Source organism: Dyadobacter sp. CY261, assembly GCF_021440085.1.
Taxonomy (GTDB): domain Bacteria; phylum Bacteroidota; class Bacteroidia; order Cytophagales; family Spirosomataceae; genus Dyadobacter.
In genome coordinates, this window is the sequence record NZ_JAKCPW010000006.1 from 403,700 (window position 1) to 516,066 (window position 112,367).

102 protein-coding genes and 1 tRNA gene (1 of these 103 cut by a window edge) are annotated in these 112,367 nt (G+C 47.6%); 66 read left to right on the plus strand and 37 right to left on the minus strand.

Going from position 1 to position 112,367, the window contains the following annotated elements; all coding sequences use genetic code 11:
- The 3 genes from LZD49_RS19065 to LZD49_RS19075 form a co-directional block, all read left to right on the plus strand.
- A protein-coding gene (locus LZD49_RS19065; protein ID WP_234669164.1) for a phosphatase PAP2 family protein crosses the window boundary here: on the plus strand, positions 1 to 546 show its 3' portion. Its footprint begins 144 nt before the window's first position; the window shows 546 of its 690 coding nt (coding positions 145-690); its start codon lies off the left edge, out of view; it ends in the stop codon at positions 544 to 546.
- Positions 547 to 607: 61 nt separating this feature from the next.
- The gene (locus LZD49_RS19070) at positions 608 to 1,066 is read left to right on the plus strand and encodes a GyrI-like domain-containing protein (RefSeq protein ID WP_234669165.1); all 459 of its coding nucleotides are present in this window, start codon (positions 608 to 610) and stop codon (positions 1,064 to 1,066) included.
- A gap of 38 nt (positions 1,067 to 1,104) precedes the next feature.
- The gene (locus LZD49_RS19075) at positions 1,105 to 1,650 is read left to right on the plus strand and encodes a DNA-3-methyladenine glycosylase I (RefSeq protein ID WP_234669166.1); all 546 of its coding nucleotides are present in this window, start codon (positions 1,105 to 1,107) and stop codon (positions 1,648 to 1,650) included.
- Here the strand turns inward: LZD49_RS19075 and LZD49_RS19080 are convergent.
- Positions 1,634 to 2,449: a glycerophosphodiester phosphodiesterase family protein gene (locus LZD49_RS19080; protein WP_234669167.1), complete on the minus strand. Its 816-nt coding sequence runs from the start codon at positions 2,447 to 2,449 to the stop codon at positions 1,634 to 1,636. The genes LZD49_RS19075 and LZD49_RS19080 overlap by 17 nt on opposite strands.
- A 121-nt stretch (positions 2,450 to 2,570) precedes the next feature.
- Positions 2,571 to 3,488: a PfkB family carbohydrate kinase gene (locus LZD49_RS19085; protein WP_234669168.1), complete on the minus strand. Its 918-nt coding sequence runs from the start codon at positions 3,486 to 3,488 to the stop codon at positions 2,571 to 2,573.
- A 189-nt stretch (positions 3,489 to 3,677) separates the two neighbouring features.
- Between LZD49_RS19085 and LZD49_RS19090 the strand changes: the two genes are divergently transcribed.
- From LZD49_RS19090 to LZD49_RS19105, 4 genes are read left to right on the plus strand one after another with little or no spacing between them, the layout of a single operon-like run.
- Positions 3,678 to 4,064 (plus strand): DUF5618 family protein, encoded by a 387-nt coding sequence (locus LZD49_RS19090; RefSeq protein ID WP_234669169.1) that lies wholly within the window; start codon positions 3,678 to 3,680, stop codon positions 4,062 to 4,064.
- A gap of 21 nt (positions 4,065 to 4,085) precedes the next feature.
- Positions 4,086 to 5,588, plus strand: coding sequence for a cysteine--tRNA ligase (cysS, locus tag LZD49_RS19095; RefSeq protein WP_234669170.1), 1,503 nt, complete (start codon positions 4,086 to 4,088; stop codon positions 5,586 to 5,588).
- A gap of 2 nt (positions 5,589 to 5,590) precedes the next feature.
- On the plus strand, positions 5,591 to 6,100 hold the full coding sequence (locus tag LZD49_RS19100) for a DUF192 domain-containing protein (protein WP_234669171.1): 510 nt from the start codon (positions 5,591 to 5,593) through the stop codon (positions 6,098 to 6,100).
- The gene (locus LZD49_RS19105; RefSeq protein ID WP_234669172.1) at positions 6,084 to 7,118 is read left to right on the plus strand and encodes a M28 family peptidase; all 1,035 of its coding nucleotides are present in this window, start codon (positions 6,084 to 6,086) and stop codon (positions 7,116 to 7,118) included. The genes LZD49_RS19100 and LZD49_RS19105 overlap by 17 nt, the downstream gene beginning before the upstream one ends.
- Before the next feature lies 1 nt (position 7,119).
- Here the strand turns inward: LZD49_RS19105 and pbpC are convergent, their stop codons facing one another.
- Positions 7,120 to 9,420, minus strand: a complete 2,301-nt coding sequence (pbpC, locus tag LZD49_RS19110; protein ID WP_234669173.1) for a penicillin-binding protein 1C — start codon at positions 9,418 to 9,420, stop codon at positions 7,120 to 7,122.
- 154 nt (positions 9,421 to 9,574) lie between these two features.
- Between pbpC and glpK the strand changes: the two genes are divergently transcribed.
- The 7 genes from glpK to LZD49_RS19145 all read left to right on the plus strand — a co-directional run bounded on the left by glpK (position 9,575) and on the right by LZD49_RS19145 (position 18,718).
- Positions 9,575 to 11,074 (plus strand): glycerol kinase GlpK, encoded by a 1,500-nt coding sequence (gene glpK, locus LZD49_RS19115; RefSeq protein ID WP_234669174.1) that lies wholly within the window; start codon positions 9,575 to 9,577, stop codon positions 11,072 to 11,074.
- 226 nt (positions 11,075 to 11,300) lie between these two features.
- Positions 11,301 to 12,110 carry a 3'-5' exonuclease gene (locus LZD49_RS19120; protein ID WP_234669175.1) on the plus strand — a complete coding sequence of 270 codons (810 nt, stop codon included), beginning with the start codon at positions 11,301 to 11,303 and terminating at the stop codon, positions 12,108 to 12,110.
- 120 nt (positions 12,111 to 12,230) lie between these two features.
- Positions 12,231 to 12,566, plus strand: coding sequence for an NADH-quinone oxidoreductase subunit NuoK (gene nuoK, locus LZD49_RS19125; protein WP_234669264.1), 336 nt, complete (start codon positions 12,231 to 12,233; stop codon positions 12,564 to 12,566).
- A 62-nt stretch (positions 12,567 to 12,628) separates the two neighbouring features.
- Positions 12,629 to 14,548, plus strand: coding sequence for an NADH-quinone oxidoreductase subunit L (nuoL, locus tag LZD49_RS19130; RefSeq protein WP_234669176.1), 1,920 nt, complete (start codon positions 12,629 to 12,631; stop codon positions 14,546 to 14,548).
- Positions 14,549 to 14,602: 54 nt separating this feature from the next.
- Positions 14,603 to 16,051, plus strand: a complete 1,449-nt coding sequence (locus LZD49_RS19135) for a NuoM family protein (RefSeq protein WP_234669177.1) — start codon at positions 14,603 to 14,605, stop codon at positions 16,049 to 16,051.
- Positions 16,052 to 16,060: 9 nt separating this feature from the next.
- Positions 16,061 to 17,455, plus strand: a complete 1,395-nt coding sequence (locus tag LZD49_RS19140; RefSeq protein WP_234669178.1) for an NADH-quinone oxidoreductase subunit N — start codon at positions 16,061 to 16,063, stop codon at positions 17,453 to 17,455.
- Positions 17,456 to 17,569: 114 nt separating this feature from the next.
- Positions 17,570 to 18,718, plus strand: a complete 1,149-nt coding sequence (locus LZD49_RS19145) for a polysaccharide biosynthesis protein (RefSeq protein WP_234669179.1) — start codon at positions 17,570 to 17,572, stop codon at positions 18,716 to 18,718.
- Here the strand turns inward: LZD49_RS19145 and LZD49_RS19150 are convergent, their stop codons facing one another.
- On the minus strand, positions 18,719 to 19,630 hold the full coding sequence (locus tag LZD49_RS19150) for an alpha/beta hydrolase (RefSeq protein ID WP_234669180.1): 912 nt from the start codon (positions 19,628 to 19,630) through the stop codon (positions 18,719 to 18,721).
- A gap of 412 nt (positions 19,631 to 20,042) precedes the next feature.
- Here LZD49_RS19150 and LZD49_RS19155 point away from each other — a divergent pair, with 412 nt between their 5' ends.
- The 5 genes from LZD49_RS19155 to LZD49_RS19175 all read left to right on the plus strand — a co-directional run bounded on the left by LZD49_RS19155 (position 20,043) and on the right by LZD49_RS19175 (position 24,702).
- Positions 20,043 to 20,816 carry an alpha/beta fold hydrolase gene (locus LZD49_RS19155; RefSeq protein ID WP_234669181.1) on the plus strand — a complete coding sequence of 258 codons (774 nt, stop codon included), beginning with the start codon at positions 20,043 to 20,045 and terminating at the stop codon, positions 20,814 to 20,816.
- Between the two features lie 93 nt (positions 20,817 to 20,909).
- The gene (locus tag LZD49_RS19160; RefSeq protein WP_234669182.1) at positions 20,910 to 21,581 is read left to right on the plus strand and encodes a CBS domain-containing protein; all 672 of its coding nucleotides are present in this window, start codon (positions 20,910 to 20,912) and stop codon (positions 21,579 to 21,581) included.
- A gap of 92 nt (positions 21,582 to 21,673) precedes the next feature.
- Complete coding sequence (locus tag LZD49_RS19165; RefSeq protein WP_234669183.1) at positions 21,674 to 22,549, plus strand: NAD kinase; 876 nt, start codon at positions 21,674 to 21,676, stop codon at positions 22,547 to 22,549.
- A gap of 27 nt (positions 22,550 to 22,576) precedes the next feature.
- Positions 22,577 to 23,599, plus strand: coding sequence for a dipeptide epimerase (locus tag LZD49_RS19170; protein ID WP_234669184.1), 1,023 nt, complete (start codon positions 22,577 to 22,579; stop codon positions 23,597 to 23,599).
- Positions 23,600 to 23,607: 8 nt separating this feature from the next.
- Positions 23,608 to 24,702, plus strand: coding sequence for an aminotransferase class I/II-fold pyridoxal phosphate-dependent enzyme (locus tag LZD49_RS19175; RefSeq protein ID WP_234669185.1), 1,095 nt, complete (start codon positions 23,608 to 23,610; stop codon positions 24,700 to 24,702).
- A 14-nt stretch (positions 24,703 to 24,716) separates the two neighbouring features.
- Here LZD49_RS19175 and tatC read toward each other — a convergent pair whose 3' ends face one another.
- Complete coding sequence (gene tatC / locus LZD49_RS19180; RefSeq protein ID WP_234669186.1) at positions 24,717 to 25,598, minus strand: twin-arginine translocase subunit TatC; 882 nt, start codon at positions 25,596 to 25,598, stop codon at positions 24,717 to 24,719.
- A gap of 138 nt (positions 25,599 to 25,736) precedes the next feature.
- Positions 25,737 to 26,768: a pyruvate dehydrogenase (acetyl-transferring) E1 component subunit alpha gene (gene pdhA, locus LZD49_RS19185; RefSeq protein ID WP_234669187.1), complete on the minus strand. Its 1,032-nt coding sequence runs from the start codon at positions 26,766 to 26,768 to the stop codon at positions 25,737 to 25,739.
- A 124-nt stretch (positions 26,769 to 26,892) separates the two neighbouring features.
- Between pdhA and recF the strand changes: the two genes are divergently transcribed.
- Positions 26,893 to 27,996, plus strand: a complete 1,104-nt coding sequence (gene recF, locus LZD49_RS19190; RefSeq protein ID WP_234669188.1) for a DNA replication/repair protein RecF — start codon at positions 26,893 to 26,895, stop codon at positions 27,994 to 27,996.
- Between the two features lie 85 nt (positions 27,997 to 28,081).
- On the opposite strand, the gene LZD49_RS19195 is transcribed toward recF, so the two are convergent.
- Positions 28,082 to 29,149: a mannose-1-phosphate guanylyltransferase gene (locus tag LZD49_RS19195; RefSeq protein ID WP_234669189.1), complete on the minus strand. Its 1,068-nt coding sequence runs from the start codon at positions 29,147 to 29,149 to the stop codon at positions 28,082 to 28,084.
- Positions 29,150 to 29,428: 279 nt separating this feature from the next.
- Here LZD49_RS19195 and LZD49_RS19200 point away from each other — a divergent pair, with 279 nt between their 5' ends.
- Positions 29,429 to 32,512, plus strand: coding sequence for a carboxypeptidase-like regulatory domain-containing protein (locus LZD49_RS19200; protein WP_234669190.1), 3,084 nt, complete (start codon positions 29,429 to 29,431; stop codon positions 32,510 to 32,512).
- A gap of 14 nt (positions 32,513 to 32,526) precedes the next feature.
- On the opposite strand, the gene upp is transcribed toward LZD49_RS19200, so the two are convergent.
- On the minus strand, positions 32,527 to 33,171 hold the full coding sequence (gene upp / locus LZD49_RS19205; protein WP_234669191.1) for a uracil phosphoribosyltransferase: 645 nt from the start codon (positions 33,169 to 33,171) through the stop codon (positions 32,527 to 32,529).
- 126 nt (positions 33,172 to 33,297) lie between these two features.
- Here upp and LZD49_RS19210 point away from each other — a divergent pair, with 126 nt between their 5' ends.
- The 6 genes from LZD49_RS19210 to LZD49_RS19235 all read left to right on the plus strand — a co-directional run bounded on the left by LZD49_RS19210 (position 33,298) and on the right by LZD49_RS19235 (position 41,184).
- A complete protein-coding gene (locus LZD49_RS19210) occupies positions 33,298 to 35,067 on the plus strand; it encodes a capsule assembly Wzi family protein (RefSeq protein ID WP_234669192.1) in 1,770 nt (589 codons plus the stop codon).
- 17 nt (positions 35,068 to 35,084) lie between these two features.
- Complete coding sequence (gene nadC / locus LZD49_RS19215) at positions 35,085 to 35,948, plus strand: carboxylating nicotinate-nucleotide diphosphorylase (protein ID WP_234669193.1); 864 nt, start codon at positions 35,085 to 35,087, stop codon at positions 35,946 to 35,948.
- Positions 35,949 to 35,984: 36 nt separating this feature from the next.
- Complete coding sequence (locus LZD49_RS19220) at positions 35,985 to 38,090, plus strand: helix-hairpin-helix domain-containing protein (protein WP_234669194.1); 2,106 nt, start codon at positions 35,985 to 35,987, stop codon at positions 38,088 to 38,090.
- Positions 38,091 to 38,151: 61 nt separating this feature from the next.
- Positions 38,152 to 40,305 carry a DNA helicase RecQ gene (recQ, locus tag LZD49_RS19225; RefSeq protein ID WP_234669195.1) on the plus strand — a complete coding sequence of 718 codons (2,154 nt, stop codon included), beginning with the start codon at positions 38,152 to 38,154 and terminating at the stop codon, positions 40,303 to 40,305.
- Between the two features lie 44 nt (positions 40,306 to 40,349).
- Complete coding sequence (locus LZD49_RS19230) at positions 40,350 to 40,733, plus strand: RidA family protein (RefSeq protein ID WP_234669196.1); 384 nt, start codon at positions 40,350 to 40,352, stop codon at positions 40,731 to 40,733.
- 151 nt (positions 40,734 to 40,884) lie between these two features.
- Complete coding sequence (locus LZD49_RS19235) at positions 40,885 to 41,184, plus strand: hypothetical protein (RefSeq protein ID WP_234669197.1); 300 nt, start codon at positions 40,885 to 40,887, stop codon at positions 41,182 to 41,184.
- Between the two features lie 39 nt (positions 41,185 to 41,223).
- Here LZD49_RS19235 and LZD49_RS19240 read toward each other — a convergent pair whose 3' ends face one another.
- The 5 genes from LZD49_RS19240 to LZD49_RS19260 all read right to left on the minus strand — a co-directional run bounded on the left by LZD49_RS19240 (position 41,224) and on the right by LZD49_RS19260 (position 48,162).
- Positions 41,224 to 45,009: an SNF2-related protein gene (locus LZD49_RS19240; protein ID WP_234669198.1), complete on the minus strand. Its 3,786-nt coding sequence runs from the start codon at positions 45,007 to 45,009 to the stop codon at positions 41,224 to 41,226.
- Between the two features lie 88 nt (positions 45,010 to 45,097).
- Complete coding sequence (locus tag LZD49_RS19245; RefSeq protein WP_234669199.1) at positions 45,098 to 45,541, minus strand: NUDIX domain-containing protein; 444 nt, start codon at positions 45,539 to 45,541, stop codon at positions 45,098 to 45,100.
- Between the two features lie 55 nt (positions 45,542 to 45,596).
- Positions 45,597 to 46,181 carry a D-sedoheptulose 7-phosphate isomerase gene (lpcA, locus tag LZD49_RS19250; protein ID WP_234669200.1) on the minus strand — a complete coding sequence of 195 codons (585 nt, stop codon included), beginning with the start codon at positions 46,179 to 46,181 and terminating at the stop codon, positions 45,597 to 45,599.
- Between the two features lie 26 nt (positions 46,182 to 46,207).
- A complete protein-coding gene (gene mnmD, locus LZD49_RS19255) occupies positions 46,208 to 46,864 on the minus strand; it encodes a tRNA (5-methylaminomethyl-2-thiouridine)(34)-methyltransferase MnmD (RefSeq protein WP_234669201.1) in 657 nt (218 codons plus the stop codon).
- 29 nt (positions 46,865 to 46,893) lie between these two features.
- Positions 46,894 to 48,162, minus strand: coding sequence for an aspartyl protease family protein (locus LZD49_RS19260; RefSeq protein ID WP_234669202.1), 1,269 nt, complete (start codon positions 48,160 to 48,162; stop codon positions 46,894 to 46,896).
- A 301-nt stretch (positions 48,163 to 48,463) separates the two neighbouring features.
- On the opposite strand from LZD49_RS19260, the gene tpiA reads away from it, so the two are divergent.
- A complete protein-coding gene (gene tpiA / locus LZD49_RS19265; protein WP_234669203.1) occupies positions 48,464 to 49,225 on the plus strand; it encodes a triose-phosphate isomerase in 762 nt (253 codons plus the stop codon).
- Between the two features lie 197 nt (positions 49,226 to 49,422).
- Here tpiA and LZD49_RS19270 read toward each other — a convergent pair whose 3' ends face one another.
- The 3 genes from LZD49_RS19270 to LZD49_RS19280 all read right to left on the minus strand — a co-directional run bounded on the left by LZD49_RS19270 (position 49,423) and on the right by LZD49_RS19280 (position 52,492).
- Complete coding sequence (locus LZD49_RS19270; RefSeq protein ID WP_234669204.1) at positions 49,423 to 50,655, minus strand: OmpA family protein; 1,233 nt, start codon at positions 50,653 to 50,655, stop codon at positions 49,423 to 49,425.
- 87 nt (positions 50,656 to 50,742) lie between these two features.
- The gene (locus tag LZD49_RS19275; RefSeq protein ID WP_234669205.1) at positions 50,743 to 51,495 is read right to left on the minus strand and encodes a DUF5672 family protein; all 753 of its coding nucleotides are present in this window, start codon (positions 51,493 to 51,495) and stop codon (positions 50,743 to 50,745) included.
- Positions 51,496 to 51,514: 19 nt separating this feature from the next.
- The gene (locus tag LZD49_RS19280; RefSeq protein WP_234669206.1) at positions 51,515 to 52,492 is read right to left on the minus strand and encodes a glycosyltransferase family 2 protein; all 978 of its coding nucleotides are present in this window, start codon (positions 52,490 to 52,492) and stop codon (positions 51,515 to 51,517) included.
- 189 nt (positions 52,493 to 52,681) lie between these two features.
- On the opposite strand from LZD49_RS19280, the gene LZD49_RS19285 reads away from it, so the two are divergent.
- From LZD49_RS19285 to LZD49_RS19315, 7 genes are all read left to right on the plus strand, one after another.
- The gene (locus LZD49_RS19285) at positions 52,682 to 52,870 is read left to right on the plus strand and encodes a hypothetical protein (protein WP_234669207.1); all 189 of its coding nucleotides are present in this window, start codon (positions 52,682 to 52,684) and stop codon (positions 52,868 to 52,870) included.
- A gap of 251 nt (positions 52,871 to 53,121) precedes the next feature.
- On the plus strand, positions 53,122 to 53,673 hold the full coding sequence (locus tag LZD49_RS19290) for a hypothetical protein (protein WP_234669208.1): 552 nt from the start codon (positions 53,122 to 53,124) through the stop codon (positions 53,671 to 53,673).
- A gap of 15 nt (positions 53,674 to 53,688) precedes the next feature.
- Complete coding sequence (locus tag LZD49_RS19295; RefSeq protein WP_234669209.1) at positions 53,689 to 54,483, plus strand: isochorismatase family protein; 795 nt, start codon at positions 53,689 to 53,691, stop codon at positions 54,481 to 54,483.
- Between the two features lie 108 nt (positions 54,484 to 54,591).
- Positions 54,592 to 57,462 carry an excinuclease ABC subunit UvrA gene (gene uvrA, locus LZD49_RS19300; protein ID WP_234669210.1) on the plus strand — a complete coding sequence of 957 codons (2,871 nt, stop codon included), beginning with the start codon at positions 54,592 to 54,594 and terminating at the stop codon, positions 57,460 to 57,462.
- Positions 57,463 to 57,511: 49 nt separating this feature from the next.
- Entirely contained in the window at positions 57,512 to 57,940 is a 429-nt protein-coding gene (locus tag LZD49_RS19305; RefSeq protein WP_234669211.1) for an antitoxin Xre/MbcA/ParS toxin-binding domain-containing protein, read from the plus strand.
- Between the two features lie 11 nt (positions 57,941 to 57,951).
- The gene (locus tag LZD49_RS19310) at positions 57,952 to 58,416 is read left to right on the plus strand and encodes an RES family NAD+ phosphorylase (RefSeq protein ID WP_234669212.1); all 465 of its coding nucleotides are present in this window, start codon (positions 57,952 to 57,954) and stop codon (positions 58,414 to 58,416) included.
- Between the two features lie 86 nt (positions 58,417 to 58,502).
- Positions 58,503 to 59,339 (plus strand): fumarylacetoacetate hydrolase family protein, encoded by an 837-nt coding sequence (locus LZD49_RS19315; protein ID WP_234669213.1) that lies wholly within the window; start codon positions 58,503 to 58,505, stop codon positions 59,337 to 59,339.
- Between the two features lie 60 nt (positions 59,340 to 59,399).
- On the opposite strand, the gene LZD49_RS19320 is transcribed toward LZD49_RS19315, so the two are convergent.
- From LZD49_RS19320 to LZD49_RS19335, 4 genes are all read right to left on the minus strand, one after another.
- Positions 59,400 to 59,801, minus strand: a complete 402-nt coding sequence (locus LZD49_RS19320) for a hypothetical protein (RefSeq protein WP_234669214.1) — start codon at positions 59,799 to 59,801, stop codon at positions 59,400 to 59,402.
- Positions 59,802 to 60,130: 329 nt separating this feature from the next.
- A complete protein-coding gene (gene der / locus LZD49_RS19325) occupies positions 60,131 to 61,441 on the minus strand; it encodes a ribosome biogenesis GTPase Der (RefSeq protein WP_234669215.1) in 1,311 nt (436 codons plus the stop codon).
- Positions 61,442 to 61,505: 64 nt separating this feature from the next.
- Positions 61,506 to 62,432 carry a GTPase Era gene (gene era, locus LZD49_RS19330; RefSeq protein ID WP_234669216.1) on the minus strand — a complete coding sequence of 309 codons (927 nt, stop codon included), beginning with the start codon at positions 62,430 to 62,432 and terminating at the stop codon, positions 61,506 to 61,508.
- Between the two features lie 45 nt (positions 62,433 to 62,477).
- Positions 62,478 to 64,469, minus strand: a complete 1,992-nt coding sequence (locus tag LZD49_RS19335; protein ID WP_234669217.1) for an LTA synthase family protein — start codon at positions 64,467 to 64,469, stop codon at positions 62,478 to 62,480.
- 107 nt (positions 64,470 to 64,576) lie between these two features.
- On the opposite strand from LZD49_RS19335, the gene LZD49_RS19340 reads away from it, so the two are divergent.
- From LZD49_RS19340 to LZD49_RS19375, 8 genes are all read left to right on the plus strand, one after another.
- Positions 64,577 to 64,649: transfer RNA gene (locus tag LZD49_RS19340), tRNA-Met, on the plus strand.
- Between the two features lie 395 nt (positions 64,650 to 65,044).
- The gene (locus LZD49_RS19345) at positions 65,045 to 65,275 is read left to right on the plus strand and encodes a hypothetical protein (RefSeq protein WP_234669218.1); all 231 of its coding nucleotides are present in this window, start codon (positions 65,045 to 65,047) and stop codon (positions 65,273 to 65,275) included.
- Positions 65,276 to 65,362: 87 nt separating this feature from the next.
- Positions 65,363 to 66,817 carry a hypothetical protein gene (locus tag LZD49_RS19350; RefSeq protein WP_234669219.1) on the plus strand — a complete coding sequence of 485 codons (1,455 nt, stop codon included), beginning with the start codon at positions 65,363 to 65,365 and terminating at the stop codon, positions 66,815 to 66,817.
- 124 nt (positions 66,818 to 66,941) lie between these two features.
- Entirely contained in the window at positions 66,942 to 67,100 is a 159-nt protein-coding gene (gene rpmH / locus LZD49_RS19355; RefSeq protein WP_015813300.1) for a 50S ribosomal protein L34, read from the plus strand.
- Between the two features lie 135 nt (positions 67,101 to 67,235).
- Positions 67,236 to 67,652 (plus strand): ribonuclease P protein component, encoded by a 417-nt coding sequence (locus tag LZD49_RS19360; RefSeq protein WP_234669220.1) that lies wholly within the window; start codon positions 67,236 to 67,238, stop codon positions 67,650 to 67,652.
- Positions 67,653 to 67,658: 6 nt separating this feature from the next.
- A complete protein-coding gene (locus LZD49_RS19365; protein ID WP_234669221.1) occupies positions 67,659 to 69,311 on the plus strand; it encodes a S41 family peptidase in 1,653 nt (550 codons plus the stop codon).
- 42 nt (positions 69,312 to 69,353) lie between these two features.
- Positions 69,354 to 70,049, plus strand: a complete 696-nt coding sequence (tsaB, locus tag LZD49_RS19370; protein ID WP_234669222.1) for a tRNA (adenosine(37)-N6)-threonylcarbamoyltransferase complex dimerization subunit type 1 TsaB — start codon at positions 69,354 to 69,356, stop codon at positions 70,047 to 70,049.
- 73 nt (positions 70,050 to 70,122) lie between these two features.
- Positions 70,123 to 70,656, plus strand: coding sequence for a DUF2480 family protein (locus LZD49_RS19375; RefSeq protein ID WP_234669223.1), 534 nt, complete (start codon positions 70,123 to 70,125; stop codon positions 70,654 to 70,656).
- On the opposite strand, the gene LZD49_RS19380 is transcribed toward LZD49_RS19375, so the two are convergent.
- The 4 genes from LZD49_RS19380 to LZD49_RS19395 are packed head-to-tail and all read right to left on the minus strand — an operon-like array spanning position 70,617 to position 74,084.
- Positions 70,617 to 71,243 (minus strand): ribonuclease HII, encoded by a 627-nt coding sequence (locus LZD49_RS19380; RefSeq protein WP_234669224.1) that lies wholly within the window; start codon positions 71,241 to 71,243, stop codon positions 70,617 to 70,619. The genes LZD49_RS19375 and LZD49_RS19380 overlap by 40 nt on opposite strands.
- The gene (locus LZD49_RS19385; RefSeq protein WP_234669225.1) at positions 71,243 to 72,262 is read right to left on the minus strand and encodes a VWA domain-containing protein; all 1,020 of its coding nucleotides are present in this window, start codon (positions 72,260 to 72,262) and stop codon (positions 71,243 to 71,245) included. Before LZD49_RS19385 ends, LZD49_RS19380 begins: the two co-directional genes overlap by 1 nt.
- Positions 72,263 to 72,274: 12 nt before the next feature.
- Positions 72,275 to 73,204, minus strand: coding sequence for a hypothetical protein (locus LZD49_RS19390; RefSeq protein WP_234669226.1), 930 nt, complete (start codon positions 73,202 to 73,204; stop codon positions 72,275 to 72,277).
- Entirely contained in the window at positions 73,197 to 74,084 is an 888-nt protein-coding gene (locus LZD49_RS19395; protein ID WP_234669227.1) for a DUF58 domain-containing protein, read from the minus strand. The genes LZD49_RS19390 and LZD49_RS19395 overlap by 8 nt, the downstream gene beginning before the upstream one ends.
- A gap of 84 nt (positions 74,085 to 74,168) precedes the next feature.
- On the opposite strand from LZD49_RS19395, the gene LZD49_RS19400 reads away from it, so the two are divergent.
- Both LZD49_RS19400 and LZD49_RS19405 read left to right on the plus strand, forming a co-directional pair.
- Positions 74,169 to 74,528 carry a DUF4296 domain-containing protein gene (locus LZD49_RS19400; RefSeq protein WP_234669228.1) on the plus strand — a complete coding sequence of 120 codons (360 nt, stop codon included), beginning with the start codon at positions 74,169 to 74,171 and terminating at the stop codon, positions 74,526 to 74,528.
- Between the two features lie 56 nt (positions 74,529 to 74,584).
- Positions 74,585 to 75,346: a polyprenol monophosphomannose synthase gene (locus tag LZD49_RS19405; protein WP_234669229.1), complete on the plus strand. Its 762-nt coding sequence runs from the start codon at positions 74,585 to 74,587 to the stop codon at positions 75,344 to 75,346.
- Here the strand turns inward: LZD49_RS19405 and LZD49_RS19410 are convergent.
- Positions 75,309 to 76,502, minus strand: a complete 1,194-nt coding sequence (locus tag LZD49_RS19410) for a M20 family metallopeptidase (protein WP_234669230.1) — start codon at positions 76,500 to 76,502, stop codon at positions 75,309 to 75,311. The genes LZD49_RS19405 and LZD49_RS19410 overlap by 38 nt on opposite strands.
- A gap of 195 nt (positions 76,503 to 76,697) precedes the next feature.
- On the opposite strand from LZD49_RS19410, the gene LZD49_RS19415 reads away from it, so the two are divergent.
- The 5 genes from LZD49_RS19415 (at position 76,698) to LZD49_RS19435 (ending at position 81,328) form a co-directional block, all read left to right on the plus strand.
- Positions 76,698 to 77,579, plus strand: a complete 882-nt coding sequence (locus LZD49_RS19415; protein WP_234669231.1) for a class I SAM-dependent methyltransferase — start codon at positions 76,698 to 76,700, stop codon at positions 77,577 to 77,579.
- Between the two features lie 40 nt (positions 77,580 to 77,619).
- Positions 77,620 to 78,552, plus strand: coding sequence for a hypothetical protein (locus tag LZD49_RS19420; protein WP_234669232.1), 933 nt, complete (start codon positions 77,620 to 77,622; stop codon positions 78,550 to 78,552).
- 95 nt (positions 78,553 to 78,647) lie between these two features.
- Positions 78,648 to 79,466, plus strand: coding sequence for a phytanoyl-CoA dioxygenase family protein (locus LZD49_RS19425; RefSeq protein WP_234669233.1), 819 nt, complete (start codon positions 78,648 to 78,650; stop codon positions 79,464 to 79,466).
- 228 nt (positions 79,467 to 79,694) lie between these two features.
- The gene (locus LZD49_RS19430) at positions 79,695 to 80,525 is read left to right on the plus strand and encodes a glycosyltransferase (protein ID WP_234669234.1); all 831 of its coding nucleotides are present in this window, start codon (positions 79,695 to 79,697) and stop codon (positions 80,523 to 80,525) included.
- 38 nt (positions 80,526 to 80,563) lie between these two features.
- On the plus strand, positions 80,564 to 81,328 hold the full coding sequence (locus tag LZD49_RS19435) for a glycosyltransferase family 2 protein (protein ID WP_234669235.1): 765 nt from the start codon (positions 80,564 to 80,566) through the stop codon (positions 81,326 to 81,328).
- Positions 81,329 to 81,334: 6 nt separating this feature from the next.
- On the opposite strand, the gene LZD49_RS19440 is transcribed toward LZD49_RS19435, so the two are convergent.
- The 3 genes from LZD49_RS19440 to LZD49_RS19450 are packed head-to-tail and all read right to left on the minus strand — an operon-like array spanning position 81,335 to position 84,465.
- A complete protein-coding gene (locus LZD49_RS19440) occupies positions 81,335 to 81,784 on the minus strand; it encodes a hypothetical protein (protein WP_234669236.1) in 450 nt (149 codons plus the stop codon).
- On the minus strand, positions 81,785 to 82,945 hold the full coding sequence (locus LZD49_RS19445) for a 1-deoxy-D-xylulose-5-phosphate reductoisomerase (protein WP_234669237.1): 1,161 nt from the start codon (positions 82,943 to 82,945) through the stop codon (positions 81,785 to 81,787).
- Positions 82,946 to 82,962: 17 nt separating this feature from the next.
- A complete protein-coding gene (locus LZD49_RS19450) occupies positions 82,963 to 84,465 on the minus strand; it encodes a GH3 auxin-responsive promoter family protein (RefSeq protein ID WP_234669238.1) in 1,503 nt (500 codons plus the stop codon).
- A 246-nt stretch (positions 84,466 to 84,711) separates the two neighbouring features.
- Between LZD49_RS19450 and LZD49_RS19455 the strand changes: the two genes are divergently transcribed.
- The 7 genes from LZD49_RS19455 to nadD all read left to right on the plus strand — a co-directional run bounded on the left by LZD49_RS19455 (position 84,712) and on the right by nadD (position 89,554).
- On the plus strand, positions 84,712 to 85,737 hold the full coding sequence (locus LZD49_RS19455; protein WP_015813280.1) for a rod shape-determining protein: 1,026 nt from the start codon (positions 84,712 to 84,714) through the stop codon (positions 85,735 to 85,737).
- 116 nt (positions 85,738 to 85,853) lie between these two features.
- Positions 85,854 to 86,696, plus strand: coding sequence for a rod shape-determining protein MreC (gene mreC / locus LZD49_RS19460; protein WP_234669239.1), 843 nt, complete (start codon positions 85,854 to 85,856; stop codon positions 86,694 to 86,696).
- A 29-nt stretch (positions 86,697 to 86,725) separates the two neighbouring features.
- Complete coding sequence (locus tag LZD49_RS19465; RefSeq protein WP_234669240.1) at positions 86,726 to 87,196, plus strand: hypothetical protein; 471 nt, start codon at positions 86,726 to 86,728, stop codon at positions 87,194 to 87,196.
- A gap of 221 nt (positions 87,197 to 87,417) precedes the next feature.
- On the plus strand, positions 87,418 to 88,017 hold the full coding sequence (locus LZD49_RS19470; protein WP_015813277.1) for a sigma-70 family RNA polymerase sigma factor: 600 nt from the start codon (positions 87,418 to 87,420) through the stop codon (positions 88,015 to 88,017).
- Positions 88,018 to 88,099: 82 nt separating this feature from the next.
- On the plus strand, positions 88,100 to 88,387 hold the full coding sequence (locus tag LZD49_RS19475) for a phosphohydrolase (protein WP_234669241.1): 288 nt from the start codon (positions 88,100 to 88,102) through the stop codon (positions 88,385 to 88,387).
- 9 nt (positions 88,388 to 88,396) lie between these two features.
- Positions 88,397 to 88,966 carry a guanylate kinase gene (gene gmk / locus LZD49_RS19480; protein WP_234669242.1) on the plus strand — a complete coding sequence of 190 codons (570 nt, stop codon included), beginning with the start codon at positions 88,397 to 88,399 and terminating at the stop codon, positions 88,964 to 88,966.
- A 15-nt stretch (positions 88,967 to 88,981) separates the two neighbouring features.
- Positions 88,982 to 89,554, plus strand: coding sequence for a nicotinate (nicotinamide) nucleotide adenylyltransferase (gene nadD, locus LZD49_RS19485; protein WP_234669243.1), 573 nt, complete (start codon positions 88,982 to 88,984; stop codon positions 89,552 to 89,554).
- Here nadD and LZD49_RS19490 read toward each other — a convergent pair whose 3' ends face one another.
- Positions 89,555 to 89,944: a hypothetical protein gene (locus tag LZD49_RS19490; RefSeq protein ID WP_234669244.1), complete on the minus strand. Its 390-nt coding sequence runs from the start codon at positions 89,942 to 89,944 to the stop codon at positions 89,555 to 89,557. It abuts the gene before it with no gap.
- Between the two features lie 55 nt (positions 89,945 to 89,999).
- On the opposite strand from LZD49_RS19490, the gene LZD49_RS19495 reads away from it, so the two are divergent.
- The gene (locus LZD49_RS19495) at positions 90,000 to 90,431 is read left to right on the plus strand and encodes a nuclear transport factor 2 family protein (RefSeq protein WP_234669245.1); all 432 of its coding nucleotides are present in this window, start codon (positions 90,000 to 90,002) and stop codon (positions 90,429 to 90,431) included.
- A 70-nt stretch (positions 90,432 to 90,501) separates the two neighbouring features.
- Here the strand turns inward: LZD49_RS19495 and LZD49_RS19500 are convergent, their stop codons facing one another.
- Together LZD49_RS19500 and LZD49_RS19505 are read right to left on the minus strand one after the other, a co-directional pair.
- A complete protein-coding gene (locus tag LZD49_RS19500) occupies positions 90,502 to 91,431 on the minus strand; it encodes an AraC family transcriptional regulator (protein ID WP_234669246.1) in 930 nt (309 codons plus the stop codon).
- Between the two features lie 172 nt (positions 91,432 to 91,603).
- Entirely contained in the window at positions 91,604 to 92,743 is a 1,140-nt protein-coding gene (locus tag LZD49_RS19505) for an acyl-CoA dehydrogenase (RefSeq protein WP_234669265.1), read from the minus strand.
- Between the two features lie 186 nt (positions 92,744 to 92,929).
- Here LZD49_RS19505 and LZD49_RS19510 point away from each other — a divergent pair, with 186 nt between their 5' ends.
- The 3 genes from LZD49_RS19510 (at position 92,930) to LZD49_RS19520 (ending at position 96,843) form a co-directional block, all read left to right on the plus strand.
- Positions 92,930 to 94,201, plus strand: coding sequence for a hypothetical protein (locus LZD49_RS19510; RefSeq protein WP_234669247.1), 1,272 nt, complete (start codon positions 92,930 to 92,932; stop codon positions 94,199 to 94,201).
- Complete coding sequence (locus tag LZD49_RS19515) at positions 94,198 to 95,439, plus strand: hypothetical protein (RefSeq protein WP_234669248.1); 1,242 nt, start codon at positions 94,198 to 94,200, stop codon at positions 95,437 to 95,439. Before LZD49_RS19510 ends, LZD49_RS19515 begins: the two co-directional genes overlap by 4 nt.
- 63 nt (positions 95,440 to 95,502) lie before the next feature.
- Entirely contained in the window at positions 95,503 to 96,843 is a 1,341-nt protein-coding gene (locus LZD49_RS19520; RefSeq protein ID WP_234669249.1) for a MutS-related protein, read from the plus strand.
- Between the two features lie 30 nt (positions 96,844 to 96,873).
- Here LZD49_RS19520 and serS read toward each other — a convergent pair whose 3' ends face one another.
- From serS to glyA, 5 genes are all read right to left on the minus strand, one after another.
- Positions 96,874 to 98,166 (minus strand): serine--tRNA ligase, encoded by a 1,293-nt coding sequence (serS, locus tag LZD49_RS19525; RefSeq protein WP_234669250.1) that lies wholly within the window; start codon positions 98,164 to 98,166, stop codon positions 96,874 to 96,876.
- 56 nt (positions 98,167 to 98,222) lie between these two features.
- Positions 98,223 to 99,581 carry an aspartate kinase gene (locus LZD49_RS19530; protein WP_234669251.1) on the minus strand — a complete coding sequence of 453 codons (1,359 nt, stop codon included), beginning with the start codon at positions 99,579 to 99,581 and terminating at the stop codon, positions 98,223 to 98,225.
- A gap of 209 nt (positions 99,582 to 99,790) precedes the next feature.
- A complete protein-coding gene (ribH, locus tag LZD49_RS19535; RefSeq protein ID WP_234669252.1) occupies positions 99,791 to 100,285 on the minus strand; it encodes a 6,7-dimethyl-8-ribityllumazine synthase in 495 nt (164 codons plus the stop codon).
- 117 nt (positions 100,286 to 100,402) lie between these two features.
- Positions 100,403 to 101,104: a tetratricopeptide repeat protein gene (locus LZD49_RS19540; protein ID WP_234669253.1), complete on the minus strand. Its 702-nt coding sequence runs from the start codon at positions 101,102 to 101,104 to the stop codon at positions 100,403 to 100,405.
- A 231-nt stretch (positions 101,105 to 101,335) separates the two neighbouring features.
- Positions 101,336 to 102,637, minus strand: coding sequence for a serine hydroxymethyltransferase (glyA, locus tag LZD49_RS19545; RefSeq protein WP_234669254.1), 1,302 nt, complete (start codon positions 102,635 to 102,637; stop codon positions 101,336 to 101,338).
- Positions 102,638 to 102,990: 353 nt separating this feature from the next.
- Here glyA and nagB point away from each other — a divergent pair, with 353 nt between their 5' ends.
- Positions 102,991 to 104,931 carry a glucosamine-6-phosphate deaminase gene (nagB, locus tag LZD49_RS19550; protein WP_234669266.1) on the plus strand — a complete coding sequence of 647 codons (1,941 nt, stop codon included), beginning with the start codon at positions 102,991 to 102,993 and terminating at the stop codon, positions 104,929 to 104,931.
- Positions 104,932 to 105,023: 92 nt separating this feature from the next.
- On the opposite strand, the gene LZD49_RS19555 is transcribed toward nagB, so the two are convergent.
- Positions 105,024 to 105,188, minus strand: a complete 165-nt coding sequence (locus LZD49_RS19555; protein WP_234669255.1) for a hypothetical protein — start codon at positions 105,186 to 105,188, stop codon at positions 105,024 to 105,026.
- Between the two features lie 244 nt (positions 105,189 to 105,432).
- Between LZD49_RS19555 and mutL the strand changes: the two genes are divergently transcribed.
- The 4 genes from mutL (at position 105,433) to dxs (ending at position 111,110) form a co-directional block, all read left to right on the plus strand.
- A complete protein-coding gene (gene mutL, locus LZD49_RS19560; RefSeq protein ID WP_234669256.1) occupies positions 105,433 to 107,319 on the plus strand; it encodes a DNA mismatch repair endonuclease MutL in 1,887 nt (628 codons plus the stop codon).
- A gap of 58 nt (positions 107,320 to 107,377) precedes the next feature.
- On the plus strand, positions 107,378 to 108,163 hold the full coding sequence (locus LZD49_RS19565) for a rhomboid family intramembrane serine protease (protein ID WP_234669257.1): 786 nt from the start codon (positions 107,378 to 107,380) through the stop codon (positions 108,161 to 108,163).
- Positions 108,164 to 108,166: 3 nt separating this feature from the next.
- On the plus strand, positions 108,167 to 109,081 hold the full coding sequence (locus tag LZD49_RS19570) for a rhomboid family intramembrane serine protease (protein WP_234669258.1): 915 nt from the start codon (positions 108,167 to 108,169) through the stop codon (positions 109,079 to 109,081).
- An 85-nt stretch (positions 109,082 to 109,166) separates the two neighbouring features.
- Positions 109,167 to 111,110 carry a 1-deoxy-D-xylulose-5-phosphate synthase gene (gene dxs, locus LZD49_RS19575; RefSeq protein WP_234669259.1) on the plus strand — a complete coding sequence of 648 codons (1,944 nt, stop codon included), beginning with the start codon at positions 109,167 to 109,169 and terminating at the stop codon, positions 111,108 to 111,110.
- Positions 111,111 to 112,367 lie beyond the last annotated feature (1,257 nt).

A 112,367-nucleotide genomic window follows, 5' to 3' on the forward strand; every position in this document is an offset into this window, starting at 1 on the left:
GCAGGACTGATCGTGCAGGGAAAGATCAGCCGGCAATTACAGCAACATGTGGTTTCTAAATATCCGAATTATCATACGCGTGTAGACAATTATCTGCCATACGCACCCGGCGTGGTCAGCCTTAGCCTTGCTGCGGCGGGTATCAAAGGAAAGCATAAGCTTGGCGATCAGGTGATTCTCGCATTGCTCTCAAATATTATCGCGCAAGGTGTTACCCAAAGTCTGAAACGCATTATCAGCTATCCGCGGCCCAATGGCGAAGACAACCATTCATTCCCATCGGGACACAGCACGACCGCATTCGCAAACGCCACAATCCTGCATGAGGAATATGGACAGCGCAGCGTATTATATAGTATAGGCGGCTTTGGAACGGCCACCGCGGTAGGAACCATGCGGGTACTGGGCAACCATCACTGGCTCGCAGACGTGCTGATGGGCGCAGGAATAGGCATAGCAGCCACGAAAGTGGTCTACATCAGTTACCCGTGGATGCAGCAGCAGGTACGACGTATCAAAGCGAAACAGCGCAACAAAAAAAACTGAATGCTGCTGACATAGGGTTGTCACTTGGAGATTTGTTTTTTGTGCAAAACATCTGTTAGCCATGCAAACAAAAACCATTCAGCCCATTCATGTCCTGTGTTTCGAGACAAAGACTTCATTTAAGGAATTATTCCAATATGTCCGCGTCGAAGCCCGAAAGCTCTATCAGGATGCCATCCGGAACGACCTTGAAATTACTGGTCCGGTTTACTGGGTTTACAATGGTGCGGATGGTAATGCCGAAACGATTTTTACATTAACGATCGCATTGCCCATCACACCGCCATCGCACACGATCAATTCGCATTACCGGTTAAAACAGCTCGATGTATTCGAATGCGTGACCGAACAACTTTACGGAAACTGGGATGGGCTGATCAATACTTACGGATCGCTTTTCGGTGAAATCATGTCCCGAAAACTAGTTCCGTCGGGACAAAACAGGGAAATTTATCTGAATATGGATTTCGACAACCCCGACCGCAACATTACCGAGGTACAGATCGGAATTCTGAAATAGACTAACTTACAGGACAGGCGTCCTAAAATATCACCGCGATGTCATATTGCACTTACGTCAACAACAATCCTTCTGAACAGGCAGATTTCCTGCTGCACAAACATTACCACGATAATCAATACGGCTTCCCGATTGACGACGATGACGAGCTCTTCGGCCGGCTGTTACTGGAAATTAACCAGGCCGGGCTCAGCTGGACGCTGATGCTGCGCAAGCAAGACAGTTTTCGGGCTGCTTATAATAACTTTTCGATTGAAAAAGTAGCTGCTTACAATGAAAACGACCGCGAAAGGCTGTTAGCCGACGCAGGCATTGTCCGCAACCGACTGAAAGTGAATGCGGCCATTGTAAATGCGCAAAAAATCCTAGAATTGAAAAAAGAGTATGGGTCTTTCAAAGGATGGATCGATGCACATCATCCGTTGACCAAGGAGCAGTGGATTAAGCTGTTTAAAAAAACTTTTAAATTTACAGGCGGCGAAATTGTAAATGAATTTCTGATGAGTACGGGGTATTTGCCGGGTGCGCATGATGCCGATTGTCCGATCTATTCCAGGCTGAAAAAGGTCACGAATGGCTTTTAATATAACTCACTAATTCAGCCGGTTTGTCAGTTTGGAGGCCTTGCACACCTTTATGCAATGCCTCATTCCAGGAAGCCGGCCCTTCGGTAGGGCTCTGAACGTCGAGCCAAACGGAGAGTCCAAGCTCGTGGGCGGCCTTAAGTAGCTCCGGATCAGCAATATTGTCCGCTACCTGAATATGGGTGTGGGCCAGGAATGCAGTCAACTGTTCTTTGTTAGTAATTTCTTTGGGAAGGCTGGTCATCAATGGCATTTCCGGTGCGATTTCTTTCCACTTCTTATATTGCTCTTCCTTATTTAAATAGACCACAATCTGGTGCTCCATACCGGCGGCTTTGATTTGCTTCCAGGTTTCGACTACATCAGCATCTTTGAAATCGAGGTAAATATTGATCTTACCTTTGCAAAGTGCCAGCATTTCTTTGAACTCGGGAATACGATGCGTCTTTTTGTTTCGATTGAAAACCTGCAAACCCTCAATTTCCTGCCAGGTCATATCCGCCACCTTACCTGTCCCATTGGTAGTACGGTCGACTTTGGCGTCGTGCATGGCGACAAGATGGCCGTCTTTGGTTGTCCTTAAATCGACCTCCACATAATCCGCTCCGCAATTGATCGCTTCTCTGGTAGACGCCAATGTATTCTCCGGAGCATTGATGTGGTTGCCGCGGTGGGCGATCACAACGGTTTTATGTTTTGAATGCGGTAATGCAGGGTGCGTCTGGTGTTGCGCAAATACTATTGCAGGAACAACGAGACAGATCAAAAATGAGCAGGCTGCTTTTAGAAACGATTTCATCGGAATTTCAGGTTATCAGCGGGATTACTACTGTTTCAAACGTAAAGACTAAGTACGACTTAGAAAAATGAGTCTACAAGCGAAATTAATTCCAACTCATAGACTCATCTGCTTCTAAACTTTATTGTATTTCAAAGCTCGACAACTTCACAAATTCCTGAACGCGGGCGTTGATCTCCTCCTGAGAAAGATTCACCAGACGCTCCGTACCGAATTTCTCCACACAGAACGAGGCCATCGCAGAGCCGTAAATGATCGCGCGCTTCATATTATCGAATGAAATATCGTCCGTAGCGGCCAGGTAACCAATAAAACCACCAGCAAACGTGTCGCCTGCGCCAGTTGGATCGAACACTTCTTCCAGCGGCAATGCAGGAGCGAAGAAGATGCGGTCCTCCTGGAACAACAACGCGCCGTGCTCGCCTTTTTTGATAATCAGGGTTTTCGGGCCCATCGCCATGATCTTCTTGGCAGCTTTACGCAATGAGTATTCGCCTGAAAGCTGGCGCGCCTCCTCGTCATTGATCGTAAGCAGGTCGACCAGCGCGAGAACGGATTTCAGATCATCGAGTGCGATGTTCATCCAAAGGTTCATTGTATCGAGCATGATCAGCTTGGGGCGAGTCACAAGACGTTCAATGACCAACTTTTGAGTCGCGGGAACGGTGTTGCCAAGCATCAGGAATTCGGTTCCCTGATAGGAATCCGGAATAATGGGATCGAAATGCTCCATTACATTGAGCTCCGTGATCAGCGTGTCGCGAGTGTTCATGTCCTCATGGTACTTACCCGACCAGAAGAATGTTTTACCATTCTGAACAATCTCCAAACCCTTGGTATTCACGCCGTGTTCTTCGAGCAGGTCGATCATTTCTCTTGGAAAATCACCTCCCACAACTGCAACGAGGTTATTTTGTTTCGTGAAATAGGAGGCAGCTAGTGTGATGTAAGTGGCCGCACCGCCGATAATTTTGTCTGTTTTTCCAAATGGGGTTTCGAGCGCGTCGAATGCAACAGATCCTACGGTAAGTAAACTCATAAGTTAGTACTGTGTTGATTTTAAGTTAGTTTCAAACTGGATTTTAAATGCAAAAACGCTGCGAAGATAAACAAAACACATGAATAGCCTCCTGCCACCTGCTCATTCTCACTTATACCTACAAATCAATCTTGGGTTATTTGCTATTTTTGTCTGAATCAAACAATTCTCCACTCATCACATACTATCATGCAAGCAATTTCAGAAGCAAGACGACACATTGACAATGCAAAGGATTTTCTCAGCAACAATGCCAAAAAGCAAGATGGGCTTTATCAGGACAAGAAGTACGTTAAAATCGCAGGGCACACAGCCTATACTGGTATCCTGTTGGTATTGAATGAGCTTTTGGGAGAGAAAAATAAAAAGACGCCGAAAAGTGCCGAGTGGTATCAATATGAATTGAGCCGTGTCGACAAAGGCCTGCTATCCAATTTTACGACTGCTTACCAAATCCTGCATATTGATATGGGTTATCAGGGAAGTAAAAGCGCCGACCTGGCTTTGCTAGGATTGCAGAAAGCAGAAAAAATTATCGATTGGGTCGAAACGCGTCTCGAAAAAACAAACAAGTAATCAAGAAAGTATAACATATAAATGACCGCACAAACTTTCCAGCCACTTAAAATATTCAATACGCTTACCCGTAAAAAGGATGTTTTCGTTCCCATTGCGCCACCCTATGTCGGCATGTATGTGTGCGGGCCGACGGTTTATAACAATGTGCACCTGGGTAATATCCGGACGTTCCTGTCATTCGATATCCTGTTTCGCTACCTGACGCACATCGGGTACAAAGTACGCTATGTCCGTAACATTACGGATGTAGGCCACCTGGTTGGCGATGGCGACGCAGGCGAAGATAAGATTGGAAAGATGGCCAAGCTCCAAAAGCTAGAACCGATGGAGATTGTTCAACGGTATACCAATGACTTTCACGACGTTACTGCCATTTTTAACTTACTTACGCCTAGCATCGAGCCCACGGCCACAGGCCATTTAATAGAACAGATCGAAGCCGTTCAATCGCTGATAGACAAGGATGTAGCTTACGAATCCAATGGCTCGGTTTATTTCGATATCAATAAATATCAAGCCGGTGGCAATGAATATGGCAAGCTGTCGGGCCGTATTATCGAAGACCTTCTGAATGAAACGCGGGATCTCGACGGCCAGGCGGAGAAGCGTAACCCACTTGACTTTGCATTATGGAAAAAGGCCAGCCCAGAGCACATTATGCAATGGGAATCGCCCTGGGGCAGAGGTTTTCCCGGCTGGCACCTCGAATGTACCTGCATGAGTGCCAAGTACTTAGGCAAGCAGTTTGATATTCACGGCGGCGGCATGGACCTAAAATTTCCCCACCACGAATGCGAGATCGCGCAAGGTAAGTCGCTAACCGGTGAGGAGCCTGTTCGTTACTGGATGCACACCAATATGCTGACAGTCAACGGCCAGAAGATGTCGAAATCGCTGGGTAACTCATTCTTACCCGCGGAGCTTTTCTCCGGGAACCACGAGCTACTCGAACAGGCATTCAGCCCCATGACCGTGCGCTTCTTCATGCTCCAAAGCCAGTACCGCAGCACGCTCGACTTCTCAAACGATGCATTGAAATCCGCTCAAAAAGGGTACAAGAAACTCGCGAACGGCATCCGTCTCGCGAAGCTTCTTATCTACACGCACGAAGACGGCGTAAATGCCGACGAAGCGAAAAAGGCCGATATTGAAAAGTCGATCGAAGGCTTTTATCATGCAATGAACGACGATTTGAATACGGCCGTGGCCTTTGCCAACCTGTTTAACATGCTGAAATACATCAACATGCTGAATATGGGGCAATTGAAATCGGCGGCACTGGGCGAGGCGGTATTTACTTCACTGAAAGAGAAATTTGTCGTGTTTTTTGAAGATGTACTGGGCTTGAAGGAAGAACTCGCCGAAGGCCACGCGATCCTGGACGGTATGCTGAAACTTTATCGGGAATTTAAACTTTCTCAGAACTACGAAAAAGTGGACGAAATCCGTTCTTATTTCAAAAATCAGGGCCTGGTGATCCGCGATACCAAGACGAGGATCGACTGGGCTTACGAGGAGTAACTATGAAAAAAGGCCGGTCGTTAATTGCATATTTACTTTGGGCTTTGCTGATAGTGGCGGGCGGGGGCTTCCTCGTAAAGTCTCTTTTTCTGGAAAAAAAGCCTGAGAAAACCATTGCTGCGACCCCGTCGACGGCCAATTTTGTAAAAGAAGGTGAAGTAGGCTTTTGGAGAAAAGGCCGGGAATACAAAAAAATCGACGTCGAGATCGCCGAAAACGAGGCAGAACGCAACAAAGGTCTTATGTTTCGCCCCTTTCTTCCCGACTCCGTTGGCATGCTCTTTATTTTCGAACAACCGGGCGAGCATTCTTTTTGGATGAAGAATACAGCCATTCCGCTGGATATCGTCTATGTGGGCCCGGATAAAAAAATCATTTCCATCGCAGAAAACACCAGACCCTATTCGGAGGAAAGCATTCCACCGTATGGATTAGTGAAGTATGTGGTGGAGTTCAATGCAGGTTTTACAAAAAGTAATAATATTCAATCAGGAGATGCGATATCTTTCTAATAGGTCGTTTTTGAAAAAAATACCCATACTAATTGCACTAATGGTGGGCTTTTATGGCTGCAAAAGCGATAATAGCTCTGAGCAAACAGCTGAACAGGCACCACCAGCGCTCATTAAAAGTGCAGATTTTAATGCCGACAGCGCTTTTCAGTTTGTACAGAAACAGGTCGATTTCGGTGCCCGCGTACCAAATACCGCCCCGCACAAAGCCTGTGGTGATTACCTCGTTGCTACTTTAAAGAAATATGGCTGGCAGGTGGTGGAACAGCCATTTACGGCAACCACTTTCGATGGCAAGAAGCTGAATGCCCGCAATATTATCGGAAGTTTCAATCCTCAGGCTAGTAAGCGCATTCTGCTGGCATCGCATTGGGATTCTCGCCCTTTCTCGGATCAGGATTCTCTGGTAAAAAACAAGCCGGTACTCGCTGCTAACGATGGCGCGAGCGGGGTTGGCGTTTTATTGGAAATCGCGAGAATACTTTCAAAAGAGACCGCTAAACCCGAAATAGGGGTAGATATAATTTTCTTTGATGCGGAAGACTGGGGTTCCTCGGATTCCGAAGATACCGGAATTGAGTACAGCGGCTTCTGCCTTGGCTCGCAACATTGGGCAGCCAACAAGCATAATCCCAATTACACTGCCTACTTCGGCATACTGCTCGACATGGTTGGTGCCAAAGGAGCAACCTTTTTTAAAGAAGGCTACTCTACCCAAATGGCCGACGACGTCGTAAGGCAGGTCTGGACAACCGCAAGCCGTCTTGGTTACAGCAACTATTTTATCGAAGAAGCCGGTGGCGCGATCACGGACGACCACGTGCCCGTCAACAAAGTTGCGCGCATTCCGATGATCGACATTATCCATACCCGCCAACACAATTTGAGCAAAACGTTCTTCGATCAGTGGCATACTGCTCACGATACGATGGAAAACATCGATCCCAAAACGTTGAAGGCCGTAGGACAGACGCTCGTTCAGGTGCTTTATCAGGAGGCAAAGGATCAGCCGTTGTAAACTACATCCGCTTCACCACAATCCACACATCAGAATTCCGTCCCTTGTCGTCGCTGCATGATACTTTGACGCGGCCGAGTGGCGGATTGATGAACACACTTTCCTGCGGCGGGGATTTTTGGAACAACTTGTCATTCACATACCAATACACCTCCTCCACATCATTCGCAGCCTGGCACGCCAGCTGGATTTGCTGCGGCTCGTCTTTGCGGATATAATACTCGCTTCCTTCGTTCGGGCTAACGATCAATGGTGCTCCTTCGTAAAAAACCCTTTCGCATTGCGGATTGTGGGGCGGAATTTTCTGGTAGGGCAATTTCTGTAACTCATAAAAAGCGATCAATTCCGGCGCCAGGTTTGGATAAGATCGTTTTTCAAACCCTTTTTCGGGAAGGCAATAAGTACAGTAAGACATTTTCCCTGCCATGTCCGTAAAAACCCACCGCATGTGCTGGCATTTCCGATAGGCCGAAACCCCGACTATGTAATGGTCCATCACCTGATGATCACAAAAATCCGAAGGGACATCTCCACTGACCGGGCATACATTGCGCTGTGAAATATTCGTCGGCGACTTGTACCAGCCTTTGGGTGAATTATAATCAAGGGCATTGAAGATCGAAAAGAGCAACGGCGTCGCGGTATTGGCACCGCTCAGCTCAGGCACACCTTCGCCCGAAAAATTTCCTACCCAGACCCCCACGGTATATCTCCGGTTATACCCAATGCTCCATGCATCTCTTTTACCATAAGATGTACCGGTTTTCCAGGCAATTCGCGGTAAGTGATATGTATTGTCAAAGTTAGTGGGCAAATCCGGTCGTGTAATTTGGGTTAAAATATTAGTGGTAAGATAGGTTGCCTCTTCCGACAAAATCGGAACTCCTTTTTTATCAGGGACATCTCCGGTGGAAAACCGCAGATTTTGCAGCTCCCCCTCATTTGCAAATGCCGCAAAAAGTCTCGTGAGCTCTTCGAGCGTCACACCACAGCCCCCTAATATCATGGAAAGACCAAGGTCCCGGGCCTGCTTATCCACCGTTTTGAAGCCTGCTTTACGAAGTTTGGCAATCAAAGCAGGTGTCCCAATGTCTTTCAAAACCTTTACTGCCGGAATATTCAGGGAATTGGCCAATGCGAATTCCGTAGTGACCGCTCCATTGAAATGCCGGTCAAAATTCTCGGGTTCATAACCGCTAAAATTGCCCGGCACGTCGTTGATCACCGTTTTTGGGGTAATGATGCCCGCATCGAATGCCGTAGCATAAAGCAGAGGCTTTAAAGTACTACCAGGCGAGCGCACCGCTTTCACGCCATCCACCTGCCCCCCATCAAAAGGATTGTTGAAATCAGCCGAACCCACATAAGCCTCCACCGCCATCGTCTCATTATTTACAACTACCACGGCCGCATTATGAATGTTCATTAACCGCCGCCGGTTAATGTAATTCCTGACCTGTTCTTCAATCTGGCTTTGCGATTGCAGATTAAGATAAGTTCTGATAACAGGCTCATCGGCGTACTGCTGTTTGAGCCGGATCGAAAGATGCGGGGCAAGCCGGGGCGTTTGCAGGCGACGAATATTTAATGGTTCGTCCAATGCGTCGCGGATTACATTGCCGTCAAAGAGACCATCTTCCTGGAATCGCTTCAACCAAATATTCCGCGCTTCCCGTAATGCGTCGTTGCGCGTACCCGGCCTCAGGCCCGACGGGCGGTTGGGCACGATTGTCAATGCGGTGATTTCCGCGAGGCTCAGCAATTGCGGCGCTTTGCCGAAATATAGTAATGAAGCTGCCTTAATGCCCTCTATATTGCCGCCATAAGGAACGAGATTAACATAAAATTGCAGGATTTCCGCTTTGGAATAATGCATTTCAAGCTGGAAGGCATGCCACATTTCTACCACCTTGTTCAGGTACGTACGCGGCCGCGGGTCCATGAGCCGTACAACTTGCATCGTAATCGTAGAAGCGCCCGAAGTTCTTTTTCCTGAAAACACATTCCGCGCTGCCGCACGAATGACGGCAAACGGATTCACACCGGGATGGTAATAGAAATATTGGTCTTCTTTATAAATGAGCGTTTTCCGAAGCAACGGAGTGATCTCATCCACATTCGAATAGAGCCGCCATTTGTCTTCCTTACTCAAAAAAGCATGGATCACGCGCCCTTTCTGATCGGTGATTTGCGTCGCATACCGGATTTCCGGACGAAATGGAAAGGCAAGGTCGAGCATCCAAAAAAGGAGTATGAAACAGGTGAATGCCAACAAACCTTTTTTGACCTTGCTATTTTTCATGTGAGGATGATCTGAACCGCAAATATATAGATAGGCAACGCAGTCACAGGACTTTGCCATGTCCCGTTCAATAAAATTGCCCGGCTGTTTGTCCTGCTCGGTAATTTTCCCTATTTACTTGCTTTACTACAAATAAAATCAATCATAATACCATATGTCCAAATACATTGCCGCCATTGACCAGGGAACTACCAGCACACGCTGCATACTTTTCAACCGCCAGGGAAACATTGTTTCAGTAGGACAAAAGGAGCACGAACAGATTTACCCGCATCCTGGCTGGGTGGAGCATAATCCTACCGAAATCTGGAAAAACACCCTGGAAGTGATCGCTTTGGCGCGCATTCATATATCAGCACACGCATCAGACATTGCAGCTGTGGGCATTACCAACCAGCGTGAAACGACGGTCGTCTGGAACAAGCGGACCGGCAAACCCTACTATAATGCATTGGTTTGGCAAGACACCCGCACCACGGATCTGGTTGCCAAATACGAGAGAGAAGGCGGTCTCAACCAGTTCCGCGACATTACCGGCCTGCCTGTTTCGACCTATTTCAGTGGTTTGAAACTCAAATGGCTCCTCGACAATGTAGAAGGCATTCGCGAAGACGCCGAAAAAGGCGAAGCCGTTTTTGGAAATATCGACACTTTCCTGATCTGGCATCTCACCGGAGGAACACATGGCGGCATTCACGTAACCGACGTCACCAATGCCAGTCGCACACAGCTCATGAACCTCCGCACGTTGCAATGGGACAAATCGATGCTCGCTGCCTACAACATTCCCGAAATCATGCTGCCGGCCATTAAAAGCAGCAGCGAAATTTACGGATATGCCACCCATGAGGTACTTCCCGGCGTTCCGGTAGCGGGCGACCTTGGCGACCAGCACGCGGCATTGGTCGGTCAAACCTGTTTTGAGCCTGGAATGGCCAAGAACACTTATGGAACTGGCTGCTTCCTCGTAATGAACACAGGTGCCGAGTTGAAAACCTCCGAAAATGGCCTGCTAACAACGATATCCTACAAATTCGGCGACCAGCCGGTGCAATATGCCCTGGAAGGAAGTGTAGCGGTTACCGGCGCGCTCGTGCAATGGCTGCGCGACAACCTCGGACTCATACAGAACAGCGGCGACATTGAAACGCTTGCACAAACCGTCGAAGACAATGGGGGGGCCTATATTGTGCCTGCATTCTCTGGCCTGTACGCACCTTACTGGCGCAACGACGCCCGCGGCGTGATTGCGGGCCTTACCCGGTACGTGAACAAGGGGCACATCGCACGCGCTGTACTTGAAGCAACTGCTTACCAGACGGTTGATGTGGTAAAAGCAATGGAGCAGGATTCCGGAATCAAACTAGCCAGTCTGCGTGTGGACGGCGGGATGGTGCATAATCAGCTACTCATGCAGTTTCAATCCGATATTCTCGATACCCAGGTCGTGTCGCCGGCCGTTGCCGAAACCACCGCCCTAGGTGCAGCATACGCAGCTGGACTTGCCGTAGGCTACTGGAAAAGCACCGAAGATTTGAAGAAAAACTGGGCCATCGCCCACACCTGGAACCCCGATATGCGGTCGGAAAAGCGGGATGCGTACTACAAAGGCTGGAAGAAAGCGGTTACTAAGTCTTATGATTGGATTGACTGACGTCAGATGTTCTCTTTTGTTGTCATTCTTAATCAAGGGTTGTCAGAAATGGTCTTTTATTGTCCAAATGTATTCAGCAGAGGTTTTCAATTTCTCCTCTCCTGGCTACATCCAACAATTCCTGACAACACCTGACCCTTTTTATAATCTGTATAAACAAGCACGTTTCTTGCGCTATCTGGCCATTCGGATTAACTTCGCAGCGCCAAATCAATCAGAGTAGCCCATGCATACCCTCCATCTCAAAAAGCCTCTTGCTTTTTTTGATCTTGAGACAACAGGAGTCAATATTGTCCGCGACCGCATTGTAGAAATTTCCGTCGTTAAGGCATTGGTGAACGGCGAAACGGAAATCCGCACGCGAAGAATCAATCCTGAAATGCCTATTCCGCTGGAAAGCAGCCTTATACACGGCATCTATGACGAGGATATCAAGGATGCTCCAACCTTCAAAACCATTGCTAAAAACCTTTCTTCGTTTCTGGAAGGCTGCGACCTGGCGGGATTTAACAGTAACCGTTTCGATATTCCGATGCTCGTGGAAGAATTTCTGCGTGTAGGGGTCGAATTTGATGTAAAGAACCGTCGGATGGTGGATGTGCAACGCATTTACCACATGATGGAGCCGCGTAACCTGGGCGCTGCCTACAAGTATTATTGCGGAAAGACGCTCGACAATGCGCACAGTGCCGAGGCCGATACCATCGCTACCTTTGAAGTTTTGCAGGGTCAAATTGCACGCTATGAAGGTGTTACAATCACTGATAGCCACGGTAACACAACCGAACCTGTCAGAAATGATGTTGCGGCGTTGCATGAGCTAACTGCTTCTAAAATCGTGGATTTTGCAGGTAGGATGGTTTTTAACGACAAAGGCGAGGAAGTATTCAATTTTGGTAAGCACAACGGCAAGCGGGTCGCCGACATACTGAAAAACGAACCGTCATTTTTCGACTGGATGATGAAGGGCGAGTTCCCGCTCGACACCAAACGCAAATTAACGGAGATTAAATTAAGGGCCTTAACCCAACGTTGACATAATCGCACCTCAGGTTTGAGTAAGTAGTATTTATGTCTATTTTTGCCTGAAATCTATTTTTGACTATTTTAACCGGATATCCAACAAGGAAAACCTGCTATGATCCCAAACCCCACGATGCCAGAGGTTAACATACCAGCGGTTATTCAACATATCCCACTTCAAAGCTATCTAATTCTTGCAACCCTGCTATTTGTGATCGGCATCATTGGTGTGCTTACACGCAGGAACGCCATCATCATTTTTATGTCAGTAGAATTGATGCTTAATGCCGCAAACCTGCTGCTGATCGCATTCTCTTCTTACCGGTCCGATCCTTCCGCACAAGTCTTCGTGTTCTTCATTATGGCTGTTGCCGCTGCCGAAGTAGCCGTCGGGCTTGCCATTATCGTAATGATTTACCGCAACACCAGAAATACAGACATTGGTTTCCTCAATAAGCTGAAATGGTAAAGCAACGGCATTTACCAGCACGTAACCGGTAAACAATCCAGAGATTAAAGATTAAAATAGACATGTCTGCATCATTACTCATCCTGATTCCGCTGTTGCCGCTTGTCGGCTTTCTGATCAACGGACTCGGGTTTCCCAATATTCCCAAAGGCGCAGTCGGTATCATCGGAACATTGGCGGTAGTGGCCAGCTTTGTGCTCTCGGTCATGACGTTCAATGCATTCGTCGCTTCCGGAAGTCAGCCGTTCATTGTACCGCTTTTTGACTGGATCTCGGTCGGCGATTTGAAAATCCCTTTCTCTTTTCAGATCGACCAGCTATCGTTATTAATGCTGATGATTATCACCGGCGTCGGCTCGCTGATCCACATTTATTCAATCGGCTACATGCATCACGATTCGGGTTTTGGTAAATTTTTCGCTTACCTGAACCTGTTTTTGTTTTTCATGCTCCTGCTGGTGTTGGGTTCCAACTATGTGATCATGTTTATTGGCTGGGAAGGTGTAGGGCTTTGCTCTTATCTGCTGATCGGTTTTTGGAATAAAAACACGAATTACAACAACGCGGCCCGCAAAGCATTCATTATGAACCGCGTAGGTGACCTTGGGTTCCTGCTCGGTATCTTTACGATCATCGCGACATTCGGTTCGGTTGAATATTCGGAAGTTTTCAGCAAAGCTGCGGCCGGTTTTCAGGTAGGTGATCCGGTGATCATTACCATTACATTGTTCCTGTTTATAGGTGCAATGGGTAAATCGGCTCAAATTCCGCTGTATACCTGGCTCCCCGACGCGATGGCCGGCCCTACGCCTGTATCCGCGCTCATCCACGCCGCGACGATGGTTACCGCAGGTATTTACATGGTGATCCGCTCCAACGTGCTGTACTCGCTAGCCCCTTCTACGCTCGAAATTGTCGGCATTATCGGCGGTGCTACCGCGCTGTTCGCCGCTTCGATCGGTCTTTTGCAAAACGATATCAAGAAAGTCCTGGCTTACTCGACCGTCAGCCAGCTGGGTTATATGTTTATGGGCCTTGGCGCGATGGCTTACTCGGCTTCCATGTTCCATGTGATCACCCACGCTTTCTTTAAGGCATTGCTCTTCCTGGGCGCTGGCAGCGTGATCCACGCCATGTCCGACGAGCAGGATATCCGCTCTATGGGCGGCCTTCGCAAGAAACTGCCCGTTACATTCCTGACATTCCTCATCGCAACGATCGCCATTTCAGGTATCCCGCCATTTGCCGGTTTCTTTTCCAAAGACGAGATTCTCGCGCATGTTTTTGAACACAACAAAGCCCTGTGGATAATCGGTGTGTTAGGTTCTGTAATGACATCGTTCTACATGTTCCGACTACTGTTCCTGACATTCTTTGGAACATTCCGCGGCACGCACGAGCAGGAGCATCACTTGCATGAGTCACCGGCGTCGATGACCATGCCGTTGATCATCCTTGCCATACTTTCTGCTGTCGGCGGATTTATCGGTGTTCCGGAGGCATTGCACGGCTCACACCATCTGGCTGAGTTTATGAGCCCGCTTTACGACCTGGCTCGTACCGCAAATCCCGCCGCATTTGAACACACATCTCTGTCGCATTCCGAAGAATATGTGCTGATGGCCATTTCAGTAGCCGCGGCGTTGATCTCTGCCATCGTACCTTACGTAATGTATGTGCAAAAAGGCGCTGTGCCGGCAGCGGATAGCGAAGAAAAATCCAGCCTGCAACGCCTGATTTATAACAAATACTATGTGGACGAGCTTTACGACGCGGTGTTTGTAAAATCAACGAAAACCTTGTCCAACATTCTGTACAGCTTCGGCGAAATCGCCATTGACATGATCATCGGTGCGGTAGTACGGCTTGTGAACATAGTGGCAGGATTACTGAGAAAAACACAAACCGGCTCTACCGGCGAATACGTATTCGCGATGGTAATCGGCATTGTGGTCATATTATTCTGGAAGCTGTTACTCTGATCCGATCACCCACCAATCCGTTCATTATTAGTTTCGGACCGTCGACTTGAAAATATGCTTACTCTTCTTTTAATACTTTTACCGATAGCGGCTGGCATTATCACCCTATTGTCCGGCGAACGCCTTGCGAAGCAAATCGCGTTGGTAGGTGGCCTGGCTTCATTGGGTGTCGCCATCTTTACCTGGCTGCAATTCGACCCCGCCGCGGGTTCCCAATTCGGATTCAAATATGCCTGGCTGGCTTCGGGAGGCATTTCATTTGCCGCTGGGATCGACGGAATCAGCCTACTGCTGGTTTTACTGACGACTTTCCTTACGCCATTGATCATCCTTTCGGCATTTAAAAATGAGTACAAAAACCCAGCGGCATTCTATTCGCTGATCCTTTTTATGGAGGCGGCGCTGATCGGCGTTTTTACTGCTACTGATGCGTTCCTGTTCTATCTTTTCTTCGAAGCTGCGCTGATCCCGGTTTACTTTCTTTCGGCTATCTGGGGAGGGGAAGATAGGATCAAGGTTACTTTCAAGTTCTTCATCTACACCATTTTCGGAAGCTTGTTCATGTTTGTGGCCCTGGTTTACCTATATTACCAGACACCAGGCGCGCATACTTCTGAAATCTCTGCATTTTATCAATTGCAGCTAGGCGCAAAGGCGCAAGGTTTCTTGTTTTGGGCATTCTTCATCGCATTTGCGATCAAAATGCCGCTGTTCCCATTCCATACCTGGCAGCCAGACACTTACACCCAATCGCCTACGCCAGCGACGATGCTCTTATCCGGCATAATGTTGAAAATGGGCGTTTATGGGCTCATCCGCCTGCTGTTGCCGATCGTGCCTTTGGGCATGGCTCAATGGGGCTTTCTGGCGATGATCCTTGCTGTAATCGGCATTATCTACGGCTCGATCATCGCGATCCAACAGAGCGACATGAAAACGCTGATCGCCTACTCTTCTTTCGCACACGTGGGGTTGATGGCGGCAGGTGTATTCTCTTCTTCACTGAATGGCCTGCAAGGTGCTTTGATTCAAATGCTTGCACACGGTATCAATGTAATTGGCCTTTTCTTCATCGTCGACATCATTTATTCAAGAACCAAAACACGCTACCTCGATCAACTCGGGGGAATCACCCAAAGCACACCGCATTTGAGCGTTTACTTTATGATATTATTGCTGGGTAGCGTCGCACTGCCGCTTACCAACGGTTTCGTGGGCGAATTCCTGCTATTATCAAGCGTATTCCAATACAAAGCCTGGCTGGGCGCTGTTGCCGGTCTGACGATCATCCTGGGTTCGGTTTATATGCTCCGTCTATTCCAGAAATCCATGTTTGGCCCCAAATCCAAATGGGTGGAAGGCTTCCAGGACCTTACCGCCAGCGAGCGGGCCGTTTTGCTGCCGCTGGTGATCATGGTATTCTGGATCGGTATTTACCCCAGCACATTCCTGAAAATCACAGAACCTGCTGTAAACCAATTGTTGCAACTGGTCAATAACTAAGTTAAGAATATGTATCCCATAATATTGTTGTCGGTTTTTGGAGTAGTAACGCTTTTTCTGGGCTTTTCGAAATCCAAAAACATCCTCTTGCCAGCTACCCTGCTTTTCCTGATCCTCGCGTTGGGCAGCAACTTCATCGAATGGGGAAAAGGGCCGTTCATATATTTCTATGATATGCTCCGGGTAGATAACCTGACGCTCGCCTTCAACGGGATCATCTTGCTGTCGGCATTCATGATCTTCGCGATTTCGGGTGGTTTTCAGGATAATGCAGATGCCGAACCGGCCGAATATTATGGATTAATGCTATTCTCTCTCGTTGGGGCCATTATGATGATCGGCTTTGATCACCTGATCATGCTGTTTATAGGTGTCGAAATCCTCTCGGTGGCCATGTATGTGCTTACCGGAAGCAATAAACGCAACCTGCGCTCCAACGAAGCAGCATTGAAATACCTTTTGATGGGTGCATTTGCGACTGGGTTCATGCTGTTTGGTATGACATTGCTTTACGGCGCGACAGGCTCATTCAAACTGGAAGCCATCCAGGGATTCGCATCTAATATGCCAGCAGCGTCACAATCCTACATTTTCTATGCAGGCTTGCTGCTGCTGCTCATTGGTATGCTCTTTAAAGTATCGGCCGCTCCGTTCCACTTCTGGACGCCCGACGTTTACGAAGGCGCTCCAACCATTTTCACGACCTTTATGTCGACGATCGTGAAGACCGCCGGATTTGCCGCACTGTTCCGCTTGCTGAACAATACCCTCGCGATCTATGGCTTCTGGTGGATCGTCATCGCGGCGATCGCGGTGCTTACCATGCTGGTGGGAAATATAGGCGCAACCAGCCAGGGAAGTTTTAAGAGAATGCTAGCTTACTCGGGTATTTCACATGCAGGCTACCTGCTCATCGCGGTGACCGCACTTACGAAACCAAGCCAAAACGCCATCGTCTTCTACTCACTCGCCTATTCCCTTTCGACTATCTCGGCATTTGGTGTGCTGATGCTCGTTGCGAAAGAAAAGTCCATCGAAGGTCAGCCCAATGAACGTTATGAAGCGTTCAATGGCCTTGCTAAACAAAATCCGCTGCTGGCCTTTGTTCTGGCAGTTTCGATGCTGTCTCTGGCTGGCATACCGCTGACTGCCGGTTTCTGGGGTAAATTTTTCATCTTCACCAGCGCGGCAGAACGCGGCATTATCTGGATCGCTGTATTTGCAGTCCTGATGTCAACAGTAGGTATCTACTACTACTTCCGCGTGATCATCTCATCTTATTTCAGGGAAGGAGATACGGTGAAAATACGCGTCGCGCCATTCTATCAGATTATCCTGGTACTGGCTACGTTCCTGACGATCCTGTTCGGTCTGGCACCGGGCATTTTCGAGAAACTGATTTAAAAATTTGTAATTAATACCTTAGGAAAAGAGCTGTACACTTTACGGCTCTTTTTTTGTGACCAAATTTGCAAACGTGCGTATCAAGGATATCTGTTATTCTAAAACGATGTTCTGATGCAAACAAAACAACACACCTATCCCTCCTGTCCTTTCAAACCTGAGGAGCTACTTGGCCGGGATCCCATTACCTTGAATTCTGAAAATACATTCAGGACAATCACCGGGCATACTGTACTGATCACCGGCGCCGCTGGCACAATTGGTCGTGAGCTCGCTCTCCAGATATGCGCATGCAGGCCTGCAAAAGTCATCCTGCTCGATCAGTCGGAAACCGCCTTGCACGATCTTGACCTCTTTCTCAGACAAAAATTTCCTCAAACCGACCTGCACTGCTGCATGGGAAATATCACCGATGCGTTACGCATGTCAGAGCTCTTTTCAAGTATGCGCATTCAAATCGTATTTCATGCCGCTGCATACAAACATGTGCCTTTCATGGAGCTGCATCCTTATGAGGCTATTAAAACCAACATACTGGGTACAGAAATTATCGCCGATCTCGCTGTATCCTACCGGGTTGAAAAGTTTGTATACATTTCTACCGATAAGGCCATCAGACCGGCCAGCGTAATGGGCGCTACCAAACGCTTCGCCGAGATTTATCTCCAATACCTGAGCAGCGAATATCCCGACCCGACCCGGTTCGTTATTACCCGGTTCGGCAATGTATTAGGCTCCAATGGCTCGTTTCTGATCCGCTTTGCCCGTCAAATCCAGGAAGGCGGGCCCGTCACTGTCACACATCCCGAAGCGGAACGGTATATGATGACGGCCACGGAAGCCTGTCAATTGGTACTTGAAGCCGCGGCGAGCAGTAAAGGCGGAGAGATCTTTTCGTTTGACATGGGCCAACCTGTGCGCATCGTCGACATTGCGCGAAGGTTGATCCTGCTATCGGGACTGAAGCCAGACACGGAAGTTGAAATACAATTTACCGGCCTTCGGCAAGGTGAGAAATTGACTGAAGAACCGGCCATCGACCCCGCTGCTTCTAAGGAACAGTCCGGCAAGCTAAAGAGCATTCCCTTTGCGCCCCGAACCGGAGGCTGCCTTCTGCAAAGGATGTCCGAGCTGCAAAAAGCCCTCGATTCGGGCCAGCCCGAGCGGATGGTGGCCGTACTTAAAGCCGCAATCCCGGAATACATCAGTGCTAATTCACCTTTTACCAAACTTGACAAAGCCCCGTCGGAGCAAACAACATAATCACTTATCGGGAAGAAAACCGGTCGTCCGCATCCAAAGAAGGCAACGCCCAAACCACTCGTCGAACGTGGGTACCTTACCGTAGCCATGTTCGCCCTTGGCATAAATGTGCATATCAGTCGCAATACCTTTTGCATTCAATGCTTCGTAAAAACGAAGACTATTAGAAACCGGCACAACAGTATCGTCGCCTGCGTGCGTGAGATATGCGGGTGGTGTGGTGGTGGACACCTGCAATTCATTGGAGAAATATTTTACACGTTCCATCGCCGGGGCTGCCCCAAGCAGGTTCGCAGCTGAACCCTTATGCCCGATCCGGTCGAGAAAACTGATGACCGGGTAAACCAGTATCATAAAATCGGGACGAAGGCTTGTCTTCTGAGGATTATCCACAAAGCTGCTATCATAATGCGTGCCCGCCGTAGAAGCCAGATGCCCTCCCGCCGAAAAACCCATGATACCGATCTTGCCCGGATCGACACCCCATTCCTTTGCTTTCTCCCGCACAGTTTTAATCGCTTGCTGAGCGTCTTGCAACGGACCTACTGACTTGTCTTTCATAATAAGATCGCTGGGCAGCCGGTATTTCAGTACGAATGCGGCAATGCCCTGCTTATTGAGTGCTTTCGCTACCTGATACCCCTCCCGGTCGATCACCAGCACACCATAACCGCCTCCGGGGCATACGATCACAGCGGCACCATTTCCACTGCCTGCGGGAGGCAGGAAGGCAGTCAGGGTAGGTTTAGACACATTCCGGACGATGTTGTCCTTGTTCGTTTCCTCGTTATCTGCTTCCACAGCATTCGGAACATCGCCTGGATAAAGCGGCATTTCTGTCTGGGCACGGAGCGGCAGGTACGTCAGCTGTACAATACAAAGCGCAGCCAACAAGCTGGATATCTTAATCATGTCTGTCAAATAGAAGGATTCAAGGTGGGATTTAATTTTTTTCTAATACCTTTCAAATATAAATTCCGGTTAAATTTCAGTTACACAAACTATGGATTGGTTTCTGAAACCCGATTACCAGGAGAAGCCGCTGAGGTTGTAACCGGCGGGCAACTGAGTAAGGCTCCGCACGGCAAAATTTACCCGTGGGAGCTACATCAGGCCAACGGCGGACAAGCGTTGAACAGAATTGCACCTTTCTGCGTTAATTGACTAATTCTTTTAATATTAATATAATATTTACAAGAAAATCGAAGCCCGTTTATTACTTTGCCTCATTGAACAATCAAAAAAATAACTAGTTTTGTAGAGTATCCTAATCATGCACTAGTTTCTTTGATAAGTTATAAATGGTCTAAAATCCACAAAAAGAATGAAATATTCAGTACATGCAGAAGACAGGTTTCAGTTTATCGACGAGGGAAAGGGCGAGACATTACTGCTTTTGCATGGCCTTTTCGGCGCATTGAGTAATTGGGACGGCATTATTGAACATTTTTCGAGCCGCTATCGGGTCATTATTCCGCTGCTTCCCATCTACGAATTACCTCCCCGCGAGGCGGGCCTGGAAGCTTTGCTGACATTTCTGGAAGATTTCGTGTCTTTTAAAAATCTTACTAACGTAACCGTAATCGGTAATTCGTTAGGCGGCCACATTGGTTTGCTTTATATCCTGAAAAACCAGGAGAATGTTCAGAAACTAGTACTGACAGGCAGCTCGGGTTTATTCGAGAATTCGATGGGTGGCTCATTCCCAAAGCGCGGAAGCTATGATTATATTAAAGAGCGCGTGGCTTATACATTCTATGATCCGGAAGTTGCCACGAAAGATTTGATCGACGAAGTTTTCGAAACTACATCCAGTATACCCAAATGTATGAGCATTGTTGGCATTGCCAAATCGGCTCAACGCCACAATCTTGCCAAGGACCTTCACCAGATCACGGTTCCAACTTTGCTGGTCTGGGGCCTCAACGACACGATTACACCTCCGCATGTAGGCTACGAGTTCAACCGCCTCATAGCGAATTCGGAATTGTATTTTATAGATAAATGCTGTCATGCACCCATGATGGAGCATCCCCACGAGTTCAATGTGATACTGGAAAGCTTCCTGGAAAAACATGTATCCGTGCCAATGGCTTGATATCCCCGGGAATTCGGGGGAAATTTCTTTTGTTACGATAGTTGATCTATATATTGTTTTTTTATAGCTTAGGAAAAATGACGTTCTGACACCATGCTCGCAGCCAATTTGATAAATCCAATGATTCCCGTGCTGAAACTGACCGATTCGGTGGGTACGGCTTTGGATTGGATGGATGAATTTGCTGTAAAGCAACTGATCGTTGCCGATTCCGGCGTTTACCAGGGGATCGTTGCCGAGGACATTCTCTTCGATATTACCGACATTTCCGAGCATCTTTCCAAAGTAATCATTCAGCATAAGGACATCTTCGCGACCGAGGACCAGCATCCCTATGAGCTGCTCCGGCTCGTGAACCAGTTTGGGTTGACGACCATCCCGGTCCTGCATGAGGATCGTTCATTTGCCGGCAGCATTCTGGTGAATGACCTCATCGAGCGGTTCGTCAACGAACTCGGCGTACAGGAAAAAGGAGCGGTAATCGTGCTCCGGATCGAGGAAAGGAACTATTCCCTTTCCGAAATCTGCCGTCTGATCGAATCCAACGGCGTGAAGATTTTGAGCAGCTACTTCTCATCCGGAGAAGTTTACAATCCAACCAATGAAGCCCGGTTGACATTAAAATTGAATCGGACCCACATTACTCCCATCATCGCGACGTTGGAGCGCTTCGGCTACGAAATCGAAGAAGCACACGCCAACGATCCCATCGAGACCCTCGATCAGGAACGGCTCGATATGCTTTTACGCTATCTTGCCACCTAGCATCCAATGGTCCGTAAATGTGCCTGCGGCTTTTGAATCGGCATGTTTGTCGCGTATCTTTCGGATGAAACCACAAGTTTTATTCTTTCTTCATGAAAATCGCCATCCACGGACGCAACTTTAATCAGTCCGCCAGACCTTTCATTGAAAATATGTTCGACGAACTGGCGCGACGAAAGATTGAAGTCCAGCTTTCGCAGTCTTTCCGGACATTTCTGGACCAAAACGGCATTTCGCATCACTCTGAGCTCGTTTATGAAACGCCCGAAGAACTTTTTGACGCACGCCTGATTGTAAGTATGGGCGGCGACGGAACACTGCTTGAAACCATCTCGCACGTCGGAAAGCGACAAACACCCGCTATCGGCATTAATGTCGGTCGGCTTGGCTTTTTGGCCACAGTTTCGCCCGAGCGGATTACCGATATGATCGCCGCACTTGAAAACAGCCAGTTCCGCATCGATGAGCGGACATTGGTGGAAGTAGAATCCAATATAGATCTTTTTGATGGCCAGAACTTCGGTTTAAATGATTTCACGATCACCAAAACCGATACTTCATCAATGATTACTGTTCATACTTACCTGAACGACGAATTCCTGAACTCCTACTGGGCCGATGGGCTTATCATCTCGACGCCGACTGGCTCGACGGGATATTCACTAAGTTGCGGCGGTCCGGTACTCGTGCCCCATTCGCAGAATTTCATTGTTACGCCCATCAGTCCGCACAACCTGAACGTACGTCCGCTGGTCGTAGAAGACACCTCTGTGATCCGCCTTGAAGTAAAAAGCCGGAGCAGTAATTTCCTTGTCTCGCTTGATGCCCGCTCGCGCATTGTAGACGAAAACACGCAATTGCTCGTACGTAAGGCCGGTTTTATTGCCCGGCTGATTAAGATGAAAGATGATAGTTTTTTGAATACATTAAGAAGCAAATTATCGTGGGGATTAGATATGAGAAACTGATCCCCGAAGATTTCACTCCTGACACCTATGCGCCTGACCTACCATACTTTTGACCTCCAACTGAAACACACCTTTACCATTGCGCACGACTCCCGCGACGTGCAGCAAACGCTGATCGTCGAACTGAACGACGGTTCGCATTCCGGCTTTGGAGAGGCCACTTCCAATCCGTATTATGGAATTACCATCGACAATATGATCGGAGCACTTGAAACGGTGAAGAAAGTTGTCGAACAAGGTGATTATCGTTCAGCAGAGGAGCTATGGAAGCTTGCACACCCATTTCTCGAAAGCAACTCTTTCGCACAATGTGCATTGGATGAGGCGGCGCAGGATCTTTTTGCTAAAAAGAAAGGCCAGAAACTGTACGAAAGCTGGGGACTATCTCCCGACCATATCCCGATGACCAATTTCACAATCGGGATCGACACAGTCGAAAAAATGGTGGCTAAAATGAAAGAGCTTCCCTGGCCGATCTATAAGATCAAACTCGGCACGGATGAAGACCTTCGCATCGTACAGGAACTTCGGAGAAATACCGACGCGGTATTCCGGGTGGACGCCAACTGTGGCTGGACCGCTGAGAAAACGATTGAATTGGCCCCGCAACTGGCAGCTCTGGGCGTAGAGTTTATCGAACAACCGTTACCTGCGGCTGACATTGAGGGCATGAAAAAAGTATTTGCTGCCAGCGCATTGCCCGTCATCGCCGATGAAAGCTGCATTATTGAAGAAGACGTTGAAAAGTGCCATGGCTTGTTTCACGGGATCAATATCAAACTGACTAAATGCGGCGGCCCCACGGCCGCGCTACGGATGATTGACAAAGCGAAGGCGCTTGGCATGAAAACAATGGTAGGCTGCATGACCGAGACGAGCGTAGGCATTTCCGCTATCGCACATTTACTTCCGCTACTCGATTATGTCGACATGGATGGCTCCTTGCTGATCCGTAACGATCCCGCTACCGGTGTTACATTTGACTACGGCCGGGTGATCTATTCCCAGGAGAACGGCACGGGCGCCGCGCTGAAACCCGAATATTCATAGACGCTGCCGTGAACATCTACCACAGCAACAAACTTCCCGGCCGCATCGTCGAAACAAGCGATGGGCAGGAATTTCTTTGGTTCAGCGGCACCGATTATCTGGGAATGGGACACAACGAAGACCTTCGTAGACATCTACAAACAGCTACGGAAACTTTCGGAAATCATTACGGAAGTTCCAGAAACAACAGTTTGAGGCTTTCTGTCTATGACGACGCAGAAAGACAACTAGCTGATTTCCTCCAAACCAAAGCATTGCTCATTGTTTCTTCCGGTATGTGGGCGGGACAATTGTTAATGAAAGAGATTGAGGCCATTGCCCTTGATGGGTCAAACGCGATCAGCGTTTCGTACTACTATGCACCTGGCGTTCATCCGGCACTATGGGGCAATGCATTCGACCGGACATACGGTGGCTGGCATGAATGGGCATCGCGAACTGTTCAGCAAATCAATGAATCAGCACCGGAAATTCTCCACATCATCTGTTCCGATGCTGTTGGTTCTCCGACCGTAAAGGCTTTTGATTTCAATCTTTTTAATGCCCTGGAAAATCCGCAAAATGTATGGCTGATAATAGACGAATCACATTCGCTTGGCGTATTTGGTACCAATGGGAGAGGCATTTCTTCATCCATCGGCTCAAAACTGTGGCCGCAAACTATGTTTGCTTCGTCCCTTAACAAGGCGATGGGCATTCCCGCCGGTGCGATCTGGGGTGCCGAAAGTGCGATTGAAATCATTCGCAAATCACCCTGGTTCGCCGGTGCGTCCCCGCCTGCGCCTGCTTATGTGTATGCATTGAAAACGTTATTAGAAGAAGGTATTTATTCAGAAGCGCATGCATTGCTGATGGAGAAGGTTTCCTACTTCTCGCAAAAGCTGGTAGGTAATACGCTCTTTGAATCCCTCCCGGATTATCCCGTATTTTGTTCGGACAATGCAGCGCTTTTCGATCATTTGTTGAGAAATGGTATGATGGCTTCGTGCTTCCCCTACCCATCACCGGCTGATGCACCCGTGACACGCATTGCCATAAGCAGCCTGCATCAAAAAGAAGACCTCGACCAATTGGCCGAGGTCTGTAAGCGATTTATCGGTTAAATCTGTTTGCCAGATCAATCTTCTGTATTGGTATTACCCAGTTTTGCAAGGCGTTTTTCTTCTTCCAGCTTTTCTCGCTCCACTCTGGCTGAAACAATAATACTGAGCTCATAAAGCAGGAATAGCGGGATCGCGACAAGCACCTGGCTGTAAATATCCGGAGACGGTGTGATGATCGCCGCAACGATCAAAATTACGATGACCGAATGCTTGCGATATTCTCGCATGAAAGATGGTGTCAGTACTCCTATTTTCGACAAGACATAAACAACGATCGGCAACTGGAATGCTATACCGCAAGCCAATGTAAGCGTTGCTACCAGTGAAATGTACGAAGCAAGGCTGAATTCATTGATAATTGAAGGGTCGAGTGTATAATTCGCCAGGAAGTTGATGGCCAGCGGACTCACCACATAGTATCCAAAAAGGACACCGGAAAAGAAAAGGAACGTGACATAAAAGACCGCTCCCCTCGCCGACCGTCTCTCCGCTGGCTTTAAGCCTGGCTTGATGAACCGCCACACCTCCCAGAATGCGTAGGGAAATGCAAACACCAAACCCGCGATCACCGAGGATGTCATACTCATCGTGAATGCATCGCCCATTCCGATTACCTGCAACTTGAAGTTTAGGGCTTTTACGCAGAGATCTTTATAACCAGTGACCTCCGACAGCTTGCAAAGCATCCGATAGGTCCAGAAATCGGGCTGCGAAGGTGCAATGATCACATAATGGTAAATCTCCTGAATATAAATAAACGCAAGAATGGCAAACACCAGAATGGAAGCGCCGGCCCGGATTACGTGCCATCTTAATTCTTCGAGATGTGAAAGAAAGGACATCTCTTTGCCTTCACTTTCCTCCTCTTCATTATCAAAATCCTGGTCCAGGGACATATTTTAAATTATTACTAGAATTCAATCTACGTGAAAACTGAAAAACAGGATCACTGCCTGTTTGCGAAAAGCTGAAATTACTTAAAAAACCCGTCGAAGTAGTCCGGCGGGTTTTTTATTAGTGCATCAATGATGCGGTTAGTCCATTACGAAAGGATAATCGTTTTCGACATACACATCCGTGTAAGCCTCTTTCGGATCCGGCCATTCCGAATCCTCGGCGAATTGCACAGATTCCGCAACGATTTCTTTTACTTTTTTATCGATGTTTTCAAGATCCTCTTCGGTAGCAATCTTGCTTTCGAGGATCACCGCACGGATCTGCTCGATGGGGTCACGATGTTTGTATTCTTCAACCTCCTCTTTCGAACGGTATTTCTGAGGATCGGACATGGAATGTCCACGGTAACGATACGTACGGAATTCAAGGAAAGTTGGTCCCTCTCCTTTGCGAGCGCGTTCCGCCGCGCGTGAAACCGCTTCGTGGATCGCTTCAACGCTCATACCATCAACAGGTTCCGAAGGAATATCGTAAGCCTCGCCAAGAGTATAAAGCTCGGTAACATTTGAAGAACGCGCTACGGAAGTACCCATTGCGTAGCCATTGTTTTCAACCACAAAGATCACTGGCAACTTCCAGCTCATGGCCATGTTCAGCGTTTCGTGGAATGAACCCTGGCGGATTGCTCCGTCACCGAAGTAGCAGATACATAGGTTGTCTGTTTTGTTGTATTTCTCCGCGAAAGCGATACCGGCTCCCAGGGGAATCTGGCCCCCTACGATACCGTGACCGCCGATGAAGCCCACTTCTTTATCAAAAATGTGCATGGAACCGCCCTTACCTTTAGTGGTACCGGTCTTTTTTCCGTAAAGCTCGGCCATGATCGCCTTCGGGTCGGTGCCTAGTGCGAGCGGGATACCGTGGTCACGATAGGCGGTAATGTACTTGTCGCCCTTTTTCAAGGCACTCACCGCGCCGGAAGAGCAGGCTTCCTGGCCGATGTAGAGGTGACAAAAACCACGGATCTTCTGCTGACCGTACAACTGGCCCGATTTTTCTTCAAAACGGCGCTGTAAAAGCATATTCTCGAACCAGAACATGTATTGCTCGTTCGGATGCTGTAACTTTTTGGGGGCTGATGCTTTCTTTTTCTCAGTAACGGTGGCCATGTATTTGGTTCTCGTTTATAAAGACAGAACTTTGTCTTAAAGTTATGGTATGAACAGAGTCTGTTTTGCCGTACTCACGCAATGATGTGCGAAAATAAGCATAAACTAAATAACAAAGAAGTTCATGTGGCTAGAAAAGCTCCACCTTACATACTTTAAAAGCTATGAAGAGAAAGCCTTTGTTTTTGGAGAACATGTGAACTGTATCGTGGGCGAGAACGGCAGCGGCAAGACCAACCTGCTCGACGCAATTTATTTTCTCACACTTACCAAGAGCGCATTTCACAACCAGGACGCATTAGGTATCCGCCACATCAACGACTTCTTCCTCCTCGACGGCATCTTCAACGAGCACGGCAAACACATTCAGATCACATGCAGTCTGCAACGCGGCCAGCGAAAGGTTCTCATGTCGGATAAAAAGCATTACGAACGCCTGAGCGACCATATTGGCCTTTTTCCGGTCGTTTTGATCGCCCCCGACGACACCGATCTTATCCGCGAAGGCAGTGAGGAACGTCGTCGCTTTTTCGATGGCGTACTAGGCCAGGCGGTGCCCGGTTACCTCACTGATTTTCTACAATACAACAAAATACTCACCCAGCGAAATGGGCTCTTAAAACTCTTCGCCGAGCGGAATTATCTCGATGAAGACTTGCTCGAAACCTACAATGAGCCGTTGATCGTGCTCTCCCAGCGCATATACGAGCACCGCGCGACGTTCACGCAAAAATTCGTCCCGCTATTCTATAAATATTACGAATTCCTCAGCAGCGGGCACGAGAAAGTGGAGGTAATCTACGAAAGTGAAGTCGCGAGCCCCGATTTTCCCGCCGAATTCCGCCGCAATCGCAGCCGCGACCTGCATGCGCAACGCACGGGCAAAGGCGTGCATAAGGATGAATATGTATTCGAAATAGACGGCGTTACTTTGAAAAAATTCGGCTCCCAAGGCCAGCAAAAGTCCTTTCTGATCGCTCTGAAACTCGCACAATTCGAATTATTAAAAGAAGAAAAGGGCAAAACCCCCATCCTGCTCCTCGACGATATTTTCGACAAACTCGACGACAGGCGCATCCAGAAGCTCATAGAGCTCATCGACACCGGTTTCCTGTCGCAGGTTTTCATTACCGACGCCCGTCCCGAACGCTCGCAAAGGATTTTAGAGCATGTGAAGGCGGATGTTCGGTTTTTTGAGATTGAGAAGGTGTTGAAACCTGAGGGATGACCTCAATTTACGAATTAAAAAACAACAAAGCCAGGCCTCGACGACCTGGCTTTTTTCAAACGGTAAGCATTAATAATCAACCGAATCAAGCATATTTCGGATCGAGTTCTTTGGCCTGGGCTACGAATTCCTTTACTTTTTGTTCGTCGTCCTTTTTGCAGATCAGCAATACGCCATTGAACTCGGCTACGATGAAGCCGTCGAGGCCGTTGATCACCACAAGCTTGTCTTTCGGCGTTTTGATGATCGAATTGGTGGTGTTGTGCAGGATCAGGTTGCCGTCGGCTACGTTCATGTTGGCATCCTTTTCTGAAACTTCATACATCGACTTCCATGTACCCAGATCGGACCAGCCGAAGCTGGCGAGGACCACATGCACATTTTCGGCCTTTTCCATGATGCCGTTGTCGATGGAAATGCTACCGCAGTGCTGATAGGCACGTTGAACAAATGTGTCTTCGGAATCGAGGTAGTAATGCTCATCACCATCCTGGAAGATTTCGGCAATGTCGGGCTGGAACTGAATCAAGGCTTTCTTGAACGCCTTGATGTTCCAAACGAAGATTCCCGCGTTCCACACAAAATCCCCGCTGTCGAGGAACTGTAATGCCAGTTCGAGATGCGGCTTTTCAGTAAATGATTTTACTTTTTTAACCGTGAACTTGTCCGGTATATATTGAATATAACCATAACCTGTATCGGGGCGGGTTGGCTGAATGCCCAGCGTCACAAGGATGTCCTCATTGCGGGTTGCGCCCAAAGCCACTCTAATGGTGTCCCTGAAGACTTCTTCTTTCAGGATGATATGATCTGCCGGCGCCACTACGACATTCGCATTCGGATTTCGGGCCGCGATCTTGTAGCAAGCATAAGCAATGCAAGGTGCGGTGTTGCGCCGATTCGGTTCCAGCAGGATCTGGTCATCGGTCAGTTCCGGGATCTGCTGCTTGACGAGCTCCTTGTACTCGTGACTGGTTACAATATAAATGTTTTCAATCGGACAAACGCCATCAAACCTGTCGACAGTCTGCTGCAACAGCGTTCTGCCAGTGCCGAGCACATCATGGAACTGTTTCGGAAAATCTGTCCGGCTGAAAGGCCAGAACCGCGTACCGACGCCGCCTGCCATGATAATTACATAAGTATCCTGCATCTGTGTTGTGTAAGGTATGTTATAGCGTTAGATAAAATCACCCAAAACTAACGATAAAGAGTCTGTATGCTCTACATCAACCGGAAATCTGCCGGAAAATTAGTTGATCGCATTGATGTCAATAACACATCGGAGCATTAAATTAGCTCAAAGCACCCTGATACCTTGGCTTCTTCTTCCTGCATTTTCACTTATGACAACCCGAAGAAAAAGTTGGATTTAATTATAAAAAATTTGATTTCTTAGTAACTTGTTACTGACATCAACCCATTAAAAACCATGCGCTCAACTTCTCCATTCTCTAAAATTTGGCTCATATATCTGCCCTTATTGTTGCTTTGCCAACATTCTTTTGGGCAGACTAGCTTGACCGGAAAAGTTACCGAATCAGCAACACAAGATCCATTGGCCGGCGTAAGCATTCGTATACAGGGCAAAGTAGCCGGAACCATCACTGATACGAAAGGAGAATTTTCACTCACCACTTCATCAAACCCACCGTTTTCAATTGTCGTCAGCTCGGTTGGGTTCCAAACACAGGAAATTGCGGTAACCGCCAGCATGTCGAACCTCGATATCGAACTGGTAGAGCAACCCATCCTCGGTAAAGAAATCATCGTTGCGGCCTCCCGCGTTGAGGAAAGCGTCATGAAGTCACCCGTTGCTGTCGAGAAACTTGATATCCGAGGCATTCGCGACACGCCTGCTACCAACTTCTACGATGCACTTGCGAACCTGAAAGGCATCGATATGACCACGCAGGGTGTTTTATTTAAGTCCATCAATATGCGTGGCTTTGGTGCTACGGGTAACCCGCGAACAGTCCAAATGATAGACGGCATGGACAACCAGGCGCCCGGACTCAACTTTCCGCTCGACAATATTATCGGCATGTCGGAACTCGACGTGGAAAGTGTGGAGGTCCTGCCAGGTGCAGCCTCGGCATTATACGGCCCCAATGCTGTCAACGGATTAATTTTGATGAACAGCAAGAGCCCTTTCCTTTACCAGGGATTGAGCGCCAACGTCAGAGGCGGCATTATGCATGAAAAGAATCGCACGAAGGCCACTACGCCATTCGCGGAAGCGACTATCCGTTATGCGAAAGCATTCAATAACAAGTTTGCATTCAAGGTAAACCTGTCATACATCCAGGCCAAGGACTGGGAAGCGACCAATTATACGAACCTCAATGTAGGCGGCAACGCCGACCCTGATCGCAAAAAGGGTACCGATCTGGACTACGACGGCGTGAATGTTTACGGCGATGAAATCCAGACCAATATCAATGCGGTAGCCAAAACGCTGGCGGCAGCCGGGCAAATCCCGCAAGCGGCCGTGGGTCTCGTCCCAAATACTTTTGTCAGCCGTACAGGTTACCGGGAAAAAGCCCTGGTGGATTATAATACTAAAAGTTTCAAGGCCAATGCAGCATTGCATTATCGCCTGAATGAGAAGGTGGAAGCCATTGCTCAGGTCAACTACGGCTATGGCACGACCGTTTACACCGGAACCGGCCGCTATTCGCTGCGCGATTTTAACCTTACGCAAGCCAAACTCGAATTTCGGGGCGATAATTTTACCGTCAGGGCTTACACCACACAAGAACGTTCGGGGAAATCTTACCTTTCCGGCCTCGCGGCGGTATCAATGTTGGGAGAGATCAAGCCCAACAATATCTGGTTCGGACAATACGTGGGTGCATTCGTCAATGCGCGCGCGGCAGGCACAGCAGAGGCCGACGCACACTTGCTCGCCCGCCAGGCCGCCGACCAGGGAATGCCCCAACCGGGCAGCGCTACGTTTAACCAACTACTTGATAAATACCGTAATATGCCGATTGTTGACGGCGGAGGAGGTTTTGCGGACAAAACCAATATGTATCATGCCGAAGGCTTTTACAATTTCAAAAACCAGATCAGCTTCCTCGAACTGATCGCAGGTGCAAATTACCGGCTTTATACTCTCCGTTCGAACGGGACGCTATTTTCAGATACCAAAGAAGGCCGCGACGGAACTATCCCGATCAATGAATGGGGTGCATTTGTGCAGGCCGGTAAAAACTTATTGTCGGATCATTTAAAAGTCACTGGTTCTATCCGCTATGACAAGAATGAAAATTTCGATGGACAATTCACGCCACGCATTTCGGCTGTCACCACTTTTGGCGAGCACAACATCCGGCTTTCTTATCAGACAGGTTTCCGAATTCCAACCACCCAAAATCAATACATCGACCTGAGGACACCATCCGGCACGTTGGTGGGCGGCCTCCCCGAATTTGACGCCCGTTACAACCTTTCGAACGGGATTCTACGCCAGAACCTTTCGGAAGCGGCAGTACTAGCCGTCGTGAACAGCAATCCCTCGGTGGTAGAAGATGCCAAACGCTACGCCACAGCGGTAGTGACCCAGCAGGCGACGACAGCTATTACGCAGGTTGTTACCACGCAGGTTACAACGGCCGTCAATCAGGGTGTAGCTGCGGGTACAGTCCCCAATGACCCTGCGGCCATTCAGGCGGCAATTACCGCAGGGGTGAATCAGGCGCTCCCCGGCGCACTGGCCGCACAGCTTCCGGGCATTCTCGCAGCGCAGGTTCCCGGTCTCGTGCCTGATCTGGCAAAGGCATATGCATTGGGCAAGCTGCCAAAATACGAACCGGTGAAGCTGAAACCAGAACGCATTGCTTCGTATGAAATCGGCTATAAAAGTGTTATCGCCAACAAGCTGTTCGTTGATGCCTATTATTACATTAGTAAATACAAAAATCTGATTGGCGGAACTGTAATCGTCGTTCCCACCGCGGCGGCGGCGCCTGGCCTCCCTATCGAATCGGGTATCGGGGTAGGCAACTACTCCGGATTTGCCCGGACGGTTAATACTACTGAGACTATTACCACGCACGGCTTTGCCATTGGCCTGAATTACGCATTGCCTAAGGGCTTCAATATCGGAGGGAATGTGGCGAACAACGAATTAAATAACTTTACCCCCTCGCCGGAGGTCCAGTATTCACAGTTCAACACGCCGAAATACAGGTATAATGTAAATTTCGGTCGACGCATTACGAGCTCCAACAGATTGGGCTTCAACGTAGTGTTCCGTCATCAACAGGCTTTTTTGTGGGAATCGAGTTTTGTAGTGCCTACTACTACCGATGTTCCGGTATTCTCGAATACGCAGGTGCCGGCGATCAACAACCTCGATGCGCAGGTTAGCTGGAAAATCCCGGCCATCAAATCGATTCTCAAAGTCGGCGGGACGAATCTGTTTGGAAAATCATACGTACAATCGTACGCCAGCCCCAATGTTGGCAGCACCTACTATGTATCCATTCTATTTGACGAATTACTGAACTGAGCGCGGCGGCAAGGCTACTTTTCACCATAAGCCAGGTCGCCGGCGTCGCCGAGGCCTGGTACAATATAATATTGTTCGTTCAGCTTCTCGTCGACAGCCCCGAGCCAGAGGCGGCATTGCGGTATACGCTTTTGGAGGTACTGCACGCCTTCCGGACTTGCGATCACCGAGGCAATATGTGTTTGCGAAGGGATACCGAAACGCAGCAATGCATGGTAAACTTTTTCCATAGACCGGCCTGTCGCCAGCATTGGATCAATCATGACCAGGATTTTGCCCGTCAGATCGGGACTCGTAATGTAGTCCATTTCTACCGTAAACTCTTCTTCCGCATTAATATGATGGCCGCGGTAAGCGCCGATGAAAGCATTATCCGCTTTGTCAAAAACATTCAGGAAGCCCTGGTGAAATGGTAACCCTGCCCGTAAAATCGTAGCAAGCACGATCGGCTGCAACATCGACCGGCAGGGTGCGGTGCCCAGCGGCGTTTCTACTTTTTCTGTTCTGAAGGTAAGCGTCTTCGACAATTCATAGGCCAGCAGCTCTCCCATCCGTTCCATATTCCGGCGAAACCGCATCCGGTCGTTCTGACAATTTACATCACGCAATTCGGCCAGATAATGATCTGCAATGGAAGGTTTTTGGGAAAGTAAAAACATGGGAGCGACAGTTTTTTAGACTACTCCATGCAAGATAATACAAATTCATTGACGTAATTTGGAAGACTATTTCTAAAAATTACGTGCAAGCGAGCAGGTTGCGGTATCAGAAGATTTTTGTTGCCTATGTATCAAGGAATTATCCGGCATTTTAAAATACTGTTTTTATCACTGATAACCTCGTCATACGTACATGCGCAGAGTTCATTCGTTCCGCTCAATGACGACTATTACCACCTGATCGACCGCCTTGAAATCAAAAGAGGCAAGTTTTCGGAGGGCTTTCACTACAATGCCAAACCGTTCGAACGCAAAGCGGTAGTCGCATTAACCGACTCCATATTAAAGGAAGGCACCGTTGACCTCACCGACCGTGACTGGGAAACGATCGATTACCTTCGGGAAGACAGTTGGGAATGGACAAATGGAATGATCGCCACCGATTCGGCCAAGTACGATAAACTTGCGCGGCTAGGCTGGTTCAAATCTCCCCCACCCGGCCAAAAACGGAGGTTTTTCCACCACCCCGCCGACTTGTACAGCATTCACAACAAGGATTTCGACCTGCATTTCAATTTTACTACCACCAATTTTATCGGAAAAGACGATAGCTACGATACTACTTCGCATCAGACATTGTGGTTTACGGGCCGTGGCGTGGAGATCCGTGGGATGATCAATGAAAAGTTGGGTTTTTATACATTCGTTTCCGATAACCAGGGTCGTTTTCCAAGATATGTCAATGGCTTTGCACCGAAATACAGCTTCCCTGGCGAAGGTCTCGCCAAAGCGACCCGCAACCACGGCAATGATTTTCTTTCAGCCCGGGGTTATATTACCTTCCGGCCGCTAAAAGCCGTAAATGTCAAATTTGGGCATGACTACAATACGTTCGGCAGCGGTTATCGCTCACTGGTCCTTTCGGATAACAGCAGTCCTTACCTCTTTCTTCGTTTGGACACGCAGCTCGGCCGCTTCCATTATACCAACCTCTGGACCAGCATGATAGATGGAGGAGAAGATGCGTTTTCCGAATTCTTGAGAAAAAAGAAATTCGCTGCCATTCACCATTTAAGTGTTAACCTGACTGACAAAATCAATTTCGGCGTCTTCGAAGCAGAAGTCTTCAACCGCGACTCGGTAGGTGGCGGATATGACCTTAACTACCTCAATCCCATCATCTTCTATCGTTATGTAGAATCGTACATCGGTAGCCAGGACAATGCATTACTTGGGTTTGACTTTCGTTGGCTGGTGGGTAAAACCGCTTCGATTTACAGCCAGTTCGTACTTGACGAGTTTTTGACCAAATACCTCTTCAATGGCAGCGGTTCCTGGACCAATAAATACAGCTTCCAGCTCGGTGGCAAATATGTAGATGCGTTCGGTATCCCGAACCTCGATTTGCAGGCGGAATATAATGTAGTACGCCCCTACACCTACTCACACAAGGATGGCGGGCGTAATTATATGCATTACGGGCAAGCGCTCGCACACCCGTTGGGTGCCAACTTCCGGGAGTACCTGGGTATTTTGCGCTATAAAGTCACGCCGAGGCTGTCAATTTACGGCACGGTCATGTCGGCAATGCAGGGTAAGAATCCCACCACCGGCCCTTATATGAATTTCGGGGGCGACATTTCGAAAAGCTACGAAGAGCGGAACGTGAACCGTGAAGGCGGGGGCGACCTGAACCAGAAGATCGGCCAGGGCATCAAGGCGAGAACATTATTTACAGATCTGCGCCTGTCTTATTCACTGGCCCACAATCTATTTCTGGACGGCCGGTACCAAATCAGGAAAGTCAAGTCACAGGATGTGAATGTGGCCACCAACTCCAATGTTTTTACGTTTGCCATCCGCTATAACATGGCGTACCGGCAGCAAACCTACTGACTTTAATTTCAAACAAAATGGAAACTGATCCACACGAACTCCGAAATCTTCTCAGGCTTGCATTGCTGGAAGATATTGGTGACGGAGACCATTCATCCCTGGCCAGCGTTCCCGAAAATGCTACCAAGCGCGCCAAGCTGCTGGTGAAGCAGGACGGCGTGCTCGCGGGCGTGGACGTGGCGCAGATCATCTTCGATGAGACCGCAAAATATTACAACTACCCCCTTCCGAAAATTAATGTGTTACGTTTTGACGGTTCCGTCGTATCAACAGGAGACATTGTTTTTACGGTAGAAGGAAATGCACGTCTGATCCTGAAAGCCGAGCGGCTGGTGCTGAACATTATGCAGCGTATGAGTGGCATTGCCACTTATGCACGGGAAATGTCCGACCTGATCAAGGATTTGCCCGTAAAATTGCTCGATACCCGTAAAACAACCCCGAATTTCAGGCTGTTTGAAAAAATGGCGGTGAAAATCGGAGGAGCTGTAAACCACCGGATGGGCCTCTACGACATGATCATGTTGAAGGACAACCACGTGGATTACGCAGGCGGCATCGAAGCGGCTATTACCGGTGCTCAGAAATACCTGAAAGAAACCGGTCGGAAGCTGAAAATAGAGATCGAGACGCGGAACATTACCGAGGTTGATGAAGTGCTGCGCGTCGGGCAGGTCGACATTATTATGCTTGATAACTTTTCACTGGACGACCTCAGAGAGGCGGTGAAAAAAATCGCCGGGCGGTACGAGACGGAAGCATCGGGTAACATTACCGAAAAAACATTACGCGCAGTGGCGGAAACCGGAGTGGATGGTATTTCCAGCGGTGCGCTCACACACCAGGCGCGAAGTCTGGATTTAAGTTTAAAAGCCTTCTAACCTTTTCATTTATATCAAAAGCGTATGCTGAGATCGATGAAAATCACATACGCTTTTGACCTTCAAGGGAAACCCAACGGCTTTTCCCTGTGCATGACCGTTTTGCTCGTGAGCATGGCTACTTTTGGCCTCGCCCAGGAAGCTCCGCGAGACGCTCCGCCGCGTTCAGAAATCGACATTAACCTTTTCCTAGCCGAGCTTTTCCCTGTACCGCCCGACGACAGTGAAGAGCTCTTCGAGGGACTTTTACAGCTTTACGCCAGTCCGCTCGACCTCAATGCCGCCACGCCGGATGATCTTGCGGCCACGTTCATTCTTTCCGAGATTCAGCTTCGTTCTTTTTTTGAGTATCGCACCATAGCGGGTGCATTGCTTTCGCTCTATGAATTACAGGCCGTTCCGGGTTTTGACCTGGCTACTATCCGGCGGCTCCTGCCTTTTGTCACGATCAGTACCAAAGCCGTTGCCATCCGAGATGCGTTGAAAAACCCCGGCCAACATTTCGTAATGTTCCGGTCGGGCAAATTAATAGAGCGCCAAAAAGGGTTTGCGCCTTTGGATGCTAACTCTTCTTCTGCGACCAGATATCAGGGCCCGGCCTTCAATGGCTACCTTCGCTACCGCAATGCAAGGAGCGGTGTATATAGTTTTGGGTTAACATTCGAAAAAGACTCCGGGGAAGAAATCTGGGACTGGAATGCACGAGGGCAGATTTTCGGTTTTGACTATACTTCTTTTCACGCCCAGGTCATCAATCGCGGAAAACTCAAAACGCTCATCGCAGGCGACTTCCAGATGCAAACTGGTCAGGGCATGATCCTGGGCGCGGGATTTTCGCTGGGAAAGGGTTCAGAAGTGATTAAGACAGTTTATAAGAGCACAACCGGCCTGAAACCCTACACTTCCGCCACCGAAGCCAATTTCTTCAGAGGTATTGCGGCGAGTTGGAGCATTGCCAAAAGCACTGAGGTCACATTCTTATTCTCAAGAACCAAACGGGACGCTACGCAGGAATCGGACAGCATTACCACATCGCTGCCCATTACCGGATATCACCGAACGCCGTCGGAGATTGAAAAACACAATGTGCTTAGCGAGCAGAATGCGGGTTTGCATTTACTGCATAGATTGTCTTCGCAAAAAGGCCAAATAGGCTTCACCATGCTGCATACTTCTTATGACTCATTTATTCAAAAGCGCAATTGGGCCTATAACCGGTACGAATTTTCGGGTACGCAAAACCTCATCGCAGGCCTTCACGGCGATTATCGCTGGCAAAACATCCATTTCTTCACAGAAACTGCCATTTCCAAAAGCGGTGGAACAGGCACAATCGGAGGGCTCGTGGCCAGCGTAGGCCGCAAGTTCGATATCTCAATGATGGCCCGGCATTATGCACGCCGTTTTCACACATTCTACGGTAACCCGATCAGCGAGGGTACTCGCCCGATTAATGAAAATGGGGCTTATGCGGGCCTCCGATGGTCGCCCTCGCGCAAATGGCAGTGGAGCGCCTATTTCGATTATTTTCGGTTTCCATGGCTGAAATTTCAGGTCGATGCACCTTCCCAGGGATTCGATTACTTCCTGCATTGGCTATGGAAACCTTCCAGAAGACTGAATGCCTATTTGCTGTTTCATGAAAAACATAAACAGTTAAATGATCCTTCGGCCGAAGACAGCGATCCAACGTTAATCCGATCTATTAAACGGACAGCGACATTCAATATGGATTACGAAATTCCGCTCAAATGCGCACTCAGGACGAGGTTTCAATATGGAAGTTTAAAAAGTAAGGGTTCCAAAACCTCCAATGGCTTTACGGTTGCGCAGGATGTCACCTGCTATTTTTCAAAGCTTGAAATCAGTGGCCGGGTGGCATTTTTCAAAACCGATGATTACGACAGCCGGCAATACGCGTATGAAAAAGATATGCTTTATGCATTCTCGATTCCGGCCTATTACAATGCAGGCACGAGGCATTATCTGATGCTGCGCTATACACTTTCAAAGCACATCAAAATATGGCTCCGATGGTCGCAAACGCGGTATTCGGATATTGACAAGATTAGCTCGGGACTCAACGAAATCGATGGCAATAAGCGAAGTGAGGCAAAAGTGCAGGTGATGTATCAGTTTTGAAAGCCTATTTTTGCAACGCGAAAGGAAATTCTTTTGAATAAGTACCATTAATTAGTACACCATGTCCACCAACAAACTTGAAGCATTAAAAAAATATTTCGGATACGATTCCTTTCGCCCACAACAATCCGAAATCATCGACACCGTCATGGCCAACCGCGATTGCATGGTGCTCATGCCCACCGGCGGCGGTAAATCGGTCTGTTTTCAAATCCCGGCAGTTCTCCGGGAGGGGCTTACGGTGGTCATTTCGCCGCTGATCGCCCTCATGAAAGATCAGGTGGAATCATTACGCGGAAACGGTATCACGGCCGCATTCCTTAACTCCACCATTTCCAGCGCCGAGCAGGACCAGATCATGTGGAAAATCAAGCTGGGCGAGCTTAAACTCCTCTACATCGCGCCCGAAAGGCTTTTTTCGGGAAATACATTTGATTTACTCCGCGAATGGAATGTGCAACTTTTCGCGATCGATGAATCACATTGTATTTCTTCATGGGGCCACGACTTCCGGCCGGAATATCGTCAGCTCAACTTGCTAAAACTGCGCTTTCCCGACGTCCCGATCGTCGCGCTCACCGCCACCGCCGACCGGGTAACACGCCGCGATATTTTGAAACAACTCAATATCGAGCACGCCGAAACCTTCATTTCCAGCTTCGACAGGCCGAACCTGAGCCTGAATGTGCTTCCCGGAAGAAAACGCATTGAACAAATCCAGCGCTTCCTTGCCCGCCACGAAGGGCAACCCGGCATTATCTACTGCCTGAGCCGCAAAGGCACCGAAACCGTCGCGGCGAGCTTGCAAAAACAGGGTTTCAGGGTTGCTTATTACCACGCAGGCATGCCCGGCGACAAGCGCTCACAGGTGCAGGAGAATTTTTTGCGGGACGATATTCAAATCATTGTCGCGACCATTGCATTTGGGATGGGGATCGATAAGTCGAACGTGCGTTGGGTAATCCATTACAATTTGCCTTCCAATGTCGAGAGCTTCTATCAGGAGATCGGTCGCGCGGGGCGCGATGGGGCCAGTGCGGATACTGTCTTGTTTTACAGCTATCTCGACATTATCACGCGTCAGGACATGATCAACAATTCGGATCAGTCGGCGGAGCAAAAGGAATTGCTCCATGCCAAACTGAACCGGATGAAACAATACGCCGAAGCCGATATCTGCCGTCGCCGCATTCTCTTGAGTTACTTCAATGAACCCGTTGATCACGACTGCGGAAATTGTGATGTATGCCGCAACCCGCGTACCCGCTTCAACGCCACGATCATCGCGCAGAAAGCATTGTCGGGCATTGCACGTACCGAACAGAAAGTGGCAATGGGTATGCTCGTCGACATTCTCCGGGGCAGCCGCAACCGAAATATCCTGCAACATGGCTACGACCGACTACCTACTTTTGGCGTAGGCCATGAGCTTCGAGGCGACGAATGGTCTGAATACCTAAGCCAAATGCTCAATTCCGGCGTGATGGATATTGCTTATGACGAAGCACATGCATTCAAACTAAATGCGGTAAGCAGGCAGGTTTTAAAGGGAGAAAAGCAAATTGAACTCGTAAAATTCATTCCGCTCAGCGAACGCAAAGCGAAGGAGGAAGAACTTGTCCCCAAAGAAAAACCGAAACAGGAAATCATCCGCGACGCACTTTTTGAACGGCTCCGTCAGCTTAGAAAACAACTCGCCGATGCGCTGAACGTACCACCGTACGTCGTATTTAGCGACGCGACGCTTTCTGAAATGGCGCAGAAAAAACCCGTTTCAGAAGCACAGATCAAGGCTGTTTCAGGTGTTGGAGCCGAAAAATTCCGGCGCTATGGCGAAGCATTCATTAACGAAATCCTCAATTTCGCCCGGGAAAACAACACGCCTGGCACGCGTGTGATGAAAGGAATGACCTTCGTAGAAACCCTCGACCTTTATAATGAAGGCTATTCCGTAAAAGTAATCGCCGAAAAACGCAATCTGAACCCGGTTACGATCATCTCGCATTTGGTCAAACTCAAAGAAGACGGGCATGGCATTGATTTGAAATCGCTGATCGATCACTCCGCATATAAGGCGATCATTTCAGCCGCGCAAGAAATTCAGGTCGGGAAAAACGATCCCTTGAAGCCCCTGTTCGAATTGCTGAACGAGCAGTACGATTATGGGCAGATCAGGCTGGCGCTGGCGATTTGGGAAGAGGAGCGACAAAACTAGTAGTCGATAATTATATTTACGTCTTTAAATACTTAACCAACAATATGTCAAGACAAAATATACTCTCAGGCTCGCCTTGGGAAGACAAGATGGGTTACTGTCGGGCGGTTCGCATCGGGAATATCGTTGAGGTCGCTGGAACCGTTGCAATCGTAGATGGCGAGAAAGTGAAAGCCGACGATGCTTATGCACAAACCCACAATATCATCGAACGCATTGAAAAAGTGTTGCAGGAAGCTGGTGCAAATCTGACCGATGTGGTCCGCACGCGCATTTTTACCACAGATATCACAGCGTTCGATGAGATCGCCCGTGCACATGGTGCGTATTTTCGGGACATAAAGCCCACAACTGGTATTTATGAGATCAGTAAGCTGGTGTCACCGGACTATCTTGTTGAGATAGAATTCACCGCAATAGTCCAGTAATCTATTGGAATATTCAAAAAAGGCCCAATCTGCCCTGGATTCGGGCTTTTTTTATTGCCAATTTAAATCGCGTTACAACCTTTTGGCGCGGATTTTGCTCTTTGAGGGGATGTTGTCTGATTTGGAACCCTAAACAAAGACATCTCTAGACATGAAAAATGGAATTACTTTGCTAATTGCCTCAGTGTTATTGGTTCTGTGCGTAATGCAAAAACAAGCCAGGTACGGAGGGGTACAGGGGGAAAGTGTAGAAAAAATGTACAATTCTTCACCCATCGCTCAGAAAGGCACACCTATTTTGGACGCACCTGCCGCTGACGATCTGTTGACCGATTCGCGGACATTCGAATTTGCCTCTGCGGACAGCACAAGTAGCAGCGAACCAACCGCAGGCATTGCCAATCAACGACTGTTGCACATCTCGGCGAGCAGCAAAATGCTAAATTACTGAATCGAAAACCGGTTCAGTAATTTAGCATTTTACATTCATCTAGCTGAAAAGCCCCATAATATCTTCCTGGCTCAGTTTCTTGATAAAGCCGGATTCCCCGCCTACTAAGTCTTCTGCCAAATCCTGCTTGCGTTGCTGCAATAGCAGAATTTTCTCTTCAATAGTGTCTTTGCAAATCATTTTATAGGCAAACACCTTGCGGGTCTGCCCGATGCGGTGCGTTCGGTCGATCGCCTGGCGCTCCACGGCAGGGTTCCACCACGGATCAACAAGGTAAACGTAATCCGCTTCGGTAAGGTTAAGCCCTACACCACCTGCTTTGAGGCTCATCAGGAACACGCGACAAGTGTCGTCGTTCTGAAAACGGTTTACACGACCCGCCCGGTCGACAGTCTGACCATCCAGATATTCATAAGGGATATTCACCTTCTCCAAATGCTTGCGGATCAGATCAAGCATCCCTAAAAACTGGCTGAATATCAGTATTTTATGGTTTGAGGCATTCTCTTCGATTTCACGAGTAATCTCTTCCAGTTTAGCCGATTCGTTCCCAAAATCCTCTTCGCCCGATAAAATTGACGGCGAATCGCATATTTGGCGCAGTTTCAGCAAGGCTTCGAGAATGAGGAAACTGCTTTTGTTGAGCCCTTCCGTCGCCAGTTTTTCGGCAATTTCCTGGCGATAGCGCTCCCGGAACGTGTCATAAACCTTACGCTGCTTGTTGCCCATTTCGCAGAAAAGGATTGTCTCGGTTTTGTCCGGTAAATCGGTCGCCACCTCTTCTTTGGTACGCTTCAGCATGAATGGATACACCAGCTTACGTAGCTCGGCTGCCTTTTCCTTATCCTGATATTTATCGATCGGCGTCGCATATTCCGTTCGGAAAAAATCGGCATGGCCGAGCATCCCCGGGTTCAGGAATTCGAATTGCGAATACAAATCGAAAGTATTGTTCTCCACCGGTGTACCCGTCATCGTGAGCCGGTTGCGGGCACGCAGGAGACGCGAGGCTTTGGATGTCAGCGAATCCGGGTTCTTTATGGCTTGCGCCTCGTCGAGAACGATGTAGTTAAAATCAAACTGGCGTAAGAGCTCCACATCACTGCGCATGGTGCCATAGGTAGTCAGGATTATGTCGTACTCCCGGAAAAAATCAATGTCTTTCCGCCTCGACATTCCCCTGTGAACGTACAGTTTAAGGTCGGGTGTAAATTTCGCAGCTTCGGCCTGCCAGTTGAAAATCAATGTGGTAGGAACTACGACAAGGTTCGTATGTCTAGGATCCAGATTTTTTTGATTTTGCAGGAATGTCAGCATTTGCAGGGTTTTACCCAAGCCCATATCATCAGCCAGGCAGCCTCCCCATTGAAACTCGTCGAGAAAATGTAGCCATTTGTAACCCTCTTCCTGATACTGGCGCAGCGTTGCCTGAATATTTTGCGGAAGCGGCACCGATGGGATTTGCTTGAAGTTGAGCAGCTTCTGTTTTTTCTCCCACAGCTCCCGGAAAACATCCTCATTATCGATCTCCGAAACGAGCTCATCGATCAGCGAGAAATGGATTTTGGATAAATGGATCTTGTCATCGTTGACACGCCCGAACTGCATTAACGGTTCCAGCTTGGCAATCCACTCGTCGGGAAGCACACCCAGTGAGCCATCCTGCAACTGGATATAGTTCTGTTTTTTAAGCAATGCCTTTTTTGCGTCCGCCAGCGTAACCGTCTGGTCGCCGAAACTGATCTCGATCCGCATGTCGAACCAGTCGATACCCGAAGAAGTATGCACTTTCACCATCCCACGGTTGGGATTGAAACGCATTTTTTTCAGGTCTTTAAATCCGAAAATATCGTAATGTTTTTTCTTTGCTGCGTCTACAAAATTAAAAAGCCATCCGTCTTTCATGACCTGTTCAAACGGCACGTAAAGAAACGGTTGTCCGGTTTGGTGCTGGAAGCCCGGATGTAATCCTTTCAACCATTCCCAAGCCACATTCTCTGCCTGAACGTCCCGTTCGAGCATTGTGATCTGATTATTCTCGAAACTGGTTTTGGTCCGGCGCTGGTCGTGCAGTAATTCCAGCTCTTCGTTTTTGCCGTTTTCTTCGAGATATATGTAGGAAGGCACGATCAACAGATTTGCCTCGTCCTCTTTGAGATAGAATTTAGGCTTCTGGAAAGCGAGCGGCGATGTCTGGATTTCGTGACGCGTCTGGAAAACTACATCGAATTTTTCAGAAACCGGGATGATCCAATTTCTTAGAAAGTCATCCCCAAAATCCTTCTTAACCCTTATTTTGAACCCATTCTGGCTAAGGTAGGCCACCATTTCGGCTTCACTGATGCCTGCCCAGCGGAACAACGTTTTTTCATTGTATATACCCAGCCAGAAACTATCCAGCGACACTACTTTCTGTAATTCCAGCGGCGTGCCCGGTTTGAGCTCCACGTAAGGGTTCAAGGTAATAAACTCCTTGTCTTCGGTGAGTACAAAAAGCAATTTTACCGGTTCGCGGCGCAATTCCAGTTGCGTAAGTTGGTGATTGCTCGTCACATAATCGCCGTCGGCAAGAAAAAGCCGGTCGCCGTCGAGGTCGTTGAAAACGCGGGTAAGCTGCTTGCCTACGTAGTTTCGTGCCTCATAACGCTGGTCAGCCTCTACATCATCGAAATGCAGATATGCATTATATGCCCAGCCCTGTTTACGAATGAATTTTTGAAGGCCTTCTTCCCAATGTTTCGCCAGCCGCACAAGGCGCGCATCGGCTTCGGTCAGTACGGGTATTTCGTCGGCGGAATAGTAATGGCTCGAACCGCCGGCAATATTACGGATATTGGTAACCTTCTCGGATTTGGAACTAAATTTGACCGAAAACACCCCAAAACCAATGTCCAGTAAGTGATTTTTCCCTTTTGGCCAAAAAACAAAAATGGAAACGCGATCCTCTTCATCCTGGCCACTGTCGGTCAGGGTTACGGCAAAGGATGACTCCTGCACAGGCAATATTCGCTCGCGCAACGATTTCCAATCCTGATATTCCCCCACTTTCTGAATGGCGGGATCGAGCTTGATCAAATGCAAGCCTCCATCCTCATCCAGCCGGAATTCGAATTTATCTTTGTAGGGATCTTCCAGCGAATAGCCGTATTCGGCAAGCAGATTATTTTTCTCGACGGTGAGGTCGCGCATTACTTCGAATGCCTTCTCGCCGAGTTCTTCGCGGAGTTTCAGTAACGCGGCAAGCTTGTGTTCGCACAGTGGCACCCAGAGCTTTTGGTTACAGTTACAGGAAGTCTGGATCTGCCGGGTGCCTTTGACACGCCGAAACGTGGTCATATATTCCTGCCCTTTGTCGGTGACCTGGCATTCCGCCTCGCCTTCCTTAGCAGATACAATTTCTACCGGACCAACGTTTCCGCGATTTTGCCAGGTCTCTTCAAGCACGAGGCTGCGTAACTGCATTTCACGCAGTTCCTGCAGTTCGATCGTCGTGTTACCCATTTCATGGACAACCTGTTTGATCGTCGGCATCTTGTCGAGGATATACAAAATAGCGGCCACGCGGTGTTTGCACAGCCCGGCTTTGTCCGGGCAGGAGCATTCGGTGGTTATCTGCGGTGTGAGGAAATCGCGGATGAAAATCTGGTAATACTGGATCGAATAGTCGCTTTTGACCTTGAACTCAGCATTGCCGGGGCCATTATAATCGAGTTTGGAAACTTTTAAGCCGCCACTGCTATAAATGGAACGCCCTCTTGACAATACATCCCGCTCCGCCCGTCTTATTAAGAAGTTGGATAATTTCTCCTTCTTTTCGTTTTCCATTTACCCTGCTGCCAGTTAAAAACGCAAAAGTACGGTATGTTTCTGTCTTATAGAAACGAACGAGGAAGTATTGCCTCAACTCAAAACCTTATGAGCGTACATAAGGCTGGTCGATCACGCCGATATGCCCCGAATGCACCGCCTCTTGGCAGAATGCGGCGATCTGCGGGCCAACATTGGGATACAAATGTTTGGATGAAAGGACAGAAACCGGCAGCCATACGATTTCCAGCGCCGTGGTATGCACCGGATCTAACGCCGGGAAACCCTGTGTTATATTTGCGTTAAATACCATATGCAGGGTTTCTTTCTGCACTTCCTGCCAGATTACTTCCCCACAAGAGACCATTTTCCCAATTGTTATTTCCACGCCCAGCTCCTCCATCAGTTCACGTGCCAATGCCTGTGAAAGCGATTCGCCGGGATCGGGATTGCCGCCGGGTAATGCAAATACCTCCTTTTCGCCATAGCAATAGCGCAGCGTTAGGATCTTATCGTTGTCAAGAATGATGGCGGATGGACGGACGTTCATATTTATCTGGATAGCGTGATCTATTTCCCAATAAACAAACTTCCGTCCATAACTTTTAATCGCGCAGCACCATTTTTTCGATTAGCAGCATGAAAATGTGGATGACTTTGATGTGAATCTCCTGAATGCGGTCGGCGTAACCAAAATGCGGCACGCGGATCTCGACATCGGCCACGCCCGCGAGCTGGCCGCCGTCTTTGCCCGACATGATGATGATCTTCATCCCTTTCGCCTTCGCCGCTTCGGCCGCACGGATGATGTTTGCAGAATTGCCGCTCGTGCTCAGGCCCAAAAGCACGTCACCAGGCTGGCCCAATGCTTCAATATATCTTGAAAACACATATTCGTAACCAAAATCGTTGCTGACGCAGCTCAAATGGCTCACATCCGAAATTGCGATGGCCGGTAGTGCACGGCGGTTGTCGCGATAGCGGCCTGTGAGTTCTTCCGCGAAGTGCATGGCATCGCAATGCGAGCCGCCGTTGCCGCAGGAAAGGATTTTGCCATTATGAATAATGGCATCAGCCATCAGACCGGCTGCTTTTTCGATCTTTTCAATTTGTCCGGGATCGCTCAGGAAGTTGTCGAGTACGGTTTGGGCTTCCTTTAATTCCTGGCTAATAATGTTTTGGTAATTCATGCTGATATCTGATTCTATTAAATCTCTCACAATCTGATGGCTTTGAGCACGTGCGTCTTCCTGCCCGGGCCCTTATGCCGCTCCACCCTGAATCCTCCTGCGGCCAGTGCTCTTTTAACAATCCCTTTTGAAGAATACGTCACTAATACGCCTCCGGCACGGGTTTGGGCTGCTATTTGGGTGAAAATTTCTTTTGTCCAAAGCTCCGGTTGTGCGCGAGGGTCAAATGCGTCGTAAAAGATGACGTCAAAAAATCGCTCCGACGCAAAGTCCTGCAACGCAGTTACCTCTTTTTGCAGGCTAAAAAAAGGTGAAATCGCTTTCTCGCCCCCCCAGGATGCATTGTGGAGCTGCATAAAGCCGGTCGCGCCGGTTGCTTCCTCGTAGTTGAGATGCGAAGCTTCCAAGGGTGAAACGGGATATGCTTCCACGGAAGTGTAGAAGACTTGCTTTTGAAGGCTGTCGGCGAGCTTCCATGCCAGGAATGCATTCAGTCCCGTTCCAAAGCCCATTTCAAAAACGTAGACCGGTCCCGAAGCATTTTCCAGGACCGGCCTTAAACCGAGGTTGATATAAATGTGCTCCGATTCACTCAAAGCACCTTGCAACGAATGGTATTGCTGTTTGAACTGCGGGCTGAACAATGAATGTGAGCCGTCTTCGGTAATAATGAAGCGTTCCAAATGGCCGGGTATTAATTTGACCAAAAGTACTAAATCATTCTGCGCAGTGTAAGCTGGGTAAAGAAAATATCCCCTTTACGCTTCACAAGCAAGTCGATATTTTTGCCGTCTCCACGCTGCATTAACTTATATATCTCACTCACATTGAGCTCGGCAGCAGAGTGATCATCGATAAACAGCAACTGATCACCTTCCATCAGTCCGGCCTTGGCTGCCGGAGAGTCGTCCACAATGTGGTTGACAATGTAGGAACGCAGATCGACGCCTTCGGCTCTGATCTCCATTCCACTCATGTCGTGCTCGAATTTCTCGCGGAGGCGGCTTTTAATCGGTTTCAACACCATATATTGCTCGCCGTAATTGAATGTCACTTTAAACCGGCGCAGCAATTCGCAGCCGATGTTACCCTGACGCTCCGCCCCAGCGCGTATTTTGGACCCGAACGCTATGCTGTCCGGGAATGACGCTACCACATTGTTCAACTCAAAACGCCCTAGGCGCATTTTATCCACGCGTCCCAGGTTTCCGTTGATTACGCCATTCAAACCGCGGCCCAACTGTGCACGGATCACTTTTTCGGGTAATCTGAAAGTTTCTTTCGGGGTGTTGTTAAGAAGCAATGCATGGCCCGCACCGGTATCGATCAGGACGCGGATCGGGTGCTCACGGCCGTCTGCGAAGAGCGTCACGGCGTCGGTAAATGGCTTGGTGTCCTCGATAATCAGCCGGTGTTTATCGCCTTTGCTGGTTTTATAGCGGTATTTATCAGGGCGCATCAGCAATATTTCCTTTCTGGCAAAATCGATGGTAACCACGAAGTTGTTGAAGATTTCATAACCAAAAATCCCGTGTACAGGCACGCCCACATATTCGGAGAGCCGGAGAAAGTCCTGTTCGAGGATCACGATATTCTGGTGATTGGCTTTGAGCCTGCCCATCGCAAACCGGTTGTCAATTGCGACGTGCGCCGATATGGACTTACCCTCGCCTGCACCTGTAAGGTTAACTTTACGGGTTAAACGCAGCTTGTCGGGTTTGAGAATATTCGGGTCGGTAATAATAATGGAACTGACACCCGTGTCGAGGATAAAACGCAGTGAATCATTGTCGTTGATCTTCGCGTAAACCAGGATGAGGTTGGAATGCAGTTCGAACGGGATGCGCGCCGTTTTATGGTTTTTATCTAAAAAATAACCATACTTTTCCTCTGATACAGGGGGAACGTCGCTGGAATGGCCGAATGTTAGGGTGTGGGTAAAAAGTATGATTGCTGCTACAAACCACTTAGACGTTTTCATCGTGGCCTCCTTTCTTTAAGTGCTATGTATCAAATTCCGCTAATAACATTTGCTAAACACTCTGATTATAAATGACTTGATAAGCAGATTTATATCCCTCGGTGTACGTTAAGTGTCGAATTCAGCCCAATCGGTGAATCAAGTAAAATTAAACCATTTTACATTAATAAAACACAAAAAAATCTCGATATGTGCAAATTTTCTGACATTTTTTTGATCATATATATATAATCATGTAAATGATGAAAATATGGTACTTTTGTTGCGTAAAATGACTTTTTCCCACAATAAAAATTTTCTTATGCGAAAAAAAATTGTTGCCGGCAATTGGAAGATGAATAAGGTTCTGGATGAGGCAGTTGCACTCACTTCCGAACTCGTGAATATGGCCAAAGACGAGGTCCGTAATGACGCCAAAATCATCCTTTGCCCTCCTGCGATTTATCTCACTACCATTAAAAAATATATCGAGACTGAGCCCAACTTCGCAGTGGCCGCTCAAAACTGCTCGGATAAAGTTTCAGGTGCATTTACCGGCGAAATTTCGGCGCAAATGTTGCAATCGATCGGTGTGGAATATGTCCTGATCGGACATAGCGAGCGCCGCCAGTATTTCAACGAAACAAATGCATTGCTGGCTGAGAAAGTAAACACAGCGCTTTCTTTCGGCGTTTCACCGATCTTCTGCTGCGGCGAATCGCTTGAACAGCGTCAGAATGAAGATTATATCGGATTTGTGAAAAACCAGATCACAGAAAGCCTTTTCCATCTTTCAGAAGAGCAATTGAAATCAGTGGTGATCGCCTACGAACCGATCTGGGCGATCGGCACAGGCCTTACGGCTTCGGCTGAGCAGGCGCAGGATATGCATGCCGCATTGCGCGCGCATATCGCTTCCAAATACGGTGCAGAAGTTGCGGACGAAATTTCGATCCTTTATGGCGGAAGTGTTACAGCAGCCAGCGCTCCCGAACTGTTTGCTTCCCCGGATATTGATGGCGGATTGGTAGGCGGAGCTTCCCTCAAATCGCGGGAGTTTACGAATATTATCAAGGCGCGGTAAGAAGAATGTCACACTGAGGGCAGTCGAAGTGCTTTTGCGGGATGCAATTATCCTTCGACTGCGCTCAGGATGACAGTACGCTGCCTTATGACAGTACGCTGCCTTATGACAGTACGCTACCTTATGACAGTACGCTATACCTTATGACAGTAACGCTATACCTTCCGTAGCTGGTCCTCTCAGTGTGACATGGGTCGTTACAATTCCGTAATCACAAATTCGACCCGCCGGTTCTTTTTCCTTTCTTCTTCGCTTCCTTTGGTAATTGGCCGGGTGCCGCCGTAGCCTTTTGCTTCGATGCGGTTACTGTTGACACCTTTTTCTATGAGGTGATTTTTCACCGATTCTGCGCGCTGGCGGGAGAGTTCAAGGTTTTTGTCAAAATCCCCTACATTGTCGGTGTGGCCTTCTACGCGGATTTTGATCGTCGGGTTGTCGAGCATCACGTCTACGAGGCGGTTCAGCTCTTCGAAAGATTCTGAAAGTAATGTGTACTGGGAGGTTTCGAAGTAGATATTGGGCAGGAGAATCGTTTCACCGACGATCAGGGGTGTCAGATAAATGTCCTGATCGAACGACTGGCTGCTGGAATCAGCCGGCGCGAGACTGAACGATGAGCCGTAATAGCCGCGGGCCTGTACCCGGAATTTGTATTGCCCGTTTACATTCACGCCAACCCGGTATTTTCCTGACGACGACCTCACTTGCAGCGTATCGCCATCTTCCAAATAAGAGATTTGCGCCGCAACAGGCTCCTTGGTTTTCGCATTATATACTGTCCCTTTTAAAACCGCCATTTCAACTTCCTTTTTTGGAGCAGGAGCTGGCTTTTCAGGCGCTTTCGCGGCTGGCTTTTTAGTCGGTACTGTTGCTTTGGCTACCGGCTTGGATGGCTTTCCAGTTTCCTTTTTCAATGGGTTTTTAATATGTATCCCATAGAAATTCCAGGATTGCAGCCCGCCCTGACTTCTTCCTTCATAAAAATCAAACTCTTCGATACCGGGAGTCAGTCTTTCAAAATAGGCTACAAAATCGACCGTATCGCCCGATGAAACGTTCATTTTAGAAGTCGTAGGGATATTTTGAGCCCGGATGAACCTGAACTTCTTGTCGATTTCGCCGGGCTTATAAAGTCTTGTCTCAGGATCTAGCCATATCTGGCTCTCATTAATCTGAGGAAGCCCGCGCGGAACCCGTGAATCCGGCAAGGGAGGCAATCCTGGCTGCGACCGGAACTGCGGCTGCTTCGGTGTCTTATCGACGAATTGAAGATGAATGATAGTATTGTCATCCGTCAGTTCCACACGCTTAATTTTCACGTACGGGGCCGATGACTCGTCTACTTTGGGGTTTTCAGTGACTTGCCCGAAGCTGGTATGGATAGAAAGTAAAATGGCTCCAAAACTGGCCGAAAGCAACTTGAAATTCATAATGCAACAGATTGGGGTTTAAACAAATATCTGCAAGAACGCCCGAAAAGCGTTGATAGTTTGTTAAAAATTGTTAAACCCAGAAAGTCACTGATTTACAGCAATAAAGCGCGACCAAAACGAGGGCTCGTAGCGCTCCCAGGCATGGCAGGCGAATGGTAGCCGATGGTTCGTAAGCTCATAACTTGCCGCAGGACTCTTCTCGAATGCAAAACGCAACGCTTCTTGCCATTTCGGCAATTTCATGAAGATCTTCATCGGTTTAAGCCGCGTCGCTTCCTGGCAGAAAAGCATGTCTTCATTACCCTTCCAGGCAGGATAAAAAGTATTGTAAATTTTAAGGTAGCGCAAAATACCCGGAATGCGGCGAAGCGAAAGACCGCCGTTTAAAACAACTCGGTGCGTGGATAATGCATGTGCAAAAACTTTGGCGGATTCTGCCGGAATCGTATCAAAATCAGGCTGATGTAAAGAAGGTGCTCCAATGTAGTCGTAGCCTTTGGCGCACCATTCTTTGAGCTCGTCACGGAAAACGAATGCATCGAGCTGGTAAATGAGAATGTATTCGTAAGCCGTAAAGGTTTTGTAAAAATCAATGGAAGTCATCAACCGGTTGTAGGTATCGATACCTGTAAAAAAATTGTCGTCGAAGGATTGGAAAGTAACGGTCGAATATTTTTTTTGTAATGCCGATAAGTCGAGGCCAGCGGGCTTCGCGATAATCACCGGGTAATTGCCCAGGATTGTCATACATTGTTTCAGCGACATTTCCTCTGCGTCGGTCATCGTTGATTGATAAACCGGTATCACCACAGCTACAAGCGACCTACTATCAGTCATTTATTTTCGAATCAAATTTTTATTCCAACAAATCCCCTACTGCCGGCAACCACCAATCCTTGCTGCTAAAACGGTAGTGCCCGCGAATTAGCTGACTGAGCACCGGGGTAAGCCGCTTGAAACGGCTCTCGGGCAGCGCCGCTCTCGTGTAAAAATGCCTTTGCGAAAGATACAACTTGATCAGCTTCTCGCGCGGCACGAACGGAAGCGCACGAAGCAGCAAATACAGCTCGTGTAGCTTTTCGGCCTTCTCTTCCAGCGGCACCAATTTTAATTTTCGGTCACGTTTGAAGCGGTCGGCCAACTGCACTTTTTCGACTTTGTTACCGAACCCAACCTGCTGGCTGGAATGAATGCGATAAGAAATGAGTGTTTCCGGAATGAAATCGATTTTGTTTTGCAGGCTGAGCACGACAGCGATCCAGGCGTCGTGGATCAAATCCTGGACATGGGTAGGAAAAGGCATCAGCCTTCTCAAAGCCGATTTTCGGATCGCCAGCGTGGCACCAGTTACTACAAACCCGTTGAAAAGAATTTCATGCGGCCTGCCGCTATGCCACATTTGTTGCCGTGCCTTACCGAAATTTATTTCCTGCCAAATGGTGCCACCGGTAGGCTCCGAATCGTCGTTGATCTTTTCGGCATCGCTGAATACCGCATCGAACTCGGGATTGGCGTCCAGGAACGCCATTTGCTTCTGCACTTTGTCCTTACGCCAGCGGTCGTCCTGGTCGCACAGGAAAATGACATCGCCCTCGCAGAGCGAAAGGCATTTCTCGAAGTTCTTCGTCGAACCGAGGTTTTTCTCATTTACATAAATGCGCACGGGAAATTTGCTCGTGGTAGCAAAAGACTTTATGATCTCAATAGTGTCGTCCTTCGATCTGTCGTCACAAACAACCAATTCGTCCACCGAAACCGTCTGATCAGCAATGCTCTTCAACTGCTCAGGCAAAAACTTAGCCCCGTTGTAAGTACACATGGCTACTGAAATCATAATGTGTATGTATTTAATTACAAAATGCCGCAAAGTAACACTTAATGTACCCGTTACCCAAACAGGTTTTCAATTTCATTTGGTCTCACTTATTCCCTTTTCTGGTTGGTTTCAGGGATTATTACCACATGATGTGCCAAAGCCCATTCCAGTATTTCGTGCATTTATATGAATCCTTATAATAAACCAATGGAACACTATGATCATTTTTACCTCTGCCGCAGGGTAATTACAATTTCAGGAATCCACTGCCAGAAAAAAGCACTGCCAGACCTAGCTGAAAAAAATGCAAGAAAAAATGACGAAGATACTATACGTCGCGACCTATCGAGCAAAAGAAGTGTTGGAAAAGAGAAGAAAAAAGCCGTGCAATGTTGAATCCTTCCCCAATAATAAAAAGTTTCCTGCCTGAATGCGAGCCCGAAAATGAACATCGCTACCCAAAGTGCCATCACAGGCGAAAGCAGTTTTCGGGAATGCATGATCGCCAGCAGCAATACGCTCAAACTGATTGAGAGATATTTAGGCATATCTGATATTTTTGTCAAAAAGCTTCCCGGCCCCTTTATGAGCCATAAAGTTACATGGTTGTATCCGGGAATTAAACTAAAGTTATTAAAAGCACCCGAATGGCATTACCAGAACAGCTTAAAAAGGCGATTATTCAAATGCCTGCGAAAGAAAAGGACAAATTGCTCCTGAGGCTGATCACCAAAGACAAAACCCTGAGCGACCGGCTCCATTTCGAACTCATCGAAGACAGCGCTACGATTACCGAGCGGCGGGAAGAGCTCATGGGACGGATCGTCAGGACATCGAAATACAACCAGAACACACCCGGCTGGGTATTGATGGATCTGCGGACGCTCAGCGGGGATATTGCGTATCATGTGAAAGTTACCAAAGACAAGATCGGTGGCCTGGAATTGAATATTTTCCTGCTTAATACCTTTCTCGAAGGCTATTCCGACATTCTGAAAACCTACTCTTCCCGCGCCGATACCTGTGCATTATACATTGCCAAAAAGGCGCAGGTGATTCTGAACGGACTTAGCAAACTCGATGAGGACTACCGCGTCGATTACATTAAAGACACCAACCGGATGCTGGCGCTTGTTTACAGCCTTTGTTCTAAAATGTATGCAAGACAAATGGAGTTGCCGCACGAACTGGAATTCTAAACACACCCATTCATTATGATAAAGACCGCATTACTGGTGATCGACGCGCAGTATGATTTCTGTAATCCAAATGGTACACTGTTTGTGCCCGGAGCCGAAAAAGACGTGGAGCGCATTGCCAACCTTATTTCCCTGGAAGGCGACAAGATCGATGCCATTTTTTTGACGCTTGACACGCATAAGGTGCTCGACATCGCCCATCCGCTTTTTTGGGAAGATCAGAACGGGAATACGGTAGCGCCGTTTACGCTCATTTCTCGCAAATCGGTGGAGGCGGGCAAATGGGTGCCGCGCTATCACCACGAATTTGTTTTGAAATACCTTCAAACCCTCGAAACTGAGGGTGAATTCCAGCATTTCATCTGGCCGGAGCATTGCCTTATCGGTTCCAAAGGTGCTGCATTGGATGATACCCTCATGAATGCTGTGCTCGCCTGGACGCACCGCACGCGCCGCGATTACCGCACGGTATCGAAAGGCATTAACCCGCTGACCGAGCATTTCGGTGTTTTCAAAGCACAGGTACCGGTAGCCAATGCGCCGGAAACGGAGCTGGACGAACGCTTTCTCCATGAACTCAATGAATACGATCAGGTGCTGGTAGCAGGCGAAGCTCGCTCACATTGTGTGGCAACAAGTATTCGGCAGATCGTAAAATTTGCGCCGTCGCTTGCCCCGAAAGTCGTTGTGCTCACCGATTGCATGTCGGACGTGCCGAATTTCGGCCATCTCGCCGATGCCATTTATGAAGAAGCAGCCCAAAACGGCATGACATTTGCGAAAGCAAACCAGGTTTTTTCTGGCAAATAACAGCCTGGCAACCCCTTCGGGTATCAAACTAAATATCACCGCTTTTGGTTATAATGGAATCAACATCATTAACAAACTAACACCACATACCCATTGGATAACCCCGCTATGATGCAATTAGCTGTGCCCCGGATAGAGGCCGACCAGTTTGACGAACTGGATCCAAGAAAATACATTCTGATCAAAGGTGCCCGTGTCAACAATCTGAAAAATATCGATGTAGCGATCCCCCGTAACAAGCTGGTCGTCATTACCGGCCTTTCCGGCTCCGGAAAGTCCTCTCTTGCCTTTGATACCTTATTCGCGGAAGGCCAGCGCATGTATGTGGAAAGTCTTAGCAGTTACGCGCGGCAGTTTTTGGGACGCATGGAGAAGCCGGAAGTGGAATATATCAAAGGCATTTCGCCGGCGATTGCTATTGAGCAGAAGGTTAATACCCGCAACCCGCGGTCGACCGTCGGCACTTCAACTGAGATTTATGACTATCTCAAACTACTGTTTGCACGTATCGGGCATACCCATTCACCGGTTTCGGGTGAAATCGTGCGGAAAGATTCAGTAACAGACGTCGTGAACTACATGCTCGCACACGATGAAGGCACTCGTGTGATGATCCTTGCGCCATTGCTTATCCGCGACGGACGTTCGCAGACCGAAGAGCTGACAATATTGCTTTCCAAAGGTTATAACCGCATCGTGTTGAACGAGGAAGTGGTTTCGATCGAGGACATTCTCGAAAATCCCGGACAATTTTCTCAAGCCGGAAACCAGGTTTTCATCCTTATCGACCGCGCCGCTATTCGCCACGACGATGAAGACACCCAATACCGCCTGTCGGACTCGGTACAAACTGCCTTTTTTGAAGGAGAAGGAACCTGTACCGTTCATATTGTGAACGGGGAAAAAAGGGTTTTCTCCGACAAATTCGAACTCGACGGCATCACATTCGAGGAACCGACCGTTAATCTTTTCAGCTTCAATAACCCTTACGGTGCCTGTAAAAGGTGTGAAGGTTTTGGTAGAATATTGGGTATAGATCCGGATTTGGTCATTCCCGACAAAAATCTTTCGGTGTACGACGGTGCCATCGCGCCCTGGCGCACCGAAAAGATGGGCGAATGGCTGATCCCGCTCGTCCGCAATGGTGTAAAATTCGATTTCCCGATACACAGGCCGTATAAAGATCTGACGCGCGAGCAAAAAGAGCTGCTATGGACCGGTAACCAGTATTTTCAGGGAATTAACGATTTTATTTCAGAACTCGAATCACAAACGCATAAAATTCAGTACCGCGTAATGCTCTCGCGCTTCCGCGGCCGTACAACCTGCCCCGACTGCCGCGGCTCTCGCCTGCGCAAGGATGCAGCTTATGTGAAAGTAAGCGGGAAATCCATCACCGATCTGGTATTGATGCCAATCCAGGATGTTTCCGGATTTTTCAAACAGCTCGACCTCGGAGACCACGACAGGCAAATTGCCCGCCGTGTACTCACCGAAATCGAATCGCGCCTGGATTATATGAACCGCGTCGGGTTGGGTTACCTGACATTGAACCGGTTGACCAGCACTTTGTCCGGAGGAGAATTTCAACGCATTAAGCTGGCTACTTCGCTGGGCAGCGCATTGGTTGGTTCCATGTATATTTTGGATGAACCAAGCATTGGCTTGCACCCACGTGACACGCAGAGGCTGGTAGGGGTGCTCGAATCGCTTCGTGACCTGGGTAATACAGTGATCGTGGTGGAACATGAGGAAGAAGTCATGCATGCGGCTGATCAAATCATCGACATTGGCCCCGAAGCCGGAACCGGTGGCGGGCATGTGGTTTTTCAGGGTGACCGGGATGATATTGCAGCTTTGAAAGCCAATGGTCAGGAAACCGGGGATAGTCAGGAGGTCAATGTGCAGTCGCATACACTTGATTTTTTGTTGGGTAATGATTCTATTCCGGTTCCTTCCGTACGCAGAAAGTCGTTGCATTTCCTGGAAATCAAAGGTGCACGGGAGAATAATTTGAAGGAACTCGATGTCAAAATCCCGCTGAATAATCTTACGGTTGTTACGGGGGTAAGTGGTTCGGGGAAATCCACATTGATCCGAAAAATCCTTTACCCCGCATTAATGCGTCTAAAAGGCGAGTTTAGCGAGGATGTAGGCCGATTCGACGAGCTCACCGGCAGCGTCGACCGCATTGAAGCCGTTGAAATGATCGATCAAAACCCGATCGGTAAATCGTCGCGTTCCAATCCGGTTACCTACATTAAAGCATATGATTATATCCGGCAAATGATGTCTGAACAGCCCCTTTCGAAAGCGCGGGGCTATAAACCCTCACATTTCTCTTTCAATGTCGATGGCGGGCGGTGCGAAATATGCCAGGGTGAAGGCCAGGTGAAAATTGAAATGCAGTTTATGGCCGACATTTATTTGACCTGCGAAGGTTGTAATGGCAAGCGGTTCAAGCAAGAAATCCAGGAAGTGAAGTATCACGACAAAGACGTTGCCGAAATTCTGGATATGACCGTAGACGAGGCGATCGAGTTTTTCAGGCAAACTGAACCCAAGCTGGCCGATAAACTGCTGCCATTGCAGGAAGTAGGGCTTGGGTATGTCGGTCTTGGACAATCATCCAATACATTGTCGGGCGGAGAAGCGCAGCGCGTAAAACTTGCTTCCTTCCTGGGCAAAGGCTCTTCGAACAAAGGTAAAACGCTCTTCATATTCGATGAACCGACCACCGGTCTGCATTTTCATGATATTAAAAAGCTCCTCAAAGCCATCAATGCATTGGTAGAGCAAGGTGACAGCGTGATCATCATCGAGCACAACATGGAAGTCATCAAAAGCGCCGATTGGATCATCGACCTCGGCCCCGAAGGCGGCGAAAACGGCGGCAACCTCACCTTCACCGGCACGCCGGAGGAAATGGCCCAGCTTGAAGATAACTATACCGCCGAGTTTTTGAGGGGAAAAATTTGATAAAGTGAAGTATGTCACTTAACTTAGGGACATACTTCATGCAAAAACTATGTCACCTATCCGCTATCTCGAAGACGAATTCGTCCCCTACGGCAAGCAGCCCGCTTCCGAATTTTTGGTAGTTAAAACATCACGCGAGGGCCTTATGCGCGCTGTCGCCGATGAAATTTCCGATCTGGTGGGATTGACTGACAATGAAATCGCCTACGTGCTTGGCATGACGCCGCGCAACCTGCACCGTATTCAAGGTGATAAAAAGCTTGGTATCGATGCTTCGGAGCGCCTGCTGCTACTTCGCAATGTGCTTTTACATGCGCTAGATACGTTTGAAGGTAATGAGAATGTCGTGAGGCATTGGCTTCGGACACCCATTATTGAGCTGAACGAGCAGTCGCCGTTACAATTAATGGACACGGTGACGGGCTTCGGGCTCGTCGACGACGTGCTGGGTAGGCTGGATTACGGATTACCAGCCTGAAAGCGTCTTCTATGCCATTGGTTTACAGAATCACCCGTGAAAAATTTCGGCATGACGCACTTTCTACCGAGGGAAGCAGGCTCTTTGGTGCCCGCTGGAACCCAAAAGGTATTGGCGTTCTTTACACCACATCTACTCCCGAGCTTGGACTTGTAGAAACCCTTGCTCACGCGCCGGGCGTGCGTTACGAAGATCTACCAAAATATTGGCTTTCCTCCATTGAAATACCGGATGATATCCGGTTTTACGACCGTCAGGACCTACCAGCATATTGGCAGGATAAAACTTACGGACGCACGCAGTTTTGGCTCAAAGACTGGCTTATTAAACCCGATGTGCTGGCAATAGGTATTCCTTCTGTAATAGTACCATTCTCTTCCAATATCATTCTCCATCCCGGGCATTTACTATTTGTAAAGGTCAAGCTAGTAGCCCAGGATCGAATTCCAATTGACCGTCGTTTGTGGCGAAATTGAGTAGCCTGAATAAGTTTCCCTCCCGTATTCAACAGTAAAGACAATCCACACGGGACTTATTCAGGCTAAACCAACATTTGCATTTCATGAAGTTATATAAGACCGAAAATGGTATTCTTCTCGAACACGAAGACATTTTCTACCGCCTCCACGAAACCAATTGGGACATCGTCGCCAATCGTAACAACTTGTACGAATGGCTTGAAGATCAGACTAAAAGCCTCATTGCACTAACTTTCACCGACGACATCCCGATGCCGGAGGTACTGGCCCCAATCGGTTCCCAGGAAGTGTGGGCATCCGGTGTGACTTATTTTAAAAGTCGGACCGCACGCATGGAAGAATCCGAAAAAGCAGGTGGCGGCAGCTTTTACGACCGCGTATACGAAGCCGAACGCCCCGAACTTTTCTTTAAATCGACAGCATGGCGTGTAGTAGGGCACCACGGCACTGTACGCATCCGCAAAGATTCGACCTGGGACGTACCAGAACCTGAATTGACGCTTTTTGCTACCTCCGAAGGTGCATTGGTGGGTTACACTATTGGAAATGACATGAGTTCCCGGAGCATCGAGGGAGAAAACCCATTGTACTTACCACAAGCTAAATCCTACACGGGAAGCGCCGCCCTCGGGCCTTGCCTTTATGTATTCAAAGAGCAATTGGGCAGCGACACGGTGATCGACCTGTCGATTGTGCGTGGTGCCGAGGAGGTTTTCAATGGACAGGTTAACCTATCGCAAATGAAGCGCAAGCCTGAGGAATTGCTGCATTTCCTTTACCGCGAGATGGATTTCCCGCATGGCTCCTATCTAATGACAGGCACCGGGATTGTGCCATCTTCGGATTTTACTTTGCAATCGGGCGACGTGGTCCACATTACCATTGAGCCCATCGGCACTTTAACGAATACAGTAGGCTGATAAAAGAAAAAGCTGCACGGATTGACCTTGCAGCTTTTTCTTTAAAGATTGAAGTATCGCTTACGAATGCCCGAGTTTGGGAATAAAAGTGTAAATCACACAACGGACAACACCAACGAGCTTGCTCACCATCGAGTCGTCGCTGTTTTCGCTTTCTTCGCTTTCAAAAAATGCCGCAGGACCTACTTCCAAAATACGGGCATTTAGCGTGACAATGTCAGAAGCGGGCATGCTTGCGCTGGTATTCTTGATCAAACCTGCGTGCTTCACCTGGACGGGCGCTTTTACTGCCTTCATAGCCTTTATCGCGGGTTTCGCCTTTTTGGCAATCGTTTTTTCAGTTACACATTCTTTACCAGATTGCAGCTTTCTGTGCGCCACAAACATGTTGTGCACGTAACCTGTGGCGCTGGCTTGCAGACTGATTAATATGAGGATTATAAAGATTCTGAGTGTTTTCATGGCTTGTTTCAATTGTTAAGATCCGTATGGAATTCCAGCTGGAATTATGTGTAACTAATTGACCTTACAAATATATATGTTTCATTAGGTATCTTGCAATACATAGTACCTTGTTTTTAACATTTTTTTGAAAATTTTTCGAGATCCGTATAAAGTACCGTGGCTGGCCGGATAACAGATGTAAAAGTACTATAAAAGGTTGCTCTAGATATCTTAAAAAAGACGAACTGTCATATTTTTCCGCTGAACAGTAGCTGGTTACGGATAAAATGTAAAACGCCGACGGGAAAAAATCCCCGCCGGCGTTTTTGCTTAGCATTTTGTCCAACTTACTTCTCGCGGAAGAATATAGTTATCGGCACGCCCGAAAAATCGAAGTTTTCGCGCAAGCGGTTTTCCAGGTAGCGCAAATATGGCTCTTTGACGTGCTTGGGATTACTGCTGAAAAACACGAATGTCGGCGACGGCGTCGGCAACTGGATCATATATTTGATATTGATGTACTTACCGCGGTGTGCTGGTGGCGGGTACCTCTCAATCTCCGCCTGCATTACCTCGTTCAGTTTCGAAGTCGTGATTTTCTTCGTTTTGTTCTGATACACTTCCATCGCCTTTTCCATCACCTGGTGAATGCGCTGTTTCTCAACAACGGATGCAAAAATGATCGGCATATAGTTCATCGGTGCCAGCTTTTCCAGCAATGCTTTTTTATATTGATCGGCCGTTTTGGAATCCTTTTCTACGAGGTCCCATTTGTTGACCATAATTACAATGCCTTTTTTCGCCTTGTCGGCCTGGCCGATGATATTCATGTCCTGGCCTTCGAGTCCCAGCGTTGCGTCGAGCAGGACAATGCAGATGTCGGATTCTTCCATTGCCTTCACCGAGCGGAGTGTCGAATAGAATTCGATATCCTCTTTTACGCGTGATTTTCTGCGGATTCCGGCGGTGTCGGTCAGGATAAAGTTCATCCCGAATGCATTATAATGCGTATGGATCGCGTCACGCGTAGTACCCGCGATGTCGGTCACGATACTGCGGTCTGTACCGGTAAGCACATTCAGGAATGAGGATTTGCCAACATTCGGCCGACCCATTATCGCAATACGCGGGATGCCTTCCTCCGGATTTTCGATGCCTGCGGTTTCGAAATGTTCGATCACTTTATCGAGCAACTCGCCGGTGCCGAAACCTGTTTGCGCGGAGATTGCGAAAATCTCATCACCCAAACCCAGTTCATAAAATTCCGCCGCCGATTGGTAGCGCTCCGTTGTCTCGGCTTTATTTGCTACAAGATAAACTGGCTTATTGAAGCGGCGAAGTACATTTGCGAAGTCTTTATCGAGGTCTGTAAGGCCCGTCATGGTATCGACCATAAAAAGGACTACCGTCGACTCTTCGATCGCGAGTTCTACCTGATCACGGATCGCTCCTTCAAATATATCTTCCGAGCCTACTACATAACCACCGGTGTCGATCACTGTGAAATATTGGTCTGTCCATTCGCCGTAACCATAGTGCCTGTCGCGGGTTACGCCACTCTGATTGTCCATAATGGCCTTCCTGCTTTCGGTAAGGCGGTTGAACAAAGTGGATTTGCCCACATTCGGACGACCAACAATCGATATTATATTTGTCATTTTTCTTAACTATTAATATGATCCGGGCGGTTTGACACCAGCCCTTCATTCGTTTTACTTAAAATTATTCCTGATAGCCGAGTTGGCGCAGCTTGTTTTCCTTGCTTCTCCAATCCGGTTCTACTTTTACATGTTGTTCAAGGAAGACTTTCTTGCCAAAGAAATCTTCCAGATCCTGCCGCGCCTGGGTCCCCACTTTTTTCAACATTTCCCCCTTTTCACCAATAATGATCCCTTTCTGGCTTTTGCGTTCGACCAGAATTTCTGCACGGATCACGATGATGTCGTCCTTATCTTTAAATTCGGTGATTACGACCTCGGAGCTGTATGGAATTTCCTGGCGGTAATTCAAGAAGATCTTTTCGCGGATGATTTCAGAAGCAAAAAAACGTTCCGGCTTGTCGGTTAGTTCATCTTCGTCAAAATAAGGCGGGTGGAATGGCAAGCGTGTTACCACCGCATCGAACAATGTGCCGATGTTGGCGTTTTCTAATGCGGATATTGGCACAATGGCAGCAGGATGGATCTCATTCTCCCATTCCTCCGTTTTGCGCTTTACCTCTTCCTCATTCGAAAGGTCGATCTTGTTCAAAACCAGGACAACAGGCGATTGCGTCCGTTTTAAAAGCGGCAATACCTCATGTTCTGCGGCCTTCTCCCCTATTTCTACCACAAACAACACCACGTCTGCATCTTCCAATGAGCCTTTTACGAAGGTCATCATTGAGTCGTGCAGCTTGTAGGATGGCTTGATTACCCCCGGCGTGTCGGAATACACGAGTTGAAAAGGGATGTCTTCGTGTTTCCCGTTCAATATTCCGATAATACGATGCCGGGTTGTTTGCGCCTTGGAGGTGATAATCGACATTCTTTCTCCTACAAGCACATTCATGAGCGTCGACTTCCCGACGTTAGGTTTCCCGATAATGCTCACAAACCCGGCCCGATGGTTGCGCAATTCGGTATTGTTATTTTCGACTGTTTCTTCCATAAAAATTACTTCTTCACTTTTTTCTGCTTCTCAAAAACCTTCCAACTAAGGTGTTACCGTCATCCGGTCGTCCAGCATTCGGTTCGAATATTGCTGGATAAATGCCTTAACCTGCAATTCCATAGGTCCCTGCACCTCCGGAATCCTACCCGCAAGGTTATTTTTCAAAAGCTTGTCTTCCTGATATTTATACAAACCTACGGTTTTCCGGCCATCAAATTGCAAAACATATGGCCCGTTGAACCATTGATAAGCCCCGTCATAGTTGACAGCAAAGTTTAACGGAGGGTTCCCGAAGACATTTTTTCCAAAGCCAAAATAGGGCTTGTCGTAATGCAGATAACCCAATATCGATGGCATAATGTCGATTTGCTGGACAAGTCGGCTGCTATCGACGCCGGGCGACGCTTCGACTGTCATTGTCTGTTCTCCCGGCGAATTATCGCCCGGCGCATAGAATAAAATAGGTATTGAGAAATTACCGACAGAGGTCTGGTATTTGGGATAATGTGCAAATGTAGCCGCATGATCGGCCGTGATCACAAATAATGTATTCCTGAACCAGGGCTTATCCTTGATCGAATCGAAGAATTTCCGCAATGCATTATCGGTATAACCCATCGTTTCATAAATCGGCAACGGGCCTTTCGGGAACTTGCCCTTATAACGCTTAGGAATCTGGAACGGGTCGTGGGAAGAGACCGTAAATAATGTACTCATAAACGGTTGCTGAAAGGTATTCAGCTTTTTGGACCAGAATTGCATGAATTCCTCGTCCCAAATGCCCCAGATGCCATCATAATCCGCATCGTTGCCATACTCGGTCTTTCCGTAATAATCTTTGATGCCAATTAGGTTGGTGAATGCCTTGAAGCCCATCGAACCATTGGGCGCGCCGTGAAAGAATGAGGTATGGTACCCCTTCGATTTCAGCATTTCCGGTAGGCTAGGTAGCTTGTTATCGGTGTAGCGGGTCAAAATGAAAGGTTCCATAATGCCCGGAATGCCCGTTAGCACGGACGGAATAGCTTCTATGGACTTTGCACCATTTGCAAATGAATACCAATGGACCTTGCTATGTCGCATCAGCGAATCGATGAATGGCGTGTAACCTTTATAGGTACCGTTTTCAAGCTCCCGATTGTACGTCCCTACCATTTCTTTCCCAAAGCTTTCCCAGATCAGGATCACCACATTTTTAGGACGAAATGCGGGCGCATTCGGTTCGGGCATATGAATGGGAGAATAAACCGCATTCATTTCCTGTTCCGATTTGAAGTAATCCGCACGCTGATAGTCAGATCTTTTCAATGTTTTAAAGATGCAAAAAGGAGTGTTCAAGACGATAAACATTTCCTTGGGCTTATCTACGTACTCTCCCGCGTTGCTCAGCGTGATCGGCCGTGTGCTGTGGCGGAAACCTCCCTTCACACCACCGACAAAGAGGAACACCGCAACGGTCATCAATACGCTGTGTACCAGGAATATCTGCCATGCCGGACGTCCGGGTTTCGGGCTTACCTTCCAACGACGTGTCAAATAAACCACCGACGCCACCAGTAGCGCCCATATCAGCACAACATACCAGTAATGCACCAAAAAGCCGCCAAAGAGCTTGTGCATATTGTTTTCATGCGAAAACTCCTGCAAAACCGACCATGTGCTCCTTTTAATCGTGAAGCGATAATAAATAAAATCGGCACAGTTGGCGAGCAGGGCAATGCTGTTGGTGATGATAAAAAGATAGTCCAGGACTTTCTGAAACGAGGGCCTGTATTTGAACGTAAAAGGGATCAACGTCAGAAACACGTATAGCACGTTCGTGTAAAGTACCGCCACCAGATCAAACCGAATGCCTCCCAGAAATAACCGCGGCGCTAATGACAAACCTACTTCGGGAAAAAAGGTTTGATTGAACAGAAAAAAGAGAATGCGGCAAATACTAAACAAGATCATGATGCCGAGCAGCCTTATTAGCAGCACCTGATGAATACGCCATCCGAAACCGAAACCGGAAGCGCCTGTATATGAACTCATAAAATTGATGTCAGAATGTTAGAGGGAAACTTTCTAGAAAGTTTTCACAAAAATAGTTGTTTTCTGTAAAACAATTGTTGTATGTTTGCACTCCAATTCAACGACACCGCGGGATGGAGCAGTTGGTAGCTCGTTGGGCTCATAACCCAAAGGTCGCTGGTTCGAGTCCAGCTCCCGCTACACAGGCCAAAGCCACTTTCTTTCGAAAGTGGCTTTTTTTGCGTTTATCCGGATTTTCGGGGTCCATCCGGAAATTCCTCGCCTAATTCTCTCCCACTTACTTTTCAACGATCGCAATAACAACAAGCTTTCCCTCACTCCAAGCCACAGTTGCATAAATATGTATTTCTAAATTGTTGTAGTAGTACCTCTATTTACGTCATAATCAATTGGTTTACGAGTATTTTGAAATCTCCACAAAGAAAAATTTTTTGCCATCGGTGACATATTGTTTTACATGTTTTGAGCTATCTTTGAAAAAGTTAAGAGTTGGTTAGAAACTTATTCTACAATTTTTTACAACTATACCTACATTATTGTATCTTGCCGACGATTTCTCAATGATGCCTTGCAATATGATTATGATAAACCCTTATTTCTCCGGCTTCGAACATAATGCAGCGCAGATCTGCCGCTTTCTGCAGACACACAAAACATTTACACTTCTGCTTTCGGGAGGACGCATTGTTCACCACCAGGTCGAAGATGCTACCCGGTTCAGAACCTGGCTTCTGACGCATCAAATCGAAGACGTCCGTGAGTCTTTTACCAAAAACTACTCAGCTTACAATCTGATGTCCGCCTGATTCGTAAGCTCCGTCTATGCTGCTCAGGCTCCCGCCCGTATCCTCACTGATGCGCTATTCAGCACGTCCGTTTAAAATAAATGTCTTATGTTTGGATACTTCTTTCACAAGGGTAAAAAACATATGACACATTACTTCTCCTGGTTTAAAAATCCTGATAACAAGTTCAAACTGCTCCTGCTGGCATTCTTTGTCATCCTGTTTCCATTTATAGCGGTTTCATTCTTTGCCTTCCCTACCACCGACGACTATTGCCATACGTTGGCCGTTAAAGAATTGGGTTATTGGGGTTACCAGGCGCATTACTGGAAAACATGGTCGGGGCGGTACATCGGCACGCTCATTTCCGCCACACAGCCGATGGCATACGATTCATACCTAGGCTACAAGCTGGCGCCGATCGTACTCTTATTGTTGTATGTACACGCCTCTTTGAAATTCGCCGGTGCCCTTACCGCCGACAAGCTGCCTAAATGGCAAACCTACCTCCTCGCATTTCTGCTGCTTTTTGTACTGATCGCCGAACTGCCGGTCGTTTCGGGCTATTTTTATTGGTACACAGGTTATTACTACACAGTTGCAGACATCGGCACGCTGTATCTGCTAGCGTATTTGTTTAGAAATTATTCCAAACTATCGACTAAAAACATCACCATTCTTGCCCTCGGCATTATTCTGCTGGTTGGGATGAATGAATATACGCTGGTCTGGCTGGTCGTTCTTTCGGGCGCATTGTTCTTTTTCAGCAGTGTGATCGAACGAAAACTCAAAATCCCCTTTCTGATATTGAGCGTCGTGGCACTTGCCTTCGGCGTCCTTTCGGTAACTGCGCCTGGCAATGGCGCACGCGCAGAATCGGGGCTTTACCCGACACCTTTAAAGTATAACCTTCTGTTCTCCATTAAAAACAGTCTGGTCTGGCAGATCCATAACTTTTCGAAAATCGCGCCGGCGCTATGCGTGCTCGCGTTGGTGCTGATCCCAATCGCCTGCCAGCTATTCAAAAACAAAGAAGAAAACGATTTCAAATTCTTTGGTGTACATCCGGCGCTCTCGGTACTGATCTTTGTAGGTTGTCTTTACCTGAGCTATTTCCCATCGTACTGGTCGATCGCCGAGCCGCCAAACTTGCGCGGGCAATGTGTGATCACGTTCTGGACACTCATCGGCTGGACATATAATGTATTCGTACTGACATTTTGGGCGCTGAAAAAAGGCCACATGCAGCCCCTCGAACAAGGTGCGCCCGTGGCCTGGATCGTAAGCCTGTACTTTTTCTTTTTGTTTGCAGGTAATTTCAATTACCGCTCCGCCTGGTCCGACCTTCTCACTGGCCGTGCGGCGCGCTTCAATAAAGAAATGCACGAGCGCACGGCCCTGGTAATGAACACTAAAGACCCGCAAGTATACGTGCCCAAACTAAAAAACGTGCCCTACACGATCCTTATCGTGAACGACGAGACGGACCCTGCCTGGGCATCTGTAGAGGTTAATAACGGCTGCGCGGAGTGGTATTTCAAGAAGAAGTTTTTCTATAAATAGCCGAGATAATAGACTATTTCTGAAAAAAATAGAGAAATTTTGACTTGAATTATTTTTTTATCTACCTTTGCAAGCCAAAATTACGGGTAGACAGAGATTTATATCGCAATAATTTGATACTGAGATGAAACGTACCTTTCAACCATCGAATCGCAAGAGGAGAAATAAGCACGGATTTCGTGAGAGAATGTCCACCGCAAACGGACGTAAAGTAGTTGCTGGCCGTCGCAAAAAAGGCCGCTGGAAATTGACTGTTTCTGACGAAAAACGTCACAAGCAATAAGCGACGCTTGAAGGTTTGAGTAGAGAACGCTAGTCGGGAAGACCCCATTGGAACAGCCAGTCGGGAAGACCCAGTCTTTCATAGTCTGATAAGTTTGCAACTTCAAACTTATCAGACATTTTTTTCTACAAGAACTTGAAACAAACATTTGGTAAAAGCGAACGGTTATGCAACCTTAATATTATCGGCAGGCTTTTCAAGAAAGGCAGTCCGGAGGTTCAAACGTTCTATCTTTATCCATTCAGGGTGCTTTATATTTACGCTCCCGAAGCTCCCTCCCCCATTCCACAGGTTCTTTTTTCCATTTCCAAAAGGAACTTCAAGAAAGCGGTTGACCGCAATCTGATCCGTCGCCGCTGCCGCGAGTCATACCGTCTGCACAAATCCCAACTCGTTTCATTACCCGCCGGAACGCGCCCTTCCTACATTGCTTTTTTGTATCTTGCAAAAGAAATAACCTCATACGACGTTATTGAAACGGCTATGAGGCAGTCACTCAAAAAGCTTGAAAAACTGCCGCCAGTCTTTCCCAAAGATCAATCCAATTCCTGAACATAGATGAAAAAGTATCTTCGTTCCATTTTGCTGGCCGCTCCTGTTGTGGGAGGTCTCGCATTTGTATCATTCCGCCAGGACGACCGCCTTTTCGAAATAGCGCGAAACCTTGACATCTATGCCACGCTTTTCAAGGAATTGAATGCGTATTATGTCGATGAGATCAATCCCAATCAATTGATCAAGACAAGCATCGATAATATGCTCCGCTCTCTCGATCCGTACACGGTTTACTATGCCGAGGACGACATTGAGGACTACATGACGATGACCACCGGCAAGTACAATGGCATCGGGGCGATGGTCAACTCCGCCGACGGCAAGCATACGGTAATGATGGTATATGAAGATACGCCAGCCCAGAAAGCGGGCTTGCAGCTTGGCGATGAGATCACCAAAATCAACGGCATCGATCTTTCAACACGCGAGGATTTTGATACTGGCAAACTGCTGAAAGGTCAGACGCAAACCAGCGTTACGCTCACTGTGAAACGCTATGGTAATACAAAGCCACTGGAAATTTCACTAAACCGAGATATCGTCAAAGTGACCAATGTGCCTTACTACGGCATGCTGAACGAGGATGTAGGTTACATTGATCTCAAAGATTTCACCGCAACGGCCTCCCGAGAGGTACGCAATGCATTCCAGGAACTGAAAGGAAAAGGTATGAAATCGGTCGTGCTTGACCTCCGCGATAATCCAGGCGGCTTGCTGAATATGGCCATTGAAATTTCCAATATATTCATTCCCAAGGGGGAGGAAGTGGTTTCAACAAAAGGAAAAGTAAGCGAATGGAACAAAACCTACACTGCTTACAATCCTGCTCTCGATGTGGAAATACCGGTTGTAGTACTGACCAACAACCGCAGCGCCTCAGCCGCCGAAATCGTTTCCGGCGTGATCCAGGATTACGACCGCGGTGTGCTGATCGGCCAGCGCACTTACGGAAAAGGCCTCGTACAAACCACCCGTGATCTTTCATTCAATACCAAAATGAAGATTACCACCGCCAAATATTACATTCCAAGTGGGCGGTGCATTCAGGCCATCGATTACAGCCACCGCAACGACGACGGCAGCGTGGGTAAAATCGCTGATTCCCTTATGACCGAATTCAAGACCCGCAATGGCCGTTCGGTGTATGACGGAGGTGGTATTTTGCCTGACATCATTACTGAAAAAGAAACCTTCTCGCCGTTGGCCATTTCGCTGGGCCGGAACCGTCTGTTCTTTGATTATGCGGTTAAATATCACTTCGAACATCCCACGATCAAACCGGCGAAAGAGTTTCACCTGACCGACGCCGATTATGCCGCATTTACCAAATGGCTGGGCGACAAAGAATACGATTATACCACCCAGGTAGAACGCGATCTGAACGATTTGGAAGCCTCGGCGAAAAAAGAGAAATCGTTGGAAGTCATTGAGGATCAGATCAAAGCATTAAAATCAAAACTTTCACACAGCAAGGACAACGACCTGCAAATCTTTAAACCTGAGATAAAGAAGATACTGGAAGAAGAGATTATCAAACATTATTATCTGGAAAAGGGCATGCGGGAAGCTTCTTTTAATGAAGATCCCGAAGTAAAAGCGGCACTGGCGCTCTTTAAAGACCCCGCCCGTTACGGTCAGATTTTGAAAAAGAAATAGTACCAACCGGCCCGTCGCTCGCGGCGGGCTTTTTGTTTTTATATGCTACTACTTAGTATCGATACTTCGATCCGTGGATGCTCGGTGGCTACTCACAATGAGTCTGGCTTACTGGCAGCTTACGATCTTTTTACAGACAAATCCTCATCTGCCATGCTTACGACGCTTATACGCGACGCTGTGGAGCATACGGGTTTCAAATTGGCCGATATTGAGGCCATTGTCGTTGCTAAAGGTCCGGGCTCGTACACCGGCTTGCGCGTAGGCGTGTCGACTGCGAAAGGCTTGTGCTATGCATTGGATAAGCCACTAATCGCCATCAACACATTGCAGGCGATGGCTTTGCAGCTCGCTCCATTTTTCCCAGGGCATTTACTCTGTCCGATGATAGATGCACGTAGGATGGAAGTCTATGCAGCGTTTTTTGATGAAAACAATGCATTTGTTCAGCCGACACAGGCGGTAATTATAAATGAAAATTCTTTCCAAGATTTGCTGACGGATCATAAAGTAGTATTCTTCGGCGATGGAGCTGCCAAATGCAAACCATTGCTCGAAAACCATCCAAATGCAATTTTTTTAACAGAAGATATCAGGCCGTCGGCACGAACTATCGGGCAATTGGGTGCGATTGCATTCAATCACGCGCAGTTTGAGGATGTGGCGGCATTTGAACCCTACTATCTGAAAGATTTTATGTCGCCTGCTCCGCGAAAAGCCAGCACGCTTGTACAGTAACCGTCGATTTAAGAGATTTTTCAAACAATCGCGGCCCTTTTGTTGTTAGTCTTTTTGAAAAAGAAATTCTAGAATGGAAACTGATGAAATAGTAAACCGGGTTGCTACCAGCGGCATTATATCGCTGGACCTTGAAGAGCTCTATCAGCCCGGAGAACGCATTGTTTACGATATCAAGGACAATCTCTGGCAGGGTATGATCCTGCGCGAAAAGGATTTCCGGGATTTTTTGAAAAGCCATGATTGGTCGCAGTACCAGGGCAAGAATGTCGCCATTATTTGCTCGGAGGATGCCATTGTCCCCACTTGGGCGTACATGCTGCTGGCAGTTCAGTTGGAGCCTTATGCGAATGCATTCGTTTTTGGTGATTTGAATGCTTTGGAAGACAAGCTATTTGCAGAAGCCATTGCAAAGCTGAATGCAGAAGAGTTTTCTGGAAAACGCGTAGTAGTAAAAGGCTGCAGCAAAGTGGATGTGCCGGTTTCGGCTTATGTGGCGGTTAGCAAGCTTTTGAAACCGGTTGTGCAAAGCCTGATGTTTGGCGAGCCTTGCAGTACTGTGCCTCTTTACAAAAAGCCCAAATCCTCGGTTTCCGCCACAGTCTGATCATTTTCTTCTTTGATCAGTTTGAAAGTCATCCGGTGAAACGAACAGGGGCCGTGCAAAACTATGGCCTTTCGATGGTGGATTGTTGGGTAGCCCACATTGTGTTCCCAGCCATAATGCGGGAATTGACGGGAAAGGTTGCTCATCAGCTCATCCCGGTAATTTTTAGCTAAAACAGAAGCTGCTGCAATGGAAAGATAATGTGCGTCGCCTTTGATAATACAGGTGTGCGGGATCATCGGGTAAGGCGTAAAACGGTTTCCGTCGACGAGCAGATGCTCGGGACGTACCCGGAGCTTGTCGACAGCCCGGTGCATTGCCAGAAAACTCGCCTTCAGAATGTTAATCTTGTCGATTTCGATATTATCCACTTCCGCCACCCCCCAGCAAATCGATTCGCGGATAATTTCTTTTTCCAGTTCTAAACGCTGTGCTTTTGTAAGCTGCTTGGAATCATTGAGAAATGAATGCTTATAGTCGCGCGGCAGAATTACCGCAGCGGCCACAACCGGCCCGGCGAGGCAACCTCTCCCCACTTCATCAAGCCCGGCCTCAATGGCCTCGATATTGTAATAAGCTCTAAGCATTAGTCTTCCAGGATATTAGCCATAAATGTACTCTTCGTCCCGATTGCCACAAGCAGCAATGTAACTGCCCAATAAAGATAAACCCGGTAATAATCTTTCACATCGCGCGACAGCACATCGCGGGATTTTACTTTTTCCAACTGGTCGATCTGTTTGAAAACCGTTTCCAGCGTCGTATTATCGGTAGCACGAAAATACTTCCCATTACCGATTCCCGCAATATTTTGCAGTTCCCCTTCATCCATTAATGCAACCGCGCTGGCCGTAGTATCCGCTTTCGACATTTTTTTGGGCCTGCCAACCGAGATCGTATACACTTTTACGCCGAATGCATTCGCGAGCTGGGCGGAGGTCGTCGGTCCGAGGTTACCGGAGGTATTATCGCCGTCGCTGATCAGGATCGCCACCTTGCTTTCCCCCGGCGTGTCGCGCATGCGGTTCACGGCCACAGCCAATGCACTGCCGATAGCAGTGCCGGGCGTAGGGATCAGGGTAGGGTTAACTTCGTCGAGAAATCCGTATAGCAATTCATAATCGGTCGTCAGCGGGCAAAGCGACACGGCCTCACCGGCAAAAACAATTAAACCGATGCGATCCTGCAATCTGCCTCTGATGAACTGGCGCGCCATTCTTTTGGCGGCTTCGAGGCGGTTCGGGCTCAGATCCTTTTCGATCATCGAGTCGGAAATGTCCAGCAGCAGCATAATATCGATTCCTTCCGAATACTGGTCTTTCCGCTCCGAAACCACTTGCGGCCGTGCCAATGCGGCCAGAATCAATGAAATCGCCAGGCCCACGCAAATAGGTTGAACAAAACGCAGCAGTGTAAGCCAGCTGCGGAAACCGGTTACCGAAGTGTAGGTGATCGTGAGTCTTTGCTTATGCTTGCGGTGCAATGCATTTCGGAGCCAGAACAGGAACGGGACCAGCGGTAGCAAGTAGAGAAAATAGGGATATACCCATTCGTAAGACCTTAGCGTGCTGTAACCAAACCATTGCAGTGAAAACCAGTTTTCCATTCAATAACCGGGTTAAGCGACGGGGCTGTCGAGTACAAACTTTCTTTTGGCCCGGTATAAGCGGGTGGCGCCCGTTTTTAGTACCTCCAGGTATACGTCCATATTTCCCGACCGGCCTTGCCCGTATACAATACTATCCATATTTTTCAATGCTTCGGCCAACTCGTCATCGGGCATGTTGTCGATGATTTCGCGCGTCGTGTAGGTAGCAAACGGCTTTTTTTCAAGCCTTTCAAGGTAATTTTTCCAAATGATAATGGCCTTTTCCGCATCCTTGATATTGCTCTTATCACGCGCACTTCGCATGAGGCGGTTGAATGAGCGTACATATTCCAAATGTCGCCGTTGCAATTTGAGCAATTGCCACTGCCTGTAAATATCACGACCAAATACCCAGTAAATGCTTCCCACCACACCAATAATCAACGCAACGGAACCAATGAGCATCGAAAAATTGAACTCCCTGCTGAGTGCCACCAGGTTTGTTTCCTCCTTCAATACCGGCTTTTTTGTTAAATCAATATTGTTGCTTTTGATTAAAAGAACAGAGTCGGGAGTTGTGAAAACGGCTGTGCAATCTTTCTTTTGGAATATATAAATAGGCAACCGAAGTTTCTGAACCCGCGAAACGTCGAAGGAAACGAGGTGGTAAACGGCGCTGTCGAGCGTCCCGCGGCTATCGGTATTGGATACGAAACTTCTTTGCGATACCAGTTCGAAAGGGGAAAAATCAAATGTGCTGTCGGGAAAGAATATTTCGGTGTCAGGACTATGCCGTATGCTGAGTGAAAAATAAACGGGTTTTCCGACCTCAACACTATCGGTATGAAAAGTGCCATTGGGTTTGATACGCTGCTTACGTGCGTCTCTCGCCATGCCCATGCCATACAGCAATAAACACATGGTGATTACCAAAAAGAATACCTGATAAACCCTAGCCATTGGCCGTACTTTTGGTATAACGCCTTACTTTAAACAAATGGATCAAAGCCGGCACATAATCTTCCTGGGTATTGATGGAAATATAGTCAGCACGGTTCTGGTGGCATAGCCTTTGGAGCTCGGCGCTTCTTTTCCCAAAACGGTTGGCCATTTCCTCGCGATATTGCCTGGAAGAGGTGTTCACCCAAACGGTCGTTTTCTTCTCAGCATCATAAAGCGGGATAATGCCAAGCCCGGGCAGGTTTACCTCTCTGGAATCATACAAATGGATCACGATCAGGTCGTGCTTACGGGCTAGCGCTTTGAGGTTATGCTGGTAATCGGTATCGATAAAATCGGAAATCAGGAATATGAGGCTGCGGCGGCGAAGTACATTGAATGCTACTAGGATGGCTTCTGCAATGTTGGTTTTGGTTGATTCGGGGACGAGTTTGTAAAGCTCCGAAATGAGGCCGTAACCATGCTTCATGCCACTGGAAGGACGGATATACCGTTCGTTCCGGTCTGAAAAACAAAGCAAACCTACCCGGCTCGCTTCCTGGATGGCGGAGAGCGTGAGTACCCCGCATATTTCTTTTGCAATATCGATTTTCAATTTCTTAATCTCCCCTACCTGCTGCGACGCGCTCACATCGAGCATAAAGAAGGCTGTTTGCTCCTTATCTTCCTTGAAAATCTTGACAAATGTACCGTGACCTTTCGCAGAAGTATTCCAGTCAATGGCACGAACGTCGTCGCCATACTGATACAACCGCAGATCGTCAAATTCCAGGCCGGACCCTTTGAAAACCGAATGAAAATTGCCGTGACGCTCGCTGGTCACCGCTTTCCGCATCCGGATTTCGTACTTCCTTAACTTTCCCAGAAACTGCTCAAACATAAGATTTGCAAAAAAATTACCACCTTTGTCGTCTGGTGTACCTAAAACAAAGATAGGTATTTTGATAGTAAGCTACGCCCTGCCATGAAATTCACGAACAGTATAGCGCTTCTTGCACTTCTTATGGTGCTGTTTTCGTCCTGCTCCGAGGAGGAAAAGCCTCCCAAAGGCACATTGTCCGAGGACAAAATGGCCGCCATTCTTACCGACATCCACCTCGCCGAGTCGCGCGTGAACCGCCTGCAACTCAAATCGCTCGATTCTTCGCTCATGATTTTTGACCGTTTGAAAAGCGATGTCTGGAAGAAGCACAAGGTCGACACGACGGCTTACCGTGAAAGCTACGCTTATTACATGGGCCACCCGGAGCGAATGACCACCATTTACGAAAAAGTGAATAAGAAAATTGAGGTTAGGGAGAAAAATAACAATATTAGCTTTTGATTTTTTTTGTATTACCCTCTATACTACGCATTTAACTTTTAAACTGGACAATTTCTGTGAACGACTGCATTGTAGTTATCCCCACCTACAACGAACTTGAAAATGTTGAAGCCATCATTCGGAAGGTTTTTAGCCTTAACCATCCTTTTGATTTATTGATTATTGATGACGGGTCGCCGGACGGCACGGCAGGGGTTGTTAAGGAATTGATGAAAGAGTTTTCGGGGCTGCATCTCGTCGAAAGAAAGGGAAAACTGGGCTTGGGTACTGCTTATATTCACGGCTTCAAATGGGCGCTTGAAAAAGGATACAATTATATATTCGAAATGGATGCCGACTTTTCGCATCCACCCGAGGATCTGGTCCGGTTACACAATGCGTGCGCCAATGAAGGGCACGATGTCGCTGTCGGTTCGCGGTACATTACCGGCGTGAATGTGGTCAACTGGCCGATTAACCGCGTTTTGATGTCTTATTTTGCAGGATATTATGTACGGATGATCACCGGAATGCCTATCATGGACCCTACTGCCGGCTTCATTTGCTACACGGCCAAAGTGCTGAACACGATCAATCTTGACAATATTCGCTTTATCGGTTACGCATTCCAGATCGAGATGAAGTTCAATTCCTGGAAATACGGTTTCAGCATTGCCGAGGTGCCTATCATCTTTACCGACCGCACCAAAGGTGCCTCCAAAATGTCAAAAGGCATTTTCAAGGAAGCGATCTTTGGCGTGATCACTTTGAAAGTGAACAGTTATTTCAAAAGGTATATACCTAAGCATTCAACTCAGAAATTGCCAGCCAACTCATAAGGCCGGTCGAAATTTCGAGCGCGCTTTCGTCGATATCGAATGTAGGTGTATGCACGCCGGAGATAATGCCGCGTGCTTCATTACGCGTTCCGAGGCGGTAAAAGCATGAATCGACCACTTGTGAGTAGAATGCGAAATCTTCACCGGCCATCCAGAGATCGAGGTCGATAACGTTCTCTGCACCCACATAGCCTACTGCTGCTGTTTTTACGCGTCTGGTCAATTCGGGATGGTTTTTCAGGAAAGGGTAGCCTTTTACGATCTCGAATTCACAGCTTCCGCCCATGGCTTCGGCGATATTTTCTGCCATCTTCTTCATTCTGCGCAAGCCGTCCTCGCGCCATTCCTCGTCCATACAGCGCCAGGTTCCCTGAATAGTCACCTCGTTTGGGATCACATTGGTGACGCCATCGGCAATGAACCGGCCGAATGACAATACAGAAGGGTTCGCAGGATTACGGTTGCGGCTGATGATCTGCTGCAATGCTACGATAATGTGCGACGCCATCAACACAGGATCGACTAGTTGGTGCGGCGCGGCGGCGTGGCCGCCCTTGCCTTTGACGGTCAGGTACAGCTCGTCGGTGCTGGCCATGTACATGCCTTCGCGGAAACCGATTTTACCCACCGGAATATTAGGAGCAACGTGCTGTCCTACCATGCTGGCAGGACGTGGGTTTTCCAGAACACCTTCTTTAATCATCAATGAAGCCCCGCCCGGCGCTTTCTCCTCAGCAGGCTGGAAAACCAGTTTCACAGTTCCTTCAAACTCCTCGCGCAATGTGTGCAAGATACGCGCAGTACCCAGGAGCGACGAAGTGTGTACATCGTGCCCGCAAGCGTGCATCACGCCCGGAACCGTTGATTTATAGGGAACATCATTCGCTTCAAGGATTGGCAATGCGTCCATATCGGCACGGAGGCCAACGATTCTCTTGCCCGGGTTACGTCCCTCGATAATCGCTACCACGCCCGTTCCGGCAATGCCTTCTTCGGGTTGCAGGCCAATTGCTGCAAGTTCGGATGCAACGTATTTGGCCGTTTTGAACTCTTCAAATGATAACTCGGGATTACTGTGCAAATGGTGGCGGTGAGCAATAATGTCTTCCGACTGATCTTTGGCAAGCGCTTTGATTTTTTCCTGAAGCTGGGACATAATGCAACTGGGATATTGAAGTACTATGGGTTGTCTTTACAAAACATTCAAAGGTAATAATAAAAAAATCGCGTGGTAGCGTTACCATGCAAAGAGAAACACATCGCCCATTTGCTAAGAAGCCGCCGTTCGTTGGCTGGTGTTCCAAAGAAAAAGGGTAATTTTGACCAGTATGAATCAATCAGACACGCAAAAATGAATCAACAGGAGTTTTTAGAATCATTGGTTTGTCCACGCACAGGAACCCCTTTAACCATAGCCGAAGACGGCAAGTCACTCAAAAGCGAAGACGGCACTGTTTACGAAGTTGGCGACACAAACATTGTCAACATGCTGTATCCCAAAGAATTGCTTCCCGAAGATGCCCGAGAACAATATTTGTATGATCAGGCATTTCTTCGTTACGACCGAGGTGTTTCCTGGGTTTTCGAAACCCTGAACCATTCGGACGAAGCCGCCACCCGCCGCTTTTTCATCGATTTAATGGAATTGAAACCTGGTATGAAGGCCCTCGAAGTAGGTGCCGGAACCGGTAAGGATTCTGCATTGATTCTCGACAAGGTAAGGCCTGGCGGAACCGCGGTACTGTCTGATCTTTCGCCTAACATGCTGAAACTAGCGCAGGAAAAACTCGTAACCGACGATCTGAATGTACATTACTTCCTCGGCAACGGCTCCTACCTACCCTTCCCCGACGACACTTTCGACGCCGTGTTCCATTTCGGTGGCATTAATACGTTCTCGGAGCGCAAAAGAGCATTCGATGAGCTGACCCGTGTTGTAAAACCCGGCGGCAAAGTGGTGGTAGGCGATGAAAGCGTCGCCCCATGGCTTCGGAACACGCCTACTTACGCTACACTACTGAAAGCGAATCCGTTGTTCCGCGCCGAAGTGCCACTAGAAGATGTTCCTGCCAACATCGAGAACTTCAAGCTGCATTACGTGTTCGGAAATGCATTTTATGTGATGGAATACCGCGTAACCGCCAAGGCTCCGGAAGTGGATATCGATCTGCCGATTCCGGGCAAGGATTTCGTTGATAACTGGCGTCTTCGTGCTGAAAAAGCAGTTGATTAAGCATTACGCCATTTTTTCAATACTAAAATCAACGTTTCCAATGTGGGTAAAAAAAGGAGTTATTTATAAACCTGACGGCAGTCTGGCACACAGTCAGAGTCATGCGCAGGTGCCGTTTGCCTATAAGCATAAGGATTTTCTACGGATATATTTCTCGTCGCGGGATGTGAACACGCAATCGCGCCCTACGTTCATCGATGTGGACTATGACGATCCGAAAAAAATCCTTTACATACACGATAAGCCCGTGCTCGAATTGGGCGGACCGGGAGAATACGATGAAACCGGTGCCATGCCCGCATGGTTTGTGGATCGCCCTAACGGCGATATCTGGCTCTATTACACCGGCTGGAACCGTACTTGGAATTCCTACCGCCTTTCAATGGGGTTGTCGGTAAGCCACGACGGCGGTCTCACATTTAAGAAGATGTTCACCGGGCCGATTATGGACCGCAGCATTGAAAATCCGCTCTGGGCCGCGCAACCTTCTGTGCTGATTGACGACGGCACCTGGCGGATGTGGTACATTTCGGGCCACAAATGCGAGATAATTCACGATTATCCCGAGCCTTACTACCGCGCACAATCCGCGACTTCGAAAGACGGTATCCGCTGGGAGATCAGCGACATTCCGACACTCGATTTCGACGATTTTCTGCACGCTGTGGGCCGCCCGAGTGTATTTAAGGAAGATGGAATTTACAAAATGTATTATTCCTATCGCCATTCCCGCGATTACCGCACCGACCGCAACCAGAGCTACCGCCTGGGCTACGCCGAGTCGGCCGACGGTACGAACTGGGAACGCAAAGACCATTTGGTAGGCATCGCGAAATCCGACAATCCGGAAGATTTCGATTACGAAATGATCGATTACGCCAACTTCTACCAGCACAATGGCAAGCGTTACCTGCTTTACAACGGTAATGGTTTCGGTGCAGCGGGATTTGGTTATGCGGTTTGGGAAGATTAATATTTTGAAATAACTGAGACAGGTCATAGTCTCTGTATCAATGGCGAGATAATTTTGAAGAAATCACCATTAAATGTCACACAAGTGATCGCAAAATGAGTACACTTCAGGAGCAGTTCAATAGCGATGGTTATGTCCTTTTAAGAAACTACCTCGACAAGGGCGTCATTACCGAAATATATACCGAAGCCCGCAAGATATTTGCGACGCAAATCAAGCGTGTTACCGGCAAAACCGTCGATATCGACGACCGCGATACATTTGAAAACGCCATGTTCGAGTTCTTCGAAAAGGATTTCGATGGATTTGTGAGCACGGGTAAAACGGTTCAGCATGCATTTTCGCTGCACCGACTGGGCGTTGATCCGGTTATCGAAAATCTTTTGAAAGACGTAGGCCTGTCGGCTCCCATTATCGGTGCACGTGCAGCCATGCAATTCAACAGCCGCTTTTTATCCAAAGACGGCAGTAAGCACTGGAAACTTGATGCGCATCAGGACTGGCGCACAGGCCAGGGATCTCTCGACAGCGCGGTAATCTGGTTCCCGATGGTCGATGCAGGTGCGGATATCGGCGCATTGCAGGTGATCCCAGGCAGTCATAAGATCGGTTTGCAGGCTTCTACCACTTCGGGTTATCAGGGAGGCATTACCGTCGAGTTAAAGGATGAGGATTTTGTTCAAACGGAATTCAAAGTCGGTGATATCCTGATCTTCTCGGCATTCCTGATCCACCAGTCGGGTAACAATATTACCAACAACATTCGCTGGTCGGTGCAGCTTCGCTACAACAACCTCGACGAACCGACCTTCATAGAGCGCGGCTACCCAATGGCGTACATTTACAAACCTGAAACAGAGCTCGTAACACCGGATTTCCCGACGGTGGAGCAGTTAAAAGAGGTTTTTAGCTAGAAGTAAAAACGAATCCGGCCGATGAAGTTTACACAGTACTTCCTGTTTACACGAGAACGGCTGGATCGTCAGGAAATCAAGCTGGAATGGAGTGAGCAGGTTTTTAACGACCCGGAAAAGTAGCTATGGATATTCGATATTTTGAGGATACCGATACATTATGGGCTCGTCTTTCCAGCAAATCAATGGGGATTCCATTAAAGAATTGATCGCCATTTAAGTCAGTTTATGAAACTTTCCGTTTGCGTCCCGACGTACAACCACGAGCAATACATCGGTGAAATGCTGGATGGTGCATTGATGCAACAAACCAGCTTTGATTTTGAAATAGTCATCGGGGATGATGCATCGACGGATGCGACGGCTGACATTATTCGCAAATATTCCGCAGAAAAGCCTGGATTAATCCGGGCTTTTCTGCATTCTGAGAACCAGGGACCGAAAGAGCCGCGGGAGTTTGCCGGAAGAAACAATGTATTGCAACTTCTGAAAGCCTGCCGGGGCGAATATGTGGCGATGTGCGAAGGCGACGACTACTGGACCGACCCGCTGAAATTGCAAAAACAAGTTGATTTTTTGGATCAAAATCCGGATTTCGCTGTTTGCCACCACAATATGAAGGTCATTTATGAAGATGGCTCCTCTTCCCATTTCTTCAATGCGCCGGATCAGAAAGCCATTTCTACCATCGAAGATTTACTCGAAGACAAATGGTTTATGGCCACCGCCAGTTGGGTTTACCGCAACCACTTCCTGACCGAAGATTTCGCCGACTGGCACGCCAAAGCAGCAGCGGGCGACTGGGCAATCATGTTCCAGCTCGCCGCAAAAGGCAAAATCGGCTACCTGCCCGAAGTGATGGGTGTTTACCGCAAGCATAGCGCAGGACTGAGCAATGTGCATGCCCATACCAATTTTAAGTTCTTACAGAACCGAAGAGAAATGTTTGAGAATGTCGGCAAATGGCTGGATGGTGAATATGATGGTACGGTAGCCAAAACATTGCTGCGTTACGACGAGTTGCTGACAGGCTTTGAAAAAATTGGCAGTTCGAATTAATAATCTTTAATTTGTACAGTTTAACACCTACCACTTTTATGAAGCTAAGCGTCGTAATACCAGCATATAACGAAGAAGAATCCATTACCCATACTCTCGTATCTTTACACAATACATTAAATAAGTACAATATCCCCCACGAAATCTGCGTCACTAACGACAATTCTAAGGATGGGACATTGCGTGTGCTGGATGAACTTTCGCTTCAAATTCCTACGCTGGTTTACTACACCAACCCTGGCCCTAATGGTTTCGGCTATGCGGTACGCTATGGTTTGGAACGCTTTAAAGGCGATTGCGTAGCCGTTTTCATGGCCGATATGTCCGACGACCCCGAAGACCTCGTGAAGTTTTATCACAAAATGGTGGAAGGCGACTATGACTGCGTTTTCGGCTCACGCTGGGAGAAAGGTGGCAAGGTGATCGATTACCCGGCATTGAAAAAGGTGATCAACCGCGTGGCGAATGCTATCGTACGCATGGTAATGGGTATCAAGTACAATGATACAACGAATGCCTTCAAGCTGTACAAGCGTGAAACCATCGAAGGTATCAAACCATTTCTGGCACCTCACTTTAATCTCACCATCGAACTTCCGTTGAAAGCAATGGTGCGCGGCTATAACTACGCGGTGGTCCCCAACAGCTGGACTAACAGAAAATATGGCGAATCGAAGCTGAAAATTAAGGAAATGGGTAGCCGGTACTTCTTTATATTAATGTACTGCCTCATTGAAAAATACTTCTCGCAAGGTGATTTTATGAAGAAAACCGCCGCACCTAAGAAGGAAGTCAGCAGATAATCTTGCTTATTTAATCCACTCCTGGATAAAAGTCATCTTGTGGGCAATGTAGGAGATTGCCAACCCCCACACGAGTGCGCTGGCCGACATCCACATGAAGATCGAAGCTTTCGGTACGCGAAATGCGACGGCCAGAATAGGCCCGAATAATGGCGTAAATAGTGGCGGCGTCAGGAATGCGATGCCCACTATCCCGAATTTGCGCCAGATATTGACGGCAATACGGTTCGTTTTTGTGAATTTTTTGGGTGGTGATTTGCGGTATTTCTGAATGACATTTCGAATGGCCCCGCCTACGTATGTGAGCACGAACACGGAGAACATCATACCCACCGCCGAGCAAAGGGCGGTTTCGATCCAGGTTAATTTAAGCACAACCCCCGCAATCGGCCCTCCGAAGAATTTCAATGTACTGGCAAGCGCGACGGACAAGTATTTTAGCAAGGTGGTTTTCATTTACACTTTTACCTGTATCATTTCAGAAGCAAAACGCCTTGTCGCCTCGTTCGTCTCAACGTAATCCTCAAATGAAGGATTCCCAATAAACCCGATTTTGGCAAGGCTTTCGACAATTACGTCCGAAATATCCAGAAATCCTATCTTATCATGAAGGAATGCGTCAACGGCAATTTCATTGGCTGCATTGACGATACAGGCTGCATTTCCTCCCTTTTCCAGCACCTCGTAAGCAATAGCCAGGTTACGGAAGGTTTCCAGATCAGGTTTTTCGAAAGTGAGTGTCGGGTAGTCTATGAAGTTGAACCGCGGGAAATTCGATTTCATTCTTAGCGGATAATTCAAGGCATATTGAATAGGCAGTTTCATATCCGGCAGGCCCATTTGTGCTTTAATACTCCCATCTTCAAACTGCACCAGCGAATGCACAATGCTTTGCGGATGCACGATCACGTCTATTTGCGAAGCATCCAGTTCAAAAAGCCATTTTGCCTCAATTACTTCCAGCCCCTTGTTCATCAATGTCGCGGAATCAATCGTAATCTTAGCGCCCATACTCCAATTCGGATGTTTAAGTGCCTGCGCCTTCGTTACGTGTGTCAGGTATTCGCGGTCCTTTCCCCGGAATGGGCCACCTGAGGCGGTAAGTATGATTTTTTCAATTTTATTCGCCGATTCTCCCGCCAGGCATTGGAAGATAGCTGAATGTTCAGAATCGACTGGATAAATGCTGACATTATGTTCTCTAGCCAACGCGGTGATCAGCTCCCCGGCCACTACCAGCGTTTCTTTATTGGCTAATGCAATGTCCTTTCCAGCTTTGATAGCATGAATAGTGGGCAAAAGACCCGCGTAACCAACCATTGCAGTCAATACCACATCCACATGATCCGATTCTACCACCGAAGCCAATGCGGATGCGCTGCTGTAAACTTTGATATTGAATGGAAAAAGGGCATCCTTAACCCTTTCATAATGCGCTTCATTGCAAATAACAACCTCTCCCGGCTTGAATTTCACGGCCTGCTCAATGAGCAGATCGGCGTTTCCGCCGGCGGTAAGAACCGAAACGGAGAAGATTTCAGGGTTGGCTTCGATCACCTCGAGGGCCTGGGTGCCGATGGAGCCGGTCGAACCTAATATGGCTACTCTTTTCTTCATTGCATTCTCAGTTAGGTTCAATTTCGGTTCAGGCGGGTTAGTTCGTCAGCGATCTTGCGGTCGTTGGAAAGGCGAGGCACCTTATTCTGACCGCCCAACTTGCCATTTGCACGCATGTAGTCGATAAACGAGTTCTTGCGCAACGGGGTAAGTTCCAGGCGACGCAAGATGCTTCCTGTGATCAGGTCTTTATAATAAATGTTCAGCTCGATCAGGCGACGATCAAGGTCTTTCGCAAATTGTTCCAAATTATTTGGCGGGGTAGCAAATTCCACCAGCCATTCATGATAAGGAAGCCCACCATCCATCGAATTTACCATCGGCGCAACCGTCAGTTCTACAACTTCCGTTTCCGGATGTCTTTCCAATGCGTATTTCAATGCTTTTTCAATTTCTTCGCCAATAACGTGCTCGCCAAATGCAGAAATAAAATGCTTGATACGGCCGGTAACCAATATTTTGTAAGGATCAATAGAAACAAACTTGACAGTATCGCCTAACGAATAACCCCATAATCCTGCATTATTGTTAACGATCACAGCGTAATTCTTCCCTACCTCCACTTCTCCGATTGATAGTCGCTTAGGATTCTCATCGAAATAATGCTCCACAGGAAGGAATTCGAAGAAAATACCGGTGTCTAACAACAATAACAGGCCATCGTCATTCTGCTTATCCTGATAAGCCAGAAAGCCTTCGGAGGCAGGATATAATTCAATGGAATCAATAGGCTTGCCGACGGATTCGAACAGCTTCGCGCGGTAGGGTTCGAAGTTTACACCACCATAGATAAAGAGTGAGAAATCGGGGAAAACATCCTTGATCTTTTTGCCGGTACGCTCGATAATGCGGTCGAAGTACATTTGCACCCAGGGAGGAATGCCGGAAATGAGTGACATACGCTGGTCGAGCGTTTCAGCGATGATCTTATCCAGCTTGGTTTCCCAATCCTCGATGCAGTTGGTGTCGTAAGTCGGCAGTTGGTTTGCGCGCAAATAGCCCGGCACGTGGTGGTTCGAAATCCCTGACAAGCGGCCTGTCAGCACCCCACCGGTTTCTGTCAGTATCGGGCTACCAGATAGGAAAATGAGCTTATTATCCAGAAATTCAGATCTTTGGGTCTCTTCAATATACGTCAAAATGGCATTCTTCGCCGAGTCGATGTGGTTGGAAATCGAGTCCCTGGAAATAGGGATGTATTTGGTACCGGAAGTGGTGCCCGATGTTTTGGCAAAATACAAAGGCTTGCCCGGCCACAAAATATCACTTTCCCCAGATTTTATTTTCTCGACATAAGGTTTCAGATCCTCATAGTCGCTTATTGGAACGGCTTCCTTGAAATCGGAATAGCTATGAATGTCTTTAAAAAAATGATCTTTCCCAAACTGTGTACCAGCAGCCTTTTTCACCAGTTCCAACCTCCACTTTTCCTGTACCTCCACGCTTCGAGCGATCCATTCCTGCTGCTGTTTGACAATGTAACGAGCCAGCGGCCTGCTCAAAATTGATCTGATTCCCATAGTAAAAACAAATGTACGCAGGATTTGCAAATTCAATGATTTTACCGGGTCTCTAACCCGGTTGGAAATCCGGTTGGAAACCCGGTTGGAGGCGGCGTCGGAAAGCCCATTGCACCCCCCTCTGGAACTAGTTTTACACCTATACGACAGCCCAAACCGAAATTTTTTAAATGCCTTTGTTTGTGGTTAATAATCTGTAATTTTGCCCTCCTGAAATCAAAGTGAGCAAAGTTTTTAACATTATATATGGGATTGTTTGATTTTTTGACGAGCGATATAGCGATTGATTTGGGTACTGCCAATACTCTGATCATCCATAAAGATACAGTTGTTGTTGATGAGCCGTCGATCATTGCCATGGATAAAACCACCGGCAAAGTACTGGCGATCGGCCACACGGCAATGCAAATGCATGAGAAGACGAACGAGAATATCAAAACAATCCGTCCTCTAAAAGACGGGGTGATCGCCGACTTTACGGCGGCTGAAATGATGATCCGCGGAATGATCAAAATGATCGACACGGGCAGCCGTTTCTTCACTCCCTCTCACCGCATGGTAGTTTGTATTCCTTCGGGAATTACGGAAGTAGAAAAGCGTGCGGTAAAGGATTCTTGCGAGCACGCTGGCGCGAAAGAAGTATACATGGTTCATGAGCCAATCGCAGCGGCGATCGGTATTGGCATCGACATTACACAGCCTAATGGGGTGATGATCGTCGATATCGGCGGTGGAACTACTGAAATCGCGGTAATCGCGTTGTCAGGTATCGTTTGCGAGCAGTCGGTACGTATTGCAGGTGACGTTTTCACTCGTGATATCGTGGATTACATGCGCCGCGAGCACAACCTGCTGATTGGTGAGCGTTCTGCCGAACTCATTAAAATGGCGATCGGTTCCGCTTCTCCTGAACTAGAAGTGCCATTGGACGACTACCAGATCCGCGGCCGTGACCTTATGACAGGTATTCCCAAGGAAATCCGTGTCACTTACAGCGAAATCGCCTATTCTCTCGATAAGTCGATCTCCAAAATTGAAGAGGGTGTCATGAAAGCCCTTGAAATTTCTCCTCCGGAGCTTTCTGCGGATATTTTCAAAAACGGTATTTACCTTACAGGCGGCGGCGCACTGATCCACGGGCTCGACAGACGTATCGCTCAGAAAACCAAATTGCCCGTGCACATCGCCGACGATCCGTTGAAAGCGGTTGTAAAGGGTACGGGGGAAGTCCTCAAAAACCTCGAACTATACAAGCCTGTACTGATTTCGTAGGATTAGGTCGCTCACAGTTCATCAGTCGGCGCATCATGCGTAAAAAATTTCTATTTTTGCGCATGATGCGCCGCGCAGCGTGCCGATTGATGAATTGCGCGTGAACATTTAACCCCATGCTCCAACTCGTTGATTTCGTTGTCCGGAATCGTTTCTTCTTGGTTTTTGTATTACTGGAAGTACTCAGTGTCTGGCTGATTGTGCGCAACAATACCTACTGGGGAGCTACCTATTTCAATACTTCCAATTATTACGTAGCCAAAACACTCGCGTTTTCGAACTCAGTACGCGACTATACGAAACTAGACGAGATCAATGCCGACCTAGCGAACGAGAATGCGCGCCTGCATGCCATGGTGACCACATTGAGCCAGCAAAAGCCCCGTGAGGCCCCTGCGGGTTACACGCCCGATTCCGCATTTGCAGCACGTTATACTTACACGATCGCCAAAGTAGTTGATAATGAAACCAACAAGGCGAACAACGTAATCACGATCGATAAGGGAACAGCAGATGGCATTAAGCCGGGTATGGGAGTCATTTCGGCAACAGGTGTGGTGGGGAAGGTTCGGTTCTGCTCTGCAAACTATTCGGTGATCACTTCGATCCTGCATTCTCAGTTTATGGTTTCGTCCAAACTGATCCGTAGTAAGGAAATTGGTTACGCCAAATGGGACGGAAAAGATCCTAATCTCATTGACATGATTGACGTTTCGAAGTATACCAAGGTTTTTAAGGGTGATTCGGCGGTAACGTCAGATCAAAATTCTGTTTTCCCACCCAACATTATGGTCGGAAAGGTGGAAAGCGTAGCCGTGAATCCGAACCAGACATTTTATAACATTACCCTCCGCCTCGCAACCGACTTCCGGAACCTCTCCTACGTGTATGTGGTACAAAATCACCAACTTGTAGAACAGGAAAACCTTAAATTAAGAACCATAGAACCCAAGAAATGAGCTTACGCGAGGCAATACAATATTCCCTGATGATTCTGCTTTACTTGTTTTTGCAGATCTTCTTCATGCGGAATATCGTACTTTTCAACTACGCGTTCTGCTTTATTTACATTGCCGGTATTCTGCTCTTGCCGGCCGATATGGACCGGATGTACGCGCTCCTGATCGCATTTGGTATCGGTTTTACCGTCGATGTTTTTTCCAACACCTTTGGTATGCACGCTTCTGCCACGGTGCTGATCGCCTACCTGCGGCCACTGCTGATCCATTATCAGATGAAGTCGCGCGGGGCCGAACGCGCGGAGGTAGGCATACGTGCGCAAGGGTTTGGGGCGTTCGTGTCGTACATTTTTCCTTTGATCCTCTTACACCATTCTATGTTGTTCCTGATGGAGATGAACAACTTTGGAATGATCCTGTATACCTTGATCCGCATCGGTGCCAGCACTTTGTTCACAACTATCCTGATTATCCTGCTGGAACTTTTCTCCAAACGATAGTATGACATTTTGGCGGAACCGCCTTTTTGGCTCGAAATTTGATGTATTAACATTAAATTAACGATAGGAAGCGGCACCGTTTGGGAGGCTAATCAGTTATCCCATCTCTATTTAATTTTATCGTGAAAAAAGGGCAGTTAGGGCGCTCCAATCAGCCGTTTGTCAAATTTTAATTTGTATGAATTGGAGCTGTTATTAATCTTTGTAAATTCAGCATTCCTATGTTAGTTGCCATGTCAGAAACGCTCACGACTAATGAATACACGGATGATCTTCGTTATGAAGTATTTAACCGCGAGTTCATGCCACACATCGATTCCATGTACAACTTCGCCTTCCGACTTACCATGGACGAGGACGATGCCAATGACCTGGTTCAAGATACATATCTGAAGGCGTTCCGTTTTATATCTTCTTTTGAGCAGGGTACCAATGCAAAAGCCTGGCTTTTCAGGATCCTCAAAAACAGCTTCATCAACGACTACCGTAAAAAAAGTAAAGAACCTTCCAAAGTTGATTATCAGGAAGTTGAAACGACCTATAATTCTGAGGAAGCATCCGATACCACTTATACCGTAGACCTCCGTGCCGATGCTGTACAGGAACTAATCGGCGATGAGGTCGCTAATGCACTCAACGCCCTGCCTGTCGACTTCAGAACGGTCATTATTCTCTGCGATATCGAAGGTTTCACCTACGAAGAGATGGCCAAAATCCTGGACATTCCGATCGGAACGGTGAGGTCCAGATTGCACCGCGCACGTAACCTTCTGAAAGAAAAACTCAGAAGTTACGCGAGCTCAATGGGATATGATTCATAGGTTGTGAAACTTTTTTTGCAACCTCTTCGGTTATAGGGTACAACTGTACATATATTCCATTATTCTTTTTTCATTTTAACTAATGAATGCATCTTCCACGACGCCTTCTGTAACAGAAGTTGCGCAAAAACAAATGAAGCATACCTGCGAGCATCATGCTGAGTGTATGAAAGTCATTCAGGCCATCCTGGATGACGAGGCGAGTGAAGCAGAGAAGGACCATTTCCGCGAAAACATGGACAAATGTATCCCTTGCATCGAGGCGTACCGTCTTGAAAAATGTATCAAAGACTCTCTCAATTTCAAAATTGTCAAGAAGCCTTGTCCGGAGAGCATCCTAAATACAATCATGTCAAAAATTAACAGTTAATCTGTTCGAGTGAAAGGTAAGCTTATCATATTTTCTGCCCCTTCCGGATCCGGAAAGACTACCATCGTAAGGCATCTTTTAAATAAATACACACAGCAACTGGCATTCTCTGTCTCGGCATGCACCCGCACACGGAGAGACCATGAAGTGGATGGCAAAGATTACTACTTTCTAACCTTACAGGATTTTCGCCAGAAAATCGCAGATCAGCAGTTCGCGGAATGGGAAGAAGTTTACGCTGGCAACTATTACGGCACCCTTAAAGCCGAAATACAACGCCTTTGGGACGAAGGCAAACACGTTCTCTTCGATGTGGACGTGAAAGGAGGGTTAAAACTGAAAGAAGCATATGGCGATGCCGCACTTGGTATATTTGTGAAAGTTACCTCCGACGAAGAAATCAAACGCCGCCTTGCACGGCGTGGGACCGAAACACCCGAAACCCTTGCAACCCGCCTCGCCAAAGTGCGCTATGAACAAAGTTTCGAACATGAATTTGACCAGGTCCTTGTCAATGATCACCTGGAAGAGGCACTTGCCAAAGCGGAGGAACTCGTTCAGACATTTATTCAATCCTAAATTTTATTGTCAGCGATGAAAGTCGGCCTGTTTTTCGGATCGTTTAATCCAATCCATACCGGGCACCTGATCATCGCCAACACGATGGCTACCACAACGGACCTCGAACAGGTCTGGTTTATCGTAAGCCCTCAAAATCCGTTCAAAAAAAACAGCAGCCTGTTGCACGAATTCGATCGTTTCGACCTCGTGCAACGTGCTATTTCGGATAATGCATTGCTCCGGGCAACTGATATCGAATTTCACATGCCTAAGCCGAGCTACACGATCGATACGCTCGTGCGTTTGCAGGAAAAATATCCACAGCATGAGTTTAAGCTAATCATGGGCGAGGATAACCTGGCGCAATTTCCGAACTGGAAGAACTACGAGAAAATACTTGAATACACCGGACTATACGTCTACCCACGCCCCAGCTCAAAGGCGCACGCATTCGGTAACCATCCCCATGTGAAATTCGTGCAAGCGCCGCTGCTCGATATTTCGGCCACATTCCTTCGCGCCTGCATTAAAAACGGCCAGTCAATCCGTTACATGGTGCCCGAGCCGGTGGAGCAGCTGATTAAGATCAAGAAGTTTTATGTATGATCAGAGCGGCCTGTCCTGGTAGGTGATTTCTGATAATAAGCCGACTGCATTGAATTTCAGGATCACCTTCCGTGAATCCGATTTCGCCTGCATATTCTCGCATTGCGGGCCCTTTTCAAGAAAATACACGTAGAATTTAATATTACGCTCGCCGAGCTGCTGAATGTCTGGCCTGCCTAGCAACTCTCCGATCGTATCGGCGAACTTTCCCTTCAATTCTTTTTCAACACTTTTAAAATCGGCTTCCAGCGCTTTTCGCGCATCGTCACAACCACCACGGTCGCCGCGCCATTTTTTAAGGTCCAGATTGCCTAATTTATCAGGGGTACTGGAACAGGCGGCCACTATGCCAATCAATGTGGTAAGAAGAACTTTTATAGATAATTTCATTGTCATGATTCGTTCATTCAAAACAGCAGCGAATCTAGCCATACAACACGAGAATATGAAACAACTCCTAACCATACTCCTGACCCTGGCTATCCTCCCGGCCATTGGCCAGAACAATGCCCCCCAGCCCATCGACGGCACAGATTGCTCCAATTTGTTTTTTAAAGCAATGCTTGAAGAAGATGCCGTGACTATTACCGGCCTTGTGTCAGCCGATTTTACGGTCATTAACTTCAATGGCCAGACCATCGACGGACGGTCATTGCAACAGGCTATCGCGCAGGGTTACATTATCGTCGACTCCGGCATCCTTACGGGCGCACGCACGCGTACGTACGGAGATGTGACCATGGTGCAGGGCCTTTGGAATGTAAGCGCGAGGATTCAGAATAATAGCTTTAACGGCGACGTCGCATACACGACGGTGTGCGTGCGCTCTGGAGGGAAATGGAGGGTTACGACGATCCAATTGACGCCTGTACAATAATTAAGTTTAGGCATAAAAAAAGAGAACCGGAACCAGTTCTCTTTTTCAATTTATAGTCTAACATTACATTCTAAACATTCATCAGCGATTCGCGACGGCGCATCTTCCCGGCCGGGATACCGAACATCATCTTGAATCGGCGGCAAAAATAAGCTGTGTCTTTGTAACCCACATCGGAACCGATCGCGCGGATGCTTTTCTTTGACGTGCGGAGCAGATCCACAGCCTTTTCCATCCGCTGGTATTCGATGTAATCTTGCGGGTTGATACCGGTCAGCATTTTGAAATACTGTCCTACATAATCCTCTGAAACGTTCGCCACGTTCGCTAGAACCTTGTTTGACAGGTCACCGCCCAGATTATCTTTGATGTAAGCGAAAATGTCGATCAGACGAGGGTCTTTGAAATAAGTACTGTTCGTTACGAGTTGCTCGACGAACAGTTTATTTTTTAGAATGTATCGGATGATCTCGATCACCACCTCTTCGGTTTTGATCTTGATGATACGGCCTTTTCCAGGTGTATCGAGCATATCTTCCGTTAAAATCTGATTAATCGTCGCTGCAATCTGATCATCACGTTTGATCAGGAACGGAGGTACGTCCAGGGAAGTGAAGAAATTAACGGTATCAAATACTTTCGCTTCGAAGGAAATCAATCCGAAAGAGTTAGGCAACTTCCCGATCAATGCGGGATCGTGGCCTGCTTCTATATAATTGTCACGATTGGTCATGAACTCTTCGTTCGATACGGTCTTGGCTGTCTGCGTATTACCGTACGTCACTGTGGCGTGCTTGCCTCCCGGAATAAATAGCATATCCCCTTCCTCAACTCTCTGCGACTCTTCTGAACCGAAAGATACTTCGCCATCGTACAGAATGGTCAGGGAGTTCTGTACATCGTAAAAGTTTTTGATTGTGATGGGTTGTAAAATCCTGATATGACGGGCCTTCACAAATTTCACTCCTAACGACTCAATAATCTTATTATAATCTTCCATACTTGATATATTTAAGGGTCGTTTTGACCGATTATTCAAATTTTGTACAAATCTAATAAATTGTACAAAACTAATACAAGTATAGTTTCACAAAAATTTAAAAAAAAGTGATATTTTGATATTATTTTAATCCAAGATTCAGAATAAAATCGACTTTCCCGGGAAAACCGGATCATTTGAGAAGCTCACGGGCTATTACGAGTTTTTGGATTTCGGAGGTACCCTCATAAATCTGTGTAATTTTAGCATCGCGCATTAGCCTTTCAACATGGTATTCTTTCACATAACCGTAGCCTCCGTGCACCTGGACGGCCTCCGTTGTCACCCACATCGCTATTTCAGATGCATACAACTTTGCCATCGCCGCTGCCTGAACGTAGTCCTTTCCTTCATCTTTCAACCGGGCGGCCCTATAAACAAGTAACCGGGCAGCCTCAATTTTCGTGGCCATTTCGGACAATTTGAATTGGATCGCCTGGTGTTCGGCGATTGGCTTGCCGAATGTCTTTCTTTCCTTGGAATATTTTAAGGAAAGTTCAAACGCACCTTCCGCAATTCCCAGTGCCTGTGCCGCGATCCCAATCCGACCGCCATTCAGCACATTCATCGCGAACTTGAAACCGAAACCATCCTCACCGATCCGGTTTCCCGCAGGTACTTTTACATCTAAAAACATTAAACTATTTGTATCTGACGCCCGTATGCCCATTTTATCCTCTTTCTTGCCTACCGAAAAACCTTCCCAACCCTTCTCGACAATTAATACATTAATCCCCTTATGCCGCAGTTCAGGATGCGTCTGCGCAATGACGAGGCACACCGACGATGTACCGCCATTCGTGATCCAGTTCTTGGTGCCGTTCAATAAATAATGGTCACCATTCGGAAACGCAGTCGTGTGCTGTGAAGTGGCGTCTGAACCGGCTTCCGGTTCAGACAGGCAAAATGCGCCGATGATCTCGCCGGAAGCGAGGCGGGTCAGATACCGCTGTTTTTGGTCCTCCGTACCATACTTTTCAAGCCCCCAGCAAACCAGCGAATTATTTACCGACATAATCACGCCGGCAGAAGCGTCGATCTTCGAAATCTCCTCCATCGCAAGCACATAAGCGAGCGTATCCATGCCGCCGCCGCCATATTCAGGGGCTACCATCATACCCAAAAGGCCCAATTCAGCCATTTTACGCAACAAAGCCGGATCAAAATACTGGACTGTATCCCGTTCGATAACACCCGCAAGCAATTCGGTTTGTGCAAAATCACGTGCAGCGGCTTGCACAGCCAGGTGCTCTTCACTAAGGTTGAAGTCCATTCCGGAAAGTGGTTGCGTAGCTGACATAGAAGACGTTGATTTTTGAGGACGAAGATTTTCAAAAATAGGATTTCCAAAAACAGTATGCAAGCATACAATTGTCTAACCGATTAAAACTTTGGGTTTTGAAGCTCAATTTGAAGAAAAGTTGTCTTAAGTTTGCGCCCTGATCACGACAGATTACACATGCCCGTCCTTACCGTTTTTTACATTAAGCTGCTCATTAACCTCGCATTGACAATCGGAATTATCTGGACAATCAGCCGTTCGGATCTTTTCTTAAAATGGCAGCAGGAAAACGACAGATTGATTTTTACGCTGGGTTTCGTGCTTTTCCGGCTCATTCCCTGGATCGGCATTTTCCTTATCATCAACGAGGAACCGCGCGGCGATATCCCCTTCTTTTTCTACAAAGCGGAAGGCGCCAAGGCCGGCGGGTTCGTATACCGCGATTTCTGGTCGTACCATGCACCGCTTTACGCCTACATTATCAGCATTCCGGTGTGGATCTGGCATAATGCACGGGCTATTGTACTTTTTATGGTATTGATGGAAAGCGCTATTCTGTGGCTTACCTATGATACCTATAAAAGCAAGAGCCCGAAAGCGTTGCAACTGGCAGCCATTTACTATATGCTTCCTGCCGCATTTATGTACATTCTGGTTGATGGGCAGGAAGAGGTGTGGTTCTGGGGCGCAGCGTTGCTGATCTGGCGCTACACTTTAAAAAACAGAAGCAATTACGAGGTCGGTATCGGGCTTTTATATGCGCTAACATTGCTGACCATTAAGGTGACATTCATATTTCTGCTTCCGGCGATGCTGGTCATGGTGAAAAAGCCGATTAAAATGCTGCTGGTCATGGCGGCGGTTGGCTTACCGGCAGTTGGTTTCTTATATTGGCAGATCGGCGATCTGTTCCTGATGCCCATCCGGCATACTGAGCAGTTGATGACACCCAACTTGTTTTCCGTTTTAAGGCCTTTCATTGAAATCGTTTTTCATGTAGATGAGAAGAAATCCACGCTTATCAACTGGATTGGATTGCTTTTCACGGTTTTCATACCGGTTTATATGGCCTTTAAAGCGCGTCATCGGCATATCAGTGAAGTTTTGCCGGGCATTTTCATCGCCTGCTTTGTGTGCATGATGCTATTCCAGGCCAGTGCCATGGGCGCATATGTGATCGCCTACCTCATGGCCGTTCTGTTTGAAATCATTGATATCCGCAAAACGGTTCATGTGGTCGTTCTGCTCGCGCTGAACTGGCTTACGGTCGTGCAGCCATTTGTGTGGGTATATATCAAACAGCCCGCGTACAAATCGCTGGGCATGTTCGCCAATGCTTCGTTCCTGTTTGAATACGGGTTGCAGATCTTGAATGTGCTTTGCTTCCTGTGGATTCTCCGCGAAACTTATCGCAAAGTGGTTCCGTCCCAAACTCTGGCAACGGCATGAGCATAGTCCTGGCCAAAACCGCTATCAGCGTTGCCGCATTGTTCCTAACGGCTGCATTGCTTTTTAAAAAAGGCTTGTTGACAGATTGGCTGGAAAAGAAATCTGCAAATGCCGTCTTGGGCGTCACATGGGTAGTACTCCGACTTCTGCCATTCATTGCCGTCTACCTCGTCGCCAACATGGAGCCAACATCAGACGTAAACGGCTTCTGGGACGAAGGCAGCAAGGCGTCGGTCGGGCAAGTCGTGTATCGCGATTTCTGGTCGCCCTATTCCCCACTTTACGCATACTTCCTCGGTATCTGGCTCAAACTTTGGTACAGCCCCAAAATGATCGTGCTGACGATGGCTGCTATGGACGGCATTGCATTGTTCGTATCCTACCATTTTTTCAGGCCATTCCAATCCCGCGGCACATTTCTTTTCCAGGCCATCATTTATCTGCTTTTGCCGGGCTCACTTGTGTTGTGTGTGATAGGCGCGCAAGAGGATGTTTGGATGTGGCTTTTTGTAATCCTCGCCTACCTCGTGCGGGAGCGTACGTTGCGTGTAGAATGGTATGCGATCATTCTCGCGATCGGCCTGCTGATGACAAAAGCTATTTTCGTCCTCATTATGGTTCCATTGTTTTTGGTCGAAAAACAGAAAATCCGTTTTGTTATTCCCATTGCCATTATCGGCATTATCTCGCTCGCTGTGTTATACCCGCTGGTAGGCCTGGAATTTATGCAGCCTTTGGACGAAGCCAAAACACTCCGCGCTCCTAACATACCTTCCATACTCAACCCTTGGTTTTACGATTCCATTGGTGTAGGAGAAAAATTCTGGAACTGGATCGGGCTGGTAGCTTCCGTAGGGCTGGCTTGCCTGGCTGCCTGGCGGCTTCGTAATGCCGATTTCCGGGTAATGCTTTCTAAAGTCTGGATCGTGTTATATGCTACGATAATGATCGTACAACAGAGCGCTTACAGCAATTACATCTTCCTTTTCCTGATCCCGCTGGTATTCTATGTGATTGATTGGAAGAACAAAACACAGGTTACGATCCTTTTCGTATTCAACTTGCTCTGCGTCGTGCATCCGTCTTATTGGTGGCGGCTCGGGATGCCCTGCTATATGACGCCGTCGGACACCACAGCTTCATCGGAGTTGCTAATCGATTATTCCATGCAAACCGTCATTGTACTCCTCACGGGTTATTTCATCTGGCTTGCCTTTCCCAAAAAGCACGAAGTTTAACTTTATTTAACGGCTTGCTGTCGACATGGGTTTTTACATTTGGGACTACTCAAAAACGCCCGAATGCAGCCCGTCGATCGCCATACCTTCAAGGAATTGCAACTTTTGCCTGAAAACGGCCGCTCGGGAAGCATTTTCAATTTCTACAATCAAACCGAAACCCTCGGCGGTGCCGATTATCTCAAGAGTATCATTACCAAGCCCAAGGATACGCTCGGCCAAATCCTCCGCTTCCAGCAGTTACTGAAAGCGATCGCAGCACACCCGAACGCATGGCGCGTCAATATCGCAAAAGCATACGCAGCGGCGGCAGAAAGCTATTACGCATTGAGCGTCGCGCATTCGATGTCCCAGGATGCTATGAAGCATTGGGTAGATACCTGGTGGTATTCGGCGAAAAACCGGGCAGAATTTTACCGGATTCAAAGTGGGGTGTTGGCGACATTACGGCTGGTTCGGGCTATTCAGTTGACATTGAACAACCTGTCGGAAACTGTAATTCCCGACGAGCTCTCGGAGGATATTGCGGAGCTCCGGAAATTTATCTTCTCTCCTGTTCTGTCATTGTTTCTTAAAGGGAATGATAGCAAGCTTTCGAAAAGTTCCACATTTTACCTCGACTATCATTTCCGGATCAGCCATAGAAACGAGTTCAGGCAAATGCTCGACACTCTTTACCGACTCGATGCCTGTATGGCCATCGTGAAAACTGCACGAAGGCATCAGCTCGCATTTCCGGTTTTCGACCTGCATGCAAAAGAGCTGCGTACAGAGGCCGCCTGGCATCCGCTGATAGCGGCCGCGGTAGCGAATGATCTCGCATTGGCCGACGATCATTCCGTTTGTATCCTGACCGGTGCAAATACGAGCGGCAAAACAACTTTCCTCAAAACCTGCGGCGTCATTGTCTACCTCGCACATCTGGGCTGGCCTGTACCGGCAACATCGCTTCACCTGACTTTTATAGATCGTCTTTTTACCTCGATTCACCTCTCCGACGACCTTGACCTGGGTTTCAGCCATTTTTACAAAGAAATGATGCGTATTAAACAGATCTCACAAGCGTTGAGCAATGGCGAAAACTGTTTTGTGATCGTGGATGAATTATTCAGAGGCACCAATCAGGAAGATGCATTGCATTGTTCCAAAACGGTGCTCGATGGCTTCGCAAATTTCACCGGCTCCTATTTCCTCGTCTCAACCCATCTTCACGAACTGATCGGCCACTATGACAAACGCATGAAGTTTAGTTTCCGTTGTTTCCGCACCCACATTACCGATAGTCAATTCCATAACACATTTAAAATAGAAGAAGGCGCAGCGTTCGAGAAAGTAGGGCGTCTCATTATGGATCAGACAGGCGTGACCGCCCTGTTACGAAATGCGGGAGGCCCACTAACATGAGAGCCTCCCGCATCTAATTATCAAAATTTCTTATTCAATTACATCAAAGCCGCAATAGGGCACCAGCACACCAGGTACTTTTACTGTTCCGTTGGGTTGCTGATTGTTTTCGAGCAATGCGGCTACAATACGAGGCAATGCCAATGCCGATCCGTTCAACGTGTGAAGCAGTTGCGTTTTCTTTTCGGCATTTTTATAACGCAGTTTCAGGCGGTTGGCCTGGTAGGTTTCAAAATTCGAAATCGAACTGCATTCCAGCCAGCGCTGCTGCCCGGCCGACCAGACTTCGAAATCGTAGGTCAATGCGGACGTGAAACCCATATCGCCGCCGCACAAGCGGAGAATGCGATACGGCAGTTCCAGCTTTTCCAGCAGGCTTTTCACGTGCGCCACCATTTCGTCGAGGGCTTTATAAGAATCCTCCGGCTTGTTGATTTGCACGATCTCCACCTTGTCGAACTGATGCAAACGGTTCAGCCCACGCACGTGCGCGCCCCAGCTTCCTGCCTCCCTTCGAAAGCAAGGCGTGAACGCTGCATTCTTAACTGGCAATTCACTCTCAGCGACAATGACGTCTCGGTAAAGGTTTGTAACCGGCACCTCGGCGGTCGGGATCAGGTAAAGATCATCCTGCGCATCGTGGTACATTTGGCCCTCCTTGTCGGGAAGTTGTCCGGTAGCAAATCCGGAATCTGCATTCACCACGATTGGCGGCTGCACTTCGGTGTAACCCGCATTGCCGGCCTCATTGAGGAAGAATGCGATCATAGCGCGCTGCAAACGGGCGGCTTTGCCTTTGTACACAGGGAAACCCGCGCCCGTAATCTTATTACCAAGCTCGAAATCGATGATGGGGGCCTGGTCACCGCCCAGCTTTTTGATGAGATCCCAGTGCGGCAATGCACCTTCATGCAATGTGGGCTTTGTACCGGCTTCCAGTACAGTTACATTGTCCTCGGCAGTACGACCTTCGGGAACACTTTCGTGTGGCAAATTCGGCAGCTTCACAAGCTCTTCGAGCAATGTAGTTTCAACGCCCTTGTGTTCTTCCTCCAATGCCCTCGAACGCTCTTTTAATGCAGCCGTATTGGCCTTCGCGGCTTCTGCCTCCGCTTTTTGCCCCGACTTCATCAAGGTGCCTATTTCTTTGGCTATGTTGTTGGATGCCGCGAGCGTATCGTCCAGTTCTTGTTGGATCTGGCGCCTCTTCGCATCGAGTCCGATGATATGGTCTACCGCCTGTTCAGCATCTTTAAAGTGCTTTTTCGTCAACCCAGCGATCGTCAGATCCCGGTTTTCACGGATAAAATTGGTTTGTAACATTGGCTGTCGGCTGTCGGCTGTGGCGATCAGCTTTTTATATTTGTAAATGCTTTAGATCAAGGCGCGGTGAAGATGTCCTTCATGGCATCTTCGTAAAAGAACAGACGCTCGTTAAGCACGTTCAGTGCCTCCGCTTTGTATTTTGAATGGATCAGAAGCGATAGGTTGTGCTCAGAAGCTCCGTACGAAATCATTCTTATTGGAATATTTTTCATAGCATCAAGCACTTTCAGCGCAATGCCTTCCTTATCGGCACTGAAATTACCAACGATGCAAATAATATTCTGGTCGCGGTCATGTTCTTCCAAATCAGCAAATTCACGTAATTCAGCGCTAATCTGTTCCAGGTTTTCGGAGTTATCGATCGTTACAGACACCGACACTTCGGAAGTCGTGATCATATCCACCGGTGTTTTATACTTTTCAAAAATTTCAAACACCCTGCGAAGGAAGCCGTAAGCATTCAGCATACGGGTCGAGTGAATGTAAATCGCCGTGATATTGTCTTTCGCTGCGATGGCCTTGATGTCGCGGTCGGAGGTCTGGGTAGCGATCAGCGTTCCAGGGGCTTCCGGCTGCATGGTATTTTTCAAACGGACCGGCACGCCTCTCAGTTTGGCAGGCGTGATAGTGCTTGGATGCAAAATTTTCGCACCGAAATAAGCCAATTCAGCCGCTTCTTCGAACGTCAGCTCACGAATTGGGAAAGTACGTTTCACAATGCGGGGGTCGTTGTTATGCATTCCGTCGATGTCGGTCCAAATTTGGATTTCATCGGCGCGAATGGCACCACCGATCAAAGAAGCCGTATAATCAGAACCGCCTCTTTTCAGATTGTCGACTTCCTCACGAGGATTACGGCAAATGAAGCCTTGCGTAACGATCGTTTGCTTGTCGGTATATTGGTTCAAAATCGTCACCAATTTCTCTTCAATCGTTGCCAGTTCCGGCTCGCCATCGGCATCAATACGCATGAAATCCAATGCGGGCAGCAACACAGCGCTTTCGCCTTTTTCTTCCAAATACGCCTGGAACATTTTGGTACTCAATATCTCCCCTTCGGCGACCAGCTCTTTCTCTTGCTTGATCGTGAACGGCTTAACCCCCACTACTGATTTGATGAAACCAAACTCCGCATCAACGATCTGGTGACCATTCGACAGTCCTTCGGGCGTCGAATACAGTTCCTTGATAAACAGATCATAATGGTTCTTCAATTCCTCGATCAAAGCTGCAGCCTTGGCATCGTCGTACGATTTGGCTGCCTCTCCGATAGCGATCAGGGCGTTGGTTGAGCCAGACAATGCTGACAACACCACGATTTTACGATTAGGATCATTGTTGAGGAGTTCGCGGATTGAATGCATACGCTCAGGCTTTCCTACCGAAGTGCCGCCAAATTTCCAGACTTGCATAACTGATTTGAATGATTGAATGACTGAATGATTGAATTTTCAATGACTGAATGAGTGAATTTCGAATGAGTGAATGAGTGAGTGAATATGTGGCTTATGAATGAGCCGCCGTGCAAGCGGAATGAACAAATGTTGATTCCGTAACCCGTAATTGAACAAGTCAATGACTTCTGAATAGTTTCCAAGGAAACATTCACTCATTCACTCATTCAATCATTCAAAATTAGCTTGAGCCCGAGCATTTTGATCGCCGTCATCGCAGCTTCGTCGCCTTTGTTGCCATGAACGCCGCCTGATCGTTCGAGTGCCTGCTCCATATTGTTAGGTGTCAGTACGCCGAAAATCACAGGTTTGTCATATTTCAGGCTCACATTCGTGATGCCCTGCGCTACTGCGTGGTTGATGTAGTCATTATGCTTGGTTTCGCCTTGGATTACTACGCCCAATGCGATCACGGCATCGATATCGGCACGTTGTGCGAACCATTGTGACCCCATGGTAAGCTCAAAGCTTCCCGGCACATTACCTCTGAAGATATTTGCCGCGAGCGCCCCGTAGGTGATCAGCGTCTGGTATGCGCCTTCAAACAACTTCTCGGTCACTTCGCTATTCCATTCGGCCACAACGATTGCGAATCTTTTATTGCTGATATCCGGAAGTCCTTCCGTTGTAAATACACTCAGATTTTTATCGGCACTTGACATTGCAGTTGATTTTCAGTGATTTTTAAAAAGCATACTTTAAAATTCGGCTTAAACGAATAAAAAAAGGATAAAACCATGGTCGGCTTTATCCTTTTTCAGAAACAGAATGGTTAACCATTATTTGCCGACCTGTCCCTCTAATAATCCCATATATTTCTTGGCATTCACCACTTCCGAGGAAAGTGGGAACTCGTCAACAACACGTTTATAGGACGCAACCGCGTCGGCAGGCTGGTTGGCCTTTTCCTGAGCAAGTGCAAGTTTCATCAGATAAACCGGTGTAAAATATTCATTTCTTTCATAATCAGCGGCTTTCTGATAATATGAAATAGCCTCGGCAGGCTGATTTTTTTCAAGATATGCATCTCCGATCAAAGACTGAGCACGTGCATGGATCAAAAGGTCAGAAGAACTGAATGATTGCAGACGGCTAATAGCATCGTCATATTTGCCTTGTTTAAGCAATGCCACACCCGCATAAAAGCTGGCCAGGTTGCTGGCGTCGGTCCCTTTATAATTATCGGCGATTGAAAGAAGTCCTTCGTTACCACCGCTTCCGTTTAATGCTTTTTGCAATGAATCAGCTTCAAAATCGTAAACAACACTTGCGAGCGCATTCTGAGCGGTGCCTTCCTGACCATCTATATAAAAACGGTAGCCGGCAAACCCTATAATAGCAACCAGAATAGCCCCTCCAAGTCCAAGTAGAACCTTACGGTTTTTTAGAAAAAAAACCTCTGCTTTATTGATCTGGCCTGCTAATGCCTCCGGAGATTCAATGATTTCAATCCCGGATTCGCCCGTAATTTTCTTGCTCATATCAATTAATTCGATTTTGGAGTGCAAAGTTATGAAAAACTTATTAAGTCAAAACAAGTTAGGACACAATTCTTTGCGCGATGCACTAATGGAGCGCTATTAATGAACGAATGGTAGGCGGTGACAAATGCATTGGAGGCTGTTCGATTTGTAAGTCAATGCATTAATCAGTAAACAAAAACTGCGCGGTGACCATGGTCACCGCGCAGTTTTTAGCAATACCTATCTATATCAGTACAATGGAAACTGTTTCATCCATTCGTTTACTTCTGTTTTCACCGCAGCGATTTTCGCGTCGTTGTCGTTATTAACCAGAACGGTATCAACTAACTCCACGATACGCTCCATATCTGCCTCAACCAGTCCGCGGGTCGTCATCGCAGCAGTTCCCACACGCATACCCGACGTTACCATGGGCGATTTGTCGTCGAAAGGCACCATATTCTTGTTGATGGTGATATCGGCTTTGATTAATGTGTTTTCAGCCAGCTTACCCGTAAATCCTGATTCAATACCGTTTTTAGTACGCAGGTCGATCAGCATGAGGTGGTTGTCGGTACCGCCTGAGATGATGCGGTAACCTTTATCCACAAATGCTTTGGCCATCGCCTGGGCATTTTTCGCAACCTGGGTTGCATAGTTATAATATCCTTCGCTCAAAGCTTCACCGAATGCAACGGCTTTGGCAGCGATAATGTGCTCCAAAGGACCGCCTTGTGTTCCAGGGAAAACGCCTGAATCCAAAAGCGACGACATGGTACGCAACTGGCCTTTCTGCGTTTTGATGCCAAATGGGTTTTCAAAATCATTACGCATCATGATCACACCGCCGCGTGGGCCGCGCAAAGTTTTGTGCGTTGTAGTTGTAACAATATGGCAGTGATCGAATGGATCTTTCAACAGTCCTTTGGCGATCAAGCCCGCAGGGTGGGAAATATCAGCCATCAGTAATGCACCAACCTGGTCGGCGATGGCACGCAGACGTTCGTAATCCCAGTCACGGCTATACGCAGACGCACCGCAGATCAAAAGCTTTGGACGTTCTTTCAATGCCGTTTCTTCCACTTTATCCCAATCGATCAGACCGGTTTCCGCTTCAACCCCATAAAAAACAGGTTGAAAGTATTTACCTGAAATGTTCACCGGTGAACCGTGCGTAAGGTGGCCTCCATGAGAAAGATTAAAGCCCATGATCTTGTCGCCAGGGTTCAGGCAAGCAAGGAAAACAGCTGTATTGGCTTGTGCTCCCGAGTGTGGCTGTACGTTAGCCCAGGTAGCACCAAAAAGTTCTTTCAAACGGTCGATCGCAATCTGTTCGATTTCGTCAACCACTTCGCAGCCGCCGTAGTAACGTTTACCCGGAAGACCTTCTGCATATTTGTTGGTCAACACACTTCCTGACGCCTCCATTACCTGACGGGAAGTGAAGTTTTCAGAAGCGATCAGTTCGATGCCAGACTCCTGGCGATGTTTTTCTCTGTTGATCAGATCAAAAATGGCGGTGTCACGTTCAACGCTGGTGAGAGTAGACATGGGATTTGTCAGAAAAATGGTGTGATATTTCGTGGAATAAGCCGCAAAAATACGAGCAATTATTTTGGAATAAAATACTAACACTTACTTTATATTTAAAGTGCCAATGCGCTAGTTTACATTAGCAGAGCAAATAGCCCACAAAGGGGCGACAGGCGTAATTTTAAGTGTAAGTTATTTCTTAAATTATTTTAAGAATAATTGTTTTCCGTTGTACTTTTGTAGTCAATTCGTTCGTGCGTGATCGAACACATGAGTAACTTGCAGTTTAATCCTAAGTCTATTCACGAAACTCTTACATCATTTAACTTTAAGTTATGAGCCAACAAGCGGTAAGTCCACAAACAATCCTGATGCAAGCTTCCAGCAATGGAAAAGGCACTACCGGCACCATAGGGCAACCCATCACCTATGAAAAAATCCCGACGCAGATTTTTGCCGATTCGAAAGAGGCGTCCTATGCGGTAGCAAAAGAGATCTCGGACCTCATCCGTCAGAAACAAAAGGAAGGTAAACCTTGTGTTTTGGGACTCGCGACAGGCTCTTCCCCAAAGACAGTTTACGCGATCCTTGTGCGTATGCACCGTGAAGAAGGTTTGAGCTTTAAGAATGTGATTTCTTTTAACCTGGATGAGTATTACCAGATGGAACCGGACTCCATTTACAGCTACCACCGGTTCATGAAAGAGCAGTTATTCGATCATGTAGACATTCCGAAAGAAAACTATTTCTTGCCCGATGGTACAGTTCCTGCACCATTGCTGCGCGATTACTGCGCTTCTTATGAAAATAAAATCAATGCGGTGGGCGGACTGGACTTCCAGTTGCTTGGTATCGGTGGTAACGGCCACATCGGTTTCAACGAGCCGGGCTCGCTTATCAACTCGCATACACGCCTCATCACGCTTGACCACTCAACCCGCGCCGCTGCCAGCATGGAGTTCGGTGGCTTGCACAATGTACCACGCAAAGCAATCACGTTGGGTGTAGCACCTATTTTGAATGCCCGCCGCGTAGTATTGCTGGCCTGGGGTGAAAGAAAAGCACAGGTTATCAAAGGTGCTGTTGAAGGCCCTGTTTCAGAGCTGAACCCTGCTTCTTACCTGCAAGCACATACTGACGTTTCGTTCGTAGTGGACGAAAGCGCGGCTACCGAGCTAACCCGCATTAAAACGCCTTGGGCGGTTGATTCGGTGATCTGGGATAATAAAATGATCAAGAAAGCGGTGACCCATTTGTCGCAGACCTTGAAAAAGCCGATCCTTAAACTGACCGATAAAGATTATAATGACAATGGTATGAGCGATTTGCTGGCACAATATGGCGCCGGCTATGAGATCAATATCAATGTATTTAACCAATTACAGAATACCATCACCGGATGGCCGGGCGGTAAGCCCAATGCGGATGATACCCATCGTCCAGAACGTGCACAGCCTGCGAAAAAACGCGTGCTAATCTTTAGCCCGCACCCCGATGACGACATCATTTCAATGGGTGGTACTTTCCAACGACTTGTTGATCAGGGTCATGAGGTTCACGTGGCTTACCAGACTTCCGGAAACATTGCCGTAGCGGACGACGAGGCATTGCGCTTTATCGATTTCGTGGTTGACTTCAATAAAGGATTTGAAATAGAAAGTCCGAATGCCAACAAACTTTTTCTTGATGCGAAAGAGTTTTTAAGGCATACTAAAAACAGTGAAATCGATAGTCCGGAGGTTCGTAAGGTAAAAGGTCTGATTCGTCGCGGAGAGGCCAAGGCTACCTGCCGCTTCGTAGGAGTTCCTACCAGCCAGGCTCATTTTCTGGATATGCCTTTCTACGAAACCGGAACCGTTCAGAAAAAACCGATCGGTGAAGAAGATATCAAGATCATTGAAAACCTGATCGAAGAAGTGAAGCCGCACCAGATCTACGCTGCCGGTGACTTTGCCGACCCGCATGGAACGCACAAGGTTTGCTGGGACGCTATCGAAGCCGCGTTGCAACGTTCGAAACACAAGAATTTCATGAAGGACTGCTGGGTATGGCTGTACCGCGGCGCGTGGGCTGAATGGGATATTTATGAAATCGAAATGGCTGTACCTATGAGCCCCGACCAGGTACTGAAAAAGCGCCAGGGAATATTCAAGCATCAGTCGCAGAAAGACGGCGTGGTGTTCCAGGGTGAAGATTCACGTGAATTCTGGCAACGTGCCGAAGAGCGGAACCGCGGAACGGCGCATTTGTACGATTCCCTTGGCCTGGCCGAGTATGAGGCAATGGAAGCCTTTGTACGCTGGAAATTTTAAGCGAATACCATCAATAAAAATAGCCCGGAGATTCCGGGCTATTTTTATTTTATATCTACCTGATATACTAATTAATAAATCTGTATTCGGTTCTATAATTCCATATCGGCCCACATCCTGTGCGCCATCTTCTCGACCATATTGATAACGCCTTGTACGGCACCAAAAATGATACATAATGGCAGAATGACCGGCAGAAATATCAGCCATTGCAATGCCATCGTAAAATTAAATCTCTTGATAATTGGCGTTTTCATAACAGGGTCAGGTGCTTGTTAACGTAGGTTATGTATCCCAAGTTATACAAATAATTAATGGCCGACAACTTTTTTAGTCTATCAACGACTAATTTTCATATAAAATTTGAATAAATAATGTAATTATTTCAATTGGATATTATGGAAAAGTAAAACAGCCCGATTTGTTACCCGCCATTATTAACCAGGCAGTAAAAAAAAATTTTGTTTATTTGTTATAGTAAAGTTAACTGCCACTTCCCAAATGCCTTCATCCGACATCATACAACTATTACCCGATTCCATAGCCAACCAAATTGCCGCAGGGGAGGTCGTTCAGCGCCCCGCTTCGGTAGTAAAAGAGCTTATGGAAAATGCGATCGATGCGAAGGCTACCCAGGTCCAGGTGATTCTTCGCGAGGCTGGCCGAACGTTGATCCAGGTAATTGATAACGGTTCCGGAATGTCGGAAACCGACGCCCGGATGTGCTTTGAGCGACATGCTACCTCCAAGATCAGGCAGTCGGAAGACTTATTCAGAATAAGGACGATGGGTTTCAGAGGAGAAGCGTTGGCTTCCATCGCGGCTGTGGCACAGGTTGAACTCCGAACCCGGCAGGAACCCGATGAAGTAGGTACATTGATTCGTATTGATGGTTCGGATATAAAAACACAAGAGCCTATCGCTTGTCCGAGAGGCACTAACTTTTCGATCCGAAACCTGTTTTTCAATGTCCCGGCACGTAGAAACTTCCTGAAGTCGAATTCGGTTGAAATGCGGCATGTGCTGGATGAATTTCAGCGCATTGCGTTGGCTAACCCGGAAGTAGGCTTTACACTGCATCATAACGACACAGAGGTTTTCAACCTGCAATCGGTTAAACTGGTCAAGAGGATCATTGACATTTACGGCAAAAGTTATCGGGAACAATTGGCCTATTGCCAGGAAGAAACTTCTTATATCAATGTGCGGGGTTACATTGGCAAGCCCGAATTTGCGCGCAAGACACGCGGCGAGCAGTTCTTTTTTGTGAATGACCGATTCATCAAGCATAATTACATGCATCACGCGGTGATCAGCGCTTTTGATGGAACTATCCCGGAAGGCAGCCACCCGTTTTACGTGTTGTTCATCGAAATCGACCCGTCGCACATCGATATAAACATTCACCCGACCAAAACAGAGATCAAGTTCGACGACGAGCGTTCGGTATATGCAATCATCATGGCTGCAGTCAAAAAGGCGGTAGGTGTTTATAATCTATCACAATCCATCGACTTCGAGGAAAACATTAATTTTCTCAATCCGACACCTACTGAAGCAAATAACAACCTTATACCTCGCACAGTAATGCCCGACTGGGCTGCGCAACCGCGCAAAAGTGAGGGCAGCAACTCCAAATCGAACCTGACAAATTGGAGCAAACTTTTCGAAGGGTTGCAAAATACAGAAGACAGGCACCGCGAGCTGGATGCATTCGAAATGGGTGCAACAGCCAATTCGAGGCCCGTCTATCAGGAACAAGCCAAAACCGTTGCCAGCAAGGTGAACCGAATGGCTTCAGAAGTAATTGCTGCCCCAGAGGCTGATGCATTGCTTTTCCAGCTCCACAACCGCTACATTTTATCGCAGGTCAAAGACGGGATCATGCTGATCGACCAGAAGGCAGCCTATGAACGCATTCTATACGAGAGATACCGTAAAATGCTGATCAATCGCAACGGAGCCTGCCAGCAACTACTTTTTCCAAAAACCATCCGGTTAACTCATTCCGATATGCAACTGGTGAATGAGACGAAAAAGGAAATCCGCAGCCTTGGGTTTGAGTTTGACGAATTCGGATCGAACGAATTGATCATTCGTGGCATTCCGGCCGATTTGCCGGAAGAAAGCGAGCAGGATCTGTTTGAAGAACTAATCGAGCAACTTAAACAGAGTTATTCCGACCTTAAACTCAACAAGCCGGAAAGTCTGTCGCGGTCGCTGGCAAAGCGTTTCTCTGTCCGGTACGCGGTAAAATTGTCGCACATGGAAATACACACATTGATGAACCAGCTATTTTCATCATCCGACCCGAACAGAACGCCCGGCGGTGAGCCGATCATTGTTCTTCTGACGATGGACAAGCTGGCCAATATATTCCGGGGTTGAGAACAAAAACCGGATATATACAGTTTATTGGAGATAAATATTTGAATTTGAACAAAATATGTTAGCCATAACCCCCACGGTAAGAAATTTATTAATCCTGAATATTCTATTCTACTTTATCGATTCTTCTGTTTTCAGCCTTAAAAGCCAGTTTGCACTGATGCCCGTGCTGTCACCGGAGTTTCACATTTTCCAGTTTGTCTCCTACATGTTCCTGCACAGCGGCATTGGCCATTTGTTCAGCAACATGTTTGGTTTGATCATGTTCGGGCCGTTATTAGAAAGGATGTGGGGACCTAAACGCTTCCTGATTTTTTACTTTGTAACTGGTATCGGTGCTGGGCTTTTATTCTCTGGAATAGGCTTTTACGAGAATTACCAGCTAGCGAATGCTGTTGACTTATTTACCCAGAATCCAAGTCCCGATGCTCTCGCGGATTTTCTCAGCAAACACGCTGAACGATACTATGAACCCAGTCTTGATTTTTTGAATTCATTTGAAGGAAATCCAACCAATTCCGTGTATATTCAAAACAGTATTAGGCTGGTACAAAGCGTGTTTGCAAATACTATCAGCATACCTATGGTCGGGGCCTCAGGGGCAATTTTTGGGATTCTGATGGCGTTTGGTTTGTTGTTTCCAAATACAGAGCTTTTTCTCCTTTTCGTCCCATTCCCGATAAAGGCGAAATATTTTGTCGCTTTTTACGGGCTTTTTGAATTGTACTCAGGGATACAAAATGCTCAATCTGATAATGTTGCCCATTTCGCGCACATTGGAGGAATGCTATTTGCATATATATTGTTGCGTTACTGGGGTACGCAAAAATCAAATTTCTATTAGAAGATGAGCAATATTGTTGACGACGTAAAACGGGAGTTCGCGAAATCCGAGAATGCACTGGTAAAGATTATTCTGGTAAACACGGCAGTATTCCTGGTTTTGCTGCTCATGAAAATTGTGTTGACCCTGTCACAATCTTCAAATATATATGCTCTGCTGATCAACATGTTACAGCTTCCGGCTGCAACGCAGGAATTCATCTATAAGCCCTGGACACTCGTCACGTACTTCTTCACACACGACGATATTTTTCACATCCTCTTCAACATGCTCTTCCTGTATTGGTTTGGAAAGCTGGTGGATGAGTATCTTGGAGCAAAAAGGGTTGTGGCGCTTTACCTGCTCGGTGGGATTGCGGGTGGGTTAATTTACATCGTGCTTTATAATTTGCTGCCCTACTTCCAGGCACATATTGAAGGATCCAGAATGTTAGGTGCCTCAGCCGCGGCATTTTCTGTGGCGGTCGGAGCTTCGACTTTACTCCCGAACTATACATTTAACCTGATATTTCTCGGGCCGGTACGGATTAAGTTTATCGCATTATTTTACATTATTTTGTCACTTGCGCAGACGGTTGGGCCCAATGCTGGCGGCAATCTTGCGCATTTAGGGGGAGCATTTACAGGCTATATATTCATCAAACTGCTGCAAAACGGGACAGATTTGGGAAAACCCATCTATGGCCTACTTTCGGTGTGGTCACGTATTTTCCGCAGACGCCCGTCCATGCAGGTAACCTATCGTGAAAGACAGGTATATCGCAGCACAAGCGTATATTCATCATCTTCATCGGGCACTATCGAAATGCCTGATCAAATGGAGATCGATTCTATCCTGGATAAGATCTCAAAATCAGGTTACGAGAGCCTGACGCGTGAAGAGAAACAAAAGTTGTTCAAGGCAAGCCAACAAAAATAATAGTCGCGGTTAATGCGTATTTGCTTAATTTTGTGACTATTTAGAAAAGCGGACAGCTAATAAATTGATTCAATAGCCCTATGGTATGCTTATAACGCCAGGAAAATTATTAGCAACGATTAATTCTCCCGAGGATCTTCGAAAACTGGACAGTTCTCAGCTTCCCCAGGTTTGCAACGAGCTAAGGCAATTTATTATTGATAATGTGTCGGTTTATGGCGGGCATTTTGGGGCGAGCCTGGGTGTAGTCGAACTGAGTGTAGCACTTCATTATGTGTTCAATACGCCTGACGATCAGCTAGTATGGGACGTTGGTCACCAGGCTTATGGGCATAAAATACTAACAGGTCGGCGTGATGAATTTCATTCCAACCGCACCTATGGAGGCCTTTCTGGTTTTCCAAAAAGAAAAGAAAGCATTTACGACGCATTTGGTGTTGGCCATTCATCTACTTCCATATCTTCGGCGCTTGGAATGGCGGTAGCGTCGGCCCTGGAGAAAAATTTCGAGCGCCAGCATATCGCGATTATCGGCGATGGTGCTATGACTGCCGGCTTGGCTTTTGAAGGCATGAACCACGCCGGAGCGACGGATTCTAATCTCCTGATTATTCTCAATGATAACTGCATGGCCATCGACCCGAACGTTGGTGCGCTAAAAGAATATTTGACCGACATCACCACTTCTCAGACTTATAACAAGTTCAAAGATGAAGTATGGAATCTGCTCGGAAAAATGAGCAATTTCGGCAAAAGTGCGCAGGAGATTGTTTCGAAAGTCGAGACAGCAATGAAGACTGCTATTCTTCGTCAGAGTAATCTTTTCGAATCACTCGGATTACGCTATTTCGGTCCCATAGATGGTAATGATATCGGCCATCTTACGGAGGTTTTGAAGGATCTGAAAAATATTCCAGGTCCCAAGTTGTTGCACTGCCTCACTATAAAAGGGAAAGGTTACGGCCCAGCGGAGAAAGATCAGACAAAGTGGCATGCTCCCGGCGTTTTCGACAAGATTACGGGAGAAATCAAGAAGAAAGTCTTCGACACGCCTCAGGCACCAAAATACCAGGATGTGTTTGGCCATACGCTTGTTGAACTGGCTAAACAAAATACAAAAATCGTCGGTATTACACCGGCAATGCCATCCGGGTCCTCTTTGAACATCATGATGGAAGCCATCCCAGACCGCGCATTTGACGTAGGTATTGCTGAACAACATGCAGTCACATTCTCGGCGGGAATGGCAACCCGTGGCGATGTCGTGTTTTGCAATATCTATTCAACATTCATGCAACGTGCCTACGATCAGGTAGTGCATGATGTGTGCATTCAGGAGTTGCCTGTTATATTTTGTCTGGACAGGGCAGGCTTAGTAGGTGCCGACGGACCAACGCATCATGGGGTTTACGACATTGCATTTATGCGCTGCATTCCGAATATGATTGTTGCATCTCCAATGAACGAGCAAGAGCTCCGGAATATGATGTATACAGCTCAGCTAGATTCCTTCCAATCGGGCAAAAATGCATTCACCATTCGTTATCCAAGGGGAAACGGTGTAATGCCAGACTGGAAGATGCCGTTTGAAGAAATAGAAATTGGTAAAGGGAGAAAGGTGAGAGGAGGCAGCGATCTAGCAATATTATCCTTTGGTCCGCTTGGCAACTATGCTTTAAAGGCATGCGAAGAGCTGGAAAATCAAAGCATTAGTGTCGCACTTTTCGATATGCGCTTTTCAAAGCCCTTAGATGAGGCTATGCTTCACGAAATTTTCTCCACCTATGATAGGGTCATGACTTTGGAAGATGGCTGCTTACAGGGCGGATTTGGTAGCGCTATTCTTGAATTTATGATTGACAATGGATATAATAGCCAAGTTAAGCGCTTGGGAATTCCTGATTTCATAGTGGAACATGGAGAACCTGCAGAGCTATATCATGAATGCGGTATCGACACGCTCGGAATCGTCGCTGCATCCGTTCAGTTCATGCAGCAGCAGTCGCGAGCCGCTTCGCTATTGCACTAGGTTCGAAGGCAAGATACCAGCTAAGGCCGGTCGTCAGATCAGCTTTTCTTTTTTGTCCAATCTAGGCGATCCCGATTGAGCGCAACCTAAATTAAATTCCGCTTGACGGGAGGCGGGCCGAGGAAGAAGGGAGGTCAACAGCGATCCTGACCATTCCAATGTCCCAAACGCAAGAAGGCCCTTTAGTTGTGTTAACCGAAAAGCTGGGCGCTTCTTCTTAGGGATGTTTATATGGGCGAAAACAGAAGATATAGCTAGCGTTTGAAATCAGCCTCGGACAGTTCTCTGGCGGTCCTCCCAGGCGTCAACATTGGAGTTACTTCACATTTAATTCAGTGTCATAACTTTTCGGGATTTACGTCTAATCGGTTTCCCATTACACTTCAAGCGCTGTAAAATGTATGCCGCTTTTTGGCAGCAACCCCAGTTTTTATCTTATTTAATGAGCAGACCGTTATTAAGTAAATTTGAGCATGCACAAGCCAAATCAAACGGCATGCCGTTCACGCTGGGTCACCGCCGGGTCAGGCCAGATAAATACCACCCGCACAAAGGTCACAAGCAGGATTAACTGTCTTAATAATGTTATCACGGCAAATCCCTTCGGCATTATCAAATAGGAGCTGTTTTACATGAACTAGTACAGCTCGATGATGAAATTCAAAATAGGCCTTTAAATGTCGGGCCCATCTTGGCAACATAATCGGATTGTCGAAGCGACACAAGCACGGCTCCAGCTGCTTATGCCCCGTAGTAGCAAAAGTATAAATCCAATGGTGACTAATTGCCCTAGCACAAAAAAAGCGGGAAAAGCTGCGTTAAAAATTGCATAAACGTTTGCTACGCCCCATTTTTCATTCATACAAGCATGTTCTAATAGTTCTCTGTCTGGATGTAATAAAGGTAAACATGCCTATAAACGCAAAAAGCATCCTTTTGAGGGGATGCTTTTTGTTTGTTAAAATTGTGGCGGCTACCTACTTTACCAGGTTTGATCCAAGCCTGCGCGGCGCGGTATCATCGGCGGTTCTGGGCTAGGTGCCCCCGGCTAGGTGCCCCCGGCTAGGCGCCCCCAGCTTAGCCAGCCGCTCTTAACTTCTCTGTTCCGGGCCGGGGTGGCGTACCACTGGGGAGAGGTGAAGCGAACGTTGCTCCGAACCAGGCCCTAAGGCACAAAAAAAGACCATCCTTTTGAGATGGTCTTCATGCAATGGTATTGTGGCGGCTACCTACTTTACCAGGTTTGATCCAAGTATC

Coding starts and splice junctions, on each gene's coding strand:
- LZD49_RS19160 (WP_234669182.1), top strand. CDS start 20,910: ATGCTCGCAGCCAATTTGATAAATCCAATGATTCCCGTGCTGAAACTG.
- LZD49_RS19520 (WP_234669249.1), top strand. CDS start 95,503: ATGCAGCCCGTCGATCGCCATACCTTCAAGGAATTGCAACTTTTGCCT.
- nuoL (WP_234669176.1), top strand. CDS start 12,629: ATGTCTGCATCATTACTCATCCTGATTCCGCTGTTGCCGCTTGTCGGC.
- LZD49_RS19140 (WP_234669178.1), top strand. CDS start 16,061: ATGTATCCCATAATATTGTTGTCGGTTTTTGGAGTAGTAACGCTTTTT.
- LZD49_RS19290 (WP_234669208.1), top strand. CDS start 53,122: ATGGCATTACCAGAACAGCTTAAAAAGGCGATTATTCAAATGCCTGCG.
- LZD49_RS19105 (WP_234669172.1), top strand. CDS start 6,084: ATGCGATATCTTTCTAATAGGTCGTTTTTGAAAAAAATACCCATACTA.
- LZD49_RS19385 (WP_234669225.1), bottom strand. CDS start 72,262: ATGGAAAACTGGTTTTCACTGCAATGGTTTGGTTACAGCACGCTAAGG.
- LZD49_RS19455 (WP_015813280.1), top strand. CDS start 84,712: ATGGGATTGTTTGATTTTTTGACGAGCGATATAGCGATTGATTTGGGT.
- LZD49_RS19280 (WP_234669206.1), bottom strand. CDS start 52,492: ATGATTTCAGTAGCCATGTGTACTTACAACGGGGCTAAGTTTTTGCCT.
- era (WP_234669216.1), bottom strand. CDS start 62,432: ATGGAAGAAACAGTCGAAAATAACAATACCGAATTGCGCAACCATCGG.
- LZD49_RS19445 (WP_234669237.1), bottom strand. CDS start 82,945: ATGAAGAAAAGAGTAGCCATATTAGGTTCGACCGGCTCCATCGGCACC.
- LZD49_RS19410 (WP_234669230.1), bottom strand. CDS start 76,502: ATGTCCCAGCTTCAGGAAAAAATCAAAGCGCTTGCCAAAGATCAGTCG.
- tsaB (WP_234669222.1), top strand. CDS start 69,354: ATGCTACTACTTAGTATCGATACTTCGATCCGTGGATGCTCGGTGGCT.
- LZD49_RS19490 (WP_234669244.1), bottom strand. CDS start 89,944: ATGAAATTATCTATAAAAGTTCTTCTTACCACATTGATTGGCATAGTG.
- LZD49_RS19200 (WP_234669190.1), top strand. CDS start 29,429: ATGCGCTCAACTTCTCCATTCTCTAAAATTTGGCTCATATATCTGCCC.
- LZD49_RS19450 (WP_234669238.1), bottom strand. CDS start 84,465: ATGGGAATCAGATCAATTTTGAGCAGGCCGCTGGCTCGTTACATTGTC.
- LZD49_RS19400 (WP_234669228.1), top strand. CDS start 74,169: ATGAAATTCACGAACAGTATAGCGCTTCTTGCACTTCTTATGGTGCTG.
- LZD49_RS19320 (WP_234669214.1), bottom strand. CDS start 59,801: ATGAAAACACTCAGAATCTTTATAATCCTCATATTAATCAGTCTGCAA.
- tpiA (WP_234669203.1), top strand. CDS start 48,464: ATGCGAAAAAAAATTGTTGCCGGCAATTGGAAGATGAATAAGGTTCTG.
- LZD49_RS19335 (WP_234669217.1), bottom strand. CDS start 64,469: ATGAGTTCATATACAGGCGCTTCCGGTTTCGGTTTCGGATGGCGTATT.
- LZD49_RS19230 (WP_234669196.1), top strand. CDS start 40,350: ATGTCAAGACAAAATATACTCTCAGGCTCGCCTTGGGAAGACAAGATG.
- LZD49_RS19440 (WP_234669236.1), bottom strand. CDS start 81,784: ATGAAAACCACCTTGCTAAAATACTTGTCCGTCGCGCTTGCCAGTACA.
- LZD49_RS19270 (WP_234669204.1), bottom strand. CDS start 50,655: ATGAATTTCAAGTTGCTTTCGGCCAGTTTTGGAGCCATTTTACTTTCT.
- LZD49_RS19165 (WP_234669183.1), top strand. CDS start 21,674: ATGAAAATCGCCATCCACGGACGCAACTTTAATCAGTCCGCCAGACCT.
- der (WP_234669215.1), bottom strand. CDS start 61,441: ATGACAAATATAATATCGATTGTTGGTCGTCCGAATGTGGGCAAATCC.
- LZD49_RS19470 (WP_015813277.1), top strand. CDS start 87,418: ATGTTAGTTGCCATGTCAGAAACGCTCACGACTAATGAATACACGGAT.
- LZD49_RS19365 (WP_234669221.1), top strand. CDS start 67,659: ATGAAAAAGTATCTTCGTTCCATTTTGCTGGCCGCTCCTGTTGTGGGA.
- LZD49_RS19170 (WP_234669184.1), top strand. CDS start 22,577: ATGCGCCTGACCTACCATACTTTTGACCTCCAACTGAAACACACCTTT.
- LZD49_RS19375 (WP_234669223.1), top strand. CDS start 70,123: ATGGAAACTGATGAAATAGTAAACCGGGTTGCTACCAGCGGCATTATA.
- LZD49_RS19275 (WP_234669205.1), bottom strand. CDS start 51,495: ATGACTGATAGTAGGTCGCTTGTAGCTGTGGTGATACCGGTTTATCAA.
- LZD49_RS19195 (WP_234669189.1), bottom strand. CDS start 29,149: ATGCAGGATACTTATGTAATTATCATGGCAGGCGGCGTCGGTACGCGG.
- LZD49_RS19220 (WP_234669194.1), top strand. CDS start 35,985: ATGAAAATCACATACGCTTTTGACCTTCAAGGGAAACCCAACGGCTTT.
- LZD49_RS19090 (WP_234669169.1), top strand. CDS start 3,678: ATGCAAGCAATTTCAGAAGCAAGACGACACATTGACAATGCAAAGGAT.
- LZD49_RS19505 (WP_234669265.1), bottom strand. CDS start 92,743: ATGGACTTCAACCTTAGTGAAGAGCACCTGGCTGTGCAAGCCGCTGCA.
- LZD49_RS19380 (WP_234669224.1), bottom strand. CDS start 71,243: ATGCTTAGAGCTTATTACAATATCGAGGCCATTGAGGCCGGGCTTGAT.
- LZD49_RS19475 (WP_234669241.1), top strand. CDS start 88,100: ATGAATGCATCTTCCACGACGCCTTCTGTAACAGAAGTTGCGCAAAAA.
- LZD49_RS19235 (WP_234669197.1), top strand. CDS start 40,885: ATGAAAAATGGAATTACTTTGCTAATTGCCTCAGTGTTATTGGTTCTG.
- glpK (WP_234669174.1), top strand. CDS start 9,575: ATGTCCAAATACATTGCCGCCATTGACCAGGGAACTACCAGCACACGC.
- nadD (WP_234669243.1), top strand. CDS start 88,982: ATGAAAGTCGGCCTGTTTTTCGGATCGTTTAATCCAATCCATACCGGG.
- LZD49_RS19430 (WP_234669234.1), top strand. CDS start 79,695: ATGAAACTTTCCGTTTGCGTCCCGACGTACAACCACGAGCAATACATC.
- pdhA (WP_234669187.1), bottom strand. CDS start 26,768: ATGGCCACCGTTACTGAGAAAAAGAAAGCATCAGCCCCCAAAAAGTTA.
- recF (WP_234669188.1), top strand. CDS start 26,893: ATGTGGCTAGAAAAGCTCCACCTTACATACTTTAAAAGCTATGAAGAG.
- LZD49_RS19145 (WP_234669179.1), top strand. CDS start 17,570: ATGCAAACAAAACAACACACCTATCCCTCCTGTCCTTTCAAACCTGAG.
- LZD49_RS19420 (WP_234669232.1), top strand. CDS start 77,620: ATGTGGGTAAAAAAAGGAGTTATTTATAAACCTGACGGCAGTCTGGCA.
- lpcA (WP_234669200.1), bottom strand. CDS start 46,181: ATGAATTACCAAAACATTATTAGCCAGGAATTAAAGGAAGCCCAAACC.
- LZD49_RS19540 (WP_234669253.1), bottom strand. CDS start 101,104: ATGAGCAAGAAAATTACGGGCGAATCCGGGATTGAAATCATTGAATCT.
- serS (WP_234669250.1), bottom strand. CDS start 98,166: ATGTTACAAACCAATTTTATCCGTGAAAACCGGGATCTGACGATCGCT.
- rpmH (WP_015813300.1), top strand. CDS start 66,942: ATGAAACGTACCTTTCAACCATCGAATCGCAAGAGGAGAAATAAGCAC.
- LZD49_RS19080 (WP_234669167.1), bottom strand. CDS start 2,449: ATGAAATCGTTTCTAAAAGCAGCCTGCTCATTTTTGATCTGTCTCGTT.
- LZD49_RS19390 (WP_234669226.1), bottom strand. CDS start 73,204: ATGGCTAGGGTTTATCAGGTATTCTTTTTGGTAATCACCATGTGTTTA.
- LZD49_RS19100 (WP_234669171.1), top strand. CDS start 5,591: ATGAAAAAAGGCCGGTCGTTAATTGCATATTTACTTTGGGCTTTGCTG.
- mutL (WP_234669256.1), top strand. CDS start 105,433: ATGCCTTCATCCGACATCATACAACTATTACCCGATTCCATAGCCAAC.
- nuoK (WP_234669264.1), top strand. CDS start 12,231: ATGCCAGAGGTTAACATACCAGCGGTTATTCAACATATCCCACTTCAA.
- nagB (WP_234669266.1), top strand. CDS start 102,991: ATGCAAGCTTCCAGCAATGGAAAAGGCACTACCGGCACCATAGGGCAA.
- LZD49_RS19465 (WP_234669240.1), top strand. CDS start 86,726: ATGATTCTGCTTTACTTGTTTTTGCAGATCTTCTTCATGCGGAATATC.
- LZD49_RS19155 (WP_234669181.1), top strand. CDS start 20,043: ATGAAATATTCAGTACATGCAGAAGACAGGTTTCAGTTTATCGACGAG.
- upp (WP_234669191.1), bottom strand. CDS start 33,171: ATGTTTTTACTTTCCCAAAAACCTTCCATTGCAGATCATTATCTGGCC.
- LZD49_RS19350 (WP_234669219.1), top strand. CDS start 65,363: ATGTTTGGATACTTCTTTCACAAGGGTAAAAAACATATGACACATTAC.
- uvrA (WP_234669210.1), top strand. CDS start 54,592: ATGATGCAATTAGCTGTGCCCCGGATAGAGGCCGACCAGTTTGACGAA.
- LZD49_RS19305 (WP_234669211.1), top strand. CDS start 57,512: ATGTCACCTATCCGCTATCTCGAAGACGAATTCGTCCCCTACGGCAAG.
- LZD49_RS19435 (WP_234669235.1), top strand. CDS start 80,564: ATGAAGCTAAGCGTCGTAATACCAGCATATAACGAAGAAGAATCCATT.
- LZD49_RS19500 (WP_234669246.1), bottom strand. CDS start 91,431: ATGGAAGATTATAATAAGATTATTGAGTCGTTAGGAGTGAAATTTGTG.
- LZD49_RS19395 (WP_234669227.1), bottom strand. CDS start 74,084: ATGTTTGAGCAGTTTCTGGGAAAGTTAAGGAAGTACGAAATCCGGATG.
- LZD49_RS19415 (WP_234669231.1), top strand. CDS start 76,698: ATGAATCAACAGGAGTTTTTAGAATCATTGGTTTGTCCACGCACAGGA.
- LZD49_RS19495 (WP_234669245.1), top strand. CDS start 90,000: ATGAAACAACTCCTAACCATACTCCTGACCCTGGCTATCCTCCCGGCC.
- LZD49_RS19555 (WP_234669255.1), bottom strand. CDS start 105,188: ATGAAAACGCCAATTATCAAGAGATTTAATTTTACGATGGCATTGCAA.
- LZD49_RS19565 (WP_234669257.1), top strand. CDS start 107,378: ATGTTAGCCATAACCCCCACGGTAAGAAATTTATTAATCCTGAATATT.
- glyA (WP_234669254.1), bottom strand. CDS start 102,637: ATGTCTACTCTCACCAGCGTTGAACGTGACACCGCCATTTTTGATCTG.
- LZD49_RS19070 (WP_234669165.1), top strand. CDS start 608: ATGCAAACAAAAACCATTCAGCCCATTCATGTCCTGTGTTTCGAGACA.
- dxs (WP_234669259.1), top strand. CDS start 109,167: ATGCTTATAACGCCAGGAAAATTATTAGCAACGATTAATTCTCCCGAG.
- LZD49_RS19315 (WP_234669213.1), top strand. CDS start 58,503: ATGAAGTTATATAAGACCGAAAATGGTATTCTTCTCGAACACGAAGAC.
- LZD49_RS19150 (WP_234669180.1), bottom strand. CDS start 19,630: ATGATTAAGATATCCAGCTTGTTGGCTGCGCTTTGTATTGTACAGCTG.
- LZD49_RS19240 (WP_234669198.1), bottom strand. CDS start 45,009: ATGGAAAACGAAAAGAAGGAGAAATTATCCAACTTCTTAATAAGACGG.
- tatC (WP_234669186.1), bottom strand. CDS start 25,598: ATGTCCCTGGACCAGGATTTTGATAATGAAGAGGAGGAAAGTGAAGGC.
- nadC (WP_234669193.1), top strand. CDS start 35,085: ATGGAAACTGATCCACACGAACTCCGAAATCTTCTCAGGCTTGCATTG.
- LZD49_RS19510 (WP_234669247.1), top strand. CDS start 92,930: ATGCCCGTCCTTACCGTTTTTTACATTAAGCTGCTCATTAACCTCGCA.
- mreC (WP_234669239.1), top strand. CDS start 85,854: ATGCTCCAACTCGTTGATTTCGTTGTCCGGAATCGTTTCTTCTTGGTT.
- LZD49_RS19530 (WP_234669251.1), bottom strand. CDS start 99,581: ATGCAAGTCTGGAAATTTGGCGGCACTTCGGTAGGAAAGCCTGAGCGT.
- cysS (WP_234669170.1), top strand. CDS start 4,086: ATGACCGCACAAACTTTCCAGCCACTTAAAATATTCAATACGCTTACC.
- LZD49_RS19245 (WP_234669199.1), bottom strand. CDS start 45,541: ATGAACGTCCGTCCATCCGCCATCATTCTTGACAACGATAAGATCCTA.
- pbpC (WP_234669173.1), bottom strand. CDS start 9,420: ATGAAAAATAGCAAGGTCAAAAAAGGTTTGTTGGCATTCACCTGTTTC.
- LZD49_RS19120 (WP_234669175.1), top strand. CDS start 11,301: ATGCATACCCTCCATCTCAAAAAGCCTCTTGCTTTTTTTGATCTTGAG.
- LZD49_RS19135 (WP_234669177.1), top strand. CDS start 14,603: ATGCTTACTCTTCTTTTAATACTTTTACCGATAGCGGCTGGCATTATC.
- LZD49_RS19425 (WP_234669233.1), top strand. CDS start 78,648: ATGAGTACACTTCAGGAGCAGTTCAATAGCGATGGTTATGTCCTTTTA.
- LZD49_RS19345 (WP_234669218.1), top strand. CDS start 65,045: ATGATTATGATAAACCCTTATTTCTCCGGCTTCGAACATAATGCAGCG.
- LZD49_RS19570 (WP_234669258.1), top strand. CDS start 108,167: ATGAGCAATATTGTTGACGACGTAAAACGGGAGTTCGCGAAATCCGAG.
- LZD49_RS19515 (WP_234669248.1), top strand. CDS start 94,198: ATGAGCATAGTCCTGGCCAAAACCGCTATCAGCGTTGCCGCATTGTTC.
- ribH (WP_234669252.1), bottom strand. CDS start 100,285: ATGTCAAGTGCCGATAAAAATCTGAGTGTATTTACAACGGAAGGACTT.
- LZD49_RS19295 (WP_234669209.1), top strand. CDS start 53,689: ATGATAAAGACCGCATTACTGGTGATCGACGCGCAGTATGATTTCTGT.
- LZD49_RS19085 (WP_234669168.1), bottom strand. CDS start 3,488: ATGAGTTTACTTACCGTAGGATCTGTTGCATTCGACGCGCTCGAAACC.
- LZD49_RS19210 (WP_234669192.1), top strand. CDS start 33,298: ATGTATCAAGGAATTATCCGGCATTTTAAAATACTGTTTTTATCACTG.
- LZD49_RS19075 (WP_234669166.1), top strand. CDS start 1,105: ATGTCATATTGCACTTACGTCAACAACAATCCTTCTGAACAGGCAGAT.
- recQ (WP_234669195.1), top strand. CDS start 38,152: ATGTCCACCAACAAACTTGAAGCATTAAAAAAATATTTCGGATACGAT.
- LZD49_RS19285 (WP_234669207.1), top strand. CDS start 52,682: ATGGAACACTATGATCATTTTTACCTCTGCCGCAGGGTAATTACAATT.
- LZD49_RS19260 (WP_234669202.1), bottom strand. CDS start 48,162: ATGAAAACGTCTAAGTGGTTTGTAGCAGCAATCATACTTTTTACCCAC.
- LZD49_RS19310 (WP_234669212.1), top strand. CDS start 57,952: ATGCCATTGGTTTACAGAATCACCCGTGAAAAATTTCGGCATGACGCA.